General features: G+C 54.9%; 109 protein-coding genes and 2 pseudogenes (2 of these 111 only partly in view). 47 read left to right on the forward strand and 64 right to left on the reverse strand.

Annotation, left to right across the window (positions count from 1 at the left end; all coding sequences use genetic code 11):
* The 6 genes from glgP to asd all read right to left on the reverse strand — a co-directional run.
* Positions 1-805, reverse strand: partial view of a glycogen phosphorylase gene (gene glgP / locus L350_RS02360; protein WP_032626819.1) — the start only. Its footprint begins 1,643 nt before the window's first position; only the first 805 of its 2,448 coding nucleotides appear in the window; its start codon is at positions 803-805; its stop codon lies beyond the left edge, outside the window.
* Positions 806-823: 18 nt separating this feature from the next.
* Entirely contained in the window at positions 824-2,257 is a 1,434-nt protein-coding gene (gene glgA, locus L350_RS02355; protein WP_022649646.1) for a glycogen synthase GlgA, read from the reverse strand.
* Positions 2,257-3,552, reverse strand: coding sequence for a glucose-1-phosphate adenylyltransferase (gene glgC, locus L350_RS02350; protein ID WP_003861582.1), 1,296 nt, complete (start codon positions 3,550-3,552; stop codon positions 2,257-2,259). Before glgC ends, glgA begins: the two co-directional genes overlap by 1 nt.
* 17 nt (positions 3,553-3,569) lie before the next feature.
* The gene (gene glgX / locus L350_RS02345; protein WP_032626821.1) at positions 3,570-5,543 is read right to left on the reverse strand and encodes a glycogen debranching protein GlgX; all 1,974 of its coding nucleotides are present in this window, start codon (positions 5,541-5,543) and stop codon (positions 3,570-3,572) included.
* Positions 5,540-7,726, reverse strand: coding sequence for a 1,4-alpha-glucan branching enzyme (gene glgB, locus L350_RS02340; protein WP_023298793.1), 2,187 nt, complete (start codon positions 7,724-7,726; stop codon positions 5,540-5,542). Before glgB ends, glgX begins: the two co-directional genes overlap by 4 nt.
* Positions 7,727-7,965: 239 nt before the next feature.
* The gene (asd, locus tag L350_RS02335) at positions 7,966-9,069 is read right to left on the reverse strand and encodes an aspartate-semialdehyde dehydrogenase (RefSeq protein WP_022649649.1); all 1,104 of its coding nucleotides are present in this window, start codon (positions 9,067-9,069) and stop codon (positions 7,966-7,968) included.
* Between the two features lie 178 nt (positions 9,070-9,247).
* On the opposite strand from asd, the gene yhgN reads away from it, so the two are divergent.
* The gene (yhgN, locus tag L350_RS02330) at positions 9,248-9,841 is read left to right on the forward strand and encodes an NAAT family transporter YhgN (protein ID WP_003861574.1); all 594 of its coding nucleotides are present in this window, start codon (positions 9,248-9,250) and stop codon (positions 9,839-9,841) included.
* A gap of 105 nt (positions 9,842-9,946) precedes the next feature.
* Here yhgN and gntU read toward each other — a convergent pair whose 3' ends face one another.
* The 5 genes from gntU to L350_RS02305 all read right to left on the reverse strand — a co-directional run bounded on the left by gntU (position 9,947) and on the right by L350_RS02305 (position 14,888).
* On the reverse strand, positions 9,947-11,287 hold the full coding sequence (gene gntU / locus L350_RS02325) for a gluconate transporter (protein WP_032626823.1): 1,341 nt from the start codon (positions 11,285-11,287) through the stop codon (positions 9,947-9,949).
* A gap of 3 nt (positions 11,288-11,290) precedes the next feature.
* Entirely contained in the window at positions 11,291-11,818 is a 528-nt protein-coding gene (gntK, locus tag L350_RS02320) for a gluconokinase (protein ID WP_032626825.1), read from the reverse strand.
* A gap of 126 nt (positions 11,819-11,944) precedes the next feature.
* Complete coding sequence (gene gntR, locus L350_RS02315; RefSeq protein ID WP_003861567.1) at positions 11,945-12,940, reverse strand: gluconate operon transcriptional repressor GntR; 996 nt, start codon at positions 12,938-12,940, stop codon at positions 11,945-11,947.
* A 91-nt stretch (positions 12,941-13,031) separates the two neighbouring features.
* Entirely contained in the window at positions 13,032-13,727 is a 696-nt protein-coding gene (locus L350_RS02310) for a pirin family protein (protein WP_003861565.1), read from the reverse strand.
* 123 nt (positions 13,728-13,850) lie between these two features.
* Positions 13,851-14,888, reverse strand: a complete 1,038-nt coding sequence (locus L350_RS02305; protein ID WP_032626827.1) for an oxidoreductase — start codon at positions 14,886-14,888, stop codon at positions 13,851-13,853.
* A gap of 257 nt (positions 14,889-15,145) precedes the next feature.
* Between L350_RS02305 and yhhY the strand changes: the two genes are divergently transcribed.
* Positions 15,146-15,634, forward strand: coding sequence for an N-acetyltransferase (gene yhhY / locus L350_RS02300; RefSeq protein WP_023298796.1), 489 nt, complete (start codon positions 15,146-15,148; stop codon positions 15,632-15,634).
* A gap of 100 nt (positions 15,635-15,734) precedes the next feature.
* Here the strand turns inward: yhhY and ggt are convergent, their stop codons facing one another.
* Positions 15,735-17,480 (reverse strand): gamma-glutamyltransferase, encoded by a 1,746-nt coding sequence (ggt, locus tag L350_RS02295; protein WP_186004939.1) that lies wholly within the window; start codon positions 17,478-17,480, stop codon positions 15,735-15,737.
* Between the two features lie 122 nt (positions 17,481-17,602).
* Between ggt and L350_RS02290 the strand changes: the two genes are divergently transcribed.
* On the forward strand, positions 17,603-17,974 hold the full coding sequence (locus L350_RS02290; RefSeq protein ID WP_023298798.1) for a DUF2756 family protein: 372 nt from the start codon (positions 17,603-17,605) through the stop codon (positions 17,972-17,974).
* Here L350_RS02290 and ugpQ read toward each other — a convergent pair.
* From ugpQ to livK, 10 genes are all read right to left on the reverse strand, one after another.
* Positions 17,964-18,704, reverse strand: a complete 741-nt coding sequence (gene ugpQ / locus L350_RS02285) for a glycerophosphodiester phosphodiesterase (protein ID WP_022649655.1) — start codon at positions 18,702-18,704, stop codon at positions 17,964-17,966. The genes L350_RS02290 and ugpQ overlap by 11 nt on opposite strands.
* Positions 18,701-19,771: a sn-glycerol-3-phosphate import ATP-binding protein UgpC gene (locus L350_RS02280; RefSeq protein WP_022649656.1), complete on the reverse strand. Its 1,071-nt coding sequence runs from the start codon at positions 19,769-19,771 to the stop codon at positions 18,701-18,703. Before L350_RS02280 ends, ugpQ begins: the two co-directional genes overlap by 4 nt.
* Before the next feature lies 1 nt (position 19,772).
* Positions 19,773-20,618, reverse strand: coding sequence for a sn-glycerol-3-phosphate ABC transporter permease UgpE (gene ugpE, locus L350_RS02275; protein ID WP_023298800.1), 846 nt, complete (start codon positions 20,616-20,618; stop codon positions 19,773-19,775).
* Positions 20,615-21,502 carry a sn-glycerol-3-phosphate ABC transporter permease UgpA gene (gene ugpA / locus L350_RS02270; protein WP_022649658.1) on the reverse strand — a complete coding sequence of 296 codons (888 nt, stop codon included), beginning with the start codon at positions 21,500-21,502 and terminating at the stop codon, positions 20,615-20,617. Before ugpA ends, ugpE begins: the two co-directional genes overlap by 4 nt.
* A 129-nt stretch (positions 21,503-21,631) precedes the next feature.
* On the reverse strand, positions 21,632-22,948 hold the full coding sequence (gene ugpB, locus L350_RS02265) for a sn-glycerol-3-phosphate ABC transporter substrate-binding protein UgpB (RefSeq protein ID WP_032626829.1): 1,317 nt from the start codon (positions 22,946-22,948) through the stop codon (positions 21,632-21,634).
* A 246-nt stretch (positions 22,949-23,194) separates the two neighbouring features.
* The gene (gene livF, locus L350_RS02260) at positions 23,195-23,908 is read right to left on the reverse strand and encodes a high-affinity branched-chain amino acid ABC transporter ATP-binding protein LivF (RefSeq protein ID WP_023298801.1); all 714 of its coding nucleotides are present in this window, start codon (positions 23,906-23,908) and stop codon (positions 23,195-23,197) included.
* A gap of 1 nt (position 23,909) precedes the next feature.
* Complete coding sequence (gene livG / locus L350_RS02255) at positions 23,910-24,677, reverse strand: high-affinity branched-chain amino acid ABC transporter ATP-binding protein LivG (RefSeq protein ID WP_022649661.1); 768 nt, start codon at positions 24,675-24,677, stop codon at positions 23,910-23,912.
* On the reverse strand, positions 24,674-25,951 hold the full coding sequence (locus L350_RS02250; protein ID WP_006812275.1) for a high-affinity branched-chain amino acid ABC transporter permease LivM: 1,278 nt from the start codon (positions 25,949-25,951) through the stop codon (positions 24,674-24,676). Before L350_RS02250 ends, livG begins: the two co-directional genes overlap by 4 nt.
* The gene (livH, locus tag L350_RS02245; RefSeq protein WP_003861540.1) at positions 25,948-26,874 is read right to left on the reverse strand and encodes a high-affinity branched-chain amino acid ABC transporter permease LivH; all 927 of its coding nucleotides are present in this window, start codon (positions 26,872-26,874) and stop codon (positions 25,948-25,950) included. The genes L350_RS02250 and livH overlap by 4 nt, the downstream gene beginning before the upstream one ends.
* Before the next feature lie 46 nt (positions 26,875-26,920).
* A complete protein-coding gene (livK, locus tag L350_RS02240) occupies positions 26,921-28,030 on the reverse strand; it encodes a high-affinity branched-chain amino acid ABC transporter substrate-binding protein LivK (protein ID WP_023307130.1) in 1,110 nt (369 codons plus the stop codon).
* A 424-nt stretch (positions 28,031-28,454) separates the two neighbouring features.
* On the opposite strand from livK, the gene panM reads away from it, so the two are divergent.
* Positions 28,455-28,838, forward strand: coding sequence for an aspartate 1-decarboxylase autocleavage activator PanM (gene panM / locus L350_RS02235; protein WP_022649664.1), 384 nt, complete (start codon positions 28,455-28,457; stop codon positions 28,836-28,838).
* Between the two features lie 220 nt (positions 28,839-29,058).
* On the opposite strand, the gene livJ is transcribed toward panM, so the two are convergent.
* The 6 genes from livJ to ftsY all read right to left on the reverse strand — a co-directional run bounded on the left by livJ (position 29,059) and on the right by ftsY (position 36,043).
* Entirely contained in the window at positions 29,059-30,159 is a 1,101-nt protein-coding gene (livJ, locus tag L350_RS02230) for a branched chain amino acid ABC transporter substrate-binding protein LivJ (RefSeq protein ID WP_015571474.1), read from the reverse strand.
* 197 nt (positions 30,160-30,356) lie between these two features.
* Positions 30,357-31,622, reverse strand: a complete 1,266-nt coding sequence (locus tag L350_RS02225; RefSeq protein WP_032626831.1) for a 4-aminobutyrate--2-oxoglutarate transaminase — start codon at positions 31,620-31,622, stop codon at positions 30,357-30,359.
* Between the two features lie 136 nt (positions 31,623-31,758).
* On the reverse strand, positions 31,759-32,616 hold the full coding sequence (rpoH, locus tag L350_RS02220) for an RNA polymerase sigma factor RpoH (RefSeq protein WP_000159624.1): 858 nt from the start codon (positions 32,614-32,616) through the stop codon (positions 31,759-31,761).
* A gap of 250 nt (positions 32,617-32,866) precedes the next feature.
* On the reverse strand, positions 32,867-33,922 hold the full coding sequence (gene ftsX / locus L350_RS02215; RefSeq protein ID WP_022649667.1) for a permease-like cell division protein FtsX: 1,056 nt from the start codon (positions 33,920-33,922) through the stop codon (positions 32,867-32,869).
* Entirely contained in the window at positions 33,915-34,580 is a 666-nt protein-coding gene (gene ftsE, locus L350_RS02210; protein WP_006812284.1) for a cell division ATP-binding protein FtsE, read from the reverse strand. The genes ftsX and ftsE overlap by 8 nt, the downstream gene beginning before the upstream one ends.
* A 2-nt stretch (positions 34,581-34,582) precedes the next feature.
* Positions 34,583-36,043 carry a signal recognition particle-docking protein FtsY gene (gene ftsY, locus L350_RS02205; protein WP_023298805.1) on the reverse strand — a complete coding sequence of 487 codons (1,461 nt, stop codon included), beginning with the start codon at positions 36,041-36,043 and terminating at the stop codon, positions 34,583-34,585.
* A gap of 126 nt (positions 36,044-36,169) precedes the next feature.
* Between ftsY and rsmD the strand changes: the two genes are divergently transcribed.
* Positions 36,170-36,772, forward strand: coding sequence for a 16S rRNA (guanine(966)-N(2))-methyltransferase (rsmD, locus tag L350_RS02200; RefSeq protein WP_022649669.1), 603 nt, complete (start codon positions 36,170-36,172; stop codon positions 36,770-36,772).
* Entirely contained in the window at positions 36,756-37,037 is a 282-nt protein-coding gene (locus L350_RS02195; protein ID WP_022649670.1) for a DUF1145 family protein, read from the forward strand. The genes rsmD and L350_RS02195 overlap by 17 nt, the downstream gene beginning before the upstream one ends.
* Positions 37,038-37,134: 97 nt before the next feature.
* Here the strand turns inward: L350_RS02195 and L350_RS02190 are convergent, their stop codons facing one another.
* Positions 37,135-37,494, reverse strand: a complete 360-nt coding sequence (locus L350_RS02190; protein ID WP_022649671.1) for a DUF2500 domain-containing protein — start codon at positions 37,492-37,494, stop codon at positions 37,135-37,137.
* A gap of 129 nt (positions 37,495-37,623) precedes the next feature.
* Between L350_RS02190 and L350_RS02185 the strand changes: the two genes are divergently transcribed.
* Positions 37,624-38,250 carry a lysoplasmalogenase gene (locus L350_RS02185; protein WP_022649672.1) on the forward strand — a complete coding sequence of 209 codons (627 nt, stop codon included), beginning with the start codon at positions 37,624-37,626 and terminating at the stop codon, positions 38,248-38,250.
* 76 nt (positions 38,251-38,326) lie between these two features.
* Positions 38,327-40,498 (forward strand): Zn(II)/Cd(II)/Pb(II) translocating P-type ATPase ZntA, encoded by a 2,172-nt coding sequence (zntA, locus tag L350_RS02180; RefSeq protein WP_032626834.1) that lies wholly within the window; start codon positions 38,327-38,329, stop codon positions 40,496-40,498.
* Between the two features lie 89 nt (positions 40,499-40,587).
* Here the strand turns inward: zntA and L350_RS02175 are convergent, their stop codons facing one another.
* The 4 genes from L350_RS02175 to tusA form a co-directional block, all read right to left on the reverse strand.
* Complete coding sequence (locus L350_RS02175; RefSeq protein WP_022649674.1) at positions 40,588-41,874, reverse strand: TRAP transporter large permease; 1,287 nt, start codon at positions 41,872-41,874, stop codon at positions 40,588-40,590.
* 10 nt (positions 41,875-41,884) lie between these two features.
* Positions 41,885-42,394: a TRAP transporter small permease gene (locus L350_RS02170; RefSeq protein WP_023298808.1), complete on the reverse strand. Its 510-nt coding sequence runs from the start codon at positions 42,392-42,394 to the stop codon at positions 41,885-41,887.
* A 12-nt stretch (positions 42,395-42,406) separates the two neighbouring features.
* Positions 42,407-43,378 (reverse strand): TRAP transporter substrate-binding protein, encoded by a 972-nt coding sequence (locus L350_RS02165; protein ID WP_023307135.1) that lies wholly within the window; start codon positions 43,376-43,378, stop codon positions 42,407-42,409.
* Between the two features lie 234 nt (positions 43,379-43,612).
* Complete coding sequence (gene tusA / locus L350_RS02160) at positions 43,613-43,855, reverse strand: sulfurtransferase TusA (RefSeq protein ID WP_023307136.1); 243 nt, start codon at positions 43,853-43,855, stop codon at positions 43,613-43,615.
* A 169-nt stretch (positions 43,856-44,024) separates the two neighbouring features.
* Between tusA and L350_RS02155 the strand changes: the two genes are divergently transcribed.
* The 20 genes from L350_RS02155 (at position 44,025) to acpT (ending at position 60,676) form a co-directional block, all read left to right on the forward strand.
* Positions 44,025-44,690, forward strand: coding sequence for a 7-cyano-7-deazaguanine/7-aminomethyl-7-deazaguanine transporter (locus L350_RS02155; protein ID WP_022649676.1), 666 nt, complete (start codon positions 44,025-44,027; stop codon positions 44,688-44,690).
* Between the two features lie 72 nt (positions 44,691-44,762).
* A complete protein-coding gene (locus L350_RS02150) occupies positions 44,763-45,320 on the forward strand; it encodes a DcrB family lipoprotein (protein WP_022649677.1) in 558 nt (185 codons plus the stop codon).
* Positions 45,321-45,455: 135 nt separating this feature from the next.
* The gene (locus L350_RS02145; RefSeq protein ID WP_003861270.1) at positions 45,456-46,505 is read left to right on the forward strand and encodes an AI-2E family transporter; all 1,050 of its coding nucleotides are present in this window, start codon (positions 45,456-45,458) and stop codon (positions 46,503-46,505) included.
* Between the two features lie 125 nt (positions 46,506-46,630).
* Positions 46,631-47,353: a beta-ketoacyl synthase chain length factor gene (locus tag L350_RS02140; RefSeq protein WP_023307137.1), complete on the forward strand. Its 723-nt coding sequence runs from the start codon at positions 46,631-46,633 to the stop codon at positions 47,351-47,353.
* Positions 47,350-48,165 (forward strand): lysophospholipid acyltransferase family protein, encoded by an 816-nt coding sequence (locus tag L350_RS02135; protein WP_023307138.1) that lies wholly within the window; start codon positions 47,350-47,352, stop codon positions 48,163-48,165. Before L350_RS02140 ends, L350_RS02135 begins: the two co-directional genes overlap by 4 nt.
* Positions 48,146-48,403: a phosphopantetheine-binding protein gene (locus L350_RS02130; RefSeq protein WP_003861263.1), complete on the forward strand. Its 258-nt coding sequence runs from the start codon at positions 48,146-48,148 to the stop codon at positions 48,401-48,403. The genes L350_RS02135 and L350_RS02130 overlap by 20 nt, the downstream gene beginning before the upstream one ends.
* A gap of 11 nt (positions 48,404-48,414) precedes the next feature.
* Positions 48,415-48,666: an acyl carrier protein gene (locus L350_RS02125; protein ID WP_022649680.1), complete on the forward strand. Its 252-nt coding sequence runs from the start codon at positions 48,415-48,417 to the stop codon at positions 48,664-48,666.
* The gene (locus L350_RS02120; protein WP_022649681.1) at positions 48,638-49,237 is read left to right on the forward strand and encodes a COG4648 family protein; all 600 of its coding nucleotides are present in this window, start codon (positions 48,638-48,640) and stop codon (positions 49,235-49,237) included. Before L350_RS02125 ends, L350_RS02120 begins: the two co-directional genes overlap by 29 nt.
* A complete protein-coding gene (locus L350_RS02115) occupies positions 49,230-50,576 on the forward strand; it encodes an AMP-binding protein (RefSeq protein WP_023307139.1) in 1,347 nt (448 codons plus the stop codon). Before L350_RS02120 ends, L350_RS02115 begins: the two co-directional genes overlap by 8 nt.
* Entirely contained in the window at positions 50,563-50,913 is a 351-nt protein-coding gene (locus L350_RS02110) for an ApeI family dehydratase (RefSeq protein WP_022649683.1), read from the forward strand. The genes L350_RS02115 and L350_RS02110 overlap by 14 nt, the downstream gene beginning before the upstream one ends.
* Positions 50,904-52,595, forward strand: coding sequence for a glycosyltransferase family 2 protein (locus tag L350_RS02105; RefSeq protein WP_032626837.1), 1,692 nt, complete (start codon positions 50,904-50,906; stop codon positions 52,593-52,595). The genes L350_RS02110 and L350_RS02105 overlap by 10 nt, the downstream gene beginning before the upstream one ends.
* Positions 52,596-52,598: 3 nt before the next feature.
* On the forward strand, positions 52,599-53,021 hold the full coding sequence (locus L350_RS02100; protein ID WP_006812302.1) for an acyl-CoA thioesterase: 423 nt from the start codon (positions 52,599-52,601) through the stop codon (positions 53,019-53,021).
* Positions 53,018-53,623 carry an outer membrane lipoprotein carrier protein LolA gene (locus L350_RS02095; RefSeq protein ID WP_023307141.1) on the forward strand — a complete coding sequence of 202 codons (606 nt, stop codon included), beginning with the start codon at positions 53,018-53,020 and terminating at the stop codon, positions 53,621-53,623. The genes L350_RS02100 and L350_RS02095 overlap by 4 nt, the downstream gene beginning before the upstream one ends.
* Complete coding sequence (locus L350_RS02090; RefSeq protein ID WP_032626839.1) at positions 53,592-55,913, forward strand: MMPL family transporter; 2,322 nt, start codon at positions 53,592-53,594, stop codon at positions 55,911-55,913. The genes L350_RS02095 and L350_RS02090 overlap by 32 nt, the downstream gene beginning before the upstream one ends.
* Positions 55,910-56,488, forward strand: a complete 579-nt coding sequence (locus tag L350_RS02085) for a DUF3261 domain-containing protein (RefSeq protein WP_032626841.1) — start codon at positions 55,910-55,912, stop codon at positions 56,486-56,488. The genes L350_RS02090 and L350_RS02085 overlap by 4 nt, the downstream gene beginning before the upstream one ends.
* A 1-nt stretch (position 56,489) precedes the next feature.
* Positions 56,490-57,656: a beta-ketoacyl-[acyl-carrier-protein] synthase family protein gene (locus L350_RS02080; protein WP_032626844.1), complete on the forward strand. Its 1,167-nt coding sequence runs from the start codon at positions 56,490-56,492 to the stop codon at positions 57,654-57,656.
* Complete coding sequence (locus tag L350_RS02075; protein WP_032626896.1) at positions 57,656-58,129, forward strand: hotdog family protein; 474 nt, start codon at positions 57,656-57,658, stop codon at positions 58,127-58,129. The genes L350_RS02080 and L350_RS02075 overlap by 1 nt, the downstream gene beginning before the upstream one ends.
* The gene (locus L350_RS02070) at positions 58,123-58,854 is read left to right on the forward strand and encodes a 3-ketoacyl-ACP reductase FabG2 (RefSeq protein WP_032626847.1); all 732 of its coding nucleotides are present in this window, start codon (positions 58,123-58,125) and stop codon (positions 58,852-58,854) included. Before L350_RS02075 ends, L350_RS02070 begins: the two co-directional genes overlap by 7 nt.
* Entirely contained in the window at positions 58,851-60,080 is a 1,230-nt protein-coding gene (locus L350_RS02065; RefSeq protein WP_032626849.1) for a beta-ketoacyl-ACP synthase, read from the forward strand. Before L350_RS02070 ends, L350_RS02065 begins: the two co-directional genes overlap by 4 nt.
* 2 nt (positions 60,081-60,082) lie before the next feature.
* The gene (gene acpT, locus L350_RS02060) at positions 60,083-60,676 is read left to right on the forward strand and encodes a 4'-phosphopantetheinyl transferase AcpT (protein ID WP_022649693.1); all 594 of its coding nucleotides are present in this window, start codon (positions 60,083-60,085) and stop codon (positions 60,674-60,676) included.
* A gap of 59 nt (positions 60,677-60,735) precedes the next feature.
* On the opposite strand, the gene L350_RS02055 is transcribed toward acpT, so the two are convergent.
* Positions 60,736-61,242 carry a phenolic acid decarboxylase gene (locus L350_RS02055; RefSeq protein ID WP_022649694.1) on the reverse strand — a complete coding sequence of 169 codons (507 nt, stop codon included), beginning with the start codon at positions 61,240-61,242 and terminating at the stop codon, positions 60,736-60,738.
* Positions 61,243-61,341: 99 nt separating this feature from the next.
* Between L350_RS02055 and L350_RS02050 the strand changes: the two genes are divergently transcribed.
* The 3 genes from L350_RS02050 (at position 61,342) to L350_RS02040 (ending at position 63,819) form a co-directional block, all read left to right on the forward strand.
* A complete protein-coding gene (locus L350_RS02050) occupies positions 61,342-62,223 on the forward strand; it encodes a LysR family transcriptional regulator (RefSeq protein WP_032626851.1) in 882 nt (293 codons plus the stop codon).
* A 32-nt stretch (positions 62,224-62,255) separates the two neighbouring features.
* Entirely contained in the window at positions 62,256-63,050 is a 795-nt protein-coding gene (locus L350_RS02045; protein ID WP_022649696.1) for an SDR family NAD(P)-dependent oxidoreductase, read from the forward strand.
* A 106-nt stretch (positions 63,051-63,156) separates the two neighbouring features.
* The gene (locus L350_RS02040) at positions 63,157-63,819 is read left to right on the forward strand and encodes an HAD family hydrolase (protein ID WP_022649697.1); all 663 of its coding nucleotides are present in this window, start codon (positions 63,157-63,159) and stop codon (positions 63,817-63,819) included.
* Positions 63,820-63,879: 60 nt separating this feature from the next.
* On the opposite strand, the gene L350_RS02035 is transcribed toward L350_RS02040, so the two are convergent.
* From L350_RS02035 to pcoA, 8 genes are all read right to left on the reverse strand, one after another.
* Positions 63,880-64,905: a TerC/Alx family metal homeostasis membrane protein gene (locus L350_RS02035; RefSeq protein WP_023298822.1), complete on the reverse strand. Its 1,026-nt coding sequence runs from the start codon at positions 64,903-64,905 to the stop codon at positions 63,880-63,882.
* Between the two features lie 430 nt (positions 64,906-65,335).
* Complete coding sequence (pcoE, locus tag L350_RS02030; RefSeq protein ID WP_000723069.1) at positions 65,336-65,770, reverse strand: copper resistance system metallochaperone PcoE; 435 nt, start codon at positions 65,768-65,770, stop codon at positions 65,336-65,338.
* A gap of 217 nt (positions 65,771-65,987) precedes the next feature.
* The gene (pcoS, locus tag L350_RS02025) at positions 65,988-67,388 is read right to left on the reverse strand and encodes a copper resistance membrane spanning protein PcoS (RefSeq protein ID WP_001211180.1); all 1,401 of its coding nucleotides are present in this window, start codon (positions 67,386-67,388) and stop codon (positions 65,988-65,990) included.
* A complete protein-coding gene (gene pcoR / locus L350_RS02020; RefSeq protein ID WP_001188930.1) occupies positions 67,385-68,065 on the reverse strand; it encodes a copper response regulator transcription factor PcoR in 681 nt (226 codons plus the stop codon). Before pcoR ends, pcoS begins: the two co-directional genes overlap by 4 nt.
* A gap of 54 nt (positions 68,066-68,119) precedes the next feature.
* Positions 68,120-68,998: a copper resistance inner membrane protein PcoD gene (gene pcoD / locus L350_RS02015; RefSeq protein ID WP_229692861.1), complete on the reverse strand. Its 879-nt coding sequence runs from the start codon at positions 68,996-68,998 to the stop codon at positions 68,120-68,122.
* 55 nt (positions 68,999-69,053) lie between these two features.
* Complete coding sequence (pcoC, locus tag L350_RS02010) at positions 69,054-69,434, reverse strand: copper resistance system metallochaperone PcoC (protein ID WP_000025662.1); 381 nt, start codon at positions 69,432-69,434, stop codon at positions 69,054-69,056.
* 39 nt (positions 69,435-69,473) lie between these two features.
* Positions 69,474-70,364, reverse strand: a complete 891-nt coding sequence (gene pcoB / locus L350_RS02005) for a copper resistance outer membrane transporter PcoB (protein ID WP_072252507.1) — start codon at positions 70,362-70,364, stop codon at positions 69,474-69,476.
* A gap of 5 nt (positions 70,365-70,369) precedes the next feature.
* Positions 70,370-72,187, reverse strand: coding sequence for a multicopper oxidase PcoA (pcoA, locus tag L350_RS02000; protein WP_000925243.1), 1,818 nt, complete (start codon positions 72,185-72,187; stop codon positions 70,370-70,372).
* 234 nt (positions 72,188-72,421) lie between these two features.
* Between pcoA and L350_RS01995 the strand changes: the two genes are divergently transcribed.
* On the forward strand, positions 72,422-72,871 hold the full coding sequence (locus tag L350_RS01995) for a hypothetical protein (RefSeq protein WP_032626854.1): 450 nt from the start codon (positions 72,422-72,424) through the stop codon (positions 72,869-72,871).
* A 274-nt stretch (positions 72,872-73,145) separates the two neighbouring features.
* Positions 73,146-73,883: a peptidoglycan DD-metalloendopeptidase family protein gene (locus tag L350_RS01990; RefSeq protein WP_000287499.1), complete on the forward strand. Its 738-nt coding sequence runs from the start codon at positions 73,146-73,148 to the stop codon at positions 73,881-73,883.
* A 33-nt stretch (positions 73,884-73,916) separates the two neighbouring features.
* On the opposite strand, the gene L350_RS01985 is transcribed toward L350_RS01990, so the two are convergent.
* From L350_RS01985 to silC, 7 genes are all read right to left on the reverse strand, one after another.
* Positions 73,917-74,114, reverse strand: coding sequence for a DUF2933 domain-containing protein (locus tag L350_RS01985; protein ID WP_000843494.1), 198 nt, complete (start codon positions 74,112-74,114; stop codon positions 73,917-73,919).
* A 40-nt stretch (positions 74,115-74,154) separates the two neighbouring features.
* Positions 74,155-76,623, reverse strand: a complete 2,469-nt coding sequence (gene silP, locus L350_RS01980; RefSeq protein WP_032626857.1) for an Ag(+)-translocating P-type ATPase SilP — start codon at positions 76,621-76,623, stop codon at positions 74,155-74,157.
* 127 nt (positions 76,624-76,750) lie between these two features.
* The gene (locus L350_RS01975) at positions 76,751-77,191 is read right to left on the reverse strand and encodes a DUF411 domain-containing protein (protein WP_032626859.1); all 441 of its coding nucleotides are present in this window, start codon (positions 77,189-77,191) and stop codon (positions 76,751-76,753) included.
* Between the two features lie 85 nt (positions 77,192-77,276).
* Positions 77,277-80,423: a Cu(+)/Ag(+) efflux RND transporter permease subunit SilA gene (gene silA / locus L350_RS01970; protein WP_001759379.1), complete on the reverse strand. Its 3,147-nt coding sequence runs from the start codon at positions 80,421-80,423 to the stop codon at positions 77,277-77,279.
* A 10-nt stretch (positions 80,424-80,433) separates the two neighbouring features.
* Complete coding sequence (gene silB, locus L350_RS01965; RefSeq protein ID WP_001446341.1) at positions 80,434-81,726, reverse strand: Cu(+)/Ag(+) efflux RND transporter periplasmic adaptor subunit SilB; 1,293 nt, start codon at positions 81,724-81,726, stop codon at positions 80,434-80,436.
* A 113-nt stretch (positions 81,727-81,839) separates the two neighbouring features.
* A complete protein-coding gene (locus L350_RS01960; RefSeq protein ID WP_001246152.1) occupies positions 81,840-82,193 on the reverse strand; it encodes a Cu(+)/Ag(+) efflux RND transporter periplasmic metallochaperone SilF in 354 nt (117 codons plus the stop codon).
* A gap of 27 nt (positions 82,194-82,220) precedes the next feature.
* Positions 82,221-83,606, reverse strand: coding sequence for a Cu(+)/Ag(+) efflux RND transporter outer membrane channel SilC (gene silC, locus L350_RS01955; RefSeq protein ID WP_001507116.1), 1,386 nt, complete (start codon positions 83,604-83,606; stop codon positions 82,221-82,223).
* 189 nt (positions 83,607-83,795) lie between these two features.
* Between silC and silR the strand changes: the two genes are divergently transcribed.
* The 4 genes from silR to L350_RS01935 all read left to right on the forward strand — a co-directional run bounded on the left by silR (position 83,796) and on the right by L350_RS01935 (position 87,124).
* On the forward strand, positions 83,796-84,476 hold the full coding sequence (gene silR, locus L350_RS01950) for a copper/silver response regulator transcription factor SilR (protein WP_000697966.1): 681 nt from the start codon (positions 83,796-83,798) through the stop codon (positions 84,474-84,476).
* Positions 84,469-85,950 carry a copper/silver sensor histidine kinase SilS gene (silS, locus tag L350_RS01945; RefSeq protein WP_000555733.1) on the forward strand — a complete coding sequence of 494 codons (1,482 nt, stop codon included), beginning with the start codon at positions 84,469-84,471 and terminating at the stop codon, positions 85,948-85,950. The genes silR and silS overlap by 8 nt, the downstream gene beginning before the upstream one ends.
* A gap of 244 nt (positions 85,951-86,194) precedes the next feature.
* The gene (gene silE, locus L350_RS01940) at positions 86,195-86,626 is read left to right on the forward strand and encodes a silver-binding protein SilE (RefSeq protein WP_000790485.1); all 432 of its coding nucleotides are present in this window, start codon (positions 86,195-86,197) and stop codon (positions 86,624-86,626) included.
* A gap of 147 nt (positions 86,627-86,773) precedes the next feature.
* Complete coding sequence (locus L350_RS01935) at positions 86,774-87,124, forward strand: CopM family metallochaperone (protein WP_000647571.1); 351 nt, start codon at positions 86,774-86,776, stop codon at positions 87,122-87,124.
* A gap of 168 nt (positions 87,125-87,292) precedes the next feature.
* Here the strand turns inward: L350_RS01935 and L350_RS01930 are convergent, their stop codons facing one another.
* From L350_RS01930 to L350_RS01900, 9 genes and pseudogenes are all read right to left on the reverse strand, one after another.
* A complete protein-coding gene (locus L350_RS01930) occupies positions 87,293-89,119 on the reverse strand; it encodes an AAA family ATPase (RefSeq protein ID WP_001239419.1) in 1,827 nt (608 codons plus the stop codon).
* A gap of 563 nt (positions 89,120-89,682) precedes the next feature.
* The gene (locus tag L350_RS0122720; protein ID WP_001097216.1) at positions 89,683-89,982 is read right to left on the reverse strand and encodes a helix-turn-helix domain-containing protein; all 300 of its coding nucleotides are present in this window, start codon (positions 89,980-89,982) and stop codon (positions 89,683-89,685) included.
* A 352-nt stretch (positions 89,983-90,334) separates the two neighbouring features.
* The gene (locus L350_RS01925) at positions 90,335-91,261 is read right to left on the reverse strand and encodes a hypothetical protein (protein WP_000262423.1); all 927 of its coding nucleotides are present in this window, start codon (positions 91,259-91,261) and stop codon (positions 90,335-90,337) included.
* 11 nt (positions 91,262-91,272) lie between these two features.
* Positions 91,273-91,482: pseudogene (locus tag L350_RS24820) on the reverse strand (transposase); the annotation flags it as partial.
* A gap of 25 nt (positions 91,483-91,507) precedes the next feature.
* Positions 91,508-92,628 (reverse strand): IS3-like element ISSen4 family transposase gene (locus tag L350_RS01920; RefSeq protein ID WP_096147877.1). Its coding sequence is split into 2 segments (ribosomal slippage): positions 91,508-92,370 and positions 92,370-92,628, totalling 1,122 coding nucleotides; the frame shifts between segments, so codons are not numbered across the junction.
* 94 nt (positions 92,629-92,722) lie between these two features.
* Positions 92,723-94,171: an ATP-binding protein gene (locus tag L350_RS01910; RefSeq protein ID WP_001049180.1), complete on the reverse strand. Its 1,449-nt coding sequence runs from the start codon at positions 94,169-94,171 to the stop codon at positions 92,723-92,725.
* Positions 94,171-96,293: pseudogene (locus L350_RS0122725) on the reverse strand (transposase). The gene L350_RS01910 and the pseudogene L350_RS0122725 overlap by 1 nt, the downstream one beginning before the upstream one ends.
* The gene (locus tag L350_RS01905; RefSeq protein ID WP_000090707.1) at positions 96,280-97,122 is read right to left on the reverse strand and encodes a TnsA endonuclease N-terminal domain-containing protein; all 843 of its coding nucleotides are present in this window, start codon (positions 97,120-97,122) and stop codon (positions 96,280-96,282) included. Before L350_RS01905 ends, L350_RS0122725 begins: the two are co-directional and overlap by 14 nt.
* A gap of 142 nt (positions 97,123-97,264) precedes the next feature.
* Positions 97,265-98,467 carry a BaiN/RdsA family NAD(P)/FAD-dependent oxidoreductase gene (locus L350_RS01900; protein WP_032626861.1) on the reverse strand — a complete coding sequence of 401 codons (1,203 nt, stop codon included), beginning with the start codon at positions 98,465-98,467 and terminating at the stop codon, positions 97,265-97,267.
* 228 nt (positions 98,468-98,695) lie between these two features.
* Between L350_RS01900 and pitA the strand changes: the two genes are divergently transcribed.
* Positions 98,696-100,195: an inorganic phosphate transporter PitA gene (gene pitA, locus L350_RS01895; RefSeq protein WP_022649706.1), complete on the forward strand. Its 1,500-nt coding sequence runs from the start codon at positions 98,696-98,698 to the stop codon at positions 100,193-100,195.
* Positions 100,196-100,249: 54 nt separating this feature from the next.
* Here pitA and uspB read toward each other — a convergent pair whose 3' ends face one another.
* A complete protein-coding gene (uspB, locus tag L350_RS01890; protein WP_003861224.1) occupies positions 100,250-100,585 on the reverse strand; it encodes a universal stress protein UspB in 336 nt (111 codons plus the stop codon).
* 283 nt (positions 100,586-100,868) lie between these two features.
* Between uspB and uspA the strand changes: the two genes are divergently transcribed.
* Complete coding sequence (gene uspA / locus L350_RS01885; protein WP_003861223.1) at positions 100,869-101,306, forward strand: universal stress protein UspA; 438 nt, start codon at positions 100,869-100,871, stop codon at positions 101,304-101,306.
* Between the two features lie 92 nt (positions 101,307-101,398).
* On the opposite strand, the gene rsmJ is transcribed toward uspA, so the two are convergent.
* Together rsmJ and prlC are read right to left on the reverse strand one after the other, a co-directional pair.
* Entirely contained in the window at positions 101,399-102,151 is a 753-nt protein-coding gene (gene rsmJ, locus L350_RS01880) for a 16S rRNA (guanine(1516)-N(2))-methyltransferase RsmJ (RefSeq protein WP_032626863.1), read from the reverse strand.
* A 7-nt stretch (positions 102,152-102,158) separates the two neighbouring features.
* Positions 102,159-104,201: an oligopeptidase A gene (prlC, locus tag L350_RS01875; RefSeq protein WP_032626865.1), complete on the reverse strand. Its 2,043-nt coding sequence runs from the start codon at positions 104,199-104,201 to the stop codon at positions 102,159-102,161.
* A 208-nt stretch (positions 104,202-104,409) separates the two neighbouring features.
* Here prlC and L350_RS01870 point away from each other — a divergent pair, with 208 nt between their 5' ends.
* The 3 genes from L350_RS01870 (at position 104,410) to L350_RS01860 (ending at position 108,508) form a co-directional block, all read left to right on the forward strand.
* Complete coding sequence (locus L350_RS01870) at positions 104,410-105,252, forward strand: 23S rRNA (adenine(2030)-N(6))-methyltransferase RlmJ (protein WP_022649709.1); 843 nt, start codon at positions 104,410-104,412, stop codon at positions 105,250-105,252.
* A 71-nt stretch (positions 105,253-105,323) separates the two neighbouring features.
* Positions 105,324-106,676, forward strand: a complete 1,353-nt coding sequence (gene gorA / locus L350_RS01865) for a glutathione-disulfide reductase (protein WP_022649710.1) — start codon at positions 105,324-105,326, stop codon at positions 106,674-106,676.
* A 182-nt stretch (positions 106,677-106,858) separates the two neighbouring features.
* The gene (locus L350_RS01860) at positions 106,859-108,508 is read left to right on the forward strand and encodes an alpha,alpha-trehalase (RefSeq protein WP_032626866.1); all 1,650 of its coding nucleotides are present in this window, start codon (positions 106,859-106,861) and stop codon (positions 108,506-108,508) included.
* Positions 108,509-108,618: 110 nt separating this feature from the next.
* Here L350_RS01860 and L350_RS01855 read toward each other — a convergent pair whose 3' ends face one another.
* The gene (locus L350_RS01855; RefSeq protein WP_032626868.1) at positions 108,619-110,205 is read right to left on the reverse strand and encodes an STY4199 family HEPN domain-containing protein; all 1,587 of its coding nucleotides are present in this window, start codon (positions 110,203-110,205) and stop codon (positions 108,619-108,621) included.
* Between the two features lie 146 nt (positions 110,206-110,351).
* On the opposite strand from L350_RS01855, the gene L350_RS01850 reads away from it, so the two are divergent.
* Both L350_RS01850 and L350_RS01845 read left to right on the forward strand, forming a co-directional pair.
* Positions 110,352-110,891: a GNAT family N-acetyltransferase gene (locus L350_RS01850; protein ID WP_022649713.1), complete on the forward strand. Its 540-nt coding sequence runs from the start codon at positions 110,352-110,354 to the stop codon at positions 110,889-110,891.
* 71 nt (positions 110,892-110,962) lie between these two features.
* Positions 110,963-111,301, forward strand: a complete 339-nt coding sequence (locus L350_RS01845; protein ID WP_022649714.1) for a lysozyme — start codon at positions 110,963-110,965, stop codon at positions 111,299-111,301.
* Here L350_RS01845 and L350_RS01840 read toward each other — a convergent pair.
* Together L350_RS01840 and L350_RS01835 are read right to left on the reverse strand one after the other, a co-directional pair.
* Positions 111,280-111,882: a response regulator transcription factor gene (locus L350_RS01840; protein ID WP_022649715.1), complete on the reverse strand. Its 603-nt coding sequence runs from the start codon at positions 111,880-111,882 to the stop codon at positions 111,280-111,282. The two genes, L350_RS01845 and L350_RS01840, sit on opposite strands and share 22 nt — an antisense overlap.
* 174 nt (positions 111,883-112,056) lie before the next feature.
* A complete protein-coding gene (locus tag L350_RS01835; protein ID WP_032626870.1) occupies positions 112,057-112,815 on the reverse strand; it encodes an SDR family NAD(P)-dependent oxidoreductase in 759 nt (252 codons plus the stop codon).
* A gap of 119 nt (positions 112,816-112,934) precedes the next feature.
* Here L350_RS01835 and L350_RS01830 point away from each other — a divergent pair, with 119 nt between their 5' ends.
* The 3 genes from L350_RS01830 to L350_RS01820 form a co-directional block, all read left to right on the forward strand.
* Positions 112,935-113,834 (forward strand): LysR family transcriptional regulator, encoded by a 900-nt coding sequence (locus tag L350_RS01830; RefSeq protein ID WP_032621978.1) that lies wholly within the window; start codon positions 112,935-112,937, stop codon positions 113,832-113,834.
* A 50-nt stretch (positions 113,835-113,884) separates the two neighbouring features.
* Positions 113,885-114,910 carry an inner membrane protein YhjD gene (yhjD, locus tag L350_RS01825; RefSeq protein ID WP_032626898.1) on the forward strand — a complete coding sequence of 342 codons (1,026 nt, stop codon included), beginning with the start codon at positions 113,885-113,887 and terminating at the stop codon, positions 114,908-114,910.
* Positions 114,911-115,170: 260 nt separating this feature from the next.
* Positions 115,171-115,343, forward strand: the 5' end (the start) of a protein-coding gene (locus tag L350_RS01820) for an MFS transporter (RefSeq protein WP_032626872.1). 1,150 nt of this gene lie beyond the right edge of the window; 173 of the gene's 1,323 nt are visible here — the first part of the coding sequence; its start codon is at positions 115,171-115,173; its stop codon lies beyond the right edge, outside the window.

Below are 115,343 nucleotides of genomic sequence, written 5' to 3' on the forward strand. Positions count from 1 at the left end.
GGACGCGGGACACGTTCTCAGAGTGGTTTTTATCCTCCACCGCCGCGAAGTAGTCACCCTGATTGAATTTACCGAGGTTGATCTCGCTACTGGCCTGCGCGTTCCACAGACGCAGCGTGTTGGTCGCATCGGTGTCGTAGCCGGGGATAATCTGGTCATAGGCCACGGCGAGGATCTCTTCGGTTTCCACCCAGCGGGATTTTTTCCCTTCCTGCTGAATACGCCCGCCAAAACGCACCTTGTAGCGCGTGTTGTGGCGCTTGAACTCCCACGGGTTACCGTACTCCAGCCAGTAGTCCGGCGACTCTTTCTGACGCCCATCAACGATGTTCTGCTTGAACATGCCGTAGTCGTAGCGAATACCGTACCCGCGTCCCGGCAGCGCCAGCGTCGCCAGTGAATCGAGGAAGCAGGCGGCAAGACGCCCGAGACCACCGTTACCCAGCCCCGGGTCGTTCTCTTCGTCAATCAGCTCTTCTAAGTCCAGCCCCATCTCTTCCAGTGCGTTTTTGACGTCGTCATAAATCCCGAGCGATAACAGCGCATTGGAGAGGGTGCGACCAATCAAAAACTCCATCGACAGGTAATACACCTGTCGCGTCTCCTGCGAGAGCTGGGCGCGGTTGGAGCGCAGCCAGCGTTCGACCATACGGTCACGCACCGCAAACAGCGTGGCGTTCAGCCACTCATGTTTGTTGGCAATAACGGGATCTTTCCCAATGGTAAACATCAGCTTATAGGCGATGGAGTGTTTCAACGCCTCAACGCTGAGCGTGGGGGAAGAGTAGCTAAATGGAGCATTCATATCAGTAACTTCGCCTCGTTACATCAAGCGTTGATAAAGGTCGCGGTAGGACTGCGCCGCAACGTGCCAGCCAAAGTCCATGGACATCGCCTGACGTTGTACGTAACGCCACAGGGATGGACGGGACCACAAGACGAAAGCACGCCGGATCGCCCGAAGTAGCGACCAGGCATTACTGTCCTCGAAAACAAACCCGCTGGCGATACCATCCGCCAGGTTTTCCAGGGAGCTGTCAGACACCGTATCCGCCAGCCCGCCCGTGCGGCGTACCAGCGGCAGCGTGCCGTATTTCAGACCATAGAGCTGCGTCAGGCCGCAGGGCTCGAAACGGCTCGGCACCAGAATCACGTCCGCGCCGCCCATGATGCGGTGCGAGAACGCTTCGTGATAGCCAATCTGCACGCCCACCTGCCCCGGATGTTCCGCCGCGGCCGCGAGGAAACCTTCCTGCAATACCGGGTCGCCCGCGCCGAGCAGCGCAAGCTGCCCACCCTGCTCCAGTAATCCCGGCAGCGCTTCCAGCACCAGATCCAGCCCTTTCTGGCTGGTCAGGCGGCTGACCACCGCAAACAGCGGTACCTTGTCGTTGACCTTCAGCCCCATCGCAATCTGTAGCTGACGCTTGTTCTCCGCTTTGTCCTCCACGGAGTCGCGACCATAGCGCGCTGCCAGCAGGAGGTCCGTTTCCGGATTCCAGATCTGTTCATCCACGCCGTTCAGAATGCCCGACAGACGACCTTCACGGTGGCGCTGTTGCAGTAGCCCTTCCATACCGTAACCGAACTCCGGCTGGGTAATTTCCCGCGCGTAGGTTGGGCTGACCGCCGTGATGTGGTCGGCGTAGTACAGACCGGCCTTCAGGAACGAAATCTGTCCGTTAAACTCCAGTCCGTGCATGTTAAAGAACGACCATGGCAGATCGATGTCATTCATATGATGCGCGTAATACATGCCCTGATACGCCAGGTTGTGCACCGTAAACACCGATTTCGCCGGGTGTCCTTTCGCCGCCAGATACGCAGGAGCCAGCCCCGCATGCCAGTCGTGCGCGTGCACCACGTTCGGACGCCAGAACGGATCCAGCCCGACGGCCATCTCCGCCCCCACCCAGCCGAGCAGGGCAAAGCGCAGCACGTTATCGGTATAGGCGTACAGGTTGGTATCGTGATACGGGCTGCCGGGTCGGTCGTATAAATGCGGCGCATCAATCAGGTAAATCCCTACGCCATTGTAATGTCCAAACAGCAGGGTGATACGTCCCGCGAAGGTCTCGCGGCGGGTAACAACCTTCGCATCGGGAATACCACGCCGGATATCCGGAAAAGCGGGTAACAACACGCGGGTATCCACCCCTCCGGCAATTTGCGCCGCCGGTAATGCACCAAGAACATCCGCCAGTCCGCCCGTTTTTAACAACGGGAACATCTCAGAACATACGTGTAAAACCTGCATCATCGCTCCTGTTTGATTTGCAGCTTCCGCAACATTTCCCGTGTTACTAACACGATCCCCTCTTCCGATCGGTAGAAACGACGTGCATCTTCTTCCGCGTTTTCCCCAATCACCATCCCTTCGGGAATGACGCAGGCACGGTCGATAACGCAGCGACGCAGACGACATGAGCGCCCTACCCAGACATCCGGCAGCAGGACTGCCGAATCGATATTACAGAATGAGTTTATACGCACGCGCGGGAACAGCACGGACTGCACCACCACCGAACCGGAGATAATGCACCCGCCAGAGACCAGCGAGTTCAGCGTCATACCGTGGCTGCCGGAGCGATCCTGGACGAACTTCGCCGGCGGCAGCGATTCCATATGGGTGCGAATCGGCCAGTTCTGGTCGTACATATCCAGTTCAGGCGTCACAGATGCCAAATCGAGGTTGGCTTTCCAGTACGCTTCCAGCGTGCCGACGTCGCGCCAGTAAGGTTCCGCATTCGGATCGGACTGCACGCAGGACAACGGGAAAGGATGTGCATACGCCATGCCAGCTTTGGTAATTTTCGGGATGATGTCTTTACCGAAGTCGTGGCTGGAGTTTTCGTCTTTGTCGTCTTCTTCCAGCAGCTCATAAAGATAATCGGCATCAAAGACATAGATCCCCATGCTGGCGAGCGATTTGGTGTCGTCTCCCGGCATGGTTGGCGGATTCGCCGGTTTTTCGACAAAGTCGATAATCTTGTCATCGCCATCTACATGCATCACGCCAAACGCGGTTGCTTCTGCAACAGGCACCGGCAGACACGCCACGGTGCAGCGCGCACCTTTTTCGACGTGGTCGATCAGCATGTGGGAGTAATCTTGCTTGTAGATGTGGTCCCCGGCGAGGATAACGATGTATTCCGCGTTGTAGCGGCGAATGATGTCGAGGTTCTGGGTCACGGCATCCGCCGTGCCGCGATACCAGTTCTCCCCGTGAACGCGCTGCTGCGCCGGGAGCAGATCGACAAACTCGTTCATCTCTTCGCTGAAGAATGACCAGCCGCGCTGAATGTGCTGCACCAGCGTGTGCGACTGATACTGGGTAATGACGCCAATACGGCGAATGCCTGAGTTCAGGCAGTTGGAGAGTGCAAAATCGATAATACGGAACTTACCACCAAAGTGAACGGCCGGTTTGGCGCGCTTGATGGTCAAATCTTTCAGACGGGTACCACGCCCGCCCGCGAGGATCAGGGCAACTGTTTTTAATGGTAGCTGGCGCGCCAACATTAACGGATCGTTCTTCTCTAATCTAACCATGACTAACTCCTTTTTTATCATCTTTGGAATACGCACACTCCGTGCGCAGGCCCGTGCCAGACAGCCATAACAACCGGATTATCCGCTCCGGCAAAGGGAGGAATGGCTCGCCATTCCCCGTCAGGTAAAACAATCTCTGCGACGTCATCCGTCGCGTTCAGCGTCACCAGCCACGCATCCGAAAGCAGGATTTGCAGACAGGGTATGCCGTGTTGCCACTCTTGCGCGCTTAACGGTTGCGCGTCTTTATTCAGCCAGCGAACGTTGCCGTCGCCCTCTTCCCACCAGCAGTCGGCGGTGAGCGCGGGGATGTGCTGGCGAAGATGGATCAGCGCCGCGGTGAAATGGGTCAACCCGCTGTTCGCTTCTTCCCAGTTGAGCCAGGTCAGGGTGTTGTCCTGGCAATAGGCGTTGTTGTTGCCGTGCTGGCTGTGACCGTGCTCATCGCCCGCCAGCAGCATCGGCGTGCCCTGCGACAACAAAAGCGTCGTCAGCAGCGCATGAACGCTGGCGCGTCGCCGCTCGATCACATCCAGACTTCCGCCTAACCCTTCTATACCATGGTTAAAGCTATGGTTGTTGTTAGTCCCATCGCGATTCTCTTCGCCGTTTGCCTCATTGTGTTTCTGATTGAAACAAACGCAGTCGCGCAGCGTAAAACCGTCGTGCGCCGTCACCAGATTAATGGTGGCCGACGGACGTTTGCCGTCACGCTTAAAGAGATCGCTGGAGCCGGCAAAGCGACCGGCAAACTCCCCCAGCGACAGATCGCGCGTCAGCCAGAAGCGGCGGACGGCATCGCGGAAGTGGTCGTTCCACTCGGCAAACAGCGGCGGGAAGTTCCCCACCTGATAGCCGCCCTCGCCGATGTCCCAGGGCTCCGCAATCAGCTTCACCTTTGAAAGCACCGGACAGTTTTTGATGGCCTCAAACAGCGGCGCCTGCTGGCTGAACGCCGGGGTGCGCCCCATTACCGGCGCCAGGTCGAAACGAAAACCGTCCACGTGGAACGTCTCAACCCAGTATTTCAGGCACGCGTACGCGTAATGCGTAACGGCCGGATGACTGAGGTTGAGGGTGTTACCGCACCCGGTCCAGTTCTCGTTATCGCCGTCGTCCCTGATCCAATAATAGCTACGGTTATCGATTCCGCGCTGTGAGAGCGTCGGGCCATCAAGATCGCTTTCTGCACTGTGGTTCAACACCACGTCCAGAATGACCTCGATACCCGCCGCGTGAAGCGCCTTCACCGCATCGCGAAACTCATCCCGCGCCTTCTCCGGATGCACCGCGTAGCGCGGGTCGAGGGCAAACATCGCCAGCGGGTTGTAGCCCCAGTAGTTGCTTAACCCAAGACGCTGCAGCCGCGGCTCGCTGGCAAAATGCGCCACGGGCAACAGCTCCAGGGCGGTGATCCCTAAGTGCTTCAGGTACGCGACCATCGTCGGATGCCCAAGCGCTTTGTAGGTACCGCGCATCTCTTTGGGGATTGACGGATGCAGATACGTCAGCCCTTTGACGTGGGCTTCATAAATAACGGTGTTGCCCCACGGCGTGCGCGGCGGGGCATCGTCTTCCCAATCGTAGAGATCGTGTACCACCACGCTTTTGGGCGCGACGGGTGCGCTGTCGCGGTGGTCTGGTTCGCCGTAGCCAACGTGGAACAGCGGGTCGTCTTTAAACTCGCCGTCCACGCGGTGCGCACATGGGTCAATCAGCAGCTTCGCCGGGTTAAACCAGTGCCCCTGAGAGGGCTCCCAGGGGCCGTGTACGCGAAAACCGTAGTGCATCCCCGGCCGTCCTCCGGGCAGGTAGCCATGCCAGGTATCCCCCGTGCGCGCCGGTAAATCGTAACGGTGTTCGTTACCTTCCCCGTCAAACACACAGAGTTCCACCCGCTCAGCATGGGCAGAAAAGAGCGTGAAGTTCACCCCCTTTCCGTCAAAACTCGCCCCGAGCGGTTCGGGTTTACCTGCCGAGAGCTGCGTCATTCTCCCTCCCGCACCAGCCAGATTGTGCTCAGCGGCGGCAGCGTCAGGCCAAGGGAGTTCGGACGACCGTGGCTTTCGATGGCGTCGCTCTGTACCAGCCCGCCGTTACCGGCGTTGCTGCCGTGGTAGTGCATGGAGTCGGTGTTAAGGATTTCGCGCCATTTGCCCGGCTGGTTTATGCCGAAGCGGTAGTGTTCGCGCGGTATCGGCGTGAAGTTGCTGGCGACGATGATCTCGTTACCGGCTTTATCACGTCGTACAAAGACAAACACCGAGCGCTCGTGGTCGTCCACCACAAGCCACTCAAAGCCGTACGGATCGAAGTCCAGCTCGTGCAGCGCTTTATGGTGGCGATAGGTCAGGTTCAGGTCGCGAACCAGACGCTGCACGCCGTGGTGCCAGTTGTCCGCGCCTTCCAGCAGATGCCAGTCAAGGCTGGTGTCGTGGTTCCATTCGCGCCCTTGCGCAAATTCGTTGCCCATAAACAGCAGCTTTTTGCCCGGGAAGGCGAACATCCAGCCGTAATAGGCGCGCAGGTTGGCAAACTTCTGCCACGCGTCCCCCGGCATGCGGTCGAGAACGGATTTCTTGCCGTGTACCACTTCATCGTGCGACAGCGGCAGCATGAAGTTTTCGGTGTAGTTGTAGAGCAGCCCGAAGGTGAGCTTATCGTGGTGATACTGACGATAAACCGGGTCAAGCTTCATGTAGTCGAGCGTGTCGTGCATCCAGCCGAGGTTCCACTTGTACCAGAAGCCCAGGCCGCCCATTGCCGGTGGACGGGAAACGCCCGGGAAGTCGGTTGACTCTTCCGCCATGGTCACGGCGCCTTCCACCTGCTCGCCGATAATGCGGTTGGTGTTGCGCAGAAACTCAATCGCTTCGAGGTTTTCACGCCCGCCATACTCGTTTGGGATCCACTCACCCTCTTTGCGGCTGTAGTCGCGGTAGATCATCGACGCCACCGCATCGACGCGCAGGGCATCAATGCCGAAACGTTCGATCCAGTACAGCGCGTTCCCGACCAGGTAGTTTGACACTTCACGGCGACCGTAGTTGTAGATCAGCGTGTTCCAGTCCTGGTGATAGCCTTCGCGCGGATCGCTGTGCTCGTACAGCTTCGTACCGTCAAACTCTGCCAGCGCAAAATCATCCGACGGGAAGTGGCCCGGCACCCAGTCGAGGATCACGTTCAGTCCGGCGGCGTGCGCGGCATCAATGAAATAGCGGAAGTCATCGCGCGTGCCGAAGCGGCGCGTAGGCGCATATAGCCCGGTCGGCTGATAGCCCCAGCTACCGTCGAACGGGTGTTCGTTGATTGGCAGCAGCTCCAGATGGGTAAAGCCCATCCATTTGGCGTACGGCACCAGCTGGTCCGCCAGCTCGCGATAGCTCAGCCAGAAGTTGTTATCGGTGTGGCGACGCCAGGAGCCGAGATGCACTTCATAGACGGAGATCGGCGCATCAAAGCGGTTGGCCTGCTTGCGCTCCTCGCTCTGGACAACCTTCTCCGGCAGGCCGCAAATCAGCGAGGCGGTATTCGGGCGCAGTTCGGCCTCAAAGGCGTACGGGTCGGATTTAATACGCAGCTTGCCGTTGGCATCGATCATCTCGAATTTGTAGAGCTGACCGTTGTGCGCGCCGGGGATAAACAGCTCCCAGATACCGGTTTCCCGGCGCAGGCGCATGGGGTGACGACGACCGTCCCAGTAGTTGAACTGCCCGACGACGGAGACGCGCTGGGCGTTTGGCGCCCATACGGCAAAGCGAGTGCCGGTGATACCGTCCATGGTATCCGCATGGGCACCCAGCGTTTCGTAGGGGCGTAAATGGGTCCCTTCGGACAGCAGCCAGGCGTCCATCTCTTTTAAGAGCGGGCCGAAGCTATAGGGATCATCAATCAGGTTTTGCTGACCGTGCCAGATAACGGCAAGCTGATAACGAAAAGGATTTTTACGGCGGGGCATGACGCCCGAGAAGAAGCCACGCGAGTCGAGGCATTCCAGATTACCCACCTTGCGGCCGGTTTTGGGTTCGATAACCCACACTTCTGTTGCATCCGGTAACAGCGCCCGAACTTCCAGTCCGGCCTCTGTACGGTGCATCCCTAGCACAGAAAAGGGGTCGGCAAAGTGACCCGCAATAAGCGCATTAATCACGTCTCTCGAAATACGATCGGACATGGTATTCATCCTGTTTTTTTATGTCGCCCTTTTTACGCGCTCCGGGACGACTTTTAATGTGACCTAAACGGTGCAGTTAATCCTCTCTGCTCCGCCCTACCCTCAGGTGAGAAATAAATCTTCCTTAAAGCATAGCCAACGTCGTGGGCCCTCCTGATAAAAAATAAGACATCTGCGTTTTACTCCATGTAGTACGCAAAAAAAGGGGGTGACATTCACCCCCGGTGTTTAACAAATTATTACGCCAGCTGGCGCAGCATGCGGCGCAGCGGCTCGGCGGCACCCCAAAGAAGCTGGTCGCCAACGGTGAACGCGGAGAGGTACTCCGGTCCCATGTTCAGCTTGCGCAGGCGGCCAACCGGAGTGGTCAGCGTGCCGGTAACGGCTGCCGGGGTCAGTTCGCGCATGGTGATATCGCGATCGTTTGGCACCACTTTCGCCCACGGGTTGTGCGCGGCCAGCAGCTCTTCCACGGTCGGAATAGACACATCTTTTTTCAGTTTAATGGTGAAAGCCTGGCTGTGGCAGCGCAGCGCGCCGATACGCACGCACAGACCGTCAACCGGAATGGTGTTCGCGGTGGCGAGGATTTTGTTGGTCTCAGCCTGGCCCTTCCACTCTTCGCGGGTCTGGCCGTTATCCAGCTGTTTGTCGATCCACGGGATCAGACCGCCGGCCAGCGGTACGCCAAAGTTATCCACCGGCAATTCGCCACTGCGGGTGAGCTGAGTGACTTTACGCTCGATATCGAGGATCGCGGACGCCGGGTTTGCCAGCTCGGTCGCGACGCTCTGGTGCAGCTGGCCCATCTGGGTCAGCAGCTCGCGCATATGACGCGCGCCGCCGCCGGACGCCGCCTGGTAGGTCGCTACGGAGACCCACTCCACCAGATCCTGTGCGAACAGGCCGCCGAGGGACATCAGCATCAGGCTGACGGTGCAGTTACCGCCAACAAACGTTTTCACGCCGTTGTTCAGGCCGTCGGTAATGACATCCTGGTTAACCGGGTCGAGAATGATGATGGCATCGTCTTTCATACGCAGCGAAGAGGCCGCGTCAATCCAGTAGCCCTGCCAGCCGCTTTCACGCAGCTTCGGATAAATTTCGTTGGTATAATCGCCGCCCTGGCAGGTCACAATAATGTCGAGTGCCTTCAGCGCTTCCAGATCGTAAGCATCCTGCAACGTGCCTGTGGTACCACCAAAGGACGGTGCAGCCTGGCCGAGCTGGGAAGTGGAGAAGAAGACCGGGCGGATGGCGTCGAAATCGCGCTCTTCAACCATGCGTTGCATGAGTACAGAGCCGACCATACCGCGCCAGCCGATAAAACCAACGTTTTTCATAGCATTTTTTTCCTGCAAGGGGTGTGTGCTGATTGTGCAAGCCAGTATTGAACTGGGATATGCTTCACATTACAAAATGCTGCCAAAGTCGCAAGCGAAATTAATCGATGATTGCCCGGCAATCAGAAAAAGTGCTAATCATCGCAATGACCACAATAAGTATCAGGGATAATTTAAGATGAGTGAAATCATTTCCGCAGCGGTTTTATTGATCCTGATTATGGATCCGCTCGGTAATCTGCCGATCTTCATGTCGGTGCTGAAGCACACCGAGCCGAAGCGCCGTCGGGCGATCATGATCCGCGAGCTGCTCATCGCCCTGCTGGTGATGTTTATCTTCCTGTTCGCCGGTGAAAAAATCCTCGCTTTCCTGAACTTACGCGCCGAAACGGTCTCCATTTCCGGCGGGATCATTTTGTTCCTGATTGCCATAAAGATGATTTTCCCGAGCGCGGAAGGCAGCAGCAGCGGCCTGCCTGCGGGTGAAGAACCGTTTATCGTGCCGCTGGCGATTCCGCTGGTCGCCGGGCCAACGATTCTGGCCACGCTGATGCTGCTGTCGCATCAGTACCCGAATCAGATGAGCCACCTGGTCATTGCCCTGCTGATCGCCTGGGGCGGGACATTTATTATTCTGCTGCAGTCGTCGCTGTTCCTGCGCCTGCTGGGCGAGAAAGGGGTGAACGCCCTCGAGCGCCTGATGGGGCTGATTCTGGTGATGATGGCGACGCAGATGTTCCTGGATGGGATCCGGGCATGGATGAAAGGGTGAAGATGTAAAAAAGCCGGGTGGCGCTTACGCTTACCCGGCCTACGGGACCTGATTTTTTTGTAGGTCGGGTAAGGCGAAGCCGCCACCCGACAAAATACGGTCTCGTTAGCTCAGCAGCGTAAACGCAATCATCCCGACAACCGCACCCGTCGTGCCGAGGATGGTTTCCATCAGCGTCCAGGTTTTCAGGGTTTGCGCTTCGGTTGCGCCGGTAAATTTACCGAACAGCCAGAAGCCTGCGTCGTTCACGTGAGAAACCACAATCGAACCGCCCGCGATACAGATAGAGAGCGCCGCCATCTGCGCGCCGGAGTAGTTCAGCTGTTCAATCACCGGCATCACCAGCCCCACCGCGGTTAAGCACGCCACGGTCGCGGAGCCCTGAATGATACGCACCGCCGCGGCCAGCACGAAGCAGGTGACCGCAATCGGCAGGCCCATTCCGGTCAGCGCTTCGCCCAGCGCCGGACCCACACCGGAATCCACCAGCACCTGCTTGAACACGCCGCCCGCCCCGATCACCAGCAGAATAATACCCGCCGGTTGTAGCGCGGCACCGCATATCTCCATCACGCGATCTTTTGGCATGCCCTGACGCATCGCCAGGCCGTAAATCGCGACCAGACACGCCACCAGAATCGCAGTGAACGGATGACCAATAAATTCGAACCATTCGTAAGCGGTTGACCCCACCGGCACAAAGCATGCAGCGATGGTTTTCAGGCCCACCAGCACCAGCGGCAGCAGGATCAGCGACAGACTGAAGCCGAAGGACGGCATTTTACCCTCGCCCAGGTGCGGCTCGGTGATGTCGTCCGGAATGTGCAGCTCAACGTAACGGCTGACGAAGTTGCCCCACAGCGGACCGGCGATAATCATCCCCGGGATCGCCGCACACAGGCCAATCAGGATCATCCAGCCAAAGTCAGCATGCATCTGGGAGGCTAGCAGCATCGGCGCAGGCCCCGGCAACAGAAACGCCGCCGCCGCCGCCACGCCCGCAAACAGCGGAATGACCAGCTTCACGAGGTTAGTACCAGTATGGCGCGCCATGGAGAACGCCACGCTAATCAGCAGCACCACCGCCACTTCAAAGAACAGCGGCAATGCACAAATCAGCCCTGCCAGACCAATCGCGTAGTGCGCACGGCTGTGCCCGAAGGATTTCAGCATCTTGACCGCAATCTGATCGACCGCGCCCGTCTCGTGCAAAATCTTGCCAAACATCGCGCCCAGTGCCACCACAATGGCCAGGAAGCCGAGCGTGCCGCCCATCCCTTTTTCCATCGTCGCCGCGATTTTGTCGAGCGGCATGCCGGAAAAGAGACCAGCACCAATAGAAACCACCATCAAAGCAACGAAGGCGTGCATACGTGCCTTCATCACTAAAAACAGCAGCAGCAATACGGAACCCACTGCTGTCAAAACTAGCGTTAATGTACTCAAAACTTACTGCCTTTTATTAATAACCTCGATGGTGCTGGCAACAACACCTTCCAGCGGCTGATCGATATCAACCACTAAGACATCCTGTTCGTCAGCCCCCGGCTCCTGCAACGCTTCGAACTGCGTTACCAGCATCTGGGTTTTGAAGAAGTGGCCTTTACGCGCCTTCAGGCGACTTTCAATCACCTCGAAATCGCCTTTCAGGTAGATGAAAGAGAGGTTCGGGTTGCCATCGCGCAGCAGGTCGCGATAGGTTTTTTTCAGCGCGGAACAGACTATCAGGGAGACTTTATTGGTGCGCTGCATCGCGAACGCGGCATCATTCAGCGCCTGCAACCAGGGTTTGCGGTCGTCGTCATTCAGCGGCTCGCCGGAAGCCATTTTCATGATGTTGCTGCGCGGATGGAGGAAGTCACCATCAAGAAACGCAGCCTGGAGTTGATGCGCCACTTCGCTCGCCACGGCAGATTTACCGCTACCGGACACGCCCATCAGGACGTAAACGTGGTGATCGTGATTAGTCGTGCTCAAAGGGTGTCCCTCAGTCAATTGTTACGGGTAACAGTTATCGGTAACATTGTCCTGCCGGGGCATAAGAGAAGCAATATCCAAACGTGCGTGAAGTGAATAAGTGTGAGCTACTTCAAATTTGTCGGATTAAATAGATCCACCCGGTGACAAGGTGAAACCTAAATCTAACATTTTAGGGGTAACTGCCTCACCACGAATGCGCGCCAGCAGGCGTTCTGCACCAATGCGGCCCATGCGTTCACGCGGGGTCAGGACGCTTGCCAGACGCGGCTCCATCACCTGGCCAATGTCGTGGCCGTGGAAGCCGGCAATCGCCATATCATCCGGGATTTTTAAACCCAGACGCTGACACTCAAACGCGGCGCCGACCGCAAGGTCATCGTTGGTACAGAAAATACCGTCCAGTTGCGGATACTCGCGTCGCGCCTGACGCATCAGCTCAATACCCGACGTATAAGAGGAAGATTGCTCCACCATCACGCTGTACGGGGTTAAACCGGCGTCGAGCATCGCCTGCTCGTATCCCTTCTGTTTGATGATAGTACGTTCATCCAGACGCGCACCCAGATAGGCCACATGGCGATGACCGCGGGCGATGATCGCCGCCGTCATCTGACGCGCCGCTTCAAAGTTATCGAACCCCACGGCGATGTCGAGGCACGGCGACTGGCTGTCCATCAGCTCCACCACCGGAATGCCTGCCACTTCAATCATTTTCAGCGTGCGCGGGGTGTGAGTACGTTCCGTTAAAATCAGACCGTCAATGTTCCAGGAAAGCATCGATTCAAGACGTTCCTCTTCCAGTTCCGGCTTGTACCCATAGTGGGCGAGCATGGTCTGATAACCAAAGGCATCGGTCACGCTTTCGATGCCACGCAGCACTTCAGCGAAAACCTGGTTGGTTAAGGAAGGAAGCAGGACGCCCACCGCACGGCTGGTCGCATTGGAGAGAATATCGGGCGCGCGGTTGGGGATATAACCCAGTTCATCAAGGGCGGCGGCAATCTTGCCACGCAACGCCACGGAAACCTGCTCCGGGTTACGTAAAAAACGGCTGACCGTCATTTTGGTCACACCGACGCGATCGGCGACATCCTGAAGTACGGGGCGTTTCTTTTTCATCGTCCTGAGAAATCTTGAAGTGAGAGATTTGCTCAGTTTATCACGGACAAAGCTCAACCTTCCCCGTTTAAAGGGAAGGTTGAGAAATTATTTAGACCGGCGGCAGATCAAACAGCAGAATTTCACTTTCGCTGTCGGCATGCACGGAGAGCGCCTGCTCATCCCAGACTGCCAGGCCATCGGCGGTGGTGGCTTTGGTGCCGTTGATGGACACCTCGCCTTTCACCACCTGGATCCACACGCGGCGGTTGGCGGCGATCTGGTGCACAGACTGTTCATCTTTCGCCAGCGCCCAGCGGTACAGCTCCATATCCTGATGCACTTTCAGGGAACCTTCACGCGCATCCGGGGAGAGCACCAGCTGTTTACCCTGTTTCGCATCGAAGCGGCGCTGTTCGTAGCGTGGCGTGATGCCGGTCTCTTCTGGAATGATCCAGATTTGATACAGGTGCAGTTTTTCCGTTTTGCTCGGGTTGTACTCAGAGTGACGCACCCCGGTCCCCGCGCTCATAATCTGGAACTCGCCCGCCGGAACCTGCTCTTTATTGCCCATGCTGTCCTGGTGCTCAACCGCCCCTTCCAGCACATAGGTCAGGATTTCCATGTCCTTGTGCGGGTGGGTACCGAAGCCCTGGCCTGCATCAATCACGTCGTCGTTAATGACGCGCAGCGCGGAGAAGCCCATGAAGTTCGGGTCGTAGTAGTCGGCAAACGAGAATGAATGCCATGAGTCCAGCCAGCCATGATTCGCGTGACCACGTTCGTTTGCTTTGCGTAAGTAGATCATTGTTTTCACCCTCAGTTCGTTTCGATGGAGTAAGTGTGGACGCAAACGCTCAGGGATCATAGAGGGTGAAAATTGACTCCTCTGTTCAAAAATTTAGAACAAGCGCAAAGGAGCCATTTTTGCTTATCTGGCGAGGGTTACCGTGGCAGGGGAAGCCTGTTCGAAGGCCCGTTCAAGGATTTCCAGGTTCGTCAGAACGTCAGATTCCTTGACGTAATTCGGCGTGCCGCTGGAGAGGGTTTCATACAGCGCATCGTAGACGCGTCCATAATCGCCCGTTTCCGGCTTCAGCTCTTCCCTGACCGTCAGGCCCTCGTCGTTCACGTACTCCAGCACGCCCACGGAATCATCTGCCGCAAAGCCCGGTTCGCCCGGCATGATGTTGGCCTTCAGGCTGGTCTCCTGCTGGTCGATGCCGTACTTGATAAAGGAGCCTTTCTTGCCGTGAACGATAAATTTCGGGTAGTCGATTTTCGCCAGATGACTGGTTTTGACGATGGCTTTCAGGTCGCCGTAGAACAGCTGTGCTTCGAAGGTATCGTCCGGATTGGCCTTATTGCGCAGGCTGCGGATGTCGTACGCCACGTGGTCCGGGCGGCCAAACAGGGAGATGATCTGGTCCATGGTGTGTACGCCCAGACCGTAGAACGACCCGTCCTGCGGCAGGCCGGGTTTGGTTTCCGCCACCGGGCGGTAGTAATCGAAGTGACTTTCGATTTCCACAATATCGCCAAGCTTGCCGCTTTCGATCGCCTTTTTCGCCGTCAGGAAGCAGCTGTCAAAGCGACGGTTCTGGTAGGGCGTGACGGTCAGCCCTTTGCTTTTCGCCAGCGCAAAGAGTTCCTTCGCTTCGGCGATGGTCGGGGTGAACGGTTTTTCCACCAGCACGTTTTTACCTGCTTCCAGCGCGCGTTTTGCGTAGTCAAAGTGGCTGTCGGCGTGGGTACAGACCACCACCAGCTTCACCTGCGGATCATTTAACACTTCATCAAGATCGCTGGTGAAATGAATATGGGAATACTGCGGAGACTGCTCTTCCGGCTTCGCGCGGCGGCGATAGATATGGGCCACGTGCCAGGTCTCTTTTCGGTTAAGAACATACGGAAGGTGGTAACGCGTGGTGCTTTTGCCAAATCCAATAAATGCACAATGTAGTGTCATGGCTCAGTCCTTTTGGAAGGTTACTGAGTCTAACCATAACAAAAAAAAAGCCAGCGAGAAGCTGGCTAAAGTAATACTGGAAGCAATGTGAGCAATGTCGTGCTTTCAGGTTCCCGTAGGAGGTCTTCCTGAATGCAGAGCAATAATAATCATTCTCATTCGCACTTGTCCAACACTTTTTGCAAAAAATAGCGATTGACTCAACTTTTAAAGTCACTGATGTTGGAAGGGACTTTTAACTGACTGAGGAACAAGGAATGAGTGAGATAGTGATACGCCACGCTGAACCGAAAGATTACGACGCCATTCGTCAGATCCACGCCCAGCCGGAGGTGTACCACAACACGCTACAGGTTCCTCATCCCTCAGAGCAGATGTGGCATGACCGGCTAACCGATCAGCCCGGTATCAAGCAGTTGGTCGCCTGTATTGATGATACCGTCGCCGGGCATCTGTGCATTGCCGTAGCCCAGCGTCCGCGCCGCAGCCACGTTGCCGATTTTGGAATTTGTGTGGGTGCGCAGTGGCAAAACCGGGGCGTCGCCAGCGCGCTGATACGCACCATGATTGATATGTGCGACAACTGGCTGCGCGTCGACCGCATCGAGTTAACGGTGTTTGTCGATAACGCACCGGCAATCGCGGTGTACAAAAAGCACGGGTTTGAGATTGAAGGCACCGGCAGGCGCTACGCCCTGCGCAACGGCGAGTACGTGGACGCGTATTATATGGCGCGTATGAAGTAACCCCTCACCCCGACCCTCTCCCCGAAGGGGCGAGGGAGAAAAGACCGCACCGTGCAATCCCCTCTCCCCTATGGGGAGAGGGTTAGGGTGAGGGGAGCCCTCAATACCCCGCCGTTAAATCATCCACCGACCGTGGGTCCGACGCGCCAAACAGGGCACCGTCCGGCCCGACCATAATGCTCTGGGTGCTGCCCATCGCCTCCTTCACCGCCACCTTCTGCCCGCGCTGCTCAAGCAGCTTGAGGGTATCCGGGCTAAAGCCCTTCTCCACGCGCAACTCGTCCGGCAGCCACTGGTGATGGAAACGCGGCGCATTGGTCGCTTCGGCGACGTTCATCCCAAAGTCGATGCTGTTCACTATCATTTGCAACACGGTGGTGATAATCCGGCTCCCGCCCGGGCTGCCGGTCACCAGCCAGGTTTTGCCGTCTTTCACCACGATGGTGGGCGACATGGACGACAGCGGGCGCTTCTTCGGCCCGACCGCATTTGCATCGCCGCCGACCAGCCCGTAGACGTTCGGCACGCCCGGCTTGGCCGAGAAGTCATCCATCTCGTTGTTCAGCAAAATACCGCTGTTGCCCGCCACAATCCCGGTGCCGAAGGTGGTGTTGAGCGTGTATGTCACCGCCACCGCGTTTCCGTCTTTGTCCACGACCGAGAAGTGGGTGGTCTGGTTACTTTCATACGGCGCCAGCTTGCCCGGGCGGATCTCGCTGGACGGTTTAGCCTTGTTGATGTCGATCTCATCGGCAATCGATTTGGCATAGGCTTTGTTGGTCAGCGCTTGCCACGGCACCTTCACGAAATCCGGATCGCCAAGGTATTCCGAGCGGTCCGCGTAGGCGCGCTTTTCCGCCTCCGCCATCACCTGCATGGCATCGGCACTACCGAAGCCGAACTTGTGCATATCGAAGTTTTCCAGAATATTGAGGATCTGCACAATGTGAATGCCCCCGGAGGACGGCGGCGGCATAGAGAAGACCTCGTAGCCGCGATAGGTGCCGCTAATCGGCTCGCGCTCCACCGCCTTATATCCCGCCAGATCCGCTTTGGTGATCAGCCCGCCGTTCTTCTGCATCTCATCGGCAATCTGATCGGCAATCGGCCCCTTATAGAAGGCGTCCGGACCGTTTTCGGCAATCAGTTCGAGACTTTTTGCGAGGTTCTTCTGCACCAGCTTATCGCCCTTCTTCAGCGGCTCGCCGTCTTTCCAGAAGATAGCCTTGCTGTTTTCATGATTGGGAATAACTTCGCTGCCGTAGGTTTTGAGGTCGTCCGCCAGCGCGTCGTTGACGACGAAGCCGTCGCGCGCCAGCCTGATGGCAGGCTGCACCACTTTATTCAGCGGCAGCGTGCCGTATTTTTCCAGCGCCAGCGAGAACCCCGCAACAGTGCCCGGCGTGCCGGAGGCAAGGTGCGAGGTCAGGGATTTTTTACTGTCCGGATTGCCCTGATCGTCGAGGAACATATCGCGGGAGGCCTGATTCGGCGCCATCTCACGGAAGTCGATGGCCGTAGTTTTACCGTCTTTCGTGCGCAGCATCATAAACCCGCCGCCGCCCAGGTTCCCCGCCTGTGGATGCGTCACCGCCAGCGCGTACCCGACCGCGACCGCCGCATCCACCGCGTTACCGCCCTGTTTAAGAATATCGACGCCCACCTGAGTTGCCAGCGCGTCAACCGAGGCCACCATGCCATGCGTCGCCCGCACGGGATGAAAAACATCCTCCTCCACGCCGTAAGAGACCGGAGGAGCGGCGGGCGGGTTGGCCACTACGGTAAATGTGCCGCCTGCCATCAGCGCAGCGATGGCGACCCAGCGCAAAAAGGTTGGTTTCATCATTATTGTTCTCCAGGTGAAGGGGCCTATATTCCCCGCTTAAGCCTGGTTCACAACTCTTAAAAAATCATCGTTATGTCGGAATCAGGATAAACTTAAGAGAAGCCTCAAAGGAGGAGATAACCATGAAACGATTACCGATCCTGATCGCGCTGCTTCCGTTCGCCGCGCTCGCACAGCCGATAAACACGCTGAACAACCCAAACCAGCAGGGCTATGTCATTCCGAGCCAGCAGCGTATGCAGACGGAGATGATGAGCCAGCAACAGCAGCAGAAAGGGATGCTTAATCAGCAGTTAAAGACGCAGACCCAGGTGCAGCAGCAGCACCTGCAAAACCAGATGAACGCTAATACCCAGCGCGTGCAGCAGGGCCAGATGCGCGAGCAGCCGCTGTCAAACTCAAACGGTGGGATGTTAGGGGGCGGGGTGTCGCAAAGCAGCGGTCAGCAGCATATGCTGCCGACCCAGCAGAACGGCAGTATGCTTAATAAATAAAGTTCGGCCCGATCTGGTCAATCGCATCGGTACAGATGCTGTCCACGCCCCAGCGCAGCAGCTCGGCTGCACGCTGGGGTTTGTTGACGGTGTAGACCAGGATATGCAGACCGGCCTCTTTCAACAGCATCACGCGCGCTTCATCCAGCAGCTTATGGTTGAGGTGGATCGACACGCAACCTAAGCGGGCAGTCAGCGCGCGCCAGTCTTCTCGCCACTCATCCAGCAGCAGCCCGCGCGGCAGCTCTGGTACGGCCGCCTGTGCCGCTTCCAGCGCGTCGATGTCAAACGACGACAGCAGCGGTACCGTCATCCCTTCCCACAGCTCACGCGCGGCCAGCGCGATGACTTTGCCCGTCAGCGGCCCGGTGCCGGTGGTCGGTTTGATTTCGATGTTGGCCATCATGCCGTGCTGGCGGCAGCGGTCCGCCACTTCCGCCAGCAGCGGCAATGGCTCGCCTTTGAATTCCCCGCTGAACCAGCTTCCGGCGTCCACCTTCAGCAGATCGCGCCACGGCAGTTCGCCCGCCACGCCCCAGCCGTTGCTGGTGCGTTCAAGGTTGTCGTCATGCAGCAGGAAAATTTCGCCGTCCTTCGACAGCTTGGCATCGAACTCGATCATCGTGTGGCCGTAGCGCGCGCCAGCGTCAATTGCCGCCAGGGTGTTTTCCGGCGCCAGTTTACCGCCGCCACGGTGGGCGACAATGTGGGGGTAAGGCCAGTTGCTCATACTCGTTGTCCTGTTTCACCGTCAAATAAGTGCAGGTGATTTTCCGGCATATGCAGCCACAGCGTGCTGCCTGCCTTCGGGCGCTCCTGATGCGGCAGGCGCACCACCAGCTTTTGTTCGCCCCAGCGTCCGTGCGCCAGGTTGTCTGCGCCCAGCATCTCCAGCGTGTCCATCACCAGCGGCACGCCGCCGTCCGCCTGAGACGTCAAACCAATATGCTCCGGGCGGATACCGAGCGTCATCTTACGCCCGGCGTAGCCACGATAGTACCAGTTGATCGGCAACGCCATCCCGCTTTCCAGCTCAAAATGGGTTCCTGCAGCATTGATCCGCCCGTCCAGCAGGTTCATCGCCGGGCTGCCGATAAAGCTCGCCACAAAACGGCTGGCCGGTTTTTCGTAGACTTCCACCGGGGTGCCAATCTGCTCGGCGATGCCTTTGTTCATCACCATCACGCGCTGGGCGAGAGTCATGGCCTCTACCTGATCGTGGGTCACGTAGAGGGACGTGGTTTTCAGGCGGCGATGCAGCTGCTGTAGCTCAAGGCGCATCTGCACGCGCAGCTTGGCGTCGAGGTTTGACAGCGGTTCGTCGAACAGAAAGACCGCCGGGTCGCGCACGATGGCGCGCCCCATCGCCACGCGCTGACGCTGGCCGCCGGAAAGCTCACGCGGGCGACGCTTGAGCAGGCCGTCAAGCTCCAGAATGCGCGCGGCTTCTTTCACGCGCTCCTCGATATGGCCTTTGCCCATGCCGCGAATTTTCAGCCCCCAGGCCATGTTCTCTTCCACGCTCATGTGCGGATAGAGGGCGTAGTTCTGGAACACCATCGCGATGCCGCGATCTTTGGGTTCCATCTCGGTAACGCGCTGGCGGTCAATCCAGATATCCCCGGACGTCACGCGTTCCAGCCCCGCCACCATGCGCAGCAGCGTCGATTTCCCACAGCCGGACGGGCCGACCATGACGATAAATTCCCCGTCCGCCACGTCGAGCGTCAGCGGCTGAATGACCTGGGTTTTGCCGTCCCAGCTTTTGGTTACTGCCTGTAATTTTAAACCTGCCATCTTATTTCTCACTGTCCACCAAACCACGCACAAACGCACGCTGCATGGCTAAAACGATAACGACCGGGGGGATAAGGGTGAGCAGCATCGCCGCCATCACCTGGTTCCAGAGGGTGGTGCCTTCGCCGGTGGCGATCATGCCTTTGATGCCTGCCACGGCGGTGCCGAGGTTGACGTCCTGAACGATCAGCAGCGGCCACAGGTACTGGTTCCAGCCGTAGATAAAGGTGATCACAAACAGCGCCGCAAGGTTGGTTTTCGACAGCGGCAGCACGATGTCGCGGAAGAAGCGCATCGGCGAGGCCCCGTCGATGCGCGCGGCTTCAATCAACTCATCCGGCAGGGTCATAAAGAACTGGCGGAACAGGAAGGTGGCGGTCGCCGAGGCCATCAGCGGCAGGGTTAAGCCCGCGTAGCTGTCGAGCATCTTCAGGTTGGCGATCACCTCCACCGTCGGGAAGATACGCACCTCTACCGGCAGCATCAGAGTGATAAAAATCATCCAGAAAAACAGGTTACGCAGCGGAAAGCGGAACCAGACGATGGCAAACGCCGAGAGCATCGACACCGTGATTTTGCCGACGGTGATGCCGAACGCCATGATGAAGCTGTTGAGCATCATCAGCCAGAACGGCGCGCTGTTGGCCCCCACGCCCTGGGTCCAGATAGTTTTCATGTTCTCGAAAAGATGCCCGCCGGGGACGAGCGTCATCGGCGTGTCGAACACCGCTTTGGTGTCCAGCGTGGCGGCGACGAAGGCCACGTACAGTGGGAACAGGATGACGAGGATGCCCAGGATCAGCAGGGTATGGCTGAAAATCGTCAGCCCGCGACGGTTCTCAATCATTGGTAGCGCACCTTACTTTCGACATAGCGGAACTGCACCACCGTGAGGATGATGACGAGGAACATCAGCACCACGGACTGGGCGGCAGAGGCAGAGAGATCAAGCCCGGCAAAGCCTTCGCGGTAAATTTTATAAATCAGCGTGGTCGTCGCCTGTACCGGACCGCCCGCAGTGGCGGCGTCGATCACCGGGAAGGTGTCGAAGAAGGCGTACACCAGGTTTACCACCAGCAGGAAGAAACTCACCGGGGCGATCAGCGGCAGCGACAGTTTGAAGAAGCGACGAACGGGCCCTGCGCCGTCAATCGCGGCGGCCTCCACCAGCGAACGCGGGATAGACTGTAGCGCGGCGAAGAAAAACAGGAAGTTGTAGCTGATCTGCTTCCACACCGAGGCGAACACCACCAGGAACATGGCCTGACCGCTGTTCTGGGCGTGGTTCCAGTCATAGCCAAACTCGCCCAGGAAGTGGGTAATCAGCCCGCGCCCCGGGTTAAACAGGAAGATCCACAGCACGGCGGCCACGGCGGGAGCCACAGCGTAAGGCAGCAGCATCAGGGTCTGATACAGACGGCTGCCGCGCACTACGTAATCCACCAGCGCGGCGAAGAACAGCGACGCGACAAGACCGCTGACGGTGACCAGCGCGCTGAATTTGATCGTCGTCCAGAAGGAGTCCAGGTAGTAGCTGTCATGGAACAGCGCGGTAAAGTTGTCCAGCCCGACAAACTGGCTGGAAAGCCCGAACGGATCGACGCTTTGTACCGAGTACCACAGCGCTTCGCCCGCAGGCCAGATAAAGAAGATAACGGTGATGACCAGCTGCGGCGCAACCAGCAGGTACGGCAGCCAGCGGGAACGGAACACCGGACGGGATGATGACATAGGTTAGCTCAAGTAGGTTTTCGCCCCTCACCCCGGCCCTCTCCCCATAGGGGCGAGGGAGAAAAGACGGCTCCGTGCAGTCCCCTCTCCCCTATGGGGAGAGGGTTAGGGTGAGGGGTAAGATTTTAATTAAGACTTCGTCGACTGCTCAAAGCGGCGTAACAGTTGGTTGCCGCGCTCTACCGCTGAATCCAGCGCCTGCTGAGGCGTTTTCTTCCCGGTCCAGACGCTTTCCAGCTCTTCATCAACGATGGTGCGGATCTGCGGCATGTTGCCCAGACGCAGGCCTTTGGTGAACGGCAACGGCGGCTTGTTCAGCATCTGACGCGTCGCGATGTCCGCGCCCGGGTTCTTGCTGTAGAAGCCCTGCTCCCGGGTCAGGTCGTACGCGGCTTTGGTGATCGGCAGGTAGCCGGTCTTCTGGTGCCACTCGGCGGCGTTTTCCGGCTTCGCCAGGAAGTCGAGGAACTCGGCCACGCCTTTGTAGGTGCCGTTGTCTTTACCCTGCATCACCCACAGGCTCGCCCCGCCGATGATGGCGTTCTGCGGCGCGCCTTTTACATCAGCGTCGTACGGCATCATGCCCACGCCGTAGTTGAATTTGGCGTAGTGACGGATGTCCGCCAGCGAACCGGAAGACGCGGTAGTAATGGCGCAGTCACCGTTGTAGAACTTCTCGGTGGATTCGTCTTTGCGCCCGAAATAGCTGAAGTCGCCCTTCTTGTTCAGATCGGCCAGCAGCGCGATGTGCTTCACCTGCTCCGGCTTGTTAAATTCCAGAACCGCGTCGGTGCCATCGAAGCCGTTGTTTTTGGTGGCAACCGGCAGGCCGTGCCAGGCGCTGAAGTTTTCAATCTGGATCCAGCCCTGCCAGCCGCTGGCGTAGCCGCACTTCATCCCCGCCGCTTTCAGCTTCGCGGTGTACTCCGCCAGATCCTGCCAGGTTTTTGGCGGCTGTTCCGGATCTAAACCGGCTTTTTTGAAGGCATCTTTGTTGTAGTACAGCACCGGCGTGGAGCTGTTAAACGGTTGGGACAGCAGGTGGCCGGTTTTGGAATCGGTGTAGTACCCGGAGACGGTCGGCACAAACTGGGATTCGTCAAAGTTGATGCCCGCGTCTTTGAACACTTCATAGACCGGCTTGATGGCTTTGGAGGCCATCATGGTCGCGGTGCCGACTTCATAAACCTGTAACAGGGCTGGCGCATTGCCGGTACGGAAGGCGGCGATGCCCGCGCTCAGGCTCTGCTCGTAGTTGCCTTTGTACACCGGCACAATTTTGTAATCCGGGTGGGTGTCGTTGAAACGTTGCGCCAGGGAGTCAACCTCTTTACCCAACTCCCCTTCCATAGAATGCCAGAACGGAATGGTGGTCACAGCCATTGCGTTCGCCGCAAAAGCCAGACCGATTGCCAGACCCAAAGCTGTGTGTCGTAACGATGTCATTGTCATCTCTCTTATTATGCCGGATGCGCGATATCACGCGTTTTGTGCTCGCGAGGTAACATGACATGCTCGAATGACAGAAAAATAACTGTTTGTTTACAGATAGGTGACAGCCAGGCGTCAGAGGGATGATGGTTGTGTGAAGGGGTTAATATGAAAAAAAGCCGGGTGGCGGCTTCGCCTTACCCGGCCTACATGGTATCCGTAGGCCCGGTAAGCGCAGCGCCACCGGGCGATACAGACGGCTTAGCCGCCCAAATACGCGCTCCGCACCGCTTCGTTCGCCAGCAGCGCATCGCCGGTATCGGAGAGCACCACGCGGCCGTTCTCCAGCACGTAGCCACGGTCAGCGAGCTTCAGCGCCTGGTTGGCGTTCTGCTCGACGAGGAAGATGGTCATCCCCTCTTTGCGCAGCTGCTCGATGGTGTCGAAGATCTGCTGGATAATGATCGGCGCAAGACCGAGCGAGGGTTCATCCAGCAGCAGCAGACGCGGCTGGCTCATCAGCGCGCGGCCAATCGCCAGCATCTGTTGCTCCCCGCCGGACATGGTGCCCGCGCGCTGAATTCGCCGCTCCCACAGGCGCGGGAAGAGTTCGTATACCCATTTGATGCGGGTCTGGTATTCATCCCGGTGGGCGAAGAAACCGCCCATCGCCAGGTTCTCTTCGACCGTCATGCGCGAGAACACGCGACGCCCTTCCGGGACGATCGCTACCGCTTCACGCATAATTTTAGCCGTCTGCCAGTCGGTAATATCTTTGCCGTCAAACACAATCCGCCCGCTGGTGGCGCGCGGATCGCCGCACAGGGTGCCGAGCAGCGTGGTTTTCCCCGCGCCGTTGGCGCCAATCAGGGTGACGATCTCGCCCTGATTGATATGCAGGCTGACGTCGTGCAGCGCCTGGATCTTGCCGTAGTGCGCATTGACCTTGTCGAACGTTAACATCGCTTTTTCCATCTTATGCCTCACCAAGGTATGCGCGGATCACGTCCGGGTTGCTGCGGATCTCTTCCGGCGTGCCGTTTGCCAGCGGCGTGCCCTGGTTAACCACGTAGATACGGTCCGAAATGCCCATCACCAGCTTCATGTCGTGCTCAATCAGCAGGATGGTGGTGTCGTGATGATCGCGAAGCTCGGCAATCAGCTCGTCCAGCTCTTTGGTCTCTTTCGGGTTAAGGCCCGCCGCCGGTTCGTCGAGCATCAGGATTTCCGGCTGCGTCACCATGCAGCGCACAATCTCCAGACGACGCTGATCGCCGTAGGCCAGGTTGCTCGCCTGCCGGTTGGCGTGCTGGAGCAGGCCGATACGGTCGAGCCAGGTGGCGGCGCGATCGAGCGCCTCCTCCTGCGCGCGGCGGAAGGCCGGGGTTTTCAGCAGGCCGGAAAAGAGGCCGGTTTTGAGCTGCTGATGTTGCGCCACCAGCAGGTTCTCAATCACCGTCATCTCCCGGAACAGACGCACGTGCTGGAAGGTACGCACCACGCCCATGCGGGCAATCTGCTGGCCCGGTAGCCCTTCGAGGTGCTGGTCGCGCAGCATGATGGTGCCACCTGTCGGCTTGTAAAAACCGGTCAGGCAGTTGAATACTGTGGTTTTCCCTGCGCCGTTCGGGCCAATCAGGGAGACAATCTCTTTCTTATGCAGATCCAGATTCACGTTGTTGACCGCCAGCAGGCCACCAAAACGCATCATCAGACCGTTAACGGATAATAATGGCTGACTCATGCCTGCTCTCCTTTCGCTTCCGCGCTCTTAAGCTTCAGCTGTGGACGCGTCATCGGCAGCAAGCCCTGCGGACGCCAGATCATCATCAGCACCATCAAGCCACCCAGCATCAGCATGCTGTATTCGTTAAAGTCGCGCATCAGCTCGCGCGAGACCACCAGCAGGATGGCCGCGAGGATCACGGCGAACTGGGAACCCATCCCGCCGAGCACCACAATCGCCAGCACGAAGGCCGATTCGGCAAAGGTGAACGATTCCGGGCTGACGAAGCCCTGACGCGCGGCAAACAGCGTTCCGGCGAAACCGGCAAACGCGGCGCTGATGGTAAACGCGGTCAGCTTGATACGGGTCGGATTCAGGCCCAGGGAACGGCAGGCGATCTCATCCTCACGCAGCGCTTCCCATGCGCGGCCCAGCGGCATGCGCAGCAGACGGTTGATCACAAACAGGGTAATCACCACCAGCAGCAGCGCCACCAGGTAGAGCCAGATCACGCGGTCGGACGGGTCGTATTTGATGCCAAAGAAGTTGCTGAAGGTATCCCAGCCGCCTTCGCGGGCGGTACGGCTGAACTCCAGGCCGAAGAAGGTCGGTTTCGGGATCTGGCTGATGCCGTTCGGACCGCCGGTCACTTCGGTATTGTTGAGCAGCAGGATACGGACGATTTCGCCGAAGCCTAAGGTCACAATCGCCAGGTAGTCACCGCGCAGGCGCAGCACCGGGAAGCCGAGCAGGAAGCCCGCGGCGGCAGAGACCAGCCCCGCCAGCGGCAAACAGGTCCAGAAGCCGAGGCCGTAATAATGGTTCAGCAGCGCGAAGGTGTACGCGCCGATGGCGTAGAACCCGCCGTAGCCCAGCACCAGCAGGCCAGACAGCCCCACCACCACGTTCAGACCTAGCCCCAGAATCACGTAGATCATGGTCAGGGTGGCAATATCCACCGTCCCGCGCGATACCATAAACGGCCACGCCACGGCAGCCACCAGCAGCGCCACAAGGAACAGCTTCTGCTTCACGGTTGTACCGTCGATCGCCGGAAGGACGAATTTCGGCCCGGAGACGTTCTTCAGCGTCTTCTGGAACAGCGGACGCAGCAGCTGGAACAGGAACACCACGCCAGTACCGATAAACACCCACTGCCAGCGGATATCGGGGGCGGTATCCACCACCAGCTTCGTGCCGTCCAGCCCTAACTGGACGCCCATAAAGACGCCCGCCAGGACGAAGAACATGGCGGCAGAAAGCAGCGCCATCGCAAAATGCATCGGTTTCATACTTTCTCTACCTCCGGACGGCCCAGAATACCGGTAGGCATGACCAGCAGAACCAGAATCAGCAGGGCAAACGACACCACATCTTTATATTCGGTGCTCAGGTACGCCGAAGAGAGCGCTTCGGCCACGCCCAGGATCAGGCCGCCGATCATCGCGCCCGGAATGCTGCCAATGCCGCCCAGTACCGCGGCGGTGAAGGCTTTCATCCCGGCCATAAAGCCGATGTACGGGTTGATTACGCCGTAGAACTGGCCGAGCAACACGCCAGCCACCGCCGCCATCGCTGCGCCGATCACGAAGGTCAGAGCAATCACGCGGTCGGTGTTAATCCCGAGCAGGCTCGCCATCTTCAGATCTTCCGCGCAGGCGCGGCAGGCGCGTCCCATGCGGGAGTAGCGGATGAACAGGGTCAGGGCCAGCATGGCAATAAAGGTCACAACCCAGATAACCAGCTGCATGGTGGTGACAGAGGCAGAGAAGTTTTCGCTGGCCCCCACAATCCACTGGCCGTTAAACAGGCTTGGCAGCGCCACGTCACGCGAACCTTCTGTCAGGCTGACGTAGTTTTGCAGGAAGATGGACATACCGATGGCGGAGATCAGCGCAATAAGGCGCTTGGAGCTGCGCACCGGCCGGTAGGCCACCCGTTCGATGCTCCAGCCGTAGGCGCTGGCAATCACAATCGCGCCGACAAACCCGGCGGCCACCAGCAACCAGCTGCTGTCGATGCCCATCATCATCAACGCGGCGATGATCATAAAGGAGACGTAGCTACCGATCATGTACACCTCGCCGTGGGCGAAGTTGATCATGCCGATAATGCCGTAAACCATCGTGTAGCCGATGGCGATCAGCGCGTAGGTGCTTCCCAGCGTGACGCCGTTAAACATCTGCTGCAAAAAGTAGAGAAACTGCTCGGACATATGCAAACCTTTTTATATCCGCCCGGTAAACCGGGCGGTGGGATTATTATCTGGCGACCGAGGACGAACCGTCGGCGTGCCACTTAAAGACACCAAATTCAAATCCCTTCAGATCGCCTTTCTCATCCCAGTTCAGCGGCCCAATCACGGTGTTCGCCCCGTGTGCTTTTAAATCTTTCACCAGATCCAGCGGCTCTTTGCTGCCGGTGCGATCCATGGCCGTGGCCAGCGACTGCACGGCCGCGTAGGTGATCCAGACGTATGGGCCACTCGGATCTTTCTTCTGTGCCTTGAGCGCATCCACGATAGCTTTATTCGCCGGATCCTGGTCATAGCGTTTTGGCATCGTCACCAGCATGCCTTCGGCAGAATCGCCCGCGATGTTCGACAGGGAGGCATTACCGACGCCCTCAGGCCCCATAAACTGGGTTTTCAGACCGGTGGCGCGCGCCTGGCGCAACATCTGCCCCATTTCCGGGTAGTAGCCGCCGTAGTAAACGAAGTCGATATTCTCTTTTTGCAGGCGGGCGATCAGCGCGGAGAAGTCTTTCTCACCGGCGGTAATGCCGTCGAAGAAGACGATATTCGCCCCGCCTTTTTTCAGGCCGTCCTGTACGGAGCGCGCCAGGCCTTCACCGTACTGCTGTTTGTCATGAATGATGGCAATGCGCTGTGGCTTAACGGTTTCGAGGATGTATTTGGCGGCGGTTGGCCCCTGCGAGGAGTCCAGACCGGCGGTACGCATAATGTGCTGGTAACCCCGCTGGGTCAGTTCCGGGTTGGTGGCGCCCGGGGTGATCATCAGGATGCCTTCGTCTTCGTAGATATCAGACGCAGGCTGCGTGGAGGAGGAACACAGGTGCCCGATGACGTACTGGATACCGTCGTTAACGATTTTGTTGGCGACCGCGACGGCCTGTTTTGGATCGCAGGCGTCGTCATACTCCACGCCCACCAGCTTGTCGCCTTTGATGCCGCCTTTAGCATTGATATCTTTGATGGCCTGACGCGCGCCGTTGAACTCCATATCGCCCCACTGGGCAACGGGGCCGGACATCGCACCCACTACCGCAACTTTAATGTCGTCTGCCATAGCGGCATGCGAGATCGACAGTGCGACCATCCCCGCGATTAACGTCTTCGCGTTCCTTTTCATCTCAGAATCCCCATTCGTGAAGTGATGTATATATTTTGTTTTATTATGGTTAAAAAGCATTCTGTACTTTTAATGAACAACGCTATTTTTACCAGTGCCTTTAATGGTTTAGCGCAGGTTTTTAACAACAACCAGACTAATATCTCTATTTTTCAGGCGATTAAGCAAAGATAATATTCTGAAATCAGACGGAGATAAACAAATAAAAGCGCAGTTTGCAGCATAAAATAACGGTACAAAGCGCCGAATAAATCACTACCATTCAGGTTAAAATTCTGCTTATTTTTCGATCCATGTGTTTTCAAACTGCCCATCGCGTTGCCAAAAAACTAATCACCTGGTAAATGGGAAGAAAAAGAGAAAGTGCCTGAGCAATTAAATTGAGTACACTGGCCGTACTCTTTTTGATTTGGACAAGCAGCTAATGAAACTGACTATCGTGCGTCTGGTGACCTTTAGCGACCAGGATCATATCGACCTGGGCAAGATCTGGCCGGAATATTCTTCTTCATCGCTGGCCGTCGATGAGAACCACCGCATCTATGCCGCGCGCTTTAACGAGCGCCTGCTGGCCGCCGTCCGCGTAACGCTGAGCGGCACGGAAGGGGCGCTGGACTCCCTGCGCGTGCGCGACGTGACCCGTCGTCGCGGGGTCGGGCAGTATTTGATTGAAGAGGTGATCCGCGAAAACCCGAGCGTGACCTCCTGGTGGATGGCCGACGTGGGCGTGGAGGATCGCGGCGTAATGGCGGCGTTTATGCAGGCGTTAGGGTTTACGGCGCAGGCGAACGGGTGGGAGAAGCGCTAAAAGAAAGCCGGGTGGCGGCTGCGCCTTACCCGGCCTACATTGTCTGCCACATTGTGTGCCGCATTATCTGCCGCATTTTCCCAGGCTGATTGTAGGCCCGGTAAGCGAAGCGCCACCGGGCAAAAGCGGGGCTCTGCGGCCTGATGCCCTCACCCCGGCCCTCTCCCACGGGGAGAGGGAGAAAACATTAAAAAAGGCAACTTATGTTGCCTTTTTGCTTTTATTTGGCGTCTGTCGCCGTGCCGTTGGCATGCCAGTCAAACACGCCGAACTCGAAGCCCTTCAGGTCGCCCTTCTCATCCCAGGACAGCGGCCCCATCACGGTTTCCACCGAGTTCGCTTTCAGCCAGGTGGCAATCTCCGCCGGATCGGCTGACTGGTTCAGGCCCGCTTGCAGAGACTGCAACGCTGCGTAAGTGGTCCAGACGAACGCACCGCTTGGATCCTGTTTCTTCGCCTTGATGGCATCTACAACAGGTTTGTTCGCAGGCACCTGGTCGTAGTTTTTCGGTTTGGTCACCAGCAGCCCTTCAGCAGACTCACCCGCGATGTTAGACAGGGAAACGTTCGCCACGCCTTCTGGCCCCATGAACTGTGTCTTCAGACCCGCCGCACGCGCCTGACGCAGGATCTGCCCCATTTCCGGGTGGTAGCCGCCGTAATAAACGAAGTCGATATTCTCTTTCTTCAGACGCGCTACCAGAGTCGAGAAGTCTTTCTCACCGGCGGTGATACCGTCAAAGAACACCACGTTGGCATTCGCTTTTTTCAGGTTATCCTGCACCGCACGGGCCAGGCCTTCGCCGTACTGCTGTTTGTCATGAACAATCGCGATGCGCTGCGGCTTCACTTTTTCAACAATGTATTTCGCGGCGGTTGGCCCCTGATCGGAGTCCAGACCGGTGGTACGCAGGATCAGCTTATAGCCGCGCGCGGTCAGCTCTGGTGCCGTCGCAGCCGGCGTGATCATCAGAATGCCTTCGTCTTCGTAGATGTCAGACGCGGGCTGGGTGGAAGAGGAGCACAGGTGACCGATAACGTATTTGATCCCGTCATTTACCACTTTGTTCGCCACCGCGACCGCCTGTTTCGGGTCACAGGCATCGTCATATTTTACGATTTGCAGCTTTTCGCCCTTGATGCCGCCCTTAGCATTAATGTCTGCAACCGCCTGTTCCGCGCCCGTAAATTCCTGGTCGCCGTACTGTGCTACCGGACCAGACATCGCGCCCACCACGGCCACTTTAATATCGGCCTGCGCCATAGTGCTGAATGCCAACGCGATACATCCTGCCAGTAACGCTTTACCCTTCATGTTCATCCTGAGATTCCCCATTATTATGGTTATAACGATTGTTGTGATGTTGTTGTGTAGCGCTTTATTTCAATTATAGGCGTGCTGTTCGCGCTTTTTCAGCATACTCTGCTAAAACATACCCCATTTTTATGATTTTGGAATAGCTAATTTGAAATGAAAATATGATAAGCCCGACCTTCATTTCAGCCGGGCTTTTGGCTTTATCGTGTCAGCGAGGCGGAAATAATATCCAGCGCTTTACGGAACTGCGCTTCGGGGATGGTGAGCGGGTAGAGGAAGCGGATAACGTTGCCGTAGACGCCGCAACTCAAAAGCAGCAGCCCTTCGTTCAACGCGCGTTCCTGAACCTGACGGGTAAATTCCGGCGACGGCTGTCCGGTTTGCGGATCGGTAAATTCCACCGCCACCATCGAGCCCTGCCCACGGATATCGGCGATCCAGGGACAGCCATCCTTCGCTTTATTCAGCACCTCGACAAGATGATGGCCGAGATGAGACGCGCGCGTGCAGAGATCTTCCTCGTCAATCACGTCCAGCACCGCATGGGCCGCCGCAATCGCCAGCGGGTTACCCGCGTAGGTGCCGCCCAGTCCGCCCGGAGCGGGCGCGTCCATCACCTCTGCCCGGCCAGAGACGGCAGAGAGCGGCATTCCGCCCGCCAGGCTTTTCGCCATGGTGATCAGATCGGGCTTCACGCAGTGGTTTTCCATGGAGAATAGCTTGCCGGTACGGGCGAAGCCGGTTTGCACTTCGTCGGCAATCAGTAAAATCCCGTGGGTATCGCACAGGGCACGCAGCGCCTGCATAAAATCAGCGGGCGCGACGTTGAATCCGCCCTCGCCCTGGACCGGTTCAATAATGATTGCCGCCACCTGATCGGGCGCGATATCGGCTTTGAAGATGCGCTCCAGGCTTTTTAACGCTTCGGCGGTACTGACGCCGTGCAGGTTGTTGGGGAATTGCGCGTGGTACACCGAGCCGGGGAACGGGCCGAAGCCGAGCTTATAGGGCGCCACTTTGCCGGTCAGCGCCATGGTCATAAAGGTACGGCCGTGGAACGCGCCGCCGAAGGTGATAAGGCCGGGACGTCTGGTGTACGCGCGGGCAATTTTCACCGCGTTTTCGACCGCTTCTGCACCCGTTGAGAAGAAGGCGGTTTTGGCTGGCCCCTCTATGGGTACGCGCTGGTTGATGCGCTCGGCAAGCGCCACATAACCTTCATAGGGGACGATCTGGTAAGCGGTATGGGTAAAGGCATGAAGCTGTTTTTCGATGGCGGCGATAACTTTAGGATGGCGATGCCCGGTATTCAGCACGGCGATCCCGGCGGCAAAATCAATATACTCGTTACCTTCTACGTCCCACACCGTGGCGTTTTCGGCTTTATCGGCATAGAAGTTACACATGACGCCGATACCGCGCGGCGTTGCCTGTAAACGCCGGTCGTTCAGTTCGTTATTTTTCACCCTGTCACCCTCTGAATGTCGCCTGCTTAGCGCATCAGTAAGTGTTTGCCAGGGGGAAGAAATTCGCCAGAGCGGGCGCTAAAAAAACAAAACCCCCAGACTCTCATCCAGGGGTTCTCGGTGTACTTCGCGGAAATTACGCTTCGATAGCGGCGCGAAGTTTTTTCATGGCGTTCTTCTCAAGCTGACGCACACGTTCAGCGGAGACGCCGTAGCGGTCGGCCAGTTCCTGCAACGTGGACTTGTTATCTTCGTCCAGCCAGCGGGCACGGATGATATCCTGGCTACGCTCGTCGAGGCCTTCCATCGCGAAGGTCAGCTTGTTTGCCGCCTGGTCTTCCCAGTTATCCTCTTCAATGCCGTCAGCAAAGTTAGAGGTTTTATCCTGCAGATACAGGACCGGGGCCATCGGCTGGCTGTCGGAGGCATCGTCGTCGGCAGACATATCAAACGTCATGTCCTGCGCGGCCATACGGGATTCCATCTCGCGGACGTCTTTGCTGGAAACGCCCAGCTCGCGCGCCACCATTTCCACTTCATCCTGATTGAACCAGCCCAGACGCTGCTTGGTTTTACGCAAGTTGAAGAACAGTTTGCGCTGCGCTTTCGTCGTGGCGACTTTCACAATACGCCAGTTACGCAGGACGTATTCGTGAATTTCCGCTTTGATCCAGTGCACGGCGAAGGAGACGAGTCGCACACCCACTTCCGGGTTGAAGCGACGTACCGCCTTCATCAGGCCAATGTTACCTTCCTGAATCAGGTCCGCCTGCGGCAGGCCGTAGCCCGCATAATTACGAGCAACGTGAACAACAAAGCGCAGGTGAGACAGGATCAGCGTTTTAGCTGCTTCCAGATCGCCCTGGTAATGCAGCTTTTCAGCAAGCTCCTTTTCTTCCTCAGCCGTTAACATCGGCCAGGTGTTCGCAGCCCGGATGTAAGATTCCAGGTTACCAACAGGGGCTAAAGCTAAAGTTTGCATTTCTTTGGTCATTCATTCCTCTCAATGTTTCTTCTGGTCCAGGTTGTCCCCGTCAGGCAACAACCATGCCAAAGCGTTTGAGCAACGAGATTAGCATTCACTCTTTTATCAGACAGTGATTTTATCCACAAGTTCCAGGTGCAACAGTGAATAAATTACGCACAAAATGTGACATGAAGATGATTACAGGGGAAGAGACAACAGGGACGCTTTCCCTGCAAGCGAACATCTCGGTGCAGGGAAAGATTATATCACGCTTTTATTAGTCGGGAGTAAAGTGGCGTAAATGTTGAACCGTTGCCAGCCATGCCGCCACCCAGCCGATCATGGAGCAGACCAGCAGCAACAGCAGGCACTCATCGAACCCTAAGCCACTGATATCAAACTTCGTTCCGAAAACCTGCGCCACCTCGGTGACGGCAGACGACAGCCGCATCACCAAAATTTCTGACAAAATCAATGAAAGAAATGCACCAGAAAAACCTAATAACGCGCCGCCATAGAGGAACGGGCGGAGGATGAAACCATCCGTTGCGCCAATCAGTTTCTGCACGTTGATGGTATCGCGACGGGCGAAGATGCTCAGGCGCACGCTGTTACCGATGACGAGGAACACCGCCGCCACCATCAGCACGCCGATCATCGCCGATACGCGCCCCACCAGCCCGGTCAGGGCGGCAAGACGGGCAAACCAGCTGTCGTCCATGCGCACTTCATCAATCCCATTGATGCGGGTAATGCGGTCGCGCAGGGTGTTGAGCGAATCGGTGCCCTGGAAATCGAGCTTCGGGATCACCACCGCCACGGCGGGCAGCGGGTTCTCTTCCAGCATATCCAGCGCGCCGCCGAACCCGGACCAGTTGCGGAATTCGCCCAGCGCTTCATCGCGGGAAAGATAGTTCACTTTCTCCACGCCCTGCTCGGCCTGAATCTGCCCCACCACTTGCGCCGCCGCGTTATCGTCGAGGGCTTTATCCAGATAAACGGTGATCTGAGGCGACGGATAGTACTGGGACGCCGCCTGGTTTACGTTTTTGTAAACCATGTAGCAGACGCTCGGCAGCGTCAGGGAGATGGCAATCACCATCACCGTCAGGAACGTCGCCAGCGGTTTGCTTTTTAGATCCTGCAACGCGCCCTGGAAGGCGTAGCGCACCTGTTCGTTGAAGACGTTGGTTTTACGGGAGTTCGGTTTCGGTGTCGCTTTGGCACGCTTAGGCGCATGGCGATTGCCGTCCCCGCCGCCCTGAGGCTTGCGGAAACGGTCAAACCGGTTGCTGAACTGCCGAATCTGGTTCATTGCATCACGCTTATTCACCGTGGCCTCCGTGCAAATGCCCGTCGCTCAGGGTCAGCATGCGGTACGAACGGCGTGAGATAAGCCCCATGTCGTGCGTCGCCATCAGTACCGTGACCCCCACGCGGTTAAATTCCTCAAACAGACGCAGGATCCCTTCAGAGAGGGCATCGTCCAGGTTACCGGTCGGTTCATCCGCCAGCAAGACGGCAGGCTTGTTCACCACCGCACGGGCGATGCCCACGCGCTGCTGCTCACCGCCGGAGAGCTGGATCGGGAAGTTCTTCGCTTTGTCCAGCAGCCCGACCTTATCCAGTGCCGCCGAAACGCGACGGCGGATATCATCGTAACTGGCGCCGGCAATAATCAGCGGGATCGCGACGTTATCGAAAACCGTGCGATCCATCAGCAGGTGGTGATCCTGGAAAATCATGCCAATCTGACGACGCAGGAACGGCACTTCACGGTTCTTAAGACGGCTAATTTCATGGCCGCTGAACCAGATTTTCCCGGCACTTGGCCGCTCGATCCCACAGATCAGCTTGAGCAGGGTACTTTTCCCCGCGCCGGAATGGCCGGTCAGGAATGCCATCTCGCCTGGCTGGAGGTGGAATGTTACCCCCTGTAGCGCTTGTCTCCCGCCGAGATAGGCCTTGCTGACGTGTTCAAAGCGAATCATTGTTAGTCCTCTCGGGCAAATAGTGCCTCAATAAAGTCGTCCGCTTTAAACGGACGTAAATCCTCAATACGCTCGCCCACACCGATGTAACGGATAGGAATGCCGAACTGGTCGGCCACGGAGAAGATCACCCCGCCTTTCGCGGTGCCGTCCAGCTTGGTCAGCGTGATCCCGGTCAGTCCTACCGCTTCATTGAACAGCTTCGCCTGGCTGATGGCGTTCTGTCCGGTGCTGGCGTCGATAGTCAGCATAATTTCATGCGGTGCATCTTCGTCCAGCTTCTTCATGACGCGAACGATTTTCTTCAGCTCTTCCATCAGGTGCGATTTGTTCTGCAAACGCCCTGCGGTATCTGCAATCAGCACGTCCACGTTACGCGACTTCGCCGCCTGGATGGCATCGAAAATCACGGACGCGGAATCCGCGCCGGTGTGCTGGGCAATGACCGGAATATTGTTGCGCTGGCCCCACACCTGGAGCTGTTCCACCGCTGCCGCACGGAAGGTATCGCCCGCCGCCAGCATCACCGATTTGCCCTGCTGCTCAAACTGGCGCGCCAGCTTGCCGATGGTGGTGGTTTTACCCACGCCGTTGACGCCAACCATCAGAATAACAAAGGGCATTTTGCCTTCAATATTAAGCGGTTCGTCAACTTTTGCGAGAATTTCACCCATCTCGTCTTTCAGCAGGCCGTACAGCGCCTCGGCGTCACGCAGCTGTTTGCGGTTCGCCCCTTCGGTCAGGTTGGCGATGATTTTCCGGGTGGTTTCCACGCCCACGTCCGCAATCAGCAGTTGCTCTTCCAGCTCCTCAAACAGATCGTCGTCGATCTTCTTGCCGCGGAACAGACTGATAAATCCGGAACCTAAGTTTTCTTTGGTTTTGAGCAGGCTGCGCTTCAGGCGCGCGAAGAAACCTTCTTTGGTCGGTTTTTCCTGCTCCTGAACGATCTCTTCTTCGGCCTGCTCTTCCACCGGCACGACGATGACCGCTTCTTCAGCCGCTTCCGCCGCCAGCGCCTGGGCCTCCAGCTCTTCGTCGGTCAGCTCTGGCTCAAGGGCCGCTTCTTCTTCCACCGCCTCAACAATTTCAACGGTTTCCGCTTCGGCCTGCCACTCTTCGGCAGAAACCTCTTCAGCTTTCACCTCTTCCGGCAGCGGCAGCGCTTCGTGTTCGATAGCGGCCTGCGGCGCTTCGGTAAGGGTTTCAACGATAACCGGCTCTGGTTTTTCGCTCTCCTGAACCTGTTCGGTAACCTCAACCACCTCTTCGGCAAAGGATTCAATCTCTTCTTTGCTGTGGGCTGGCTCTTCCGCTTCGACAACCGCAGCGGTTTCGACAGGCGTTTCAGGCTGTGACTGCTCTTCTACAACCTGCTGTTCTTCGGTTTTCTGTTCTGTTTCTTGCTCTTTTTCACCGAAACCCAACCAGGAAAAGAAGCCACGTTTTTTTTGTTTTGCCATCTGCGACTACACTCCTCGCGGCGCTATATACAGGGAAGCTAAAAAAATGATGAAATAGTCTAACACTTTACTTAATTGACATCACCGCCCGCAATCGCAGGGCATTGTTAACAGAGCTTTCCTGAGATGAAGAAACCCACCCGCGCCCCGGCCGGTCAAATTCGCATTATCGGCGGTCAGTGGCGAGGCCGGAAATTACCGGTGCCGGACAGCCCCGGTTTACGCCCTACCACGGACCGCGTTCGCGAGACGCTGTTTAACTGGCTCGCCCCGTCAATGGTAGACGCCCATTGCCTGGACTGCTTCGCCGGAAGCGGTGCATTAGGGCTGGAAGCGCTGTCGCGCTATGCTGCGAGCGCCACGCTGCTGGAGATGGAGCGCGGCGTCGCGCAGACGTTGCAGCAAAATTTGGCTACGCTGAAAGCAACCAACGCCAAAGTGGTGAATACCAACACGCTGAGCTTCCTCGCGCAACAGGGGACGCCGTTCAACGTGGTGTTTGTTGACCCGCCGTTCCGTAAAGGGCTGCTGGAAGAGACATTATCGTTGCTGGAAAAAAATGGCTGGCTGGCAGACGACGCGCTGATTTACGTTGAAAGCGAAGTGGAAAATGGTCTACCGCCCGTTCCCGTTCACTGGGATCTGCACCGCGAGAAGGTCGCCGGCCAGGTGGCTTATCGTCTGTATCACCGTCAGGCACAAGGAGGATCCGATGCCAGTACTGATTAACGTAGGGCGCTTGCTGATGCTGGGCGTCTGGGCTTTTTTGATTTTGAATCTGGTGCACCCGTTCCCGCGTCCGCTGAATATCTTCATTAACGTGGCGCTGATTTTTACCGCGTTCATGCATGCCTTACAGATGGTGATGCTGAAAAACGGACTGCCGAAAGATAGCCCACCGATGACCGGCTGGCAGCAGCTGCGGGTGTTTATTTTCGGCGTATTTGAGCTGCTGGTGTGGATGAAGAAGTTTAAGGCGCAGGTGAAGAAGTAAGGTGCGGCCAGATGCCCTCACCCTAACCCTCTCCCACAGGGAGAGGGGACGCTTACACCCTCTCCCCTTCGGGGAGAGGGCCGGGGTGAGGGGAAAATTACTGCTCCGGTTCAAACCCTTCAAACCGCGACCCTTTGTAGCTCAGCGTGCCTTTCTCCCCCACCGTCAGCTGGTGGTACTGCTGCGCCTCCAGTCGGAAGGTCATCTCCAGCCCGCCGGTTTCCGGCTTAAAGCTCGCTTCATAGCGCATCGTTGTGCCCGCAGGCGTCACCTGCTGCTGGCGGGATCGGCGGTCATTAAGCGGTTTCTCGCGCTTGTTCGTCACCACCACGCGCTTTTGCATCAGCGGCGCGGCATCGTTGTCGGCCTTCTCACGGCGCTGCTGCACGAAGCGAAACGAGGCGGCAATGACGATAATCGCCAGCACGACAATAAAAAACAGCGGCATCTTGCTCATTGAAAAATCCCATCAGATTATGCGGAATTCAGGATACCTCGCCTGCCCCGGCATTGCCAAACGCCCGCTCGCGTCACTACACTGGATCAGAAACTGATCATTCAGCCTCAACAGTTACAGGGAGTTAATATGCTTTGGTCATTTATCGCTGTCTGTTTTTCCGCATGGCTTTACGTCGATGCGTCTTACCGTGGCCCAGCCTGGCAGCGCTGGTTGTTTAAACCCGTCACGCTATTGCTCCTGCTGTTGCTTGCCTGGCAGGCACCGATGTTTAACGCCATCAGCTATCTTGTCCTCGCGGGGCTGTGTGCGTCCCTGATTGGCGATGCCTTAACCCTGCTGCCGCGCCAGCGTCTGCTGTACGCCGTGGGGGCATTCTTCCTGTCGCATCTGCTCTATACCATCTACTTTGCCAGCCAGATGACGCTCTCCATCTTCTGGCCGCTGCCGCTGGTGCTGCTGGTGATTGGCGCCCTGCTGATCGCGGTGATCTGGTCGCGTCTGGAAGAGATGCGTCTGCCGGTGTGTACGTTTATCGCCATGACGCTGGTGATGGTGTGGCTGGCGGGCGAGCTGTGGTTCTTCCGTCCGACAGCGCCTGCGATGTCCGCGTTCTTCGGTGCCGCACTGTTGCTGTTGGGTAACATCGTCTGGCTGGGCAGCCACTATCGCCGCCGCTTCCGTGCGGATAATGCGATTTCTGCCGCCTGTTACTTTGCCGGACACTTCCTCATTGTGCGTTCACTGTATATCTAAATAACGCTTGACTCTGGAGTCGACTCCAGAGTGTATGCTGCGGTTAATGAGAAAATTATCATTACCGGAGACTGCCATGTCGACTCCAGAAATACCTAAAAAAGTTCCCCAATTCTCGGCACTTAAGCTCAGCCCGGTTCCGCCAAAAGAGGACTGCTGCTGCGAGGGCGCATGCGAAACGCAAACTCAAACGCTGCCTGAAAGCGGCAATCACTACAGCTGGGTCGTCAACGGCATGGACTGCGCGGCCTGCGCCCGCAAAGTGAAAAACGCGGTGAAGCAGGTGCCGGGCGTGAGCCACGTTCAGGTGCTGTTCGCTACCGAAAAGCTGCTGGTCAGCGCCGAAAACGACGTCAGCAGACAGGTTGAAGCCGCCGTCAGCAAAGCGGGTTATACCCTGCGCAGCGAAACGGCGCCCGCAGAAAAAACGTCTCCGCTAAAAGAAAACCTGCCCCTTATCACCCTCATCATCATGATGGCCCTGAGCTGGGGGCTGGAGCAGATCAACCACCCGTTCGGCAACCTGGCGTTTATCGCCACCACGCTGGTTGGCCTGTTCCCGATTGCCCGTCAGGCGCTGCGTCTGATGAGAAGCGGCAGCTGGTTTGCCATCGAAACGCTGATGAGCGTGGCGGCTATCGGGGCGCTGTTTATTGGCGCGACGGCGGAAGCGGCGATGGTGCTGCTGCTGTTCTTAATTGGCGAACGCCTTGAGGGCTGGGCGGCGAGCCGGGCGCGTAAAGGGGTGAGCGCGCTGATGGCGCTAAAGCCGGAAACCGCCACGCGAGTTATTGATGGTCAGCGTGAAACGGTCGCCATCAACACCCTGCGCCCGGGTGACGTGATTGAAGTGCCCGCAGGCGGACGTCTGCCAGCCGATGGGGCCCTCGTTACCGCCACCGCAAGTTTTGACGAAAGTGCCCTGACCGGGGAATCCATCCCGGTTGCGCGCGCGGCGGGTGAAAAGGTGCCTGCGGGCGCCACCAGCGTCGACCGACTGGTGCAGTTGACGGTCATTTCCGAACCGGGCGACAGCGCCATCGACCGCATCCTCAGGCTGATTGAAGAGGCCGAGGAGCGCCGCGCGCCGGTAGAACGCTTTATCGATCGCTTCAGCCGGATTTACACCCCCGCCATCATGCTGGTGGCGCTGCTGGTCACCGTCGTCCCGCCGCTGTTCTTCGGCGCGCCGTGGGAGGGCTGGATTTACAAAGGGCTGACGCTGCTGCTGATCGGCTGTCCGTGTGCGCTGGTGATCTCCACCCCGGCGGCGATTACCTCCGGGCTGGCGGCGGCGGCACGTCGCGGGGCGCTGATTAAGGGCGGCGCGGCGCTGGAACAGCTGAGTCAGGTCCAGCACATCGCCTTCGATAAAACCGGCACGCTGACCGTCGGCAGGCCGCAGGTGACCGGCGTGTATCCGCAGGACATCAGTGAAGACGCCCTGCTGACGCTGGCCGCTGCCGTGGAGCAGGGTTCCACCCACCCTCTGGCGCAGGCGATTGTACGTGAAGCGAAGGGGCGCGGGCTGAACATCCCTCCGGCAACGGCCCAGCGAGCGCTGGTCGGGTCAGGGATTGAAGCTGTGGTCGAAGGCAAAAAAGTGCTGATCGCCGCGGCGGACGCGCGCTCTACTCCACAGGTTGAGGCGCTGGAGCAGGCCGGGCAGACGGTCATTACCGTGATGCAGGACGGTGTGCCGATGGGCATGCTGGCGCTGCGCGACACCCTGCGTGACGATGCGAAAGAGGCCGTCGACGCACTGCACAGGCTGGGAGTACAGGGCGTGATCCTGACCGGCGATAATCCGCGCGCGGCGGCGGCGATTGCAGGCGAGCTGGGGCTGGAGTTTAAGGCCGGATTGTTGCCTGCGGATAAAGTCAGCGCGGTAACCGAGCTGAACAGCAACGCCCCGCTGGCGATGGTCGGGGACGGAATAAACGATGCCCCGGCAATGAAAGCTTCCACCATCGGCATTGCGATGGGCAGCGGCACCGACGTGGCACTGGAGACCGCCGACGCGGCGCTGACGCACAACCGCCTGACCGGGCTGGCGCAGATGATAGAACTTGCGCGGGCGACGCGCGCCAATATTCGGCAGAACATCGCCATTGCGCTGGGTCTGAAGGGGATTTTCCTGGTCACCACGCTGCTCGGCATGACCGGACTGTGGCTGGCGGTACTGGCGGATACGGGGGCGACGGTGCTGGTTACGGCGAACGCGTTGCGGTTGTTGCGTCAAAGGTAAAAGTGAAACGGCAACCGGGTTGCCGTTTCTCGTGTTTACCCCCTCTCCCCGCGGGAGAGGGCCGGGGTGAGGGCATCAGGCCGCACGCGTCACTGCATTCCTAACAGCCCCGGCAACCACAATGAAATCGCCGGAATGTACGTCACCATCCCCAGCACGACCAGCAACATACCGTAAAACGGCAGCATCGCCCGCACCACGTGTTCGATCTTCTGCTTACTCACCGCACTCGCCACAAACAGCACCGACCCGACCGGCGGCGTGATCAGCCCAATCCCCAGGTTAACCATCATGATCATCCCAAAATGCACCGGGTCGATACCCAGTGCATTGGTCACCGGCAGCAGCACCGGCGTCAGGATCAGGATGATCGGCGCCATGTCCATCAGCGTGCCAATCAGCAGCAGCATGATGTTGAGGTACATGAGGATCACGTACTTGTTATCGGAGAGCGATGTGAAGAATTCGGTGATGCGCATCGGCAGTTGCATGTAGGTCATCACCGCCCCAAACGCCGCGGCAAAGCCGATTAAAATCATCACGATGGTGACGGTTTTCACCGTGCGGCACATCAGCTTCGGCAGTTCGCTCCACTTGTAGTCGCGGTAGATAAACATGGTGACGAAGAACGCCCACAGGCAGGCCACGGCGGCAGATTCGGTGGCGGTAAAAATCCCGGACAAGATCCCGCCGAGGATAATCACCACCGTCATCAGCCCCCACAGGGCATCGAGCATAATTTTCAGCGCCTGCCTGAACGGGATTTTGTCCCCCTTCGGGTAGCCGCGCTTGCGGGCGAAGCACAGGCAGAGCACCATCAGGCTCACGCCCAGCAGCAGGCCCGGCAGCACGCCCGCGATAAACAGCGTGGCGATGGAGACCGTTCCCCCCGCCGCCAGGGAGTAAATCACCGAGTTGTGGCTGGGCGGGATCAGAATCGCCTGCACCGACCCGCTGGCCGTCACCGCCGCCGCGTATTCGCGCGGATAACCCTTCTTCTCCATCTCCGGGATCATCACGCTGCCGATAGACGCCGTATCCGCCACCGACGAGCCGGAAATCGCGCCGAAGAACGTCGAGGCGACAATGTTCACCAGCGACAGCCCACCGCGGATAAAGCCGACGAACACGTAGGCGAAATTCACCAGCCGTCGGGCAATGCCCCCTTCCGCCATGATCGCCCCGGCAAGAATGAAGAACGGGATTGCCAGCAGGGTAAATTTATTGACCCCGCTGGTGATCTGGATCATCAGCGCCTCCAGCGGCAGGTCAATCCACAGCGCGCCCGCCACGGCGCTTAAGCCGACGGCGAAGGCCACCGGCATCCCCAGCGCCAGCAAAATGGCGAGGGTGAATAACAAAACAAAAGCATCCATTGTTCACCCCTTAACTGTGATTGCCGATCAGCACGACCGGACGGTTTTCCTGCGAGCCAAACAGCAGGCGTTCAAGCACAAACAGGATCAAAATGGCCGACCCGACAGGCAGAGGCAGATAGCTTTCGCCGGAGGTCAAGAGCGGAAACTCCGCCACCGGCTGCTCCCACAGCTCAACGCACAGCCAGTAGCTGTACCAGCACATCAGGCCAGAAATAAGCAGCATCAGCAGATCCACTACCCGCGCGCACAGCCTTTGCAGCGACGCGGGCAGGCGGTCGGTAAGCATGTTGACCGCAATATGCGACCCGGCGCGGTAGCTCACCGCCGCGCCGATGAAGGTAAACGTCACCATGCAGATAATGGCGATCGGCTCCGGCCAGGATTCGCCGCGATTGAGCACGTAGCGTGAGAAGATGCCGATGGGGATGACAATCGTCATCACCAGCAGCGAGAGACCCGCCACCGCCATGGCGAGCAGGTACAGACGATCCATCCACTTCAGGTAGAGTTCGGACATACGTACTCCGGATTACTGAACGTCAGCGATGGCTTTCATCAGATCCTGATGCTTGTCGCCATACTGCGCGCGCACCGGCTCAGTGGCTTTGATGAACACCGTTTTGTCGATATCGTGGAACTTCACGCCGCCAGCCTTCATTTTTGCCAGCGCCTGGTCGTTATACGCATTCCACAGCTTGCGCTGCTCGAACTGCGCTTCGCGGGCCAGCACCAGGATCTTTTGCTGTTCGTCAGCGCTGAGCTTGTCCCATTTCACTTTGGAATAGAGCAGCATTTCCGGGGTGATGAAGTGGCCGCTCAGCGTGTAGTTTTTGGCGACCGGCATATAGTTGTGGGCGATAAAGGTTGGCGGGTTGTTCTCCGCGCCGTCGATCACCCCGGTCTGCATGCCGCTGTAAACCTCGCTGACGCCCATCGCCACCGAGTTCGCCCCCATCGCTTTCAGCGTGGCCAGCGCCACCGGGCTGCCCTGCACGCGGATTTTCTTCCCTTTCAGATCGTCCGGTTTGACGATCGGCTCTTTGGTGATCAGGTTACGGGTGCCGGAATCCATCCAGCCGAGGAAGACCAGGCGCGATTTCGGGTTGGCGGTCAGCTTGTCGCCAATCTGCTTGCCGATATCCCCGTCGATCACCTTGTGCATGTGGTCTTCATCGCGGAATACGTAGGGCAGCGTAAACACTTCGATATCCGGCAGGATGGCGGCAACCGGCGCCATAGAGACGCGGATCATGTCTATCGCCCCCATCTGCGCCTGCTCAATCATCTGCTTTTCATCCCCCAGCACGCCGCCGGGGAAGACCTTAATCTCCAGCTTGCCATCGGTTTGTTGTTTGAGTTTTTCACCCATCTGCTGAACCGCCACCACGTTCGGGTAGCCTTCAGGATGCACATCGGCGGCTTTGATGGTCTGGGCAGAAACGGTGCAGGCAAAAGCAGACAGGCACAGAGCAGCCAGTAACGGCTTGAGGGTCGTTTTCATTGAGTCAACTCCAGGGTAGTGAAATAAGCGTTAAAACGATGTTTTAGTTTTTGACGTTTAAAAATTAGACTACGGCTGGAAAAAGGAGGGTGAAGCGCCTCACAAAAAGCGCGAAATTTTGAAACGATGGTTCGAAATTGTGATGGGTGCTTGTCGGGTGGCGGCTGCGCCTTACCCGACCTACTACACCCGTAGGCCCGTGCAAGCGAAGCGCCGCCGGGCATCAGGTCGCACTTACCCCTTACGAATCACATACCGGTACGGCAAGGTCTCGGTTTGCTGCGCTACCAGTTCATGTTCCATAAAGGTACAAAAACCGGGAATATCGCGGGTAGTGGCCGGGTCATCGGCGACGATCAGCAGCGTTTCGCCGCTCTGCATGTTACGGACGGTCTTACGCACCATCATTACCGGCTCCGGGCAACGGAGGCCCTGAGCATCAAGCGTGTGGTCTGGGCTGGAAAACAGGTCGGTCATGTTCTTCTCGTTCAGGTAAAAACGGCTGTAGTTTACGCCCCGCTATCGCCAATGCAAACCAGGTTAACGATTGCGTGAAAATTAGCCATTGCAAAGTGTCGTTAAAGCAGTATCATGCGGCGGCTTTATTGGGTTCCCTCACCCCAAATATTAATCAAAAAGGTACAATATGAACTCCTTTACACAATCGCAACGCGTCAAGGCGTTGTTCTGGCTTTCGCTATTTCATCTGCTGGTGATCATCTCCAGTAACTATCTGGTACAGCTCCCCATCTCCATTTTTGGTTTCCATACCACCTGGGGCGCGTTCAGTTTCCCGTTTATTTTCCTTGCGACGGATTTAACCGTGCGTATTTTTGGCGCACCGCTGGCGCGGCGGATTATTTTTGCGGTGATGATCCCGGCACTGTTTGTCTCCTACGCCATCTCCTCGCTGTTTTACATGGGAAGCTGGCAGGGCTTCGAAGCCCTGACGCATTTCAACCTGTTCGTCGCGCGTATTGCCGCCGCCAGCTTTATGGCCTATGCCCTGGGGCAGATCCTCGATGTCCACGTGTTTAACCGCCTGCGTCAGAACCATCGCTGGTGGATGGCACCAACGGCTTCCACGCTGTTCGGTAACGTGAGCGATACGCTGGCCTTCTTCTTCATTGCCTTCTGGCGCAGCCCGGACGCCTTCATGGCAGAACACTGGATGGAAATCGCTCTGGTGGACTACGCCTTTAAGGTGCTTATCAGCCTGGTCTTCTTCCTGCCGATGTACGGCGTGCTGTTGAATATGCTGCTGAAAAGACTGGCAGATAAATCGGAAATCTCCGCATTGCAGGCAGGTTAAGGGTTCGCTTTATCAGTTGTGATAAGATGAACGAATGAGCCGCTATGGCCGTTTATCGAAAGGAAGAAGTCAATGCGCAATCTGGTTAAATATGTCGGGATTGGCCTGCTGGTTGTTGGCCTTGCAGCCTGTGATAACAGCGACACCAAAACGCCTGCTCAGGGCGCGTCAGCAGAAAGCAACGCCACCGGTCAGCCGGTGAGCCTGATGGATGGCAAACTCAGTTTCTCTCTGCCCGCGGACATGACCGATCAGAGCGGTAAGCTGGGCACCCAGGCGAACAACATGCACGTCTATTCCGATGCCACCGGGCAAAAAGCAGTCATTGTGATTGTCGGTGACGATACCAGCGAAGATCTGGGTGTGCTGTCCAAACGTCTGGAAGATCAGCAGCGCAGCCGCGACCCGCAGCTTCAGGTGGTGACCAATAAGTCTATCGAGCTGAAAGGCCACACGCTGCAACAGCTGGACAGCATCATCTCCGCCAAAGGCCAGACCGCTTACTCCTCCGTGGTTCTCGGCAAGGTAGATAATAAACTGCTGACCATGCAGATCACTCTGCCTGCAGATAATCAGCAAAAAGCGCAGGCAACCGCTGAAAACATCATTAACACCCTTGTGATCCAGTAATCGTTCACCAGGATGACGTGGCCTCCGTCGCTTGCGCCGGGGGCCATTTTTTTTCCATGACTTTAAGACTAACGCTCCAGACGAAGCGAATCCGGCGCACTACAATTAGCAAGCCCCCCGGAAAAAGGAATTCTTATGACTGCCAGCCCGCCCGACAAAGCCGGACTTCATATTTTATTAAAACTCGCCTGCCTGGTGGTTATCCTTGCGGGTATCCATGCGGCGGCAGATATCATTGTTCAGCTTCTGCTGGCGCTGTTTTTCGCCATCGTCCTCAACCCGCTGGTGACGTGGTTTTTACGCCGGGGCATCAGCCGCCCGGTCGCGATTACCATTGTGGTGATGGTGATGCTGGTTGTCCTGACGGCGCTGTTCGGCGTGCTCGCCGCCTCGCTGAGCGAATTTTCCACCATGCTGCCGCAGTACAATAAAGAGCTGACGCGCAAGCTGGTCGATCTCCAGCGCATGTTGCCGTTCGTTAATCTGCATATCTCACCGGAACGGATGCTGCGCCGGATGGATTCCGAGAAGGTGATGACCTACGCCACCACGTTGATGACCGGGCTTTCCGGGGCAATGGCCAGCATTCTGCTGCTGGTGATGACGGTGGTGTTTATGCTGTTCGAAGTGCGCCACGTGCCGTATAAGCTGCGTTTTGCCCTGAACAATCCGCAGATCCACATTGCCGGCTTGCATCGCGCGCTGAAGGGTGTGTCCAAATATCTGGCGCTGAAAACGCTGTTAAGCCTGTGGACCGGCGTGATCGTCTGGCTGGGGCTGGTGCTGCTGGACGTGCAGTTCGCGCTGATGTGGGGCGTGCTGGCGTTTTTACTGAACTACGTGCCCAATATCGGCGCGGTGCTTTCTGCCGTTCCGCCGATGATCCAGGCGTTCCTGTTTAACGGTTTTTATGAGTGCATGCTGGTAGGGGCGCTGTTCCTCGTCGTGCATATGGTGCTGGGCAATATTCTCGAACCGCGCATGATGGGTCACCGTCTGGGCATGTCGACGATGGTGGTGTTTTTATCGTTACTGATCTGGGGATGGCTGCTGGGACCGGTGGGCATGCTGCTCTCCGTGCCGCTCACCAGCGTCTGTAAAATCTGGATGGAAACCACGAAAGGAGGCAGTAAACTCGCCATTCTGCTGGGTCCGGGTCGGCCAAAAAGTCGTTTGCCGGGATAACCGGGTGGAAAGGGTTAAAAGTGACGTTTATTCGCCAGCGCGACGACAACATTGTACGATGTGCGCAGCAAATCGCGCTGGCGAAGAAAAAGTCACAGAAACAGGTTTATCGCGGACGCGCGTAGATGAAATTTACACTTACCCTTATCGACTGGCAGGCAAGAGCGCCAGGACTCAGCGATGCCGACGAATGGCAGGCATGGTCACGCCGGTCTGACGCCATCGATCCTGATGCACCGCTGGCGAAACTGACCGATCTGCCGATGATGACCGCCCGCCGCCTGAATTCAGGCAGCAAGCTGGCCGTTGATCTTGGCCTGATGATGCTGCGCAAACACCGCATCGACGCCGTCGTCTACAGCAGCCGTCACGGGGAGCTGGAACGCAATTTTCGTATTCTCCAGGCCCTGGCGGCAGATCAGCCCGTTTCCCCCACCGATTTTGCCATGTCGGTACACAACTCGGCGGTCGGCAATCTCACTATCGCCGCGCGTCAGCCTGTTGTCTCTTCGTCGGTTTCCGCCGGTATGGATACCTTCCAGCAGAGCTTATGCGAGGTGCTGAGTCTGCTACATGCGGGCTACTCACGCGTGTTGCTGGTAGATTTCGACGGTCTGCTGCCGGAGTTTTATCACGCCGGGCTGCCGCCGCAGATGCCCGTCTGGCCCTACGCGCTGGCGCTGGTAATTGAGGCCGGAAATACGCTCAGCTGTGAAACGCACGCCAACCGCAGGCCTGAAGAGCCCGCGCTGCCGCAAAGCCTGCAGTTCCTGCGCCATTACCTGCGGGACGAGCGCCAGTTTACCCTGCCGGGCGAGCGCCTGCTGTGGCAATGGACGCGCCAATGAGAGGGTTACGTTCCCGCCTCGATCGGGTATGGCGCATGCTGATGACCGGATTGTGCTTCGCCCTGTTCGGCCTCGGCGGGCTGACGCTGTCGCTGGTGTGGTTTAACCTGCTGCTGATTTTCCAGCGTGACCGCACCCAACGTCGCCGCCTGGCACGCCGCACTATTTCTGCCAGTTTCCGCCTGTTCCTCGCGGTGGTACGCGGTGTAGGGGTACTGGATTACCGTTTCAACAACCAGGACGTTTTGCGCGCCGAGCGGGGCTGTCTGGTGATTGCGAACCATCCCTCGCTGCTGGACTACGTTCTGCTGGCGTCGGTGATGAACGAAACTGACTGTCTGGTGAAAAGCGCGTTGCTGCGTAACCCGTTCGTCAGCGGCGTGATCCGCGCGGCGGACTATCTGATTAACAGCGAAGCCGACACGCTGCTTGCCGCAAGCCAGCAGCGTCTGGCCCAGGGCGACACCCTGCTTATCTTCCCTGAAGGCACCCGCACCCGGGTGGGAGAAGCCATGACCCTGCAACGTGGGGCGGCGAATATCGCCGTTCGCTGCAACAGCGCCGTGCGCGTGGTGGTGATCCACTGTAGCGAACGGATGCTGGATAAACAGAGCAACTGGTATAACGTGCCCCCCAACAAACCTGTTTTCACCGTGGATGTTCGCGAACGCATCAACATTCATGATTTTTATGATGCGAGTCAGCACGAACCGGCGCTGGCAGCAAGGCAGTTAAACCGGCATATGCAGCATCAGTTAACAACCGGTCTTCAATCTTTGTCAGGAACGAAAGATGCAAGCGCTCTATCTTGAAATTAAGAATCTCATTATCTCTACGCTGAATCTGGAAGAACTTACCCCAGAGGATATTGATACAGACGCCGCGCTCTTTGGCGACGGCCTCGGTCTGGACTCAATCGACGCCCTTGAGCTGGGGCTGGCGGTAAAAAATCAGTACGGCGTAGTGCTTTCTGCCGAAAGTGACGAGATGCGTCAGCACTTCTATTCCGTTGCCACGCTCGCGGCTTTTATTCATCAACAACGCGCCTGAGAATGACCGCTATGACAGAACAACAAACGATTTATCAGGAAGTCTCTGCGCTTCTTATTACGCTGTTTGAAGTCGCTCCGGAGGATATTACCCCTGAGGCACGGCTTTACGAGGATCTGGATCTCGACAGCATTGATGCCGTCGATATGGTAGTGCACCTGCAAAAGAAGACGGGCCATAAAATCAAGCCCGAAACCTTCAAAGCGGTGCGCACGGTGCAGGACGTCGTGGACGTTGTGGAACAGCTTCAGCGCGACGCGTAACGTGCGTTCGATTCCAGTTCTTCCCGCCCTGACGGGGCTGATGCTGCTGGCATGGCCGTTTTTGATCGGCTTCGGGCTGGCGAATAATAGCCTGCACGGGATACTGCCCGTGATGGCGCTGGTGCTGCTGTTACGCGTCTGCCAGGCCCGTCGGCAGGGCGGTCCCCTGCGTTATCTTTTCGTGAGCGTGGCGCTGGCTGGCATAGCGCTTTGCGCGGCGAGCTACGTCCTGCACGCGCACCAGTGGGTGCTGTTTTATCCGGTGGTGGTGAATCTGGTGATGCTGGTGGTGTTTGGCGGTTCGCTGTGGACGGCAATGCCTGTCGTCGAACGGCTGGCGCGCCTGCGTGAACCGGATCTCTCCCCCGTCGGGGTACGTTACACGCGCCGGGTTACCCGGGTCTGGTGCGGCTTTTTTATTATTAACGGGGCGATCGCGCTGTTTACCGTAGTACACGCCGATATCCGTCTGTGGACGCTGTGGAACGGGATGATTGCCTATCTCCTGATGGGCACGCTGATGGCCGGCGAGTGGCTGGTGCGACAACGGGTGATGAAAAACGATGCTTAACCCTCTCCCGCTTAGCCAGTGGCTCAGTGCCCCCCGCCCTGACGACACCCCTGTCGCCTGGCAGGACAACCATCTCTGGACGCTTGGCGATCTGCGCCACGACGTCACTCAGCTGGTCGACACGCTGCGTGATGAAGAAGGCGAGCGCTGGGCGCTGTGCATCGAAAACGGCTATCTGTTTATTGTCGCGCTGCTGGCGACGCTGCATGCGGGTAAAACGCCGGTCCTCCCCGGGCACAGCCGGGCGGCACAGCTTAACGAACAGCGGGCGCTGTTCAGCGGCGTCCTGAGCGACACCACGCTCGATTTTCAGGGGCGACAGCTGCGGGTTGCTTCCGCTCAGCGGGCAGGCCATCCCTTTTCACCGCTGCCTGCCATCGATGAGATGCGCACGATCGAGCTTTACACCTCCGGCTCGACCGGCACGCCGCAGCGGGTGAGTAAGCCGGTAGTCAGCCTGGATCGTGAGGCTCGTCTGCTGGCGGAACATTTTGGCGATCGTCTGGCAGGCTGTCACGTCGTCGCTTCCGTGGTGCTGCACCACCTGTATGGCCTGACGTTTCGTGTCGTCTTACCCATGGCGCTCGGCCTGCCGCTGCACGCCAGCCTGCTCAACTATGCCGAGCAGCTCTCTGCCCTTCCCGACAATAAACGCTATCTTTTCATCAGCAGTCCGGCGTTTCTCAAGCGGCTGGACGCGTCGCTGACGCCGCCCCCCGTCAACCTGCTCTTCTCCGCTGGCGGCGCGCTGCCCTGGCAGGAGGTCGCCGCGGTTCAGGCCTGGCTCAACGTCTGGCCGGATGAAATATACGGCAGCACGGAAACAGGCGTAATGGCCTGGCGCTACCGTCAGGAGGAAAGCATCCGCTGGCAGCCTTTCCCCGGCGTGACGTTTCACGGCGATCGCGTGACGTCGCCGCTGATCCCCGAGGCGGAGGGGGTCCTGCTGGATGATATCCTGCACTTCACGGCTGACGGGCAGTTCAGCCTCGTCGGGCGCCGCGGTCGGGTGGTCAAAATTGAAGATAAGCGCATTTCGCTCGATGACATTGAGCGCCGCCTGCTGGCGCTGGACGGCATCCGCGAAGCCGCCGCGCTGACGGTGACGCGCGGCGGGCGTCAGGGTATTGGCGTATTGCTGGTGCTGAATGAAGCGGTGCGTCAGCAACACGAACAGAGCAAAAAAGCGCAGGAGCTCGCCTGGCGTCGCGCCCTTCGCCCCTGGCTTGAACCGGTTGCCGTGCCGCGCTACTGGCGGATCGTTGATGAAATTCCGGTCAATAGCATGAACAAGCGCGTAACTGCGCAGCTACAGGAGTTGTTTCATGAAAATCCCTGAAATCGAACGCCGCGAGCCTGGCCCCGGATATCTGGAGATAACCCTTTATCTTGATCCTGACCTGCTCTGGTTTAAGGGACATTTCGCCGTACAGCCGCTGCTGCCGGGCGTGGCCCAGCTCGACCGGGTGATGCATTACGCTGCCGCGCTGGCGCCGGGCTACCGTTTTCACAGTATTCAGAACGTGAAGTTCGCCGCCCCGCTGTTGCCGGAGAACACGGTCACGCTGCTCCTTGCCTGGCAGCCCGAACGCCAGATGCTGACCTTTAGCTACCAGCGCCATGCGGGTAACGAGCGCCACACCGCCAGCAGCGGGAAGATTCGCTTATGTCAGTAACCTTCCGTCCCTGCGTCCTGATCCCGTGCTACAACCACGGGGCGATGATGGCTTCGGTGCTGGCGCGCCTGGCGCCTTTCGATCTGCCCTGTCTGGTGGTGGACGACGGCAGTGATGAAACCACGCGCCGCACGCTTGAAGCGCTGGCGGCGGATCGTCCGCAGGTCACGCTGCTGCGCCTCGCCGAAAACAGCGGCAAAGGCGCGGCGGTGATGCAGGGGCTGAAAGCCTGTGCCGATCGCGGCTTCACCCACGCCGTTCAGGTGGACGCTGACGGCCAGCACGCTATTGAAGACATCCCCAAACTGCTGGCGCTGGCCGAACGCCATCCCGATGCGCTCATTTCCGGTCAGCCCGTTTATGATGACTCGATCCCCCGTTCGCGCCTGTACGGGCGCTGGATAACACACGTCTGGGTCTGGATTGAAACCCTCTCCCTGCAACTGAAAGACAGCATGTGCGGGTTTCGCGTTTACCCGATAGCGCCGGTAATGCGCCTGGCGGCGGGCACGCCGCTCGGCAGGCGGATGGATTTTGATACTGAAGTGATGGTGCGCCTCTACTGGCAGGGCAACACCAGCTATTTTCTGCCCACCCGCGTGACCTATCCGCCGGACGGGGTATCCCATTTCGATGCCCTGAAAGACAACGTGCGCATCTCGTTGATGCATACCCGTCTGTTTCTCGGCATGCTGCCGCGCATTCCTTCCCTGCTGATGCGTCGCCACTCGCAGCACTGGGCGCAGCAGCAGGAGGTGAAAGGATTATGGGGCATGCGCCTGATGCTGCGCGTCTGGCAGTTGCTGGGGCGAAAGGCGTTTACCATCCTGCTGTGGCCGGTTACGGCCGTCTACTGGCTGGCCGCCCGCGCTGCGCGTCAGGCGTCGCAGCAGTGGCTGACGCGGGTTAAAACGGTGATGGCACAGCGGCAAATGCCGCAACCCGCACGGCTTAACAGTTTTTCCCACTTCCTGCGCTTCGGTCATGCCATGCTGAACAAAGTGGCCAGCTGGCGCGGCGAAATGAAGCTTCATCGCGATCTGGTCTTTGCGCCAGGCGCGCAGGAGGCGCTGGGTCTTGACGATCCTCAGGGCAAACTGCTGCTCGCGTCGCATCTTGGCGATGTGGAAGCCTGCCGGGCGCTGGCCCAGCGCGAAGGGGCGAAAACCATCAACGCGCTGGTCTTTAGCGACAATGCTCAGCGTTTTAAACAGGTGATGGAGGAGATGGCGCCGCAGGCGGGCATTCACCTGATGCCGGTCACCGACATTGGCCCGGAGACCGCCATCCTCATTAAAGAGAAGCTGGATCGCGGCGAATGGGTGGCGATCGTGGGCGATCGCATCGCCGTCACCCCGCAGCGCGGCGGCAGCTGGCGGGTGATATGGAGCGAATTTATGGGCCAGCCCGCGCCGTTCCCGCAGGGACCGTTTATCCTGGCGTCCCTATTGCGCTGCCCGGTGGTGCTGATTTTTGCCCTCTGCCAGCAGGGAAAGCTGACCCTGCACTGCGAGCCGTTTGCCGACCCGCTGCTGCTGCCGCGCGGCGAACGCCAGCAGGCGCTACAGCAGACCGTCGATCGCTATGCGCAGCGGCTGGAGCATTACGCGCTCTTGTCGCCTCTCGACTGGTTTAATTTTTTCGATTTCTGGCAGCTGCCAGAGGTCAACGAGAAGGAGTAAAGGGTGCTGACCGATCCCCGCTTTACGGCTGAAGTTGAAATCACCGTTCCGTTCCACGACGTCGATATGATGGGCGTGGTGTGGCACGGCAACTATTTCCGCTATTTTGAGATTGCCCGCGAAGCGCTGCTCAACCAGTTTGATTACGGCTATCGCCAGATGAAAGCGTCCGGCTACGTCTGGCCGGTGGTGGATACCCGGGTGAAATACCGCGACGCGGTGACCTTCGAGCAGCGCATTCGCGTCCGCGCCCATATTGAAGAGGTTGAAAACCGTCTGCGCATCGCCTATCAAATCTTCGACGCGCAAACCGGGAAACGCACCACCACCGGCTACACCATTCAGGTGGCGGTGGAAGAAGCAAGCCGGGAGATGTGCTTTGTCAGCCCGGCCATTCTGTTCGAACGCATGGGGATCGCGCCATGAAGTGGATAACGCTACTCGCGCTGCTGGTAAGCCCGCTGGTGAACGCGGTCACGCTGGATGAACTGCAACAGCGGTTTGCGGAGCAACCGGTGGTGCGCGCACACTTCGAACAGACCCGCACGATCAAGGACATGCCTCAGCCCCTGCGCTCGCAGGGGGAGATGCTGATCGCCCGTGACAATGGCCTGCTGTGGGATCAAAAAGCGCCGTTCCCGATGACGCTGCTGCTGGATGACAAACGGATGGTGCAAATCGTCAACGGTCAGCCGCCGCAGACCATTACCGCCGACACTAACCCGCAGATGTTCCAGTTCAACCATCTGCTGCGGGCGCTGTTCCAGGCCGACCGCAAGGTGCTGGAAGAGAACTTCCGCATCGATTTCAAAGACCTGGGCGAAGGCCGCTGGTCGCTGGTGCTGACGCCCGTTACCACGCCGCTGGACAAGATTTTCGCCACCCTTGATTTGAAGGGCGCGATCTATCTGGAATCCATTCGCCTGAACGATAAGCAGGGCGACACGACGGATATCGCCCTCTCCCGCCACCAACTGACGCCCGCCCGCCTGACCGATGCAGAACGCCAGCGCTTTGCCGCACCGTAACGCCCTGCGCCCGGCGCTGCTGTGGGCCGCGGTATGCCTGATCCTGCTGGGCGTGCTGCTGTCGCTGCTGCCTGGCGCGCGGCTGAACAGCAGCGTGCTCGCCATGCTGCCGAAACAGACGCTCGGCGCGATCCCTCCCGCCCTCAACGACGGATTTATGCAGCGCCTCGACCGCCAGCTCATCTGGCTGGTCAGCCCTGGTAAACAGCCGGACCCGCGCGTGGCGCAGCAGTGGTTAACCCTGCTGCAACGCAGCCAGGCGCTGAGTGTCGTAAAAGGTCCGCTGGATGCCGCCGGGCAACAGGCCTGGGGAGATTTCTTCTGGCAGCACCGCAATGGCCTGGTCGATCCGGCCACCCGCGCCCGCCTGCAAAACGGCGGTGAAGCGCAGGCTCAGTGGATCCTGTCCCAGCTCTACTCCGCTTTTTCCGGCGTGAGCGGCAAGGAGCTGCAAAACGATCCGCTGATGCTGATGCGCGGCGCGCAGCTCGCGTTGGCGAAGAACAGCCAGAAGATGCAGCTGATGGACGGCTGGCTGGTGACAAAAGATGCGGCCGGGAACTACTGGTATCTGCTGCACGGCGAGCTGGCAGGCTCTTCGTTTGATATACAGCAAACCCACCAGCTGGTGACCACCCTCAACGCGATGCAGCAGACGCTGAAAAGCCAGTATCCACAGGCGCAGCTGCTCTCGCGCGGGACGGTGTTCTACAGCGATTACGCCAGCCAGCAGGCTAAAAACGATATTTCCACGCTTGGCGTCGCCACGGTGCTCGGGGTGATCCTGCTGATTGTGTCGGTGTTTCGCTCCGTGCGTCCGCTGCTGCTGAGCCTGCTCTCCATTGCCATCGGCGCGCTGGCGGGGACGGTCGTGACGCTCCTGCTGTTCGGTGAGCTGCACCTGATGACGCTGGTGATGAGCATGAGCATCATCGGCATCTCGGCGGACTATACGATTTACTACCTCACGGAGCGGATGGTGCACGGCGCGGAACACTCGCCCTGGCAAAGCCTGGCAAAAGTGCGTAACGCGCTGCTGCTGGCGCTGCTGACTACCGTCGTGGCGTATCTCTTCATGATGCTGGCCCCCTTCCCCGGTATTCGTCAGATGGCGGTGTTCGCCGCCGCAGGGCTGAGCGCCTCGTGCCTGACGGTAATTTTCTGGCACCCGTGGTTGTGCCGTGGCATGCCGGTTCGCCCGATCCCCCTGAGAGGGATGATGCAGCGCTGGCTGAACGCCTGGCGCGACAGCAAAGCCCTCTCCGTCGGGCTGCCGGTAGCACTGGCGCTGCTCTCCGCCATCGGGATCGCCAGCCTGCGGGTGGATGACGATATCGCCCGGCTTCAGGCGCTGCCGCAGGACATTCTGGCGCAGGAAAAAACCATCACCGCCCTGACCGGGCAAAATGTCGATCAGAAGTGGTTCGTAGTGTATGGCGCGTCGGCTCAGGAAACGCTGGAGCGGCTGGAGGCGTTTACCCCGGCGCTGGCGCAGGCGCAAAAAGCCGGAGAATTAACCCGCTGGCGCACCCTGCCGCTGAACTCGCTGGCGCGGCAGAACAGCGATCTGCAACTTCTGCGTAACGCCGCGCCGACGGTGACGAAAATGCTGCAAAGCACGGGGCTGAATGCCGTCGCCCCGAATCTGAACGCCATGCCTGTCAGCGTGGAGGCGTGGCTCGCCAGCCCGGCCAGCGAGGGCTGGCGTTTGCTGTGGCTGACGCTGCCGAACGGCAAAAGCGGTGTGCTGGTCCCGGTCGATGGCGTCAGAAACAGCGCTGCGCTCGGTGAGCTGGCCGCCCGCCATCCCGGAGTCGTCTGGGTTGACCGTAAGGCCAGCTTCGACAGCCTGTTTGCACTCTACCGCGCGCTGCTGACGGGGCTGCTGGGCGTGGCGCTGGCGGTGATTGCCTGCGGCGCGGTGGTGCGCCTCGGCTGGCGAAAAGGGCTGGTGGCGCTGGTGCCGTCCGTGCTGTCGCTGGGCGGCGGGCTGGCGGCGCTGGCCGTGACGGGCCATCCGGTGAACCTGTTTTCCCTGCTGGCGCTGGTGCTGGTCCTCGGCATTGGCATCAACTACACGCTGTTTTTCAGCAACCCGCGCGGCACGCCGCTGACCTCCATGCTGGCGATTACCCTCGCCATGATGACCACCCTGCTGACGCTGGGAATGCTGGTGTTCAGCACCACTCAGGCCATCAGCAGCTTTGGCATTGTGCTGGTGAGCGGTATCTTCACCGCGTTCCTGCTCGCCCCGCTGGCGATGCCGACTAACAAAGAGAACTTACCATGACCCGTTTCATTCGCCTGGCGGCAGTGATGATGGCCCTGTTGCTGGCGGGGTGTAGCCATACGTCGAACCGCGATGACGCGCGCCCTCAGGCCTGGCTACAGCCCGGTACCCGCGTCACGCTGCCACCGCCGGGCATCACGCCTGCCATCCGCGCGCAGCAGTTGCTTACCGGCAGTTTTAAAGGCCAGACCCAGTCGCTGCTGGTGATGCTGAACGCCGATGGAAATAAAGTGACGCTTGCCGGCCTCTCCTCCGTCGGGATCCGCCTGTTCCTCGCCACCTACGACGACACCGGGATCCACACCGAGCAGTCGGTTGTGATGCCCCAGCTGCCGCCCGCCAGCCAGGTGCTGGCCGACGTGATGCTCAGCCACTGGCCTCTCAGCGCCTGGCAGCCGCAGTTGCCGAAAGGCTGGACGCTGAACGATACTGACACCAGACGCGAACTGCGCAACCCCGATGGCAAACTGGTCACGGAAATTGCCTACCTGAACCGTAACGGCAGGCGCGAACCGATTAGCATTGTGCAGCACGCTTTTCACTACCACATCACCATTCAATATCTGGGTGACTGAGATGATTTACCTTTCTGCCGTTGGCATGGTCAACGCGCTCGGCAACTCGGCTGATGAAATAGCGGCGAACCTGATCGCTGGCGTGGCCCCCGGGATGCGCCAGCGTGCGGGCTGGCTACAGGGCTTACCCGAGGCCGTGCTGGGCGGGGTGGAGGGTGATCTTCCCCCTGTCCCCGGGTCTTTTTCTGCGCATCGAAGTCGCAACAACCAGCTGCTGCTGGCGGCGCTGGCGCAAATCCGGCCCGCCGTCGATGCGGCCATTGCGCGCGTGGGGCGCGACCGCGTGGCGGTGGTGCTGGGCACCAGCACCTCCGGACTGGACGAGGGTGATGAGTACGTGCGCCGCGCGCAGAACGGCGAGCGCAGTCCGCAGTGGCAATATCCGCAGCAGGAGCTGGGCGATCCGTCGCGCTTTCTCGCCAGCTGGCTTGCGCTGGACGGCCCGGCGTATACCATCTCGACCGCCTGCTCCTCCAGCGCACGGGCGATCATCAGCGGCCGTCGCCTGATCGACGCCGGTCTGGTGGACGTCGCCATCGTCGGCGGAGCCGACAGCCTGAGCCGCATGCCGGTCAACGGCTTCAACAGCCTGGAATCCTTCTCCCCGACCCTGTGCGAACCGTTTGGCCGCAACCGTCGTGGGATCACCATTGGCGAAGCGGCAGCACTGATGGTACTGACCCGCGAGCCGGGCGAGATTGCGCTCCTGGGCGCGGGGGAATCCAGCGATGCGTACCATATTTCCGCCCCACATCCGCAGGGCGAAGGGGCGATCCGCGCCATCACCCAGGCGCTGAACGAGGCGGGCATGACGGCGGCGGACGTCGGTTATATCAACCTGCACGGCACCGCCACGCCGCTGAACGATCGCATTGAGGCGCAGGTGATCCACGATCTCTTTGGCGACCGCGTGCCGTGCAGCTCCACGAAGCATCTTACCGGCCACACGCTGGGCGCCGCCGGGATCACCGAGGCCGCCCTGAGCTGGTTGATCCTGACCCGAGACCTGCCGCTGCCGCCGCAGGATTTTTCCCGCTACGCGCCGGACGACACCCTGCCCGCCTTCGGCCTACTGCACCAGAGCGCACCGCTGAATAAACCAGTGATCCTGTCAAACTCTTTCGCGTTTGGCGGCAACAACGCCAGCCTTCTGCTGGGGAGAGTATGATGTGCTACTTACCACCCGGGGATTATCTTCCTCACGACACGCCGATGCTGCTGCTTGAGGGCGTGGAAAGCGTCACCGATGACCGCGCCGTTTGCAACGTGACGGTGAACGATCGGGGCGTTCTGGCGCCGTTTCTGGACGCAGGCGGCAACCTGCCCGGCTGGTTTGCGCTGGAGCTGATGGCTCAGACCGTGGGCGTCTGGTCTGAATGGCACCGAATGCAAAAAGGGCTGCCGCACTGTGCGCTGGGTATGGTGCTGGGCGCGCGCGAGCTGGTGTGCGACGCAGGGCATTTTGCCGCAGGCAGCACGCTGATCATCACCATCGAACGTCTGATGCAGGATGAGCGCTTTGGCAGCTTCGAGTGCACCATTCATGCGGATAATATTTCCCTCGCCACGGGCCGCGTAAACACCTTCCAGCCGAGCGAGGAAGAATTAACCACACTTTTTAACCAGGGAACACCATCATGAGATCCGTACTGGTCACCGGCGCCAGCAAAGGCATTGGCCGCGCTATCGCCCTTCAGCTTGCGGCGGACGGTTTCACCGTCGGCGTGCATTACCATCGTGATGAAGCGGGCGCGCAGGAGACGCTGGAGGCGATTGTCCAGGCAGGCGGCGCGGGCCGTTTACTCACCTTTGACGTGGGCAACCGCGAGCAGTGCCGTACGGTGCTGGAACAGGCGATCGCTGACCACGGCGCGTGGTATGGCGTGGTCAGTAACGCCGGTATTACCCGCGACGGCGCATTTCCGGCGCTCAGCGACGATGACTGGGACAGCGTGATCCACACCAATCTCGACAGTTTTTATAACGTCATTCATCCCTGCATTATGCCGATGATCGGCACCCGCAAGGGCGGGCGGATCATCACCCTGTCGTCGGTGTCAGGCATTATGGGCAACCGTGGGCAGGTGAACTACAGCGCGGCGAAAGCCGGGATCATCGGCGCCACCAAAGCGCTCGCCACCGAGCTGGCAAAACGCAAAATCACCGTCAACTGCATCGCGCCGGGGCTGATTGATACCGGTATGATCGAGATGGATGAAGCCGCGCTGAACGCGGCGATGTCGATGATCCCGATGCAGCGTATGGGCCAGGCCGAGGAAGTGGCCGGGCTGGCGAGCTACCTGATGTCGGATAAAGCAGGCTATGTGACGCGACAGGTGATATCGATCAACGGAGGCATGCTATGACCCGCCGGGTAGTGATTACGGGCATGGGCGGCATCACCGCATTCGGCGAGGACTGGCCGACCATCTCGCGCCGTCTGCGCGAGTATGAAAATGCGGTACGTACCATGACGGAGTGGCAGGCGTATGACGGCCTGCAAACCCTGCTCGCCGCGCCGATTGAAGATTTCACTCTGCCCGCTCACTATACCCGTAAGCGCATTCGCGCCATGGGCCGCGTGTCGCTGCTCTCAACCCGCGCCACCGAGCTGGCGCTGGAGCAGGCGGGCCTGATCGACGACGCGGTGCTGACCAACGGTCAGACCGGCATCGCCTACGGCTCGTCGACGGGCAGCACCGGACCGGTCAGCGAGTTTGCCTCCATGCTCACCGAAAAGCACACCCACAACATCACCGGCACCACCTACGTGCAGATGATGCCGCACACCACGGCGGTGAATACCGGACTGTTCTTTGGCCTGCGCGGACGGGTGATCCCCACCTCAAGCGCCTGTACCTCTGGCAGCCAGGCGATTGGCTACGCCTGGGAAGCGATTCGTCACGGCTACCAGACCGTGATGGTGGCAGGCGGCGCGGAAGAGCTGTGCCCGTCGGAAGCGGCGGTTTTCGATACCCTGTTTGCCACCAGCCAGCGTAACGACGCGCCCAAAACCACGCCGTCGCCGTTTGACGTTCAGCGCGATGGCCTGGTGATTGGCGAAGGGGCGGGCACGCTGGTGCTGGAAGCGCTGGATCACGCCAGAGCACGCGGGGCGACAATCTATGGCGAGATCGTGGGCTTTGCCACCAACTGCGATGCGGCGCACATCACCCAGCCCCAGCGTGAAACCATGCAGGTGTGTATGGAGCAGTCGCTGGCGATGGCGGGCCTTAGCCCTCAGGACATTGGCTACATTTCTGCCCACGGCACGGCAACCGATCGCGGGGATATCGCCGAGAGTCAGGCGACCGCCGCTATTTTCGGCGACAGCGTGCCCATTTCATCCTTAAAGAGCTATTTCGGCCATACCCTGGGTGCCTGCGGCGCGCTGGAAGCCTTGCTGAGTCTGAATATGATGCGGGAGGGCTGGTTCACGCCGACGCTCAATTTAAGACAACCGGATGAGCAATGCGGCGCTTTAGATTATATTATGGGGGAAACCCGCCCGATTGATTGCGAATTTATTCAGAGCAATAACTTTGCCTTTGGCGGCATTAATACCTCGATAATCATTAAACGCTGGGCGTAACTATGTACCAGTTTGTACTGGGAAAGATCTCCACCCTTAGCGCGGACCCCCTGGCGTCAACGCTCGCAGATATGGCACCTCAGGGTGCGCGATACGCTTCCTGGCTTGCAGGCCGGACGCTGCTCGCCAGAACTTTATCCCCCTCACCGCTTCCCGAGATAATCTACGGCGAGCAGGGAAAACCGGCCTTCGCTAACGGCCATCCGCTGTGGTTTAACCTGAGCCACAGCGGGGACGATATTGCCATGCTGATAAGCGATGAAGGCGAGGTTGGCTGCGATATCGAAGTGATCCGCCCGCGGGAGAACTGGCAGGCGCTGGCGAATGCCGTTTTCAGCCTCACCGAGCATGACGAGCTGGAGCGTGAAGCACCGGAAGAGCAGCTTTCCGCATTCTGGCGCATCTGGACGCGCAAAGAGGCGATCGTCAAACAGCGTGGCGGCAGCGCGTGGCAGATTGTCAGCATTGACAGCACCGCCCAGTCGCTCCCGGTCAGCCAGCTGCGCTTCGGCTCGCTGAGTCTGGCGGTCTGTACCCCTACGCCTTTCACCTTAACGGCGGAATCGGTGACTTACTCCGGTATTTCTGCGGCATAAAAAACGGCCATTCCGGTTAAAACCGAAATGGCCGTTGTGCATTTAACGCGTTGCTAAGCTTATTTTAAATTATCTGGAAAGTTTTTTGGCAACTCGCTGGCAGCACACGCAATAACGCTATCGTCATTCGCACCGCAGTCGCGTACAAAAGTAATCGTCGCAAATTCATCAATCACTTCGGTTGGATACGCTGGCCCGGCATCACGGTAGCTGTTCATCAGCGGAATGTGATCGTTCTGGAAGCAGACGGTTTTTTCCGGATTATTCATGACCCAGCGTGGGAAGAAGATGGTGCCGTGGAACAGGCGGTCGCCCAGGTTCACAATCAGGCTCACGTCGGTACCGGTTGGCTCCGTCCAGGAAATTTTATAGATGCTTTCCCCGACGCGGACAATGTAGGCCTGCTGATCTTTCACCCAACGATTGCCCACCAGACCACTGTGAATACGGTAGTCGAGCGTGTTCTCGTTTTTAACGTAAATTTCGTAGTTCCAGCCATTGTCGTAGGTATATACCAGATGTTTGCCGACGAAGCCGCTTAAATCATGTTTATCGAAGGTGCTCATAAGATGTCTCCTTTGTTTTGATGAGACGATCGTACCCCTTCAAAAAATGAATGAATAACGCTATGTTTGAATCAAATTCATCCAAAATTTAGATTAATCATGCACAAGACGACGCTCGAACAGTGGGCCTTGCTGGAAAGAGTCATCGAGGCTAGCAGCTTCGCTAAGGCGGCGGAAGAGACCCATCGCAGCCAGTCCTCGGTCAGCTATAACCTGTCGCTTTTGCAGGAGCGGCTGGGCGTAGCGCTCCTGATGACAGAGGGACGCCGTGCCGTGCTGACCCCGGCGGGTGAGCTGTTGCTGAACCAGGTTAAACCGCTGCTGAAAGCCTTCGCCTATGTTGAAACGCGCGCTGCGACCCTGCGCAGCGGGATGCGAACCCGTATCGACCTGATGGTAGACAGTATTTTTCCGCGCAGCCGGCTGTTCGCGATTTTGCGCCAGTTTCAGCAGCTGTACCCGCAAACGCAGGTGCGGCTTACCGAGGTGCTGGAAAACAGCCGCGCAGATGCGCTCAATGATGAGGCCGACGTGATGGTCTTAACCCGCCGCCAGGACATTACCGGCCTGGGCGAATGGCTGATGAATATCGATTTTGTTGCCGTCGCGCATCACGCGCACCCGCTGTTTGCGCTGGATACACCGCTTAACGACGAGATGCTTCGACCGTGGCCGCGCATTCAGATCGCAGACAGCCAGCCCACCGTTCGCCCCACCGGGGAGTCGTGGACATTCTCCACCATCGATGCCGCGATCGAAGCAGTGATGTATCAGGTTGGATATGGCTGGTTACCGGAAGAACGCATTCAGACCCCGCTCCAGCAGGGCATCCTCAAAATCCTGCCCCTCAGCCACGGCGTTCGACGCGCCACGCCGCTGCACCTCATCGTTAAACGCTCCCTCAGCCCGCTGGACGAGCAGGTTGAGACGCTGTTGCGCCTTTTTAAACAGGAGCCGTCATCGTCAACTGCTACGCTTTAAGTTTTGAACCATAAAACGACAAGGAGTGAACGATGAAAATCGATTTAACGGGGAAAGTGGCGCTGGTGACCGCGTCCACCGGCGGTATTGGGTTTGCCATCGCCCGCGGACTGGCGGAGAGCGGTGCGGAAGTGATCGTCAACGGGCGCAGCGTCGACTCGGTGAACAAAGGCATTCAGGCGCTCCAGCAGGTGGTGCCAGGCGTACAGGTCCGTGCCGCCATCGCCGACCTGAGCTCGCAGGAGGGCGTTGACGAACTGCTCAGGGTCGCCACGCACGTCGATATTCTGGTGAATAACGCCGGGATCTATGGCCAGCAGGATTTTTATTCCACCGACGACGAGACCTGGGAACGCTACTGGCAAACCAACGTGATGTCCGGCGTGCGCCTCTCCCGTGCCCTGCTGCCCGGTATGGTACAAAAAGGCTGGGGTCGGGTAGTGTTTATCTCGTCAGAATCGGCCTGCAATATTCCTGCGGATATGATCCACTATGGCGTGACAAAAACCGCCCAGCTCTCGCTGGCGCGCGGTCTGGCGAAGTTCGTGGCAGGCAGCGGCGTCACGGTGAACAGCGTGCTGCCGGGCCCGACAATGTCGGACGGTTTTGCCGCAATGATGAAAGACGAGATGGAGAGAACCGGCAAATCGCTGGAGCAGCTGGCGAAAGCGTTCGTGATGGAGAATCGCCCCAGCTCGGTTATTCAGCGCGCCGCAACGGTAGAAGAAGTGGCGAATATGGTGGTGTATGTCTGTTCCATGCAGGCCTCCGCGACTTCCGGCGCGGCGCTGCGCGTTGACGGTGGCGTGGTGGATGACATAGTTTGACCCGTCAGCCCACAGGTTCGAGAAAAAATGAGATCGGATAGAAGGACTGTGAAGGTAAAGCAGGTAAACTAGTGAACAGAATGTGTATTTCAGCTAAGACGTATTTATGACCAATATGATTGCCGACGAAGCCGTGGCGAAGTCCAGCGTGCTCTCTGTCTTTGACTTTGATGGTACGTTGACGCACCACGACAGTTTTATTCCGTTCCTGCGCTTTGCCTTTGGCAAGCGCTACTTTGCGGGTCGCCTGGTGCGCATGGCCCTGCCCACGCTGCACTGCGTGCGTCGCAAGCTGACGCGTGATGAGCTGAAAGAGGTGTTGATCAAAACCTTCCTGACGGGGGTGGATGAGCACTGGTTACGTCAGCAGGCAGAGGCCTTCTGTGAAAAATACTGGAACAAGCTGATGCGCCCGGAAGGGGTCATGGCTGTCGCCAACGAAGTTAATTCCGGTGCGGAAGTGACGATTTGCTCCGCCTCCCCGGCGCTGGTATTGCAGCCGTGGGCCGATAAGCTCGGCATTAAGCTGATTGGCACGCAGCTGGAAGTGAAAGACGGCAAGCTGACCGGGCGGATCACCGGTAACAACTGCCGCTGCGCGCAGAAAGTGGCGAGGCTGGAAAAGGTGTATGGCGATCTGAACGCATATCACCTACGCGCCTGGGGCGACACGCGTGGCGACCACGAGCTGCTGGCGGCGGCGCAGGATCCGCACTGGCGCCATTTCCATCATCCGCGCAAGCGCCGAAACTCACCAATTAAGGGTTAGGTGCGGCCCGGTGCCCTCACCCCGGCCCTCTCCCACAGGGAGAGGGAGAAAAGCGATACATCAGGCCTCACGTTTCCCCGGGAACATCACGCTCGCAATAATCCCCAGCGCCAGCACCCCCAGCACCACAAACAGGCTTGCCGTGGCACCGATGTTATAACCGTGATGCCAGAAGTGATCGGTCGCATTCAGCCCCAGCTTGAACGCCACGAAGAACAGCAGTAACACTACCGCTTTCTCAAGATGCACCAGATACTGCTTCAGCGCTTCCAGCACGAAGTAGAGGGTACGCAGGCCGAGGATTGCGAACATCATGGCGCTGTAGATAATCAGCGGCTCGCGGCTGACGGCAATGATCGCGGGAACGGAGTCGAAGGCGAACATCACGTCGGACAGCTCTACCACCGCCACGCAGAGCAGCAGCGGCGTCGCGTAGCGCTTCGCCTTCTTCACGCGACCTACCATCACATCCTTGTTTTCAGGCTTCTCCAGCTCGGCGTCCACCTCTTTTTGGGTCAGGATAAACGCGTGGCTGCTGATTTTTGGCCAGACCGGATAGAAGCGTTTTACCAGGCGGTACGCCAGATGGTTGGAGTAATCCTCGACTTCATCACTCTCTTCATTGCGTTTCAGCATCATCACCGCCGTCCAGCCGACGACCAGCGCAAAAATCACCTCAACGTATGGCCCCAGGCTCAGCAGGCTGGTGCCGATGGCAACAAAAATACCGCGGAACACAATCGCCCCCAGCACGCCCCAGTAGAGCACGCGGTGACGATACTTATCCGGCACGCCGAACCAGGCGAAGATCGCCATCATCACAAACAGGTTGTCGACGGAGAGCACCTCTTCCAGTGCATAGCCGGTGAGGAACAGACTGGCCATCTCCGCGCCGTGGTGCACGTATAAGAAGCCAGCAAACGCCATCGCCATCATGACCCAGAAGATGGACCACATGGCCGCGCTTTTCAGCGAGATCGGTTTATCGTGACGGTGCATGAAGAGGTCGATAAACATCGCCCCAACGGCCATCACCACAAAGACAACAACGGTTTCCGTCGGGAAACCGAGATGAGCAGCAGACATAGACAACCCTTTTAAGAAGACAAAACACCATGCAGACAATAAAAAGCGTGGCCCCGTTAAGGACACAGCACGCTAAAATAATAAATATTAACCGTTCTTTTCAGCTGTGTAGAGACATTAAAGTTGTATCCTTTAACCTGAAAAAGACTTTAAAGTTGTAAAGTTTTAAAAAAAACACATACAAAACATGATGCTAAGTGTGTATCACACGCTGTTCCAACATTATGCCTTGATGTTCTTGCAGGAACTGCAATTTACAGGAGGAAAAAGGTGTTTTTGTAGTTATCTGGCGTTACGTGACAGTGTTGGTCAGATACTTCCACCTCTTCAGAGTTAAAGTTTGATATATGGGAAAAAAAAACGCTCCCGGACGGGAGCGTAAGCCAGTGACTTCGGCGTCAAATGAGGGTCTAACAAGTGGAGCTGCGGGTTAATTCTGGGTGATCTGACTGCGATGCTTATCAGCCTGCTGCTGGTGAACAACGGAAGACTGACCATTATTCGCCTTCTCATGTACAGCTGCGGCCTTCTCATGCTCGCTCATTTCAGAAAATGACTTTGCTGTTTCGTTGGTAGCTCCGGGTTTAGCTTTCATCATTTTTTTATGCATTTCAGCCATGTCCTGGTGGGCAGCAGAATTGCTGTTTTGCATCATGTCATGGGACATTGCGGCCTGATCGTGACTGCTCATATCCATCATTGTCATGCTGTCTCCCTGAATTGCACTTTTTTCAGCAGATGACTGCATCTGGTGGGCAGGTGCCTGTGCATTATTTACCTGGTCATGCATGTTCATTGTCTCTGCAGCCATGGCAGATGAAGCGGCAGCCATAATGGCAACAAATGATACGAGAATCTTTTTCATGGTTGGGTCTCCGGTGTTTACATACCCAAACAATCAATGGCTTATAACAGAGAAAGCAGTTGATCTCAGGGCGGGTTAATCATCACTCCAGGAACCAGGTGATTGTGTTATCACGCTGCTCCTGATTTATGAATAATTATAAAAAACCGCCTCTGTTTATCGCGTGACTGAATGATGACAATTTTGTCACCTTCCAGGTTTCTCCTGAACAACGGGATTAATCCATTAACAGGCGCACTTTGAACACAATTTCACGCCCCTGCTGTTCTGCTGACAGCTCGCCGCCGTGAGCATGAATGATCGACCTTGTAATTGATAATCCCAGCCCCGCGCCTTCCGTGTTGTAGAACCTTGATGAGTCTGCGCGATAGAACCGGTCAAACAAACGTTCCAGATTAGCGGGAACCTGGCCGGACATCGTATTCGTAATCATCACGTTCACACAGTCACTGTCACGCTCAAGGTGTATCGCTGTACAGGTGTTATCGGGAGAATACTTGATTGCATTGGAAAGCAGGTTACTGAAAGCACGTCGGAGCATATCGCTGTCTCCGGCAACAACGCCCTCTCCTTCAACCGTGATTGTCTTTCCTGTTTCGTCTGCCAGGGGCTCGAACAACTCACGTAATTCATTCAGTTCGGCTGCCAGATCCACATCATGTTTATCCAGCCGCAGCAGACCATGCTCTGAACGTGCCAGAAAAAGCATGTCACTGGTCATTCGTGACAACCTTTTCAGTTCTTCCAGGTTAGCGAATAAAATTTCGCGGTAATGCGAAACATCCCTTTCCTTAGCCAGTGCAAACTGCGTCTGCATCATCAGATTACTGACTGGTGTGCGCAGCTCATGCGCGATGTCAGACGAGAAATCTGACAGTTTCCGGAATGCCCCCTCCAGGCGATCAAACATATTATTGAACTCCTGCATGGTCTCAGAGATTTCCGGCGGAGCCAGATCGGGATTTAGACGCTGATCCAGGCTGTGTACGGTCATGGAGGAAGCCAGACTGGTCATTTCCCGTAGCGGTTTCAGACCAATACGTGTGGTCAGCCAGCCCAGAAAAACAGAAATAAAGACCAGACCGATATTGAACCAGAACAGCCAGGTACTGAGTTTGTCCATAAACAGGGTGTGATACCCAGTATCCGTGGCAACCGTAATGATGACATGTTTGCTTTTACCCTGTTCCGGCGTCACGGCAACCCGCCGCGAGATACTGCGGTACACGGTGTTATTTTCTTCCGTCTGGATCATATAGTCGAGAATATCACCCGACTTATTAAGCAGGACCGCTGGAACAACAGAATTTTTGGCATAGAGTTCAACAATTTTTTCATTTTCCATGTTTTTTATAGAAATGAATAAGCCATTGTGCCCCACCATCGCATCGTTTATTTTTTCTGATAATGACTTAATATCCGTTTTGTTCCTGAACGTCTCTGTTTTAAGAAACTCTTCGGTGAGCTGAAGTTTACCTGTCAGAAAATCGCGGTCCTGATTATCGAAATAGCCATTAAGGGTGCTAATCAGGATAAAACTTGATAACCACCATACCGTAAGCATCACCGCAGAAAAAATCAGGCTCAGGCGTGTGGTCAGGGAAATTTTGAACCTCACTCTTCTCTGATCTCCAGGACATATCCGGCACCGCGAACGGTATGGATCAGTTTTGGCTCAAAGTCATCATCAATTTTACTTCTCAGACGTCTCACGGCGACATCAATCACATTCGTATCACTGTCAAAATTCATGTTCCAGACCAGGGACGAGATAAGACTCCTGGGTAACACTTCTCCGGTGCGTTGCAGCAGCAACTCAAGCAGAACGTATTCTTTACCGGTGAGATGGATCTTCTTCCCCGAACGGATCACGGTCCGGCGCACCATATCAACGGTCATATCGGCGATGGTGCAGACTGTTGCGGCCTGCGAGCGTGCCCGGCGCAGTAGGGTTCTTACACGTGCAACCAGCTCCGTAAAATCAAAGGGCTTAATCAGGTAGTCATCTGCGCCAAGCTCCAGTCCTTTCACTTTGTCCCGCACGTTGTCCTTTGCGGTTAAAAACAGGACCGGTTCTTCGTGCCCGGACTCCCTCAGTGCGCTGATGATTTGCCACCCGTCGAGGAAAGGCAGCATCACGTCCAGTATTATCAAATCATACTGTCCCTTCGACGCGGCCCCGAGACCATCGCGGCCATTATTAAAGAGATCGGCCTGATAGCCTTCCTCAACCAGTCCCTGCTGCAGGTAACGACCTGTTTTTTGTTCGTCTTCAACGATTAAAATACGCTGCATGGTCAACTCGCTGATATGAAAGTAAAAATCTCACGCATGAGCTTTGGCTGTCCCCTAGCTGACCTGAGACGGAGCAAGCATTCCGAGCCACGCTACGGCGCCCAGAATGATAATCGCAACAACGAATTCTGTCAGGATGCTGTTTCGCATCAGGGCAACGCTGCGATCATAATTCCCTTCCCTGACCATAACTTCAAGCCGGGGACCCAGGTGAAACCGGTTTGCTGCAGCCAGAAGAAGCATCAGAACAAACAGAGCCGTCTTGGCAAGCAATATCCTCCCCCAGGAACTGTTGAATAAGGGAGTTAAGTTACCCTCAGCAATATACAGATAGTTGACCAGCGCACTCAGGATCAGGGCTACAACAATCACCGTTCCTGCCGTGGCAAATTTTGCCAGGGAGTCAGATATCACAATGACGCTCTGTGCATTATGCTCGTTTCTGCGCATCAGCAGGATAGCAAATGCAACCAGAGCACCTGTCCAGGCACCTGCAGCGCCGAGATGGGTCAGATCGCTCAGTAAATGGAGATAGTAATGCAGACCGTCATGCATAACGGCGTGTCCTCCCCAGGCAAGTGTAGCCAGCGCCACGCCCCCACTCATCGTCATCAGCAGGCAGGACAATACTCTCTTATTAGTGTAAAGGAACAAAGCACCGAGTGTGGTAAACAGGGCACAGAGCCTGACAATCCAGCTAATACCCACATCAGTTTCTTCTATCACCATCTCGATAACATGGATGGATAATTCTCTGAGGTCAGTTACTCCACTCATGGCATTAGATACCAGGAGCATATTAATGCCAGTAAGAATGATGCCTGTAACAACAGCAAAGGTTATAAACGACCTGAAATTAGTCAGGTTATAGGTTTCATGTCTGACACCGCTTATTCCATATATCTGAAAAAATGGCAATCCAAATATTACCATCAAATCCAGATAAAGAAGAAAACGAATAACAATCATAATCAGGTCGTTCATAATATTACTTCACTGTAAAGGTGTAATTACCGGTAATAGGGTGCGTATCTGAAGAAACCGCGCGCCAGTCAACACGATAAGTGCCAGCGGGTAAAGGCTCTCGCGGAATAATGACCATCGATTTAGGGTCAGCGCCTGGCGCCACTTTTGCCGCGACCGGCATCGGAGAATGTGATGACATGCCTTTCATACCCGTCATCGTTAATTTTGCACCTGAGAATTTCACGGTCAGATTTTCCGAGAAATTAAGCTGAATCTTTTCCGGGGCCGCTACGGCTGAATCAGCCTGTGGCACAGAGCTTTTTAATTCCGGATGGGCCATAGCAGAGAAAGCAACGCCCATAACGAGGCCACCTGTAAGAATGGCTTTATTTAAAATCGACATTTTATTTACCTGTTTAGTTGAGTGTTTTATATCAGTGCGTTAAAACCAGATTCTGGCTCCCGCCAGGAATACTACCTGATGGTCTTTCTCACCTTCTCTTTTCGCCATATCGGATGTTTTCCCGTAAAGTTGATTCCAGGAAACGCCTATATAGGGTGCAAACTCACGGCGTATTTCATAGCGCAGCCGGAGCCCCAGCTCTGTGTCAGTCAGTCCCCTGCCGCGACCCCGCGATTCATCATCCTGACTGTAGAAATTCACCTCATAGGATGGCTGGAGTATGAGCCGGTTAGTCAGTAAAACGTCGTATTCTCCTCCCAGACGAAGGGCTGCTTTTCCGCCATTACTGACAAAACCCGTAATTTCAGACTCAAAATTATAGAGTGCCAGCCCCTGAAAACCGACAGCAGCCCAGGTCCGGGCAGAAGCAGGTCTGAAATCCTGCCTGACACCCGCAACCAAATCCCACCATGGGCCAACCGCATGTCCCCAGAGTAACTGCGCTTCAGCCGCCTCCGTTTCCCCATTGCTTCGTTCACCTTCACTCTTTAGCCAAATCCGATCTGTGTCGCCTCCAATCCAGCTGTTAACACTCCAGCTGAAATTGTTGGTGTTATCCGACCGTTGCCATTCCAGTTGATCCAGCAGAACCAGATAATTAATCGCACTGTCGTGAATCGCATGCCCCTGTAAATTGCCGAATGCAGCCTTCCGGTCGGCATCGGTAACAGGCGGAATTGGCGTTCTGCTCTCAGTTACAATGGGCTCCATTGACGTCATCTCAGTGAAATTCTCATCTGCTGGCATCTGCATGGCAGACATGTCGTGCCCGGCGTGGGGATCTGCAGAGACGGAGCCCGCCGCAATAGAAAGCTGTGAGGTAAACAAACAGGCGACCAGAACAGGTATGGCCTTCAAATTTCTCTTCATTCGCATCATTCCTCCACCCGGACTTCACGAAACATTCCCATTTCCATGTGATAGAGCAAATGGCAGTGATACGCCCAGCGGCCAAGCGCATCTGCTGTCACTCTGTAACTGCGTTTTGTACCAGGGGGAACATCTATTGTGTGTTTACGAACCATGAAATTACCGTTTTCATCTTCCAGATCGCTCCACATACCATGCAGGTGAATGGGGTGAGTCATCATGGTATCGTTGATCAGCGTGATCCTGAGCCGCTCACCGTATTTCAGCAGCACCGGTGCGGCATCTGAAAACTTGATTCCGTTAAATGACCAGGCAAACTTTTCCATGTGGCCGGTTAAATGCAGTTCTATGGTACGGCCAGGTTCACGTCCGTCAGGATCCTCAAAGCGGCTTTTCAAATCCGCGTACGTGAGAACCTTTCTTCCGTTATTTCGAAGACCAATACCCGGATCATTTAATTTCGGAGAGACGCTCATCGCCTGCATATCAACCAGTGGGTTATCCGTTTCTGACGCAGGATGACTTTGCATACCCGGCATTCCGGCCATCCGGGAATGATCCATACCGGCCATGCTGCTGTGATCCATGGGCGCGGAGGATGTCCCGCTATCCGGAAGGTCAGCACCGTCCATAGACATCATCTCTCCGCTGTTATCCATGCCTCCCATCTGGCTGTGGTCCATTCTTGCCATATCATGTCCCATTCCCCCCATACCCATATCTTCCATGGTCAACAGAGGACGAGGATCGAGGGGGGGAACGGCAGCACTTAACCCCTCTCTCGTGGCCAGTGTCCCTCGAGCGTAACCGGTCCTGTCCATGGATTGTGCGAAGATGGTATAGGCCTCACCCTGAGGCTCCACAATGACATCATAGGTTTCGGCAACGGCAATCCTGAATTCGTCAACGGTAACCGGGTTTACATACTGGCCATCTGCAGCCACGACCGTCATTTTCAGCCCGGGGATACGGATATCGAAATAGGTCATTGCCGAGCCGTTGATAAACCGTAAGCGTATCTTTTCACCGGGACGGAACAGTCCGGTCCAGTTTTTCAGCGGGGCCTGCCCGTTCATGAGATAGGTGTAGGTGTAGCCACTGACATCCGCGAGGTCAGTCGGATTCATTTTCATTTCAGCCCACATTTTCCGATCGGCAATGGTGGCTGACAGCCCCCTGGTATTCACGTCGCGGAAAAAAGAGCCAACGGTTGGTTTATTGAAATTGTAGTAATCCGACTGTTTTTTTAATTTTTTCAGCAGGCTGTGAGGATTTTCATCGGTCCAGTCAGACAACATGACCACATGCTCACGATCGTAAGCAAACGGTTCTGGCTCCCTGGCATCGATGATAATGGCACCGTATACCCCCTCCTGTTCCTGCAGACCGGAATGGCTGTGGTACCAGTAAGTCCCGTTCTGCTTAACCTTAAAGGTGTAAACGTAGGTATCATCAGGCTCTATGCCCATAAAACTCAGCCCCGGAACACCATCCATATTGGCCGGAAGAATAATGCCGTGCCAGTGAATGGACGTCTGTTCATTAAGACGGTTTTTGACCTTCAGGGTAATGGTGTCACCTTCTTTCCAGCGAAGAACGGGCCCCGGCAGGCCTCCATTGATTGTTTTGGCCTGACGCTCACTGCCCGTGATATTGACGGCCGTTTCACCAATGGTCAGGTCAAACTGAGTACCCTGCAGGGATGCGGCAACTGGCAGGCTCAGACTGGAACGCGCATTGAAACTCCATACGCCAAGACTTCCGGCTACGCCAGAGAGGGTTAACCCCTTCAGGAAAGTTCGTCGAGACGTTTTCAACAGCATGCGCATTCCCTTATTTAAAGTATGGTTACTGACAGAATTCGAGAACCGATTTAAATTAAATTACTGGTTCATCCACTTACAATGAAATGAATCTAGCACACCTTAAGAAACAAATTCATTACAATCGTGTAATGTACATAGCTGTATTACATTTACGTCATCTTCCCCACAGGTTGATTATTTTTATATATGATCATAAGGACATCTTTTATGTACCTCAGAAGGTAATTACACATGAATATATTAATCACGGCCACTGCGTTTACAGCTTTATTTTGTGGGGCAGCTTTTGCTCAGTCCAGTGATATTGCCCATGAAGCACATCGATTTGTTAATAATGCCTCAGCCGTCAGTCATGTGAATTCCTCGACGCATGAAAACTTACCGGACAGGATTAATAAAAACAACACGCCCTCATTCTCTGAAATGAATGAACATGAAAGGGCCATTGTTGCTCATTCATTTATGAACAACAGCGCGTCCTATGCACATCAGAAAATGATTGAGGAACATAAAAAAATGCTGTCCGACAGTGGTGCAAATTCAAAGACCTCCTCTTCTTCTTTTAACGAACTGAATGCCGGAGAGAAAGCCGCCCTCGTGCATGAGCAGGTCAATAATGCCGGTGCGGAAGCTCATCAGACACAGGCAAGAAAGCTTCGCGGCCTGTATTCCTCCAGGTAACTGCAGGCGGGTTAGTGCTTAGCAGGGCTTTACTGACGGGTTACGTAGCAGGACATGAGCCCCATATTGCTCTGCCGTAACCTGTTTCAGTCCCGTTAATCATCACCGTCAGGCTGGTCATACAGTTCCCAGATCTTCAGGAGCAAACGGGAAACAAGATATGTTACAAAAATGACGACCATCAACGGTGCTCCCGATTAACTGGCAGATGACACGCCTCCTGAAAACCCCTAGCATACGCCGCAGTGTTCATGCTAACGGCGAATTCCAGTAAATGTATTCTACCGATGTCGTAAAAGAAAATGCTTACCTTTCAGCCACCCGCTCGGGGCTGGAATCGAACGAGATCGCTATCCTTCAGCGCTCTTTGCCTTCCCGCTTTAATCTTCGGCATTTGAAAAAAAATGAATCATTAAAACTCGTACTGCAAAAGAAAGCGGGAAAATCACGTGTAGTGGCTTATAAATTTACGTCCGGCTCATTTAATTACACGGCGTATCGTATATCAGACAAAAAGTTCTATAATCTTTCCGATACTTCCGGGAAAGGCAGTCTCGATTATCCGTTACCAGCCACAGCAAGACTCAGTTCACCTTTCAATCCTGCAAGACTTAACCCGGTATCGGGAAAAGTGAGTCCCCATAATGGCATTGATTATTCCATGCCCATGAACACGAAAATAGTCAGCGTCATCGACGGAAAAATCACCCGGGCCGAATACAACAGTACCATGGGATATTTTGTTGAAGTAACGGGAAAAGCCGGTGTTAAAACTCGCTATCTCCACCTCAATAAAATACTCGTTACTAAAGGGGCCAGAGTTACCCGGGGAGGTGCTATTGCGTTATCCGGTAACAGTGGACGTTCATCCGGTCCTCATTTACATTACGAGCTGGTCATCAATAACAATCCTGTTAATTCACTGGCGTTCCGGGCATCGGCACCCGCTGATAACAAACTCGAACAGCATGCCTTTGCGCATGCCAGAGACTACGAACGATACCTGGACTGATAACGGGACCGCGACGCGGCCCCGTTTGCCGGATTAATTTTTTTTATCGTTTTCACTTCCGTGATGTTGGTGATCCCCATGCCCTCCGTGGCCGTGGAAAAGATGCATTAGCGGGCAGACCAGCAATAACAGATATGGCCAGTAACCTGCCACATGTGACCAGTGTTCTCGCAGGAGGGCAAATGCCGCGATCGCGGCGACAGCAATAAGCGCATAGGTGGTACTTTTCATACTGGACTCCTTCTGTTCATAACAGACCCTTCACTCAGTGTTATTTCCCGAGCCTGACACTTTTCAGACGCAACGCATTCACAATGACGCTGACGGAAGAAAGAGCCATGGCCGCCGCCGCAATAACTGGCGACAGCAGTATTCCATACACAGGATAAAGCAGGCCTGCAGCCACCGGCACACCAAGTGCGTTGTAGATAAATGCAAAAAACAGATTCTGTCGGATATTTTTCATGGTGATCTCTGACAGATGACGGGCCCTGTTCAGTATCATCAGGTCGCCTTTGAGAAGGGTGACTCCGGCACTTTCAATTGCCACATCTGTACCCGTTCCCATGGCTATTCCCACGTCAGCCGCTGCCAGCGCCGGGGCATCATTCACACCGTCTCCGGCCATCGCAACCACATGGCCAGACGCTTTCAGTCGGGTTATCACTGCTTTTTTGCCATCCGGCAGAATCCCGGCTTCAACCTCATCTATTCCCAGTTTCCGTGCGACTGCTTCAGCGGTAAGCTGGTTATCCCCGGTGAGCATAACGATGCGGATCCCCGCCTGACGCAACGCTTTAAGTGCATCCGGCGTGGTTGCTTTCACGGGATCCGAAATAGCTATCAGGCCTGCAAGGTCCCCGTCCGTGGCCACATAGATAACGGTAGCGCCTTCCATCCGCAACGTATCCGCAACGGCCTTTTGATTATCAACAACGATACTGTTTTCCTGCATAACCAGTTCATTACCAATAACAATCCGTTGACCTTCGACATCGCCTGTGACACCTTTACCCGACGGCGCATCGAAATGAGTGACTGCGGGTATTGCGATCCCCTTTTCCTGTGCTGCTCTGACGACTGCCATACCCAGCGGATGCTGCGAGCCTTTTTCCACTGCGGCCGTTACACGCAAAAGAGAGGCTTCCCCACCCGGACTGAGACTGATAATTCCTGTCACCGTAGGCGAACCTTCCGTGAGCGTGCCTGTTTTGTCGACAACCAGCGTGTCCACTTTTTCAAGACGCTCAAGGGCTTCGGCATTTTTGATTAACACCCCGGCCTGGGCTCCTTTGCCCACCCCCACCATTATCGACATCGGCGTGGCCAGCCCCAGCGCGCAGGGACAGGCAATAATCAGGACCGACACAGCCGCAATCAGACCGTGCGCCATCCTGGGCTCGGGCCCCCAGACAGACCAGATCACGAAAGCAACAACCGCGATAAGTATCACCAGAGGAACAAACCAGCCTGAAACGCTGTCAGCCATTCTCTGGATGGGGGCTCGCGAACGCTGTGCATCAGCGACCATCTGAACAATTCGTGAGAGCATCGTTTCATCTCCGACTTTCTCTGCACGGATGATAAGACTACCTGTCTGATTAATCGTCCCCCCAATGACAGGGGCACCCTCCGTTTTGGTAACCGGCATAGACTCCCCGGTCACCATCGATTCATCAACGGTTGTTGTGCCTTCGACCACGATACCGTCGACCGGAATACTCTCCCCAGGTCTGATGCGGAGCTTATCGCCAGGCAGGACATCTTCCGCATTAATATCCGTTTCATGACCGTCATGGTCCAGCCGCCTGGCGGTTTTGGGGGCAAGGTTCAGAAGCGCAGTAATGGCACCTGAGGTTTGTTCCCGTGCCCGCAGCTCAAGAACCTGTCCCAGCAGTACAAGCACCGTAATTACTGCCGCGGCTTCAAAATAAACGGCCACCAGGCCATCCATGTTTCTGAACGATGCAGGAAACCAGGAGGGGAAGACAGTTGCAATGACGCTGTAAACCCAGGCTACGCCGGTCCCCATAGCAACAAGGGTAAACATATTCAGGGAACGGTTACGTAACGACATCCCGGCCCGGGCGAAAAATGGCCAGCCACACCACAACACGACAGGAGAGGCCAGAAGCAGCTGCAGCCATGTGTTGTACTGTGGCGATACTATATTTCTCAAGGCGGGAAACAGATGAGATCCCATTTCGAGTATCAGAACCGGAAACGCCAGCAACAACCCCAGCCAGAAGCGTCTTGTCATGTCGCGAAGTTCATCGCTTGGCCCCGTGGATGCCGTGGCTACGAGTGGTTCCAGTGCCATTCCACAGACAGGACAGCTTCCTGGACCACGACGGCGTATCTCCGGGTGCATCGGGCATGTCCACACACCTTCAGAAATATCGTTCTCCGCCTGGTGGTGAGGCTGTTTTATCTGATCAGGGATGACCTCGTGGTGATGGTGGTGATGGTGGTGATGGTGGTGATGGTGGTGATGGGAATGTTCACTGGCATCTTCTGTAAGATAATGATCGGGATGAGCTTTAAATTTGCTCTCACAGCTGGCGGAGCAGAAATAAAGCTGATGCTCCTGGTATCGAATGCTGCTGTGCGCCTTATCGGGCATGATTGTCATCCCGCACACGGGATCTCTCACCTTATGCAATACGTGACTCTCGTCCGGGGATAATGTCTGTTCAGAGGCAGTCTGGTTGTTGTGTTGCACTGCATTGTCATTTTTCACAGTAACTCTCCTTATGCAAACCTGAAGCGTCTTCTGTATTCAGGTTATGTCATGGATGCGATTACCACGAATGTCGCCGGCACAGGAGTGCCTGCTACAGGCGTCCCGTTATCAGCCGTTCCGCTGACTATTCGATTCGCTGGAAGATCTTTTTACTGCCCTCCGGAGAGAATGCGATAACATCGTAAGCCTCTTTACGGGCCCCCATCTCCATTCCCGGGCTTCCCGCAGGCATACCGGGGGTGGCAAGGCCATAAATCCCTGAACCAGACTGCATTGCCTTATGTATCGTTGTGGCAGGCACATGACCTTCAATGATCAAATTACCAGTAACTGCGGTATGACAGCTTCTCAGCTCAGCAGGAACAGCATATTTTTCTTTCAGGGCTGACAGAGCCTGATCATTCATGACGTGGGTCCGTACCTCAAACCCGTCCTTTTCCATCGCCTTGCCCCACAGGGAACAGCAACCACAGTTTTCAGACTTGTACATGTCTATTACTTTTTCACCTGCCATTGCCGGAAGTGAAAGGCCAAAAGCCAGGGCCAATAAAATTATTTTTTTCATACTCACCTCTGTATGTTATCGATGTAAACCCTGACGTCAGGGTGAATTTATGCAAAAGGACACCCGCAGGGGTGTCCTTTCAGGGTTATGACACGCTCTTTTTATGTCTGCGCAGCCAGATGAGTTTATAGGCGGCAGGAATAATGAACAGGGACAGCAGCGGAGCTGTGATCATCCCGCCAATCATGGGGGCCGCAATACGGCTCATGACTTCTGAACCTGCGCCGGTTCCCCAGAGTATCGGCAGCAGACCCGCGATGATCACCGCCACGGTCATGGCTTTCGGCCGGACACGCAGTACGGCACCATGATAAAGGGCTTCATCAAGACCTTCCGGTGTGAACGTCTCTTTACGGGACAATTCCGGGTGCACTTCAATGGCATGACGCAGATACATCAGCATGACCACGCCAAACTCTGCTGCCACCCCGGCCAGGGCGATAAACCCGGTTCCGGTCGCCACTGACATATGGAAGCCCTGCCAGTACAGGAACCATATTCCGCCAACCAGGGCGAACGGCAGGCTCATCAGGATCAGCAGGGCTTCGTCAACCCGGCGGAATGCCAGATACAACAGGATGAAAATGATCATCACCGTCATCGGCACCATCAGCTTCAGTTTCTTGTTGGCATGCTCAAGCAGTTCAAACTGTCCGGAGAATGCCACACTGGTTCCCGGTCTCAGTTTCACTTTCTCGCTGATGGCCGTCTTAATGTCGTTAACCACCGACACCATGTCCCTGCCGCGGGCATCAACATAAATCCAGCTGGCTGGCCGGGCATTTTCGGTTTTCAGCATGGTTGGTCCAGAAACGACGTTAATATCCGCGACATCGCCCAGCGTGATCTGCTGCTTCATCGGGGTCAGGATCGGCATCTGTTTCAGCGCCTGCGGACTGTTCCGGTAATCCTGCGGGTAGCGAATGTTAATAGGGTACCGGGCCACCCCTTCAACTGTCTCACCCACCATAGCACCTCCGATTGCTGAAGAGACGAACAGCTGGACATCACCTACCGTCATCCCGTAGCGGGAGGCTTTCTCCCGGTTGATATCGATATCGATGTAGCGCCCGCCCTCAAGTCGCTCAGCCAGGACAGACACCACGCCAGGCACGGTTTTGGCTACCGCCTCGATACTCTGCGCCGTCGCGTCGATATCGGACAGAACAGTCCCGGACACTTTGATACCTATCGGGCTTTTGATCCCGGTTGAGAGCATATCAATACGGTTACGGATAGGCGGCACCCAGAGGTTTGCCAGACCCGGTAAACGGACTGTCCTGTCGAGTTCATCAATAATCTTGTCAATTGTCATGCCGGGACGCCACTGATCCTCAGGTTTGAGCTGGATCGTGGTTTCCACCATTTCGAGCGGCGCGGAATCCGTTGCGGTCTCTGCTTTACCGGTCTTGCCAAATACAGAAGCCACTTCAGGAACGCTTTTGATTAACTTGTCTGTTGTCTGCAGGAGCGCTGCAGCTTCTGCCGGAGAGACGCCAGGCAAGGTCGACGGCATATACAGCAGATCGCCCTCGTTAATCTTCGGCAGAAATTCACCGCCCACCTGACTCAGTGGCCAGATAACCGTGAAAATGGACAAGGCCGCAACCAGCAGGGTTGTTTTTGGCCAGTGGAGGACCCGCAGCAGCAAAGGATGATACGCTTTGATCAGCACCCGGTTCAGGGGGTTACTGGTCTCTGCAGGAATTTTCCCCCGGATCCAGAATCCCATCAGAATAGGAATGACGATGATGGCCAGTGCGGCCGCTCCCGCCATGGAGTACGTTTTCGTGAATGCCAGCGGGCCAAACAGACGACCTTCCTGCCCTTCCAGGGTAAAGATAGGAATAAAGGACAGGGTGATGATCAGCAGGCTAATGAACAACGCGGGTCCCACTTCCACGGAGGCGTCGGTAATCACCTTCCAGCGGGTGGCGTTGTCAATCTGCTCACCCGGATGCTGATGATCCCACTCCTCAAGCCGTTTGTGCGCATTTTCAATCATCACAATGGCGGCATCCACCATCGCACCGACGGCAATCGCTATCCCTCCCAGCGACATGATATTGGCGTTCAGTCCCTGGAAGTGCATGACGATAAAGGCGATACACAGGCCAAGCGGCAGAGAGATAATCGCCACCAGGGCAGAACGTACGTGCCACAGGAACAGAGCACAGACGATGGCCACCACGATAAACTCTTCCAGAAGTTTGGAACTGAGGTTATCAATCGCCCGGTCGATTAACTGGCTGCGATCGTAGGTGGTCACGATTTCAACGCCTTCCGGCAGGCTGGCCTTCAGCGTCTCCAGTTTATCCCTCACTGCCGTGATAACGTCGCGCGCATTTTTACCCGACCGCAGGATCACCACGCCGCCAGCGACTTCTCCCTGGCCGTTCAGCTCGGCAATACCACGCCTCATTTCGGGCCCGGTCTGCACGCGGGCAACATCCCGCAGATAAACCGGCACGCCGTTCTCACCTGTTTTCAGGACGATGTTATTAAAATCATCAATGCTCTGAAGATAACCGCTGGCACGGACCATATACTCCGCTTCGGCCATTTCAACGGATGAACCACCGGCCTCCTGGTTAGACGATTCAAGAGCCTGTTTCACTTCGGGCAGGCTGATCCCATACTGGGACAGTTTTACCGGATTGACCTGAATCTGGTACTGCTTCACCACGCCACCAACCGAGGCTACCTCAGCCACGTTCGGGATGGTCTTCAGTTCAAATTTCAGAAACCAGTCCTGCAAAGAACGCAGTTCTGAAAGGTCGTGTTTTCCGCTGCGATCGACCAGGGCATATTCAAATATCCAGCCCACTCCCGTGGCGTCCGGACCGATTTCAGAGCTCACACCCGCAGGCAGTTTGCCCTGAACCTGATTCAGGTATTCCAGCACGCGCGAACGGGCCCAGTACAGATCGGTCCCGTCTTCAAAAATGACATACACATACGAATCACCGAACTGTGAAAAGCCACGCACGGTTTTTGCGCCAGGTACGGACAGCATGGTGGTGGTAAGCGGATAGGTGACCTGGTTTTCTACAATCTGCGGAGCCTGTCCGGGATAGCTGGTTTTAATAATGACCTGCACATCTGACAGGTCAGGCAGCGCATCGACCGGCGTGTTAATTATCGTCCATGTGCCCCAGATGCTGAGAAACAGTGCGCCCATCATGACCAGGAAACGGTTGGCGACAGAGCGCCGGATAATCCATTCAATCATCGTCGTCTCCTCAGTGCCCTGAATGCATATTTACAGGCTGCTCAGACATTGCTGGCATACTGTTTTCTGTTTTTTCAGGGTGGCGCATACGTTCCAGCGCGCCCGTAATATTGGCTTCGGAGTCAATGAGGAACAGGCCACTGACCACCACGGTATCGCCTTCATTAAGACCGGAGCCAATGCCGGACTGTTGCTGTGATTCATGCAGAACGTGGATCTGTTTCGGCACAAACTTGCCTTCATCATCAACAGTAATCACGCGCTGTTCTTTGCCGGTATCGATAACGGCCTGGCTTGGTATCAGCAGCATCTCCTGACTTTGGGTATTCAGTTTGAGATAGGCATTCATGCCCGGCTTGAGAAACTCATCCTTGTTAGTAACCTGGAGGCGGACCTGAAGCGTGCGGGTTGTCTGATCCACGCTGGGAAGAATGTTCCATTTTTCGACATGGAATGTTTTATCCGGATAAGCCGGTACCGAAATTTCAAACTGCGACGTATCTTTCAGCAGATAGGCGATAGATTCTGGCACTGCAGCGCTGATCCAGACCGGGTCCATCCCCTGAATCTGAGCCACCACCTTATCTTTGGAAATATTCATGCCGGTGCGCAGGTCAAATGCAGTAATGACACCATCAATAGGTGCTTTAATGGTAAAACGGGTCTGGATTGTGCGGGTTGAACGCAGCCTTTGAATATCCTCTTCCGGCATACCAGCCAGACGAAGTCGCTCCAGAACCCCTTTTATCTGGGTTGGCGTACCGCCTGTACCGGATAACAGCAGAAACTCACTTTGTGCCTCAACCCATTCAGGAATGGTGATATCGATAAGCGGAGTGCCTTTCTTCACATGATCGCCAATCGTCAGGGGATACACTTTTTCGACGAAACCGTCAGAACGCGCCTGCACAATGACAAACTGATATTCGTTGTAACTGACATTAGCCGGGATTGTCTGAGAATAATTCAGCATTCCTCGCGTGACTTTTTGCGTTTTTAATCCCAGATTCTGAACCTGAGTTGGATCGATACGGATCCCGCCACTGCTTTTATCGCCACTTTCATCAGCATATTTCGGCACAAGGTCCATATCCATAAAAGGCGATTTTCCGGGTTTATCAAATTTGGTATCCGGTTTCATAGGGTCATACCAGAAAAGTACCTTTTTCTCCGGTGCCTTTTGTTCTGCTGGTACTGTTTTTTGTGATGAGTTTAAATACTGCCAGGCAGTAACCGATATCAGCCCCCCTGCTATGAGGCTGCTGATAATTATTGCAGCATATTTTATCTTTAAAGAAGCCATACAATTTCTCGCTGAAAAATCAAAACACCTGGCATATGCGCACGATTATTCATTCACAGTAATCCCATAATGAATGTTCAGGCGCACTGGATGTATTCGCTCCGGACTGTTAATCAGGATTGAGTAACGTTAATGCTTTTGAGTAAGGAGATATTGCCCTGCTGAATAAACGAGAAATCGACATGGTTGCCGGTTTTCAGGGCATTGATAGCGTCGTCTGCATTAACAAAAGTGAAGCGCATGGTCATTGCAGGCCAGCCCACCGCCGGGATTGCTTCGTGCGAAATGGTAATCTTTTTACTATTCATATCAATGTCTTTAACGATACCGGTGCCCTTGATAACCTGCTGTACCGAAGCATCACTGGCAGCATTCATATCGCCATGCTGATGTGTTTCAGCATGAAGACCGGCAGAAAACATGACAGAGAAGGCACCAAATAAAACGGCTTTAAGTGAATTACGCATTTTAATTTCCTGATTAATTGAATAAATTTACTCTACCCAACCGCCACCCAGCGCGGTAAACAGATTAATTTCGTTAACCTGTCGGGAATAGGTAAGATCGAGAATGGTTTGCTGCGTCGCGAAGAGGGAACGTTCTGCATCCAGCACTTCGATGTAACTGACAGCACCACTTGCATACAATCCTCTGGCACGCTGTAGAGTTATCTGAAGTGAATCAAGATAACGCTGCTGTGACTCAAGTTGCTGGCTAAGGCTGTCGCGCAGCGCAAGCGTGTCGGAAACATCCTTAAAGGCTGACTGAATTTTTTGTTCGTAATTAACCACGGACTGTTGCTGGCGAATTTCAGCCAGCTTCAGATTGGCTTTGTTCCTGCCAGCATTAAATATAGGAATTTCAATTTTAGGAATAAAATTCCACATTCCACTTCCTGACGTAAAGAGGCTGGACAGCTCCGTACTGCTTGAGGAGAGACCACTGGTCAGGGTAATGGACGGGAAAAAAGCCGCTCGCGCTGCGCCAATATTGGCATCAGCCGCTTTCAACTGGTATTCCGCTTCCATAATATCCGGACGCTGCAGCAATATTTGTGACGACAGATTTGGTGGCAATTTTACTGGTGCGATCTCCCCACCTTTAATCCCTTTTTCTGACGGAACTGCGCGGTACGTTCCCAGCACCAGTTGCAGGGCATTGTTTGCCTGAGCCAGATCGCCTTCTCGTTTGGCTATTTCGGCGCGGGTACTTTCGATTTGCCCCCTGGCTTGTTCAAGCGCCAGAACGTTCGTACTCCCGGTCACCAGTTGTTGCTCAACGAATGCATAAGACTGTTCATAATTTTTCAGCGTTTCCCGCGCAATACGGAGTTGTTCGTACGCCAGTTGCTGGCTGAAATAGCTCTGTGAAACGTTGGAGACCAGCAGGATGTGTACGGCACGACGGGCTTCTTCGCTGGCAAAGTAGTTCTGGCGATCAGCCTCACTCATGTTCTTAAGTTTGCCAAAAAAATCGAGCTCATAGCTGAGCTCCAGACCCGCGTCGTACTCCTGTGTGGTCGGCTTGTCACCTTTCAGACCACCGTTGTATGTGATCCCGGATGAGGCATTCAGTTGGGGATAACGATCTGCATCCGTGACGTTGAACTGGGCCCGGGCCTCTTCAACCTTCAGGGCAGCCATTCTCAAATCACGGTTATTATTCAGGGCTTCACCGATCAGCCTGCTGACCTGGGGATCGACAAAAAAGTTTCGCCAGCCCGTATCCTGATAGCTGTTTACCGCAGGCGTCAGACTGTTTTTAGACAATGAAAACTGCTGGGGAACCGGAGCTGGCGGACGCTGATATTCAGGTGCCAGAGAAACACAACCAGCCAGGATGAATATGGTACTGATGCTGAGTAATTTTAATTTGAACATAACGCTTCTCGTACAGGCAGACCTGGTAAATGGTTCAAACGAAGTCCAGAGTATTGATAGGGATACTTTACCGAACGCTCTCTGTTTGCCGGGTGACAGGATAATGACAATGTTGTCATTTTTGCTGTAATCCGTTGATAACGATCGTGGGCGCAATAAAATGACATTAGCAGCCAGCCGGGGAGCATGATGAAAATATTAATCGTTGAAGACGAAATTAAAACAGGTGAATATCTCAGCAAGGGGCTGACAGAGGCGGGGTTCGTCGTGGATCACGCTGATAATGGTCTGACCGGATATCATCTTGCCATGACAGCCGAGTATGATTTAGCCATCCTGGATATCATGCTGCCTGATGTAAACGGCTGGGATATCATCCGTATGCTGCGCAGTGCCGGAAAGGGGATGCCGGTATTACTGCTGACGGCCCTTGGCACGATTGAACACAGGGTCAAAGGACTTGAGCTGGGTGCGGACGATTATCTGGTGAAGCCCTTTGCGTTTGCTGAACTGCTCGCCCGGGTAAGAACCCTCCTCAGGCGGGGAAACACGATGATCACGGAAAGCCAGCTTAAAGTGGCTGACCTCTCGGTTGATCTCGTATCCAGAAAAGTCAGCCGCGCCGGGAACCGCATTGTGCTCACCAGTAAAGAGTTCAGCTTGCTGGAATTCTTCATTCGCCATCAGGGAGAAGTTCTTCCCCGCTCCCTGATTGCCTCTCAGGTCTGGGACATGAATTTTGACAGCGACACTAACGCGATTGATGTCGCAGTAAAGCGACTCCGCGCTAAAATAGACAACGATTACGGGACAAAACTGATCCAGACAGTGCGGGGCGTGGGCTACATGCTGGAGATCCCGGATGCATAGCAAACCGTCCAGACGACCTTTCTCACTCGCTCTGCGGCTGACCTTTTTTATCAGCCTGTCCACAATACTGGCGTTTATCGCCTTCACCTGGTTTATGCTGCATTCTGTTGAAAAGCATTTTGCCGAGCAGGATGTCAGCGATCTGCAACAAATCAGCACCACACTGAGCCGTATACTCCAGTCCCCGGCAGATCCGGATGAAAAAAAAGTAAGCAAAATAAAGGAATCGATCGCCAGCTACCGCAACGTTGCCCTTTTGCTCCTCAATCCCCGGGGTGAGGTGCTGTACAGCTCTGCGCAGGGGGCAGCACTACGCCCGGCCGTGAATTCAGCCGATTTTAGCGAGCACAGCCGCGCACGGGATGTCTTTCTCTGGACGGTGGAGGATACTGCGAGAGCGATGGATACCGGGTCCGGAATGAAGATGGAAACGTACCGGATTATCGCCTCCTCTGGCCAGGCGACATTTCAGGGCAAACAGCAGAACTATGTCATGCTGACTGGCCTCTCCATTAATTTCCATCTCCATTACCTCGATGCGCTGAAAAAAAATCTGATTGCGATTGCCGTCGTGATAAGCCTGCTGATTGTTCTGATCATTCGCATTGCTGTCCGTCAGGGGCACCTGCCCCTTCGTAATGTCAGCAATGCCATTAAAAACATCACCTCCGAGAATCTTGATGCGCGGCTGGAACCGACACGCGTTCCCATTGAGCTGGAGCAGCTGGTTATCTCGTTCAATCATATGATTGGAAAGATTGAGGATGTTTTTACCCGCCAGGCCAATTTCTCTGCCGATATCGCGCACGAGATCAGAACACCCATCACCAATCTGGTGACGCAGACTGAAATCGCTCTGAGTCAGGATCGAACGCAGAAGGAACTTGAGGATGTCCTCTATTCCAGCCTTGAAGAGTATAACCGGATGACCAAAATGGTCAGCGACATGCTGTTCCTGGCACAGGCGGACAATAATCAGCTGATACCTGACAGGGTTCGGTTTGACCTCAGAGCAGAAGTCATGAAAGTCTTCGAGTTTTTCGAAGCCTGGGCCGAAGAACGCAATATTATGCTCAAATTTAACGGGATGCCCTGCCTGGTTGAGGGAGATCCACAAATGTTCAGAAGAGCGATCAATAATCTGTTATCCAACGCCCTGCGTTATACCCCAGAGGGACAGGCAATCACCGTCTCAATAAGAGAGCAGGAGAGCTTTTTTGACCTTGTGATTGAAAATCCGGGGAAACCAATCCCTGAAGAGCATTTATCAAGGTTGTTTGACCGTTTTTATCGGGTGGATCCGTCCAGACAACGAAAAGGAGAAGGCAGCGGCATCGGCCTTGCGATTGTGAAGTCAATCGTGGAAGCACATCACGGAAGAGTGCAGGTGGAATCGGACGTACACTCAACGCGTTTTATCTTATCCGTGCCCAGACTGGAGAAAATGATTCCGGACACCCAGTGCTGGGAATAAAGATTTAAATGACAAAGATGTCATTAGCCTGTCATGCAGCAAACAGAAGCCATTCGATATAATTAGTGCAACTTATCAGGAAGGCTGGATTGCTTTATCAATATCCGGCGTCAGTGGACGCCAGGAAATGAATATCCAGTCCCCTCCCGGAGAAATAAACACTTCCGAACCTGTTTCAGTTATGGAACTGAAAACACCGGTTGTACTCCCCCGGACATCACTAATTAAGAAATGGAGAGTTATCATGAAAAATATCGTATTAGCATCCTTGCTGGGCTTTGGCTTAATTTCTTCGGCCTGGGCCACTGAAACCGTGAATATCCATGAGCGGGTCAACAATGCACAGGCACCTGCTCACCAGATGCAGTCTGCTGCGGCTCCTGTCGGGATCCAGGGGACTGCACCTCGTATGGCCGGTATGGACCAGCATGAACAGGCCATTATTGCTCATGAAACCATGACGAACGGGTCGGCGGATGCGCACCAGAAAATGGTGGAAAGTCATCAGAGGATGATGGGAAGTCAGACCGTTTCCCCTACCGGGCCGTCGAAGTCATTAGCGGCAATGAATGAGCATGAAAGAGCTGCAGTTGCCCATGAATTTATGAATAACGGTCAGTCTGGCCCACATCAGGCCATGGCCGAAGCGCATCGTCGCATGCTCAGTGCAGGCTGACGGCGAGGGAAGTATCTGTGCTGTCCTTATTTCCTTGATAGATTTTTCCGTAACCGGATATATGGCAACATCTTTGCCCCCTACAGGGGGCATTTTTATCAGATTCTGCTACAGTTAACGGGCATCAACGCTAAAAGGATATTTTTTATGAAAGCCAGAAACACTTTATTTGCAGTATTAATGTTATCCCTGCCAGCGATTTCAGCAGAACATTCAGAAATGAAAATGACTGATATGTCTACCTCGGCTTCGTCACAGGAATATATGGCTGGCATGAAAGACATGCATGACAAAATGATGGCTGCCGTAAATGAGTCCGATCCCGACAAGGCTTTTGCGAAAGGCATGGTAGCGCACCATGAAGGGGCAATAGCAATGGCTGAGACCGAGCTCAAATACGGAAAAGATCCGAAAATGAGAAAGCTCGCGCAGGACATCATTAAAGCTCAAAAAGGTGAAATTGAGCAGATGAATAAATGGCTTGATAGTCAAAAGTAAACATTGTAGAAATGTCACGACAAGCGTGATTTTACATCATTCCTGGGCGCGGGAGTCGGTTAATCTTTATATAATTCAAACCCGATTAATTGCGGGTTTTTACTACTCTGTACTCCGGTCCTTTGTTGAGGACCGGAATATATGCACCTGAGATGCTTATTTAATACATTATCTCGTCATGGATACAATGTCGCTCAGGATCTCAACCAGCTCGCTTCTCTCCTGCGTTCCGTCATGATAGGTTGATCTTGAGATGATTCTTTCTGATGTCATCTGAGGCCAGAATTTATCTAGTACATTATCGGGTTTCATTCCCACAGCCCGGCCGATTATTTTTTTAGCGTCACAGGTGTCCGTAAACGTGACGGCTACACCAGTAATTTCCTCGATAAGATCCGGGCACAGATAGTTTTCTATCTCACGTTTGCGCGTAGCGAAAAATACCTTACCGGCCTCCTCTACTTCTTTTTTACGCTTCTGGATGGACAGAACCTGTGCAGGGTCTCCCCCAATATCGGAGTCCAGAAATACGCACCAGGGAAGCCCCAGATCTTTGGCCAGATTCAATGTAACCCAGTGTTTGACGCTACCACACCCTCCTATGAGGACTGGCACTATTTTCACGTCCTCCAGAGAGGCTGGCAGCGCACCTGACTGTTTTAATGAACTGGCCGCATGCCTCAGGAAAGTAACATCCGACTTTCCCTCTACCAGAACAATCCCCTGCGCCCTTTCCATACCGGTCTCTGGCAGCACCCCCAGGCTTTCAGTGGCTTCCTTCAGCACTGCGTCATCCGGCATTTTTACTACGGGTTCACCCGCCTCATTTCGGGTAACATAACGTACGCCTTCGACAGGGATTAATCCGGCCAGCGCCGGGACATGGGTGGTGACGATAATCTGACGGTGCGGCTGGCCTGCCAGTGCCAGTAACGCTTTCATCAGCATCATCTGATAGTTCGGATGCTGTGACGTTTCAGGCTCCTCTATGGCATAAATCACATTTCTGGGCGTCCCCGCGACATTCTTTTCAGCCTCAGCCCGAAAAAAATTCAACAGGATAAGCCTCCTTATCCCGCTGCCGCGCTTATTGATGGGGATGCCATTTTCCCCGTCCAGGGTGAAATTGAAGGTCCACTTGGGTTTCTCCTTAAATCGTGGAGTCAGTTCACTGGCGAGTTCGGGGGCCATTTCACGTAATTTATCCAGCGTTCTCTGTGCGACATCCAGGACGCTGTCCTGAATCTCATTTTCCAGCGCTGTAATTTTGTCCTGCAGCGCAGCCTGAGCGTCTTTTACGGCCTGCTGTAAGGGGTTTTTAGCTTCGGAATCCCCGTCGCTGCTTTCCCTGTCGGCTTTGAAAATCGCATACGTGGGCAGCAAATCGAGGATCTTACCCCATAATGATTTTGTGTCGGTTCCGAACTCTTTATCGACATCCAGCATAATTTCCGAACAGGTATAGGGGGCTGCGGCTTCCCTGATGGCCTGACGCCATAACGATGCAGTGCGTTTATCCGCCACATTTTTTTCAACTTCTTTTCCCACCGCCTTGAGCTCAGAAATTTTCATGCCCAGTAAATTTCTCAGGGGCTCCTCATCCGGGTGGATGCAGCGGATGCAGGTCTGCTCCGGTTTTCCTGAGGTCGTTGCTTTAAACGTTTTGACGATTTCAAAATTGCCGTCCTCATTCAGCAGATGTTCTGAGGCGAGCGTGGTCTGCACCCTGTCGTCGATCATGATAAAATCGGGCAGGTCATCAAATTCACAGGCTATTTCAAAACGGCCGTCCCCTTCTCTTAGGCTGAAACAGTTCATGTCATTCTTGTCAGCCTTCATTCCTTCTGTTTCAAAAAAAATAGCCAGCGCTTCCAGAAGCGTTGATTTCCCAAAGTCATTACGACCGACAATACCCGTCATGCTTTCATCAATAATGATTTCAGTAGAGTTTCTGTAGCCTCTGAAGTTTTTCAGTTTTAATTTTCTGAGCCGCATATGAAGTCCTGTGTGTAAGAAAGCGTTTTGCTGCAACCTGAATACAAAATATATTTTCAAATGCCTGCCAACAAGCAGGGATAACCGTTATTCAGAATATCTTAACGACATTTCGGGATTATGATCTGGTCGCGCTTTCAGAACTTTACTGCCCCTCAAAACACCGGAAACTAACTTGTGGTTGGTTACATGGCAAAGTTAAAACTCCAGAATCACGGGTAATGATTTCAATGCTTATTATATTTTTTGGAATTGACTCATGAGCTTTATAATTTAAATGATAATAATAACCATTCTTTTATGCGTAATATTTGCTACTGACACTGATGAATTTAAAAGAAGATAGATTTTCATTTACGGATTATTTCCTAAATTCATCGATAACGTGATCGACATAAAATTTTCACTGAAGAATGAAGAGATAATTTAAGGCCGAGCGAAATAGCTCAAAATGGTGTATTTAACATAACAGAAGAAATGAAAGGCTCTATCGCAACCTGATACTTCAGGCCGCTAAGGGGTTAATCTTGTTGAAGAAAAATTAGACCGGGAAGCGCCAGGCGTCACCATTTCTCCCGCCTGGCTGGAAGTGAAGAATAATTGTGCATAGCTCCGTATTCGGGCTTTGCATCTGACAATGGTTCCCTGGATGAAAGTACGATCTCCACTCCAAGGACGCTGAACACCCTAAACAAACGCTCAAAACCCGCACTTGCAGGGTTGGCCTCTAGTCGGGCATAAGTTTGCTGTGTTATACCCAAACGTTCAGAAACATCTTTTTGCGTCAGTCCATTGGCTTTGCGAAAGCCGATTAAAACAGGACGTAACTGATTCAAAGTCTTCAAAGCGTATTGAGTGTTCATAAGTGACCTTCCGTATCGACGGGTTAACAAGCATAACGCAGGGATTTACAGCATATAGGCTGTAATGCTCATTAACAGACTATAGGCTGTAATACGAATCTTGCCAAGATGCGGCATCTTTCAAATACAAGGCCGTATTGGGTAAGCAGTACACCGTTATATAGCACCCCTTGCCCCTTTGCTGGAGAGGGACCCACGTGATCGCAGGTCTTTTAGACGTTGTTGCTAACCGGCATCATACACAGGTGGTAACCCCCAGGGAAACTCTATGAGTGATAATTTATTCCTGCCCCAGTCAAAATATAAAACATTATCTAACTAGCTTTCTTAGTATTTTATAAATGAAGTGAAATTAGCGAAGAAGTTTTACATTGTAAAGTGAGCAAAAATATTTACCATTCAACTGGCAAAATTTACAATCTGCAGCCCTTAGCCTGAGAAAATGCACATTAACAGAATAATCATCAAGTCCGATAGAGGCATAACTTACGTCCTCAAAAATATCAGAAATAAATGAGTTGAAATTACAAAAATTAACTTCACTTAACATCTTGAACACCGCAGAAATATATCTATCATGCATTATCTTGACTTCGATAACCTTAGATAAACTTGAATGCGACTTACATTTGAAGAGATCAAAGAGAAAGTAAATCAGCATATTTTTATTGTCCGAAATCCATTTTAAAATTTTATTACGTGCACATGGTAATATATACACTGGATTTTTGAAAGGGTTTGAAACGTCAACCACAAGGGAACAATAACCATGAGGATTTATTCCACTTATAATTAAGTCACTAAGTCCTTTCACTGCATTCAAATAGTTATCAAAACAAACCTCATATAAACTGGTACTATGAACTGCACATTTAGATTCAAACAACCATCTATGACGCAGATAACCAATGCCTTTAGAGTGTATATCTTCAACAATACATTTGTGACAGTAACGAATGTTTGAGATGTTTACCAATGGATATGAATTAGTTATGTGAAAATTTTTCCGACAGGCATCTTCAACAGCGTTAAAATACCCGTAAACACCAGAAGATAACGACACTATATTGGAAGTTAGTATATAACCATTTCTAGTGGCAAGAATGTCATATATATCCTGCAAGCTATGCAATTTGTACATATCAATCAGTTCGAAACGAGGAAAGGCATCGTACCTTAGTGCGCCATGCTTTGATATTATGTTCCTGCAATTGGATAAGTTATACATTATCTGTGAACGCAGAAGAAAACTGTGCCACAATTCATTTTCGTAAACCATATAACTCCCTCTTATTTAATTAGTTCCATTTTTCTGAGAAGTATCATTGTCATTGGTAGTTTATCTCTGTATTTCAAAAGCCAGCCATGCCCTCCCAGTAAAGCATCTAGACTTGTAAGTGACATCGAGTACTGCCCCTGAGATAAAACATCATTTATTAATGATGATGAGATAATATCTCTCTCGCTCCAGTCTACTCTTTTATTTTTATAGCATCTGACCTGCCCCCACGATTAGATACAACACTCAGTTAGTAACGTCGGAATCTTCATTCTCAGAATGACCCTTTCTCCAGCCCGCTGCAAATTCAGACGGTGTCTGATAATTCAGCGTGGAGTGCGGGCGGCATTCGTTATAATCCTGCCGCCAGTCATTAATAATTTTCCTGGCATGAACGATATCGCTGAACCAGTGCTCATTCAAACATTCATCGCGAAATCGTCCGTTAAAGCTCTCAATAAATCCGTTCTGCGTTGGCTTGCCCGGCTGGATTAAGCGCAACTCAACACCATGCTCAAAGGCCCATTGATCCAGTGCACGGCAAGTGAACTCCGGCCCCTGGTCAGTTCTTATCGTCGCCGGATAGCCTCGAAACAGTGCAATGCTGTCCAGAATACGCGTGACCTGAACGCCTGAAATCCCAAAGGCAACAGTGACCGTCAGGCATTCCTTTGTGAAATCATCGACGCAGGTAAGACACTTGATCCTGCGACCGGTGGAAAGTGCGTCCATGACGAAATCCATCGACCAGGTCAGATTGGGCGCCGCCGGACGGAGCAGCGGCAGACGTTCTGTTGCCAGCCCTTTACGACGTCTTCTGCGTTTTACGCCCAGGCCACTGAGGTGATAAAGCCGGTACACGCGCTTATGATTAACATGAAGCCCTTCACGGCGCAGCAACTGCCAAATACGACGGTAGCCAAAACGCCTGCGCTCCAGTGCCAGCTCAGTGATGCGCCCTGATAAATGCGCATCAGCAGCCGGACGGTGAGCCTCATAGCGGCAGGTCGACAGGGATAAACCTGTAAGCCTGCAGGCACGACGTTGCGACAGACCGGTCGCATCACACATCAACATCACGGCTTCCCGCTTCTGGTCTGTCGTCAGTACTTTCGCCCAAGAGCCACCTGAAGCGCCTCTTTATCCAGCATGGCTTCGGCAAGCAGCTTCTTGAGTCTGGCGTTCTCTTCCTCAAGCGACTTCAGGCGCTTAACTTCAGGCACCTCCATACCGCCATACTTCTTACGCCAGATGTAAAACGTGGCATCGGAAATGGCATGCTTGCGGCAGAGTTCACGGGCGGGTACCCCAGCTTCGGCTTCGCGGAGAATACTGATGATCTGTTCATCGGAAAAACGCTTCTTCATGGGGATGTCCTCATGTGGCTTATGAAGACATTACTAACATCGGGGTGTACTAATCAACGGGGAGCAGGTCAGACCGTTACGAACTGTTACCTCATTACAATTTATTAAGTGGATCTATATTTATAAGCCCGCAACGCTGAAGAGCATCGTAGGTATTTTTCTTTTCAGCTGTTCTGTTGATAACAAGATCGTGGTCAAGAGACAGTATTTTCTCGTCGAAATTGCGCAAAACCTCGTCTATTTTTCCTACGAATTCCTTGTGCTGTGGCCTGTCTATATCCCCAGGGATCAAAGACTTTAGGGACTTCTCTGCCATGATTTTAGCCGAAGCATCACCCTCATTAGATGCAGAGAGCCATTTAGCTTCCTCATCTTCAGTCGCGGCCCCCGGGAGTGGAGTATCCTTATATTCCTCCGTATGACTCACGAGTACCGGTACAGAGGCCGACAAGACTGCGCCAGTGATGATTTCATTGCCGCTACCGATAACCTTTAATTGTGCCCCCCGATAAATCATCTGAGCCAATCCAATATTGCCTTTAGATAAAATGAATAATTTTTCGTTTAACTCATCATTTAATGGAGTTTCAACATTTGTCCATTGTAATGGCCATAAATAATGAATAAACGATTGCCAGTCTTGTGAATCGTATCTAACATTCTTAATTTTCATGTAACCACCAGACTCTGCCCGCCTGGCAATTCTCATTTTCTTTGTCAGCGTCTCGTCAAAAGGATGATTTCCACAAAAAACCATAGATACCCCCATGGAATCTACAATTTCATGTAAAAAATCAATCAACTTACTCTCACCCCCGGTTCTTGAAAATTTAAGCCTCTGCATTTCATCAATAACAAGGATACCCAAAAATGATGATTTAATTCTTTGTGCAATCTGGCGAGCCAGAGCACCATTTCTAATCTCAGGTGTAGTTCGTTCAATACCAATTGCATCATCTAATTTTTGTAAAATCTCTTCACAAAGGTCTCTCACACTTGAATTGTATGGACAATTAATCTTTACCCATACAATTTGCTTACTGAAGCCGGGAAAAACTCCTTTATAGCTGCTGTGTTCTATAATCTGAGGGAAATGATCCATGACTTGCTCAATCATGGTAGTTTTTCCAGAACCACTCATTCCAACTATCGTAATAGTTTCAGCCTGGGATTTAAAATATCCACTTTCTGGCTCAATATCAGGACGCTCATTTCCATAGTAATGAAGATATTGAATTGTTCCGCTTTTTAAAGGATTACGAGCTGCATAGCTTTCCCTAAGTGCCCGTAAGATCATCTTATAAGCCTGGATAAGATTGGTTTGAGGGCAACGGAATTTCTTTATACGTTCGACATACTGCTCTCTAACATTCGCCGGGGCAGTCCAGCGGATTTTTTCGTCAATTTCGGGGAAATAACTCATTTCCAGAAGTACTTCATCTTCCGTAAGCGCTTCAGGAAGTGCTTCAATTAAGGGATTGCCACGATACTCAGGTAACTCCTGTTCTTTATATATCGCTGAAACGCGCCGTATAAGGTTCATTATTCTGCGTCCTCAGTCTTCTTCTTACCTTTTAACCATCTTTGTTTCTCCTCCCGGCCAGGCAAAAGCAGAACATTACTGGATGAAGGAAGTAGGGGTTCAGATCTTCCATTAGCAACATGAGTTCGCCCTAATGAATCAAGTTCATTTTTCCTGTTCTTTTTAATATCTTTACCATGTACCCGGCGAGATTCGTATATTTCATTTAATCTTTCGTTACCTTTCCTGTTAAATTCATCTTTATTATTGATATTGCTGAGCGAATCCAGAGTAAATAAATTAATTTCTTTTTGAGTATCTACCCAATCAGCCATTACATCTGTATCAAGATGAGCTTTCCCTTTAAATACATCTCTTTTCTTAAGTAGGTAATGTTTTTTGAAAATGCTATTTTTGTCAAATCTTACATATATATAATCTACGCAATTGTCATCTATTCTTGCTTCACAAGTGGTTCTTCCAAATACTCTGACACCTGATGCAATTTCAGGATCACATTCATAAAAAAGATTATTGTACTGAATCCCACCGGCGGTAATGTTAGCGTTCACAGGGATTAACAATCGTGCGATCACTTCGTCGGCCCCAACGGCTCTTGCGCTGAATCTCCCGTGCTTTAAGCTTATCATCCAACTATTTTTTGGTGATATTACGAGATCATTTTCAATCAGTAAGGGATTGATATAAGCCAGTTCCTCATACGTTCTCTGATTATGTGCAAGTATCTCCCGAATCAGTAAAGACGTGACCTCCTGAATCGTTAAACAAGCCCTGGATTGCGGTGTTGGCTCTCCTTTAACAATCTTTCCCCTTCGTGTTGTTCCAATAAGCCTATGAATAACCTCATCATTCAGAATGCCGAAACAGCGTTCAACAATGCTTTTTCTGTCGCCTCTACCGACTGGCGCAAACTCAAGCTTTGTCAGGGGGGTCATCTCTTCCTGAGGTTTAAGACCAATCATCTCCCCGTTGTCACACATCAATGTTAATGGAATGTGAGAACAAGGCCAATCATCATCAGTAATAGAGATTCCAAATAATCTACAATATTCTTTTTTTGGCATAAAGCAATTTGCTAACGCTTGTCGGGCGGCTCGCCATGAAGCATGGTATAAAGAAACATGAAGGCCAACAATCATTCTTGTTGCACGATCCACCACTGTATAAATAGTAGGACGCCCAATGACTTTTCGTCTGTTTAAACTCGAAATAAGATGTACATCAGCGACAGTTGAGTCTATTTCGAAAACATCACCCGGCAAAACAGTTGTATTAGCCACACTACCTAAAAGCGCCCGCATTTTGAGGTCTATTTCTTTTTTCGTGTTCTTCTTATTTATCGAGAAATCTTTAGTGAAGAGTTTTTTATTCCAGTATGAAAATTGTTTTAAAGAAGGAACATATGGAGCTCTATTTTCTAGGTTTGCTGTTTTAATTTCATCCCTAAAATACAAATCAATATGTCTCTCTAATGTTTTCTTTATCGTATCTCCGTTAACTTTATAATGATACGTAATGAGAGATTTTCTAATATTATTTATATCTCTTTCATTAAGAATGAAAACACGTGATCGTTCATTAGGTAATGCTCTGTTTTTTTGGAATTCCCAAGTTTAATTTCATGTTTGATTCTACTTTTCCCAGCGGCGCCACAGTTCGAGAATGCGGGTAGCAATGCATAAATATCCTGCCCATGTCGCCAATACAACGCCAGAAGCGTTCTGATAGTATATTGTGATATTTTTTTATTTCTGGAGTAATCCATTAAAAGGTGCGACTTTTTATGTAATGCATAGTCGAACAGAAACATTCTGTCATCTACAAGATCTTTAATGATATTGTAATTTTCATCTCGCCTTCCTCTGTCTTTATCTGTTATTTCTTTCTCATCTACTAACATATATGAAGGATATATATAATCTTTACAAGTTATGCTATTTGATTCAATATAATATTTAAACATTGAAAATGAGAAAGGGATTGGCTTACCCGTTCTTTCTGATTTTATTTTAAACAAAATTAACAAATCGACCTTTCTGTCGAAATCCAAAACACGGTAAAGTCCCTCTGCAAGCAAATCAGTGCCTTGAGAGAGCCAGACTGAATTCCTAATAATATCCATTTGCGTTCAGTCCTATATAGTGGTCATTGGAAATTATCTTTATCAGACCGGTTTCGAGTATTGGATATGATAAATCAACATTTATCATTTTTAATCCAATCATTGCCTGCAATAACATCATCGCTTCTTGTGCATCTACCCCAAAGATTGATGAAATCATTGCACGTAGTCCTACTATGGGATAAACATCTGGTTTAAGCTTCCATAGGATTTTATCAAGAGGATATTTATCATAAAATTCAGAACCATCTCTTAATACAGAAGTAGCCCAGCAAATGTTTTTACCGACGACGTTATTGAGTTCCGAGCCAACATAAATTTGAAACTCAACATCAATCAACTGCCAAAACATCCTCTCTATTTCAAGTTTTTGGGCTTCGCGTTCAGGTATGCTCTCGTTATGTTTTACTGCTATAGCTTTGTATCGAAGTCCGCCTTCAGGAGTTCTCAAGGTCAGTAAAAAATCGGTTGTCATAACATTCAGAACTTCGACAGGTACTCCTCTTACTCCCCTCACCATAGGATGTTGAAAATGTAGATGATTTGCTATTTGTTGGGTAAGCCGGAGAGGAAAGAGTGGGAATTGTTCCCGGATATCAATCACCGAGTCATTAAACTCAGCCAGATAGAAAAAGTTACTTTCGACAGAAGAAAGGAGATGATGGTTTCGAAACGTCTTAAGGCCAAAGACTATCGAACGGTTTCCACGGGATTTAACGTCCTGAGCTCTAAGCCAGGGCTGATAACTTTGGCCATAGCCCACTCCTATGCCGTCACCTAGCGCATTTTCATAATCCAAATAGGATTTGAGACGCCTACCCCTAGCCATGATCGTACCCTAAAAACGACATTGATACGTACCTATATGTGCATTTTATAGTCTCCAACCCTATAACTACACATTCAGTAAGTATACAACATTAGCGTCGTTTTTTGAGAATGGTTACAACTTTAGTGCTTTGTGTACAACTTTATTGTCCTCGGACATCAGCGAGTGCCTGCGCGCATGCCCAGGCACTGGCCCACGCCCACTGGAAGTTATACCCGCCGAGCCAGCCGGTCACGTCCATCACTTCACCAATGAAATAAAGACCCGGCACGTTGCGGGCTTCCATCGTGCGGGATGAGAGTTCGTGTGTATCCACGCCGCCCAGCGTCACTTCCGCCGTGCGGTAGCCTTCGGTGCCGTTTGGCTGCACGCGCCAGTTCGTCAGCGTCTCCACCAGCGTGTCCTGCTCGCGGCTGTTGAGCTGCTTAAGCGCAACATCCGGAATTTGCCCTAACACCTGCAAGCACTCCACGAGACGCTTCGGCAGCTGCATCGCCAGGGTATTTTTCAGGCTTTGATTCGGGTGCGCGGCGCGTTGCTCATTGAGGAAGGCGTCCAGATCGCAATCCGGCACCAGGTTTACGGAGACAAACTCCCCCGGCTGCCAGTAGCTGGAGATCTGCAATACCGCTGGCCCCGAGAGACCGCGATGGGTAAAGAGCAGGTTTTCGCGGAACACCGTGCCGTCTTCGGCCGTAATGACCGACGGCACAGACACGCCGGAGAGCGTCTGAAGCTGTTCCAGCAGCGGCTTATGCAGCGTGAACGGCACCAGCCCGGCGCGCGTGGGTAATACTTTCAGGCCAAACTGCTCGGCGATTTTGTAGCCGAACGGTGAGGCACCCAGCCCCGGCATCGATAGGCCGCCGCTGGCGATCACCAGGTTATCGGCGCTGACGGTTTCGCCGTTGAGTTGCAGCGTGTACCCTTGCTCGTTACGGGCGACGTCCAGCACTTCGGTGCGCAGGCGCATGACTACGCCGCCTTTCTCGCACTCGGCCACCAGCATATCCACGATTTGCTGGGCAGAGTCGTCGCAGAACAGTTGTCCCAGCGTCTTCTCATGCCACGCGATGCCGTGTTTACCCACCAGTTCGATGAAATCCCACTGCGTGTAGCGCGCCAGCGCAGATTTACAAAAATGACGGTTCTGGCTCAAATAGGCCGCAGGCTCGACATAAAGATTAGTGAAATTGCAGCGCCCGCCGCCGGACATCAGGATCTTGCGGCCAGGCTTTTTTCCGTTATCCAGCAGCAGCACACGACGACCCGCTTGTCCGGCCATTGCCGCACAAAACATACCCGCCGCACCGGCGCCAATTACTACGGCATCAAACCTTTCCACGTCAAAATCCTCTTCGTTAACTGCCGCGGATTGTAAAGTTTCCTCAGTGGTCGCACCAGCGTAAAAAGATATTACAAAGCCATTTCATTGATATTTAAAGATTATCTATTCAGGCACATTTCTCAAATCAGGTGGTATGTCAAAAAAAGTCTATATTTCACTTTGCCCGTTGCGCATTTGTCCTGGATAATGCGCCGCGTTCATGTCCTCAAAATGGCGTAACGTCCTATGCTACATTTGTTTGCCGGCCTGGATTTACATACCGGGCTTTTATTATTGCTTGCTCTGGTTTTTGTGCTGTTTTACGAAGCGATCAATGGCTTCCACGACACTGCAAACGCAGTTGCAACGGTTATCTACACTCGCGCAATGCGATCGCAGCTTGCGGTCGTTATGGCGGCGGTATTTAACTTTTTTGGTGTCCTCCTGGGCGGACTGAGCGTTGCCTATGCCATTGTGCATATGCTGCCAACGGATCTGCTGCTTAACGTGAGTTCCGGTCATGGCCTGGCCATGGTGTTCTCAATGCTGCTTGCTGCGATTATCTGGAACCTCGGTACCTGGTATTTCGGCCTGCCGGCATCCAGCTCTCACACCCTTATCGGCGCGATTATCGGTATCGGTTTAACTAACGCCCTGATGACCGGTACATCGGTTGTTGATGCGCTGAACCTTCCTAAAGTACTGGGTATTTTCGGCTCTCTGATCATCTCCCCTATCGTCGGTCTGGTGGTAGCAGGTGGATTGATTTTCATCCTGCGTCGCTACTGGAGCAACACGAAGAAACGTGCACGTATCCACCTGACGCCAGCAGAGCGTGAGAAGAAAGACGGCAAGAAAAAGCCGCCGTTCTGGACGCGTATCGCGCTGATCATTTCCGCTATCGGCGTCGCCTTCTCTCATGGCGCGAACGATGGTCAGAAAGGTATCGGTCTGGTGATGCTGGTTCTGATTGGCGTCGCACCGGCAGGCTTCGTGGTTAACATGAACGCCTCTGGCTATGAGATCACCCGTACCCGTGATGCGGTAAACAACGTTGAGACTTACTTCCAGCAGCATCCTGATTTGCTGAAGAAAGCGACCGGCGTAGACCAGTTGATCCCTTCTCCTGACTCTGGCGCACTGACTGCACCGGGCGAGTTCCATTGCCACCCGGCAAACGCGATTAACGCGCTGGAACGTGCGAAAGGCATGCTGGCCGATATCGAAAGCTACGACAAACTGGCTGTAGAACAGCGTGGTCAGCTGCGTCGTATCATGCTCTGTATCTCCGACGTGACCGATAAAGTCGCGAAGCTGCCAGAGGTCAACGCTGACGATAAGCGTCTGCTGAAGAAACTGAAAGGCGATATGCTCAACACCATTGAGTACGCGCCAATCTGGATCATCATGGCGGTCGCGTTGGCGCTGGGTATCGGTACGATGATTGGCTGGCGTCGTGTGGCGACCACCATCGGTGAGAAGATCGGTAAGAAAGGCATGACCTATGCTCAGGGCATGTCCGCGCAGATGACGGCGGCAGTGTCTATCGGTCTGGCGAGCTACACCGGTATGCCAGTCTCCACCACCCACGTACTCTCTTCGTCCGTGGCAGGTACCATGATTGTTGACGGCGGCGGTTTGCAGCGTAAAACCGTGACCAACATTCTGATGGCCTGGGTGTTCACCCTCCCGGCGTCCATCCTGCTGTCTGGCGGTCTGTACTGGATTTCGCTGAAGCTAATTTAATCGGCTGAAGGCGACAAAAAAGCGGGTCAGGAAACTGGCCCGCTTTTTTTATGCTCAGTGCCATATCATCAGCGCAATCATACTCACCACAACCAGACCACACAGGGCGCTGGTCAAAATGAACTGACGACGCAGGCGCTCGCAGCGACGGATAAACTCTTCATCGTGGTGATCGCGGTAGCGCTGGTAGTAGATATACCCCACCAGACGCATCTGCTTGCTGGGCTGTCCGTGCGAGGTGAAGAACCCTCCACCGTCCACATATTGATAAAGCAACGGATCGCAACCACGAAGTACCACTAACAGCGCACGTAACGATGAGAAGTAGCGCGCCATATTCACTATGCAAACCACGCATAACGCCCAAAACAATGCGACGGTGCTAATCATACATCCTCCCCGGCGTCCACCCACGAAGCAAGGCTCCTGAGCTACCGCACCCCAATGCCCTGACAGACAGTTCAGTGAAAGAATGACTAAAAGTCGATCCGGTTCGCGTTTTAATATCCGAACGGCTCATTAAATAGTGTAGGAGATCCGTTAATTTTTTTGCCACAAGGTTAATCGTTATCAACACCAAAGCTTGAAAAATATGTTTAACTGGGCCGTAATGAAAGCATCAGACGACGGCTTTCCCATTTAGTCATCGATAACTTAAGGAAGGAGTAACACTATGGCTTACAAACACATTCTTATCGCGGTAGACCTCTCCCCGGAGAGTAAAGTGCTGGTTGATAAAGCAGTATCCATGGCACGTCCCTACAACGCGAAAGTTTCGCTGATTCATGTTGATGTGAATTACTCCGACCTCTACACCGGTCTGATCGACGTGAATCTCGGCGATATGCAGAAACGCATCTCCGAAGAGACTCACCACGCGCTGAGCGAGCTTTCTACCAACGCGGGCTATCCAATCACTGAAACCTTAAGCGGTAGCGGCGATCTGGGCCAGGTGCTGGTTGATGCGATTAAGAAATACGATATGGACCTGGTGGTATGCGGTCACCATCAGGACTTCTGGAGCAAACTGATGTCTTCCGCACGTCAGCTGATTAACACCGTACACGTGGATATGCTGATTGTTCCACTGCGTGACGAAGAAGACGAGTAAGTGCAAAAAAGCCCGGTGGCGCTAACGCATACCGGGCCTACAAGCGGCACTGAATGTAGGCCGGGTAAGGCGAAGCCGCCACCCGGCTTTTTTTATTCCGGCGTACCTGAGTAGATATCAAAGCGATGCCCTTTGGTGGTCACCGCGTTAGTGGTCGCAACGTCCGCCAGCGGCGGCGCATAGTCAGGACGTTTCACCACCACCCGCTTCGTCGCCAGTTGACGAGCCGGCTCCAGCAGGCCATCGGCATCTAAATCTGGCCCCACCAGCGACTGAAACACCCGCATCTCTTTCTTCACCAGCGCGCTTTTCTGCTTATGCGGGAACATCGGGTCGAGATAGACCACCTGCGGGCGCGGGGTGATATCGGTCAGCGCTGTCAGGCTGGAGGCATGAATAAGTTGCAAACGTTCCTGTAACCACGAGCCGATTTCCAGGTCCGCATAGCCTCGCGTCAGCCCGTCGTCGAGCAGCGCGGCGACAACCGGATTACGCTCCAGCATCCGCACACGGCAGCCCACCGAGGCCAGCACAAACGCATCGCGCCCCAGCCCCGCCGTGGCGTCCACCACGTCCGGAAGATAGCTCCCTTTAATGCCAACCGCCTTGGCCACCGCTTCGCCGCGACCGCCGCCGAACTTACGCCGGTGCGCCATCGCGCCGCCGACAAAATCGACAAAAATCCCGCCAAGCTTTGGCTCATCGCGCTTGCGCAGCTCCAGATGTTCCGGCGTCATCACCAGCGCCATCAGGTTCTCTTCATCATGTTCCAGCCCCCAGCGGGCCGCCAGAACAGATAAGGCGCCGTCACCGGCGCCTGTTTCATCTACTAAGCAGATCTTCACGTAGCAATCAGCCTTTGATTCCGTAATGCTCCAGCATCGCATCCAGCTGCGGCTCACGGCCACGAAAGCGTTTGAACAGCTCCATAGGCTCTTCTGAACCGCCGCGGGTCAGGATGTTGTCGAGGAACGACTGACCGGTTTCGCGGTTGAAAATCCCCTCTTCTTCGAAGCGCGAGAAGGCATCCGCCGCCAGCACGTCGGCCCACAGGTAGCTGTAGTAGCCTGCGGCGTACCCGCCTGCGAAGATATGGCTGAACGCGTGCGGGAAGCGTCCCCAGCTCGGGCCTGGAATGACGGCAACCTGCTTTTTAATCTCAGCCAGGGTTTCGAGGATTTTCGCCCCCTGCTCCGGGCTGAACTCGGCGTGCAGGCGGAAGTCGAACAGGCCGAACTCCAGCTGACGCAAGATAAACATCGCCGCCTGGTAGTTTTTCGCCGCCAGCATTTTATCCAGCAGTTCTTTCGGCAGCGGTTCGCCCGTTTCGTAATGACCGGAGATAAACGCCAGCGCGTCCGGCTCCCAGCACCAGTTCTCCATAAACTGGCTTGGCAGCTCGACCGCATCCCATGGCACACCGCTGATACCGGCGACGCCAGCGGTTTCGATGCGGGTCAGCATGTGGTGCAGGCCGTGACCGAACTCGTGGAACAGGGTGATCACTTCATCGTGGGTAAACAGCGCAGGTTTGCCGCTCACCGGACGGTTGAAGTTACAGGTCAGGTAGGCAACAGGTTTTTGCAGGGTACCATCCGCTTTACGCATCTGGCCCACGCAGTCGTCCATCCACGCCCCACCGCGCTTGTTCTCACGCGCGTAGAGATCGAGATAGAAGCTGCCGCGCAGCTCGTTGTTCTCGTCATACAGCTCGAAGAAGCGCACGTCCGGATGCCAGACGTCGATGTCGGTACGCTCTTTCGCGGTAATGCCGTAGATGCGCTTCACTACCTCGAACAGACCGTTGACGGCTTTGTTTTCCGGGAAGTACGGACGCAGTTGTTCGTCGCTGATGCTGTAGAGGTGCTGTTTCTGTTTTTCGCTGTAGTATGCGATATCCCACGGCTGAAGCTCGTCCACGCCGAACTCCGCTTTTGCAAAGGCGCGCAGTTGGGCTAACTCTTTTTCACCCTGAGGACGGGCGCGTTTCGCCAGATCGGTCAGGAAGTCGAGCACCTGCTGTGGGTTCTCGGCCATTTTGGTGGCGAGGGATTTATCCGCGTAGCTGTCGAAGCCCAGCAGCTGTGCCAGCTCGTGGCGCAGGGCGAGGATCTCCGCCATCACCGGGCTGTTATCCCACTTACCGGCATTCGGCCCCTGATCGGAGGCGCGGGTGCTGTAGGCCCGATACATCTCTTCGCGCAGGGCCTGGTTGTCGCAGTAGGTCATCACTGGCAGATAGCTTGGGATATCCAGCGTTAACAGGAAGCCTTCCTGCTCTTTCGCTTCGGCCTGGGCTTTTGCCGCCGCCAGCGCACTTTCCGGCATACCGGCCAGTTCGGATTCATCGGTAATCAGCTTCGTCCAGCCCATGGTGGCGTCGAGGACGTTGTTGCTGTACTGGTTGCCCAGCTCGGACAGGCGCGCGGCGATTTCGCCGTAGCGAACCTGTTTTTCTTTTGGCAGGCCAATCCCGGACAGTTCGAAATCACGCAGCGCGTTATCAACCGATTTTTTCTGCGCCGTGTTCAGTTCGGCATAATGGTCGCCGTCGCGCAGGTCGCGGTAGGCTTTGTAGAGCCCCTCGTGCTGGCCGACCCAGGTGCTGTACTCGGAGAGCAGGGGCAGGGTCTGTTCGTAGGCTTCGCGCAGCTCCGGGCTGTTTTTCACCGAGTTCAGGTGGCTCACCGGGGAGAAAATGCGCCCCAGCACGTCGTCCACTTCGGCCAGCGGCTGACACAGATTTTCCCAGGTGTACGGCGCGCCCTGCGCGACCACGTTCTCTACCGCCGCGCGGCAGTTTTCCAGCGACTGGGTAACGGCTGGAACCACATGCTCAGGGAGGATTTTAGAAAACGGTGGCAACGAAAAAGGCGTCAGTAATGGATTGGTCATAAACGCTGTCCTGTTGAAATAGATGAATGAAGCGCGCATCCGGCGCTGTGCATATTGTTTTCTGTAATGGGGTTAAGTGTAGAGGATTTCAATGCCGGAGGTTGTCGAAAAACGCCCTGTGGCGCTGCGCTTACCGGGCCTACGGGTAATCTGTGCCGTTCTGCTGTAAACTGTGGCAAATCGTCAATTCAGCGGAAAATCATTACCCATGCTCAGTTATCGCCACAGCTTCCACGCTGGCAACCACGCCGACGTCCTTAAACACACCGTTCAGAGCCTGATCATTGAAGCGCTTAAAGAGAAAGACAAGCCGTTTCTCTACCTGGACACCCACGCGGGGGCGGGTCGTTATCAGCTGAGCGGCGAACATGCCGAGCGTACCGGTGAATATCTGGAAGGCATCGCCCGTATCTGGCAGCAGGACGATCTGCCTGCCGAACTGGAGCCGTACATCGGCGTGGTGAATCATTTCAACCGCAACGGCCAGCTGCGCTATTACCCTGGCTCTCCGCTGATTGCCCGCCAGCTGCTGCGCGAGCAGGACAGCCTCCAGTTGACCGAGCTGCACCCAAGCGACTTCCCGCTGCTGCGCGCTGAGTTTCAGAAAGATAACCGCGCCCGCGTGGACAAAGCCGATGGCTACCAGCAGCTAAAAGCCAAACTACCGCCGGTTTCGCGTCGCGGCCTGGTGCTGATCGACCCGCCGTACGAAATCAAAACCGACTATCAGGCGGTGGTGGCCGGTATCAACGAAGGTTACAAACGCTTTGCGACCGGAACCTATGCCCTGTGGTATCCGGTAGTGCTGCGCGCGCAAATTAAACGCATGATCAAGGATCTGGAGGCGACCGGCATCCGCAAAATCCTGCAGATTGAGCTGGCGGTGCGGCCCGACAGCGACCAGCGCGGCATGACCGCGTCCGGCATGATTGTGATTAACCCGCCGTGGAAGCTCGAAGCGCAGATGAACAACGTGCTGCCGTGGCTGCACAAAACGCTGGTGCCAGCCGGTACGGGCCACGCCACCGTAAGCTGGATCGTGCCGGAGTAATCGCAGCCATCGGTGGAACCTATTGATTTCAGGTATACAATCGCGGCAATTCACGATTAAGGACAAAAGCTATGACTAAGCATTATGACTACATCGCAATCGGCGGCGGCAGCGGCGGCATCGCCTCCATCAACCGTGCGGCCATGTACGGCCAGAAGTGTGCGCTGATTGAAGCCAAAGAACTCGGCGGCACCTGCGTAAACGTGGGTTGTGTACCGAAGAAAGTGATGTGGCATGCCGCGCAAATCCGTGAAGCTATCCATATGTATGGCCCGGACTACGGCTTTGACACCACCATCAACCACTTCGACTGGGATAAGCTGATCGCCAGCCGTACCGCCTATATCGACCGTATTCACACCTCGTACGATAACGTGCTGGGCAAGAATAACGTCGACGTGATCCGCGGCTTCGCCCGTTTCGTGGATGCGAAGACGATCGAAGTGAACGGCGAGACGATCACCGCCGATCACATCCTGATCGCCACCGGTGGCCGTCCGAGCCATCCGAACATTCCGGGCGCGGAATACGGCATCGACTCCGACGGGTTCTTCGAGCTGCCTGCTCTGCCAGAGCGCGTTGCCATTGTAGGCGCGGGTTACATCGCGGTTGAGCTTGCTGGCGTGATTAACGGCCTTGGGGCGGAAGCGCACCTGTTTGTGCGTAAACACGCGCCGCTGCGTAGCTTTGATCCGCTAATCGTCGACACGCTGGTCGAGGTGATGAACGCCGAAGGCCCAACCCTGCACACCAACGCCGTGCCAAAAGCGGTGGTTAAAAATGCGGACGGTAGCCTGACCCTGGAACTGGAAGATGGCCGCAGCCAGACCGTTGATTGCCTGATCTGGGCGATTGGTCGTGAACCGGCCACCGACAACTTCAACCTGGCCGCAACCGGGGTGAAAACCAATGAAAAAGGCTACATCGTCGTTGATAAGTTCCAGAATACCAGCGTACCGGGTATTTATGCCGTTGGTGATAACACAGGTGCCGTAGAACTGACGCCGGTTGCCGTGGCCGCGGGGCGTCGTCTTTCCGAGCGTCTGTTTAACAACAAGCCGGACGAACATCTGGATTACAGCAACATCCCGACCGTGGTCTTCAGCCACCCGCCAATCGGCACCGTCGGCTTAACCGAGCCGCAGGCGCGCGAGCAGTACGGCGACGATCAGGTGAAAGTGTATAAATCGGCGTTTACCGCGATGTATACCGCGGTCACCTCGCACCGTCAGCCGTGCCGCATGAAGCTGGTCTGTGTGGGCCCGGACGAGAAGATCGTTGGCATCCACGGCATAGGCTTTGGCATGGACGAGATCCTGCAGGGCTTCGCAGTGGCGCTGAAGATGGGCGCAACGAAAAAAGACTTCGATAACACCGTGGCGATCCACCCCACTGCGGCAGAAGAGTTTGTAACAATGCGTTGATATTGATGCCCCTCTTCAAAGGGGCATTTTTTTAACATTCATAAATCGTTGCAAAACGAATGCTCCGAAAATCGTGATCTACCGCACATATCCCTCCACATCCACCGAAGCGAATGTCTACGCTTATAAGACGCCCGGAAAAACCTGTCTTTTAGAACACACAACCGGAGGTCCTTATCACCATGTTCAACCAGAAACTACAGGCTACCGAGAACATCGAGTTCGAGATTGCAGAAGAGCTGCGCTACGAGACCGATCCCTGCGAGTTGAAACTGGATGAAATGATTGAGGCGGAGCCGGAACCCGAAATGATCGAGGGGCTACCTGCCTCCGATGCCCTGACGCCTGCCGATCGTTATCTTGAACTGTTCGAACATGTGCAGTCGACACGGCTGTTTGCGGACAGCAAAACTTTCCCAGACTGCGCGCCGAAAATGGACCCGCTGGATATCCTGATCCGCTACCGTAAAGTGCGTCGTCATCGGGATTTTGACCTGGCGCGCTTTGTGGAGAATCACTTCTGGCTGCCGGAGGACTACAGTAAAGAGTATGTCTCTGATCCCGGCTTCTCCCTGAAAGAACACATTGATAACCTGTGGCCGGTGCTGACGCGCGAGCCGCAGGATCACATCCCGTGGTCGTCGCTGCTGGCGCTGCCGCAGGCCTATATTGTGCCCGGCGGGCGATTCAGCGAGACCTACTACTGGGATTCTTATTTCTCCATGCTGGGGCTGGCAGAAAGCGGTCGTAACGATCTGCTGAAATGCATGGCCGATAACTTCGCCTGGCTGATTGAGCGCTACGGACATATCCCGAACGGCAACCGCACCTACTACCTCAGCCGCTCCCAGCCGCCGGTTTTTGCCCTGATGGTGGAGCTGTTTGAAGAGGACGGCGTGCGCGGGGCGAAGCGCTATCTTGAGCATCTCAAGATGGAGTACGCCTTCTGGATGGACGGGGCGGACTCGCTGCTGCTCAACCAGGCCTATCGCAGTGCGGTGCGCATGCCGGATGGCTCATTGCTCAACCGCTACTGGGACGATCGTGATACGCCACGGGATGAATCCTGGATTGAGGACGTTGAAACCGCCCGTCATTCCGGTCGTCCGCCGAACGAGGTGTATCGCGACCTGCGCGCCGGGGCAGCCTCAGGATGGGATTACTCGTCCCGCTGGCTGCGCGATCCTGCGCGGCTGGCCAGTATCCGCACGACGCAATTTATCCCCATCGATTTGAACGCATTCCTGTTCAAACTGGAGAGCGCTATCGCCAATATCTCAGCGTCGAAAGGGGATAAAGAGACGGCTGATCTGTTCCGCCAGAAAGCCAGCGACCGGCGCGCGGCGGTGAACCGCTATCTGTGGGACGAAGAGAACGGCTGTTATCGTGATTACGACTGGCGCCGTGAAGCCCTGGCGCTGTTCTCTGCGGCCAGCATTGTGCCACTGTATGTGGGCATGGCGACCCATGAGCAGGCTGAACGGCTGTCCGATGCCGTTAAAGCCCGTCTGCTCACGCCGGGCGGTATTCTCGCCACCGAATATGAAACAGGTGAGCAGTGGGATAAGCCGAACGGCTGGGCACCGCTACAATGGATGGCGATCCAGGGGTTCAAGCAGTACGGCAACGACTCGCTGGGGGATGAGATCGCCTGGAGCTGGCTGCACACGGTAAACCATTACTACAAAACCCATCATAAGCTGATTGAGAAGTACCATATCGCCAGCAGCACGCCACGCGAAGGTGGCGGGGGGGAGTATCCGTTGCAGGATGGCTTCGGCTGGACGAATGGGGTGGTGCGGCGGTTGATTGGGCTGTATGGGGAGCCCTGAGTCTCACCCCTCACCCTGACCCTCTCCCCTGAGGGGAGAGGGGACTTAACGGTGCGGCCTTTTCTCCCTCGCCCCTTTGGGGAGAGGGCCGGGGTGAGGGGGAAAAATAATCAGCGGATCACTTCATAAATGGCAGTCTGGATGGACTGCCATTTTTTTGTACTGGCATCGGGCTGCGTCTTCGCGCGGCGCGTTGCCATATCGGCGTCGTGCTGCTGACGTTTCACTACCGCCGGGACGGTACAGAATGCTTTCAGGTACTGCTTACGCATAGACGTCAGCGATTCGCCGTTCGCCATCGCATGGCTAAGCGTATTAATAAAGCGTCGGCAGGGCTTTTGCTCTGTCATTTGCAGGCGGTAGCGCAACATCACTTCCAGCACGTCATCGTAGCCTGCCGACAATGCCTCCTCCGTCCATGACATTTTCCAGTCCATGCCACCCTGCAAGAACAGGAGCGCCACGCGGGTATCGTTGCGGCTAATCGCTGAACGGAAGTTGTTTTCATCCCAGGTTACACCCATGCGCGTCAGCGTTTCTCGCGAGGAAGGCGTTTCGCGCATCTCCTGCACCGGCGCGGGAGATGCCGTGCTGGCCACAGTCGGCTGCGGTTTACTGCTGGTTACCAGCCAGGCTCCTCCCACGACAATCGCGATAACCATCACGCCAACCGCTCCCCACAGCACGCCGGAAATCAGCTGTTCGCGCTGCTCTGGCGTACGCGCGGCGCGCTGAGTCGGTTTCTCTATGCTGTCACGCACTTCAAACAGATCGCCGCCTGTTGTGCGGTCTATTTTTTGCGCCTTTTCCCAGAATGCATGCAGCTCGCTTTCATCCACCGCCATCAGCGCCGCCGGGTTAACGCGTGTCCGCCCTTCCTCAAACGCGCGCTGAACGGAGCGGGTGATCTGCGTGTAATAGCTGTCGAGCAGCTGGATTTGCGCCCCGCTCAACGGCTGCTGCACGGTGATGCTGTTGCGGATTTGACGGATATCTTCGAGGAAGGTTTGCAGGGTTTTGCGGGGTTCTACCAGCAGCGTCAGCATGTCCGGGGCGTTAAACAGCGACGCGTAGTAGCGGCTAAATTCTTTCTTATCCACCAGCAGCTGGGCCAGCTCACTAAATAACATGCCGCTCAGAACATCATTAATTTCACCGTTTTTCAGCCAGCGACGCACACGTTCAGCATTAAACAAGGTCTTAAGATGATTATTCAGCCGCACCGGATCGGGCCATGCCTGCTGTATCAATCCTTTTATCATCAGCTCAATGGCACGCACCTGTTTCTGCGCCTGGAGCTGGCTCGCCTTGTCTGGCACCCTCCCGGTATCGTAGGTCAGAAGGGGCTGTTGCAGACGCAGATATTCAAGGGATGTGACGAAGCGCATCGCCGCAATCAGCTGGTTTTCGCTGACATCCTGCCCGCTTTCATACTGGGGAACGCGCTGCTGAAGCAAGCGTAATTGCAGCGTAAAGGCCGTCATTTCCGCATCATTCAGGTTCAGCTTTCTGGCTACGGCACCCCACCCGCCCAGCCCCAGGCGGGCGCTATCCAGTTGTTCCAGAAACCAGCGTGGATCTTTTCCTTCAGAAACATGTACATTCAACAGAAGTAAGATTTCAACAGACGCCTGGCGGATCGCCGCCAGACAGTGTTCAAACTGTTCGCGGGTATGATGCGATGAGCTAATCATCATTGTTTTCCTTGAGAGACAATGAGTACCGCCAAAGCGGCATTAAAAGTCGTTTTTCTTTTTATTTATAGGAGGTTAAACATACCTGACTTTCTGTTGAAATAAAGTGACAACCCTATAATCATTTGCAATGTCTCCGGAGGATCGTCATGCCCGCCTTAACCACCGCGCGTCTCACCTGCTTGCCGCTGCAAGAGCAAGACTGGCCCTTTTTTCTGTCGCTACAGCAAAATCCTGACGTGATGCGTTTTGTCGCCCATGAGCGTAGCGAGGCTGACATTCGGGAGGCCTTTGTGTCTCGTCTGTTGCCGTGGGCACCGGGCAGCTCGCACTGGCTCTGCCTTGTGGTGCGTGAGACGGCCAGCCAGACGCCGCTGGGCGTAACCGGCTATGTGCACCGGGAAGCAGATTGTGCCGAAGTCGGTTTTCTCTTTGCGCCCTCTGCGCAGGGGAAAGGTTACGGCTTTGAATCTCTGCGGGCGGTGTGTGATTTCGCGCTGACCCAGGGCAATATCCGTCGGCTCACCGCGACCGTGACGGCGGGAAATATCGCCTCAAGGCGACTGCTGGAAAAAACAGGTTTTCAGCTGGAAGGTGAGTTGCGCGAGAGTTATTTCCTTTCAGGGCAATGGCATAACGACTGGCTATTCGGTTTACTGAAAAAGGAATATCCGTTCAGTAAAACCTGATCAACGGCCATTTGGCGGATATTCCCCGGGCTGTTTTCCCTTTATAGTTCCGCCATAAAGAGGAAACGCTTATGACGGGTTATGCAATGCAGATATCTTCTGCTGCAATCGCATTAATTAAAAAACAGCAGGGTCTTTCCCTGGAGAAATACCGTGACGAAAAGGGAATATGGGTTATAGGTTACGGTCACGTGATTCGCCAGTGGGAAAAATTTAACGGCCTCATCACGCCGACTGAGGCGGAGAATTTGCTTTTCAATGATATTCATTTATGTGAGTCGCTGCTGCGGGAAATGAACAAACGCCCATTAACCCAACAGCAGCATGATGCACTGGTATTAACGCTCTTCAGTTTTGGGGAAGATTCCCCTCTGCCAGAGAAGATCCTTCAGGCCGTCGCCCGGGTATAGTACATCGCGGCCTGCGTCCGGTTTTTGACATCAAGACGACGGAAAAGCGTCTCAAGATGGGCTTTTACCGTTGCCGCACTGATATTGAGATTACGACCTATCTCTTTATTTGACTCTCCGGCCGCCAGTAATTTCAATACCTCACGCTGGCGCTCACTTAACAATGACAGCTCATCATGAGAGGAGTGCTGGTTCATCCACTCGCCGGGAAAACAGACCATCCCTCGCGATACAGAATCCAGCACGGCGGAAAAGCGTTCGGGATTCGCATTACGAGGGATTATTGCTACCACGTTGCGCTGTAGCATTTGCTCAACCCAGCGAGGCTCTTTTTTCGTTAACACCAGCACCACGCGCGCTGTTGGAAAACGATTCATAATCTCTTCCGGTAAAGCCACACCGTTATCATGAATTAAATACCCATCTATCATGACGATAGCGGAAGGTGACGCGGATAAGTGTGCCCATAATTCATCAGTCTGACGAGTTCCTGTCAAATCTATTTCCGGAATTAATTTCTGCAAACTGCACTTCGCTCCATGAATAAATAATGACTGCCTGTCAAACATGATTACTCGCATCGTATTACTCCTCTGAGAATAGCGAAGGGGGATTCTACAGAGGCATTTTTTAAGAAAAAACTCAATGAATGGAGAGGTTACAATTCACCCAGCTCTCTTTATATCTTTCATCATTTAGACACACCTGCTTTAAGGATTTCCTTAAGAGGGTTCCCTCCCCCTTAAGTCTGAACATTACAGGAACATACCGCCTGAAACCTCAATACGTTGCGCATTCATCCAGCCCAGTTTGTCACTGAGCAACGCCGCAATGGCGTCACCGATATCATCGGGCAGGCCCACCCGTCCCAGCGCCGTCTGCGAGGCCAGCAGCTGGTTAAGCTCCGCATTATCCCTTACGCGTCCGCCTCCAAAGTCGGTTTCAATCGCGCCAGGCGCGATGATATTGACGGAAATTCCGCGCACGCCAAGCTCTTTTGCCTGATAGCGGGTCAGCACTTCCATCGCCCCTTTCATTGCCGCGTAAGTCCCTGAACCTGGCTGAGTAAAACGGGCCAGTCCGCTTGAGACATTCAGGATCCGTCCTCCGTCTTTTATGAGCGGTAGCAGCTGTTGTGTGAGGAAAAACGGACCTTTGAAGTGAATATTCACCGCATCATCAAACTGCGCTTCTGTCGTCTCGGTATAGGGTGCGTATAACCCTGTACCTGCGTTGTTCACTAAATAGTCAAAGGTGTCACGTTGCCAGACGTGTGTAAGGGTTTCCTTCACCTGTTGAGCGAAGCGCGCAAAACTTGCCGTATCGCCGACGTTAAGCTGCAATGCTGCCGATTTTCTACCTTTTCCCTCAATTTCGCGTACAACTTCCTGCGCCTCCTGCTGACTGCTGTTCCAGGTCAGGATGATATCTGTCCCTTCCGCAGCAAGCTTCAAAACCGCATTTTTACCCAGGCCGCGGCTACCGCCCGTCACTAATGCAATACGTTCACGCATAATTCACCTCGTTTCGACTGCGATGAAGATTGAGAATGAGCTTATTAGATGGTAGAAAATCAATAAATAGTGCCGCCAACGCTTCACTGTTTCATTTCAAACAACAATGACCCATATCTATGGATAAAATATACGCAATGCAGCTTTTCCTTCGCGTCGCGGAACTGGAGAGTTTTACCCGCGCGGCGGAGACGTTAAGCCTGCCGAAGGGGAGTGTCTCGCGGCAGATCCAGGCGCTGGAGAACGCGCTTGGCACTCAACTGCTGCACCGCACTACCCGCCGCGTCAGCCTGACGCAGGACGGCATGGTTTATTACGAACGCGCCAAAGATCTGCTGATGAATCTGGACGAACTGGACGGCATGTTTCTGCACGACCCTTCCACCATCAGCGGTCGGCTACGTGTGGATATGCCCGTTGCCATTGCACGAAATGTCGTCATTCCGAAACTGCCTGCATTTTTACAACAGTTTCCCGGCATTGAGCTTGAGCTGAGCAGCAGCGATCGTCTGGTCGATGTCATCCGCGAAGGATTTGACTGCGTGGTTCGCGTGGGAAACTTGAAGGACTCCGGGCTTATCGCCCGCCCGCTTGGGAAGCTTTCAGTGATTAACTGCGCCAGCCCGGATTATCTCACGCGATTCGGCTACCCTGAGACGCTGGATGATTTGGGCTCACACGCCCTCATTCATTACTCCGCCACGCTGGGCACCCGTCCTCTGGGTTTTGAGTATTTCAACGGCAGCGCGACCCAGTGGATAAAAACGGGAGGCGTTTTGACGGTTAACAGCACGGAAACCTACCAGGCCGCCTGTATCGCCGGGCTTGGCATTATTCAGGTCCCGCGCGTCGGGGTGCGTGATGCCCTGCGCACGAAAAAACTCGTTGAGATCCTGCCGCAATATCGGGCTGAACCAATGCCCGTCTCCCTCATTTATCCCCACCGCCGTAACCTCTCCCGTCGGGTGCATGTGTTTATGGAGTGGCTTACCGAACTCACAAAAAGTTACGTGGACTAGTCGCAAGCTATAATTCAGTAACATCCAGCTCAACGAAAAGGAAAATGCGCGTGACGCCGGAAAATAACCCGCAACGACCGACTCAACATTTAGATTATGAACCCATCAAAAAGATGGATAACGAGCCTGAAGCGCCGAAGGAGCCTGGAACGACCAGCAAAGCGCTGGGCACCGTGACCGGCATAGCCGAAAAAATTCAGCAGATACCCGCGATTGCTCACCTGATCCGCGCCGCTGAGCGCTTCAACGACCGCATGGGAAATCAGTTTGGCGCGGCGATCACCTACTTCTCTTTCCTGTCGATGATCCCCATCCTGATGGTGTCGTTTGCTGCCGCCGGTTTTGTTCTGGCGTCTCACCCGACGCTGTTGCAGGACATCTTCAATAAGATCCTGACCAACGTCAGCGACCAGACGCTCGCCACGACGCTCAAAAGCACCATCAATACCGCCGTGCAGCAGCGTACCACCGTGGTTATCGTCGGGTTGCTGATTGCGCTCTATTCCGGGGTTAACTGGATGGGCAACCTGCGTGAGGCCATTCGCGCCCAGTCGCGTGACGTCTGGGAGCGTACGCCGCAGGATCAGGAGAAGATATGGGTGAAGTATTTGCGCGACTTTATCTCGCTGATTGGTCTGCTGGTGGCGCTGGTCATCACGCTCTCTATCACCTCGGTCGCCGGTTCTGCGCAGCAGATGATTATCTCCGCGCTGTATCTGGACTACATTGAATGGCTGAAACCGGCCTGGCGCGGTATAGGGCTTGCTATCTCCATCTTTGCTAACTACCTGCTGTTCTTCTGGATCTTCTGGCGTTTGCCCCGCCATCGGCCGCGCAAGAAGGCGCTGATCCGTGGGACGTTGATTGCCGCCATTGGCTTTGAGGTGATCAAAATTGTGATGACCTATACGCTGCCATCGCTGGTGAAGTCCCCCTCCGGCGCGGCCTTTGGTTCGGTGCTGGGGCTGATGGCCTTCTTCTATTTCTTCGCACGCCTGACGCTGTTCTGTGCCGCGTGGATCGCCACCGCAGAGTATAAAGACGACCCGCGCATGCCGGGAAAAACCCACCACTGATGTCCCGTCGGGCTGATATTTCAGCCCGATTCATCATTTCAGCATATAAATCCAGACCGTAACTTTTATTTAACTCAAAACCAGTTTTAATGACTGATATTTAAAATGTGTGAAGCATTTCATGGAAGTGTTTTCGCTGGCCTGAAAATTATCCGCTTTTTGTTGCTTTTATGACCATGTCACGCCTTTGTTACAGATTGAAATGTCGCTTTTGCTGTGCCTAATATGGCCCTTCGTTCGTCCAAAAATAAGAAAATATTATGCAAGCAACAGCCACCACACTTAACGAAGGGGCGGAACACGTTCCGGTCAACTCCCGCAATAAAGTCGTCGTCGCATCGCTGATTGGCACCGCCATTGAGTTCTTCGACTTTTATATTTACGCCACCGCTGCGGTCATTGTCTTTCCGCATATTTTCTTCCCACAGGGCGA

Source organism: Enterobacter sp. MGH 4 (genome assembly GCF_000534735.1).
Lineage (GTDB): Bacteria > Pseudomonadota > Gammaproteobacteria > Enterobacterales > Enterobacteriaceae > Enterobacter > Enterobacter intestinihominis.

What these genes read in the sequence shown, in the direction of transcription:
- L350_RS01990 (WP_000287499.1), top strand. Translation starts at nt 73,146, where the DNA reads ATGTATTCTACCGATGTCGTAAAAGAAAATGCTTACCTTTCAGCCACC.
- L350_RS02195 (WP_022649670.1), top strand. Translation starts at nt 36,756, where the DNA reads ATGCCAGTACTGATTAACGTAGGGCGCTTGCTGATGCTGGGCGTCTGG.
- livH (WP_003861540.1), bottom strand. Translation starts at nt 26,874, where the DNA reads ATGTCCGAGCAGTTTCTCTACTTTTTGCAGCAGATGTTTAACGGCGTC.
- L350_RS02165 (WP_023307135.1), bottom strand. Translation starts at nt 43,378, where the DNA reads ATGAAAACGACCCTCAAGCCGTTACTGGCTGCTCTGTGCCTGTCTGCT.
- L350_RS01930 (WP_001239419.1), bottom strand. Translation starts at nt 89,119, where the DNA reads ATGCGGCTCAGAAAATTAAAACTGAAAAACTTCAGAGGCTACAGAAAC.
- L350_RS02065 (WP_032626849.1), top strand. Translation starts at nt 58,851, where the DNA reads ATGACCCGCCGGGTAGTGATTACGGGCATGGGCGGCATCACCGCATTC.
- L350_RS02115 (WP_023307139.1), top strand. Translation starts at nt 49,230, where the DNA reads ATGCTTAACCCTCTCCCGCTTAGCCAGTGGCTCAGTGCCCCCCGCCCT.
- uspB (WP_003861224.1), bottom strand. Translation starts at nt 100,585, where the DNA reads ATGATTAGCACCGTCGCATTGTTTTGGGCGTTATGCGTGGTTTGCATA.
- livF (WP_023298801.1), bottom strand. Translation starts at nt 23,908, where the DNA reads ATGGAAAAAGCGATGTTAACGTTCGACAAGGTCAATGCGCACTACGGC.
- L350_RS01840 (WP_022649715.1), bottom strand. Translation starts at nt 111,882, where the DNA reads ATGCGAGTAATCATGTTTGACAGGCAGTCATTATTTATTCATGGAGCG.
- L350_RS02290 (WP_023298798.1), top strand. Translation starts at nt 17,603, where the DNA reads ATGAAACGATTACCGATCCTGATCGCGCTGCTTCCGTTCGCCGCGCTC.
- L350_RS02280 (WP_022649656.1), bottom strand. Translation starts at nt 19,771, where the DNA reads ATGGCAGGTTTAAAATTACAGGCAGTAACCAAAAGCTGGGACGGCAAA.
- glgC (WP_003861582.1), bottom strand. Translation starts at nt 3,552, where the DNA reads ATGGTTAGATTAGAGAAGAACGATCCGTTAATGTTGGCGCGCCAGCTA.
- L350_RS02135 (WP_023307138.1), top strand. Translation starts at nt 47,350, where the DNA reads ATGAGAGGGTTACGTTCCCGCCTCGATCGGGTATGGCGCATGCTGATG.
- L350_RS01935 (WP_000647571.1), top strand. Translation starts at nt 86,774, where the DNA reads ATGAAAGCCAGAAACACTTTATTTGCAGTATTAATGTTATCCCTGCCA.
- L350_RS02185 (WP_022649672.1), top strand. Translation starts at nt 37,624, where the DNA reads ATGCTTTGGTCATTTATCGCTGTCTGTTTTTCCGCATGGCTTTACGTC.
- L350_RS02045 (WP_022649696.1), top strand. Translation starts at nt 62,256, where the DNA reads ATGAAAATCGATTTAACGGGGAAAGTGGCGCTGGTGACCGCGTCCACC.
- L350_RS02090 (WP_032626839.1), top strand. Translation starts at nt 53,592, where the DNA reads ATGCAGAACGCCAGCGCTTTGCCGCACCGTAACGCCCTGCGCCCGGCG.
- glgA (WP_022649646.1), bottom strand. Translation starts at nt 2,257, where the DNA reads ATGCAGGTTTTACACGTATGTTCTGAGATGTTCCCGTTGTTAAAAACG.
- L350_RS01905 (WP_000090707.1), bottom strand. Translation starts at nt 97,122, where the DNA reads ATGGCTAGGGGTAGGCGTCTCAAATCCTATTTGGATTATGAAAATGCG.
- yhgN (WP_003861574.1), top strand. Translation starts at nt 9,248, where the DNA reads ATGAGTGAAATCATTTCCGCAGCGGTTTTATTGATCCTGATTATGGAT.
- L350_RS02050 (WP_032626851.1), top strand. Translation starts at nt 61,342, where the DNA reads ATGCACAAGACGACGCTCGAACAGTGGGCCTTGCTGGAAAGAGTCATC.
- L350_RS02040 (WP_022649697.1), top strand. Translation starts at nt 63,157, where the DNA reads ATGACCAATATGATTGCCGACGAAGCCGTGGCGAAGTCCAGCGTGCTC.
- ftsE (WP_006812284.1), bottom strand. Translation starts at nt 34,580, where the DNA reads ATGATTCGCTTTGAACACGTCAGCAAGGCCTATCTCGGCGGGAGACAA.
- L350_RS02175 (WP_022649674.1), bottom strand. Translation starts at nt 41,874, where the DNA reads ATGGATGCTTTTGTTTTGTTATTCACCCTCGCCATTTTGCTGGCGCTG.
- acpT (WP_022649693.1), top strand. Translation starts at nt 60,083, where the DNA reads ATGTACCAGTTTGTACTGGGAAAGATCTCCACCCTTAGCGCGGACCCC.
- zntA (WP_032626834.1), top strand. Translation starts at nt 38,327, where the DNA reads ATGTCGACTCCAGAAATACCTAAAAAAGTTCCCCAATTCTCGGCACTT.
- L350_RS01860 (WP_032626866.1), top strand. Translation starts at nt 106,859, where the DNA reads ATGTTCAACCAGAAACTACAGGCTACCGAGAACATCGAGTTCGAGATT.
- glgB (WP_023298793.1), bottom strand. Translation starts at nt 7,726, where the DNA reads ATGTCCGATCGTATTTCGAGAGACGTGATTAATGCGCTTATTGCGGGT.
- yhhY (WP_023298796.1), top strand. Translation starts at nt 15,146, where the DNA reads ATGAGTGAGATAGTGATACGCCACGCTGAACCGAAAGATTACGACGCC.
- L350_RS02125 (WP_022649680.1), top strand. Translation starts at nt 48,415, where the DNA reads ATGACAGAACAACAAACGATTTATCAGGAAGTCTCTGCGCTTCTTATT.
- ftsY (WP_023298805.1), bottom strand. Translation starts at nt 36,043, where the DNA reads ATGGCAAAACAAAAAAAACGTGGCTTCTTTTCCTGGTTGGGTTTCGGT.
- pcoB (WP_072252507.1), bottom strand. Translation starts at nt 70,364, where the DNA reads ATGAAGAGAAATTTGAAGGCCATACCTGTTCTGGTCGCCTGTTTGTTT.
- uspA (WP_003861223.1), top strand. Translation starts at nt 100,869, where the DNA reads ATGGCTTACAAACACATTCTTATCGCGGTAGACCTCTCCCCGGAGAGT.
- L350_RS01985 (WP_000843494.1), bottom strand. Translation starts at nt 74,114, where the DNA reads ATGAAAAGTACCACCTATGCGCTTATTGCTGTCGCCGCGATCGCGGCA.
- pcoA (WP_000925243.1), bottom strand. Translation starts at nt 72,187, where the DNA reads ATGCTGTTGAAAACGTCTCGACGAACTTTCCTGAAGGGGTTAACCCTC.
- L350_RS02250 (WP_006812275.1), bottom strand. Translation starts at nt 25,951, where the DNA reads ATGAAACCGATGCATTTTGCGATGGCGCTGCTTTCTGCCGCCATGTTC.
- L350_RS02035 (WP_023298822.1), bottom strand. Translation starts at nt 64,905, where the DNA reads ATGTCTGCTGCTCATCTCGGTTTCCCGACGGAAACCGTTGTTGTCTTT.
- silR (WP_000697966.1), top strand. Translation starts at nt 83,796, where the DNA reads ATGAAAATATTAATCGTTGAAGACGAAATTAAAACAGGTGAATATCTC.
- L350_RS02190 (WP_022649671.1), bottom strand. Translation starts at nt 37,494, where the DNA reads ATGAGCAAGATGCCGCTGTTTTTTATTGTCGTGCTGGCGATTATCGTC.
- silB (WP_001446341.1), bottom strand. Translation starts at nt 81,726, where the DNA reads ATGGCTTCTTTAAAGATAAAATATGCTGCAATAATTATCAGCAGCCTC.
- pcoD (WP_229692861.1), bottom strand. Translation starts at nt 68,998, where the DNA reads ATGGTAATATTTGGATTGCCATTTTTTCAGATATATGGAATAAGCGGT.
- prlC (WP_032626865.1), bottom strand. Translation starts at nt 104,201, where the DNA reads ATGACCAATCCATTACTGACGCCTTTTTCGTTGCCACCGTTTTCTAAA.
- pcoR (WP_001188930.1), bottom strand. Translation starts at nt 68,065, where the DNA reads ATGCAGCGTATTTTAATCGTTGAAGACGAACAAAAAACAGGTCGTTAC.
- L350_RS01910 (WP_001049180.1), bottom strand. Translation starts at nt 94,171, where the DNA reads ATGAACCTTATACGGCGCGTTTCAGCGATATATAAAGAACAGGAGTTA.
- L350_RS0122720 (WP_001097216.1), bottom strand. Translation starts at nt 89,982, where the DNA reads ATGAACACTCAATACGCTTTGAAGACTTTGAATCAGTTACGTCCTGTT.
- L350_RS02080 (WP_032626844.1), top strand. Translation starts at nt 56,490, where the DNA reads ATGATTTACCTTTCTGCCGTTGGCATGGTCAACGCGCTCGGCAACTCG.
- L350_RS01845 (WP_022649714.1), top strand. Translation starts at nt 110,963, where the DNA reads ATGACGGGTTATGCAATGCAGATATCTTCTGCTGCAATCGCATTAATT.
- L350_RS01850 (WP_022649713.1), top strand. Translation starts at nt 110,352, where the DNA reads ATGCCCGCCTTAACCACCGCGCGTCTCACCTGCTTGCCGCTGCAAGAG.
- L350_RS02095 (WP_023307141.1), top strand. Translation starts at nt 53,018, where the DNA reads ATGAAGTGGATAACGCTACTCGCGCTGCTGGTAAGCCCGCTGGTGAAC.
- asd (WP_022649649.1), bottom strand. Translation starts at nt 9,069, where the DNA reads ATGAAAAACGTTGGTTTTATCGGCTGGCGCGGTATGGTCGGCTCTGTA.
- L350_RS02105 (WP_032626837.1), top strand. Translation starts at nt 50,904, where the DNA reads ATGTCAGTAACCTTCCGTCCCTGCGTCCTGATCCCGTGCTACAACCAC.
- silE (WP_000790485.1), top strand. Translation starts at nt 86,195, where the DNA reads ATGAAAAATATCGTATTAGCATCCTTGCTGGGCTTTGGCTTAATTTCT.
- L350_RS01960 (WP_001246152.1), bottom strand. Translation starts at nt 82,193, where the DNA reads ATGCGTAATTCACTTAAAGCCGTTTTATTTGGTGCCTTCTCTGTCATG.
- livJ (WP_015571474.1), bottom strand. Translation starts at nt 30,159, where the DNA reads ATGAACATGAAGGGTAAAGCGTTACTGGCAGGATGTATCGCGTTGGCA.
- L350_RS01855 (WP_032626868.1), bottom strand. Translation starts at nt 110,205, where the DNA reads ATGATGATTAGCTCATCGCATCATACCCGCGAACAGTTTGAACACTGT.
- pcoC (WP_000025662.1), bottom strand. Translation starts at nt 69,434, where the DNA reads ATGTCGATTTTAAATAAAGCCATTCTTACAGGTGGCCTCGTTATGGGC.
- L350_RS02055 (WP_022649694.1), bottom strand. Translation starts at nt 61,242, where the DNA reads ATGAGCACCTTCGATAAACATGATTTAAGCGGCTTCGTCGGCAAACAT.
- silA (WP_001759379.1), bottom strand. Translation starts at nt 80,423, where the DNA reads ATGATTGAATGGATTATCCGGCGCTCTGTCGCCAACCGTTTCCTGGTC.
- L350_RS02310 (WP_003861565.1), bottom strand. Translation starts at nt 13,727, where the DNA reads ATGATCTACTTACGCAAAGCAAACGAACGTGGTCACGCGAATCATGGC.
- ugpB (WP_032626829.1), bottom strand. Translation starts at nt 22,948, where the DNA reads ATGACATCGTTACGACACACAGCTTTGGGTCTGGCAATCGGTCTGGCT.
- L350_RS02155 (WP_022649676.1), top strand. Translation starts at nt 44,025, where the DNA reads ATGAACTCCTTTACACAATCGCAACGCGTCAAGGCGTTGTTCTGGCTT.
- L350_RS01995 (WP_032626854.1), top strand. Translation starts at nt 72,422, where the DNA reads ATGAATATATTAATCACGGCCACTGCGTTTACAGCTTTATTTTGTGGG.
- L350_RS01975 (WP_032626859.1), bottom strand. Translation starts at nt 77,191, where the DNA reads ATGAAAAAAATAATTTTATTGGCCCTGGCTTTTGGCCTTTCACTTCCG.
- gorA (WP_022649710.1), top strand. Translation starts at nt 105,324, where the DNA reads ATGACTAAGCATTATGACTACATCGCAATCGGCGGCGGCAGCGGCGGC.
- pcoE (WP_000723069.1), bottom strand. Translation starts at nt 65,770, where the DNA reads ATGAAAAAGATTCTCGTATCATTTGTTGCCATTATGGCTGCCGCTTCA.
- L350_RS02170 (WP_023298808.1), bottom strand. Translation starts at nt 42,394, where the DNA reads ATGTCCGAACTCTACCTGAAGTGGATGGATCGTCTGTACCTGCTCGCC.
- rpoH (WP_000159624.1), bottom strand. Translation starts at nt 32,616, where the DNA reads ATGACCAAAGAAATGCAAACTTTAGCTTTAGCCCCTGTTGGTAACCTG.
- L350_RS02130 (WP_003861263.1), top strand. Translation starts at nt 48,146, where the DNA reads ATGCAAGCGCTCTATCTTGAAATTAAGAATCTCATTATCTCTACGCTG.
- ugpQ (WP_022649655.1), bottom strand. Translation starts at nt 18,704, where the DNA reads ATGAGCAACTGGCCTTACCCCCACATTGTCGCCCACCGTGGCGGCGGT.
- panM (WP_022649664.1), top strand. Translation starts at nt 28,455, where the DNA reads ATGAAACTGACTATCGTGCGTCTGGTGACCTTTAGCGACCAGGATCAT.
- L350_RS02110 (WP_022649683.1), top strand. Translation starts at nt 50,563, where the DNA reads ATGAAAATCCCTGAAATCGAACGCCGCGAGCCTGGCCCCGGATATCTG.
- tusA (WP_023307136.1), bottom strand. Translation starts at nt 43,855, where the DNA reads ATGACCGACCTGTTTTCCAGCCCAGACCACACGCTTGATGCTCAGGGC.
- L350_RS02140 (WP_023307137.1), top strand. Translation starts at nt 46,631, where the DNA reads ATGAAATTTACACTTACCCTTATCGACTGGCAGGCAAGAGCGCCAGGA.
- silS (WP_000555733.1), top strand. Translation starts at nt 84,469, where the DNA reads ATGCATAGCAAACCGTCCAGACGACCTTTCTCACTCGCTCTGCGGCTG.
- glgX (WP_032626821.1), bottom strand. Translation starts at nt 5,543, where the DNA reads ATGACGCAGCTCTCGGCAGGTAAACCCGAACCGCTCGGGGCGAGTTTT.
- L350_RS02075 (WP_032626896.1), top strand. Translation starts at nt 57,656, where the DNA reads ATGTGCTACTTACCACCCGGGGATTATCTTCCTCACGACACGCCGATG.
- livK (WP_023307130.1), bottom strand. Translation starts at nt 28,030, where the DNA reads ATGAAAAGGAACGCGAAGACGTTAATCGCGGGGATGGTCGCACTGTCG.
- ggt (WP_186004939.1), bottom strand. Translation starts at nt 17,480, where the DNA reads ATGATGAAACCAACCTTTTTGCGCTGGGTCGCCATCGCTGCGCTGATG.
- L350_RS01870 (WP_022649709.1), top strand. Translation starts at nt 104,410, where the DNA reads ATGCTCAGTTATCGCCACAGCTTCCACGCTGGCAACCACGCCGACGTC.
- ugpE (WP_023298800.1), bottom strand. Translation starts at nt 20,618, where the DNA reads ATGATTGAGAACCGTCGCGGGCTGACGATTTTCAGCCATACCCTGCTG.
- rsmD (WP_022649669.1), top strand. Translation starts at nt 36,170, where the DNA reads ATGAAGAAACCCACCCGCGCCCCGGCCGGTCAAATTCGCATTATCGGC.
- L350_RS02145 (WP_003861270.1), top strand. Translation starts at nt 45,456, where the DNA reads ATGACTGCCAGCCCGCCCGACAAAGCCGGACTTCATATTTTATTAAAA.
- L350_RS01925 (WP_000262423.1), bottom strand. Translation starts at nt 91,261, where the DNA reads ATGGTTTACGAAAATGAATTGTGGCACAGTTTTCTTCTGCGTTCACAG.
- silC (WP_001507116.1), bottom strand. Translation starts at nt 83,606, where the DNA reads ATGTTCAAATTAAAATTACTCAGCATCAGTACCATATTCATCCTGGCT.
- gntR (WP_003861567.1), bottom strand. Translation starts at nt 12,940, where the DNA reads ATGAAAAAGAAACGCCCCGTACTTCAGGATGTCGCCGATCGCGTCGGT.
- L350_RS02150 (WP_022649677.1), top strand. Translation starts at nt 44,763, where the DNA reads ATGCGCAATCTGGTTAAATATGTCGGGATTGGCCTGCTGGTTGTTGGC.
- L350_RS01830 (WP_032621978.1), top strand. Translation starts at nt 112,935, where the DNA reads ATGGATAAAATATACGCAATGCAGCTTTTCCTTCGCGTCGCGGAACTG.
- L350_RS02305 (WP_032626827.1), bottom strand. Translation starts at nt 14,888, where the DNA reads ATGACACTACATTGTGCATTTATTGGATTTGGCAAAAGCACCACGCGT.
- L350_RS01835 (WP_032626870.1), bottom strand. Translation starts at nt 112,815, where the DNA reads ATGCGTGAACGTATTGCATTAGTGACGGGCGGTAGCCGCGGCCTGGGT.
- livG (WP_022649661.1), bottom strand. Translation starts at nt 24,677, where the DNA reads ATGAGTCAGCCATTATTATCCGTTAACGGTCTGATGATGCGTTTTGGT.
- pitA (WP_022649706.1), top strand. Translation starts at nt 98,696, where the DNA reads ATGCTACATTTGTTTGCCGGCCTGGATTTACATACCGGGCTTTTATTA.
- L350_RS02085 (WP_032626841.1), top strand. Translation starts at nt 55,910, where the DNA reads ATGACCCGTTTCATTCGCCTGGCGGCAGTGATGATGGCCCTGTTGCTG.
- ugpA (WP_022649658.1), bottom strand. Translation starts at nt 21,502, where the DNA reads ATGTCATCATCCCGTCCGGTGTTCCGTTCCCGCTGGCTGCCGTACCTG.